This is a genomic window from Rhodococcus sp. NPDC006774 (assembly GCF_040636045.1).
Classification (GTDB): domain Bacteria; phylum Actinomycetota; class Actinomycetes; order Mycobacteriales; family Mycobacteriaceae; genus Rhodococcoides.
Genome location: NZ_JBEYIW010000009.1, coordinates 1 through 115,343, shown reverse-complemented (window position 1 = coordinate 115,343; position 115,343 = coordinate 1). Strand labels below are relative to the sequence as shown.

The following is a 115,343-nucleotide window of genomic DNA, read 5'->3' as shown; positions in this document are numbered from 1 at the left end:
GTGGTTCTCGGTGAACGTGAACTGAACGTCGAACTTGGCCGTCTCGACCTCGAGGTCGACTGCGCGCACGCTCAGGCCCGGGAGTTCGAGCTCGGTCTGCTCCATGTTCTGCACGGTGAGCATCACCTGGACGAGCGGGTGACGAGCCGCCGACCGCGGTGGGTCGAGTACCTCGACGAGCCGCTCGAACGGCACCTCGGCGTGGGCGAACGCCGACAGGTCGGTCTCGCGTGCCCGCGCCAGAAGCTCGGTGAATGCGCCGCCGTGATCGATATCGGTGCGCAGCACCAGCGTGTTGACGAACATTCCGATGACGTCGTCGAGTGCGGCCTCGCCGCGCCCTGCGACCGGTGTACCGATCGCGATGTCGGTCTCTCCGGACAGTCGGGCCAGCAGCACGGCGAGCGAGGAGTGCAACACCATGAACAGCGAGCTCTGGTTGGCGCGGGCCACGTCGCCGAGGCGTCCGTGCGTGTCTGCATCGAGGGCGAGGGTGATGTTGCCGCCGCGGTACGACGACCGATCCGGGCGGACTCGATCGCCGGGGAAGGTGACCTCGTCCGGCAGCGAAGCGAGTGCCCGAGTCCAGTGCCGAATCTGGTTCGAGACCGGTGACGTCGGATCGTCCTCGGAGCCGAGAACGGCCTGCTGCCAGAGCGTGTAGTCGACGTAGCGGACGGCGAGCGGAGCCCAACCGGGCTCGGTGCCCGCGCTGCGCGCCGCGTACGCGACCATCAGATCCCGAGTCATGGGACCGATCGAGAATCCGTCTGCGGCAATGTGATGGGTGACGAACGCCAGAACGTGACGGTCCGACTCCAGCTCGAACAACGCGGCACGCAACGGCGGCGCAGTGGTGACGTCGAACCCGCCCATGGCCAGCGCCGCCAAAGTTGACGGCAGTTCGGCCGTGGTGGTCGCCGTAGGCACCAGATCCGGAACCACCTGCTGAGCCGGAACGATCACCTGAGAAGCGACACCGTCGACCTCCGGGTAGACCGTTCGCAGCGACTCGTGCCGCTCGACGACGTCGGCGACGGCCGCGCGCAGGGCGGGGATGTCGAGGTCGCCGCCGAGATCGATGGCGACGGGGAGGTTCTCCGTCGCGGACTCGGGGTCGAACCGATTGAGGAACCACATGCGGCGCTGCGCGAGCGAGAGCGGTACCAGATCCGGCAGATCGGTGCGCACCAGAGGAATTCGACGGCCCGAACCCGAGAGCTCGTCGAGCCTGGCCGCCAGGGCGGACACGGTCGAGGCCTCGAAGATGGTCCGGACGGTCACCGTGGTGTCGAGTGCCGCGCCGATTCTCGACGCCACTCTCGTGGCGACGAGGGAGTTGCCGCCGAGGGCGAAGAACTCGTCGTCCGCACCGACCACATCGATTCCGAGGACATCGCGGAACACTTCTGCAACAACGGTTTCCGATGTGGTGGCCGGCGCACGGAAAGCACGCTGCTCGATGTTCGGCTCAGGCAGCGCACGACGATCGAGCTTGCCGTTGGGCGTCAGCGGCAGTGCGTCGAGTACGACGGTCGCGGCCGGGACCATGTAGCTCGCGAGTGAGCGCGACGCGAACTCCGTCAGTTCGGCAACGTCGACGGTTCCGCCGACGGCGGGTACGACGTAGGCGACCAGTTGATCGCCCGCGGCAGCTGTCTGCCGAACCAGAACGACGGCCGATTCCACGGACCGATGCTTGCGCAGCACGGTCTCGATCTCGCCGAGTTCGATCCGCAGCCCGCGGAGCTTGACCTGGAAGTCGGTGCGGCCCAGGTACTCCAACCGTCCCGAACCGGAGGGCACCGCACGCCAGCGCACCAGGTCACCGGTGCGGTACATGCGCGTGCCCGGTTCTCCGAACGGGTCGGGAAGGAATCGATCGGCCGTCAGGTCCGTTCGTCCGAGGTATCCGCGGGCCAGTTGAACTCCGGCGAGGTACAGCTCGCCCGCCACCCCGGGAGCGACCGGAGACAGTCGCGCGTCGAGGACGTACGTTCTGGTGTTCCACACCGGGACACCGATCGGCACGAGGTCGACGTCCGCCTCCGACACCGCGTGATAGGTGACGTCGACGGCAGCCTCGGTGGGACCGTAGAGGTTGTGCAGCGCCACGCCCGGCAGCACCCGTCGGAGCCGATCGCCGACCTCGGCGGGTAGCGCCTCTCCGGAGGCGAACAGAGTCCGCAGAGTGGTGGCCGCAGTCGACGGCGCTGCTGCCACGACGGAAACGAAGACCTCGAGCAGCGAGGGTACGAAGTGTGCCGTCGTGACCGACTGCGCCTCGATCGTCTCGAGCAGGTACTGCGGATCACGATGACCGTCGGGTTTCGCGATGACCAACGTGGCACCGATCTGCAACGGCCAGAACAGCTCCCATACCGACACGTCGAACGTGACGGGGGTTTTCTGCAGCACGACGTCGTCGGCGGTGAGCTCGTATTCCGACTGCATCCACAGCAGGCGGTTCACGATCGCCTCGTGGGTGACGGCCACGCCCTTGGGCTGCCCGGTCGAACCCGACGTGAAGATGACGTAGGCGGTGTTCGACGGTGCCAGCGCACCGATTCGGTCCGCGTCGGTGATCGGCGTGTCGGAGAAGCCGGACAGATCGAGGGTGTCGATGTCGAGGACCTCGACGCCGTCGGCCTCCACCGTGTCTCGTGACGTGGTCAACACGCAGACCGGTGCCGCGGTTCCGAGAATGTGTGCGATCCGCTCGGCCGGCTGGTCGGGATCGATCGGTACGTACGCGCCACCGGCGGCGATGATCGCGTGGATTCCGACGAGCAGTTCCACCGAGCGACGGGCAGCGATGCCCACTGCGCTCTCGGGTCCGACACCACGGTCGATCAGGAAGCGCGCCAGCCGAGCGACCCGTTCCTGGAATTCGCCGTAGGTGAGCGTGTCGTCTCCGAAAACCAGTGCGGTGGAAAACGAGTCGACCTGTCCGGCGAGGGAGGCCAACGTCTGTGCTCGGTCGACCTCGTGCTCGGTGTCGTTCCAGTCGACCAGCACACGCCTGCGTTCGACGGGCTCGAGCAGTTCGATGTCACCGACCACGGTCGAGAGGTTGTCGGCGACGGCTTCGAGAACTGTGATCAGGCGATCGCCCAGCGTGACGACCGTGGCTTCGTCGAACAGATCGGTGGCGTAGGTGACGTCGACGGTCATGCCCTGCGGAGCGCCGCTGGGTCCAATCGACTCGACGAACGTGAACTGCAGATCGAACAGTGCGACCAGCGTCTCGAAATCGACACCGGAGACCGACAGTCCCGGCAGTTCGAGATCCTTCTGTCCCAGGTTCTGGAACGCGAGCACCACCTGCACGAGGGGATGACGAGCCGTGGATCGGGCGGGGTTGAGGATTTCGACCAGTCGCTCGAACGGTACGTCCACGTGAGCCAGAGCCGACAGGTCGGTCTCGCGGGTGTCGGCGAGTACCTGGTCGAATCGACGCGCTGTGTCGATCTCGGTGCGCAACACCAGCGTGTTGACGAACATGCCGATCAAGTCGTCCAGGGCAGCTTCACCGCGCCCGGCGACCGGGGTGCCGATCGCGATGTCGGCTTCGCCGGACAACCGCGACAGCAGTACGGCCAAGGAGGTGTGCACAACCATGAACAGCGAGGCGTTCTCTGCTCTGGCGGCATCGATCAGTGCACGGTGCAGATCCTCGTCGATGGAGAAGCGCACGAGCGCACCACTGTTCGACGCCACGACGGGCCTCGGGCGGTCGGACGGCACGTCGAGCTGGTCCGGCAGGCCGGCCAAAGCGGTTGTCCAGTAGTCGATCTGCTGCGAGACGACAGACTGCGGGTCGTCCTCGGAACCGAGTACCTGGCGCTGCCAGAGGCTGTAGTCGGCGTAGTCGATCGGCAGCGGAGACCAGAAGGGTTCCTGGTTCAGCGAGCGAGCCGCGTACGCGTTCATCACGTCTCGGGTCAGCGGGCCCAGCGAGAACCCGTCGGCCGCGATGTGGTGGACGACGAACACCAACAGGTGCTCGGTGGGGCTGACCTCGAAGAGTCTGGTTCGGAAGGGCAGGTCCTTCGACAGGTCGAATCCGGTGGTCGCCAGTTCTCGCAACGCATCCGCGACCTCGTGTGCGGCGATGTCGATGGGCGTCAGATCCGGCGTGGCCGAGGCTGCGTCGACGATGACCTGGTGTGCGGTTCCGTCGGTCTCCGGGAACACCGTGCGCAGGGATTCCTGCCGAGCCACGACGTCCGCGACCGCAATCTGCATTGCGCGGCGGTCCAGCAGACCGGACAGTCGCACGGCGATCGGAATGTTGTTGGCTGCGGATTCGACGTCGAACTTGTTGAGGAACCACATTCGCTGCTGCGCGAGCGACAACGGAATGTGTTGCGGCCGTTGCTGAGGCACCAACGGCGGGCGGCTTCCCGTGGCGACCAGTGTGCCCAACCGCGCGGCCAGATCGGCCACCGTGGAGGTGTCGAACAGCTCTCGCACCGCGATTCTGGTGTCCATGGCCACGCCCAGTCGCGAGACCAGTTGCGTTGCGATGAGGGAGTTTCCGCCGAGCTCGAAGAAGTCGTCGTCGAGACCGACACGCTCGACTCCGAGGACCTGGGCGAAGACCTCGGCAACGGTGCGTTCGATGTCGTTGGTCGGTTCCCGGTACTCGGTCACCTCGAAAGCGGGATCGGGTAGCGCCTTACGGTCGAGCTTTCCACTCGCGCCGAGCGGAAACTCTTCGAGCACGATCAGCGTCGACGGCACCATGTACTCCGCGAGCCGAGACCGCAGCGCGCCGAGGACGGCACCGGTTTCCACCGAGGCACCGGCCGGTACGACGTACCCGACGAGTTGCTCGTGGCGGACCACGACGACCGCCTGGGAGATCGAGCGTTGTGCCAGCAATGCCGATTCGATCTCGCCGAGTTCGATGCGCAGGCCGCGCAGCTTCACCTGGAAGTCCGACCGTCCCACGTATTCGAGCTCGCCGTTGCGGTTCCACCGCACGACGTCGCCGGTGCGATAGAGGCGCCGCCCGCCGGTAGCGAACGGATGTGCCACGAAGCGGTCCGCGGTCAGGTCCGAGCGTCCCACATAGCCACGTGCCAGCTGAGTACCCGCGAGATAGAGCTCACCTGCGACACCGACGGGAGTGGGATTCAGTCGCGAATCGAGCACGTAGACAGAGGTGTTCCACACCGGTGCTCCGATGGGCATCACCTCCGAATCCTCGTCCGTGACAGCGTGATAGGTCACGTCGACGGCAGCCTCGGTTGGGCCGTACAGGTTGTGCAACTCCACTCCAGCGATTGCCCGCCGTAGCGCGCGGGCCGTGGTCGGAGCCAATGCCTCACCGGATGCGAACACCAACCGCAGCGAGGCACCCGACGCTCGGCGTCGCTCCACCTCGGGTACGAACACCGACATCATCGACGGCACGAAGTGCACCACCGAAACATGCTCGCGAGCAATGACATCGAGCAGATACAACGCATCCCGATGACCGTCCGGAACAGCGATGGCCACCGACGCCCCGTTCTGCAGCGCCCAGAAGAACTCCCACACAGACACATCGAATGTCGACGGAGTCTTCTGCAACACCACGTCCTCGGCGGTCAACCCGTACTCGTGCTGCATCCACAACAACCGATTCACGATCGCCTCGTGCGAGACACCCACGCCCTTGGGACGTCCCGTCGAACCCGATGTGAAGATCACGTACGCGAGATTCGTCGCCCGCAACGGTGCCGTGCGCTCGGCATCGGTCAACGGTGCCGCAGACAGACCCGACACATCGACGCTGTCGATGTCGATCGTCTCGACCCCCGCGAACTCCACGTGATCACGCGTCGTCGACAACACTCGAACCGGAGCCGCCGTGGCAACGATGTACTCGTTCCGATCCGCCGGTTGCGACGGATCGATCGGCACGTATCCCGCACCGGCCTTCACGATCGCGTACATACCCACGAACAGGTCCAGACTCCGCCCGATCGCGAGCCCCACCAGCGAATCAGGCCCAACCCCGGCCGACACCAGAAGTCGCGCAAGACGATTCGCACGCCCCGCGAACTCCGCATAGGTCAACCGCTCACCCTCGAACACCAATGCTCTGGCATCCGGAGTCTCGGCCACCTGACGATCGAACAGGTCGACCAGCGTCACCTGGTCCGGTACCTCGTGTTCGGTGCGGTTCCACGCTGTCACGACTCGGTCGCGCTCGCCGTCGTCGAGAAGGTCGATGTCTCCCACCGACAGCGAGGGATCTGCCACCACGGCACTGAGTATCCGCACGAAACGTTCGGAGAACCCTCTCACCGTCGCGGCGTCGAACAGGTCGGTCGCGTAGGTCAACTCGGCGGCCATGCCCTGTCCGCGACCGTCCACTCCGATGGACTCGGTGACGGTCAGCTGCAGGTCGAACTTCGCCACCTCGGCATCGAGGGCGACGCTGTCCACCGACAGACCCGGTAGGTCGACGTGCGTGCGGGTGAGGTTCTCGAACGAGAGCATCACCTGGAACAGGGGGTGCCGCGCCTGCGATCGGGACGGATTGAGCACCTCGACCAAACGCTCGAACGGCAGATCGGCGTGTCCGAACGCGCCGAGCGCCACTTCGCGGGCGCGCCCGATCTGCTCCGAGAACGTCCGACCCGACTCGATGTCGGTGCGCAACACGAGGGTGTTGACGAACATGCCGACCACGTCGTCGAGGGCTGCGTCGCCTCGGCCTGCGACCGGAGTACCGATCGCGATGTCCTCGGTGCCGGACAGGCGTGCGAGCAGCACCGCCAGAGCGGCGTGGACGACCATGAACAGCGATGCGTTGTGCGTGTGGGCCAGCGAGGACAGGCCTCGATGGACCTCGGCCGGTACATCGAATCGGATCGACGATCCTTGGTAGGACTGACGATTCGGGCGCGGCCGATCGGTCGGCAGATCCAGCTGATCGGGCAGACCGGCAAGCATGTCGGCCCAGTAGTCGACCTGACCGGAGATCAGCGATTGCGGATCGTCCTCGGAGCCGAGAACCGAACGCTGCCACAGGCTGTAGTCGGCGTACTGCACCTCGAGCGGCATCCACGCCGGGTTCTCCCACGCGGTACGCGAGGCGTACGCGATCATGAGGTCGCGGGCCAGCGGACCCATCGACCAGCCGTCGGCCGAGATGTGGTGCACCACCATGGCGATGACGTGCTCGCGAGGACCGATCTCGAAGAGGCGGGCCTGAATCGGAACGTTGACCGTCACGTCGAACGTCGTCGACGCCAGTGTGAAGACCTGCCGCTGGATATCGGCTGCGGACGTCGGAATAGGCATCAGGTTCGGCACCGTCTGAGCGGCGTCGAGGATGGACTGCTGCGGGCCGGCCGCGGCGTCCGGGTAGACCGTACGCAGCGACTCGTGCCGGTCGATCACGTCCATGATCGCAACCTGCAGCGCGGCGACGTCGAGTTCACCGGTCAGTCTCAGTGCGAACGGAATGTTGTACGCGGTGGAGTCGGCATCGAATCGATTGAGGAACCACATTCGCTGCTGCGCGAGCGAGAGCGGAATTCGCTCGGGCCGCACGGTCGCGACGAGTGCGGTGCGGCCGCCCTCCCCTGCGGCCTGCTCAACCCGTACTGCGAGCAGCGCCACGGTCGACGCCTCGAACAGCATGCGCACCGGCACGGTGGCATCGAGAGCGACTCCCAGGCGCGAGACCACCTGTGTGGCGATCAGCGAGTTACCGCCGAGCTCGAAGAAATCGTCGTCGAGACCCACGCGCTCCACCCCGAGAACGTCCGCGAAGACGTCGGCAACGATCTCCTCGATCGGTGTCGTCGGGGCACGGAACTCGCGCACCTCGAACACCGGAGCCGGCAGTGCCCGGCGATCGAGCTTGCCGTTGACGGTCAGTGGGATGGCGTCGAGCACGACGAACGCCGACGGCACCATGTACTCCGGAAGTACCTCGGCGATACCGGTTCTGATGTCTTCGATGTCGACGATCGGCCGACCCTCGACCGCAGCGGACACCACGTAGGCGACCAGTCGAGCTGCACCGGGCGAGTCCTCGCGAACGACCACGGCGGCCTGGGTGACGGTCGGCTGTGCGGTCACCGCCGCCTCCACCTCGCCCAGCTCGATGCGGAATCCACGGACCTTGACCTGATCGTCGGAACGACCGAGGTATTCGAGTTCGCCTGCGGCGTTCCACTGTGCGAGGTCACCGGTTCGGTACAGCAGCGATCCGTCGTCGGCTCCCGACGAGAAGGGGTTCGCCACGAAGCGAACCGACGTCAGCTCCCGGCGGCCGAGATAACCGCGGGCGAGTTGTCCACCGGCAACGTACATTTCGCCGGGCACCCCGACCGGAACCGGATGCAGGCGGGTGTCCAGCACGAACACCCGCAGTCCGGCGATGGGCTTGCCGACCACCGAGGCACTGGTCTCGACGGACGCGGCATCGAGCGCACGATAGGACACGTGCACGGTCGTCTCGGTGATGCCGTACATGTTGACGAGCTGGGGCGAACGGTGCCCGTGCCGCTCGAACCACCCGGTCAGACGCCGTTGTTCGAGGGCTTCACCGCCGAAGATCACGTAGCGCAGTGACAGTTCGCCATGATCGGTTGCCGTCGTGCGATCGGCCTCGGACAGCTGATAGAACGCCGACGGCGTCTGGTTGAGCACCGTGACCTGCTCGTCGACGAGCAAGCGGTGGAATGCCTCCGGCGACCGCGAGGTGAAGTAGTCGACGACGACCAACGTGCCGCCGTACAGCAACGGGCCCCACAGCTCCCACACCGAGAAATCGAAGGCGTAGGAGTGGAACATCGTCCACACGTCGTCGGCACCGAAGCCGTAGACCGAATCGGTGTTGTCGAGCAGCCGAACGACGTTGCGGTGCGGAATCATCACGCCCTTGGGGCGGCCTGTCGAACCCGAGGTGTAGATGACGTAGGCGACGTTCTCGGGTCGCAGCGGGCTCGTCCGGTCCTCGTCGGTGAGACGATCGCCGGACACCGACGACAGATCGACGGTGTCGATGTCGAGCAATGCTGCGCCGGTACGAGATTCGACGTCGGACGGCAGTTCCACTCGGTTCGAGCCGGACAACAGTACGGTTGTGGGCCGAGCGTCGTCGAGCATGTACTCGACTCGGTCGAGTGGGTAGCTCGGATCGACGGGGAGGTATCCACCGCCGGCTTTGATCACCGCGACGAGCGCGACGACGAGTTCCGCAGACCGCGGAAGGGCGACGGCGACCAGGCTTTCGGGGCCGACGCCGTGGGAGATGAGAACGCGGGCAAGACGGTTGGAGTGCGCGTCGAACTCGGCGTAGGTCATCGACGAGTCACCGAAGCGCACCGCGACGCCGTCCGGGTGACGTGCGGCAGCGGCGTCGAGCAGATCCACCAGGGTCAGCTCCCGAGAGACGTCGTCTCCCGATGCGTTCCACTGCGACACCACGGACCGGTGCTCCGCGGCATCGACGATCGCGACGTCGCCGACCGGCACCGTCGAGTCCGTGGTGACCGCGTCCAGAATCGCCAGGAAGCGACGAGCGAAACTCTCGACGAGATCGGCGTCGAACAGATCTGTGGCGTACTCGAACACCGCGTCGATACCCGCGGGTGCCCCGTCGTCGAGATGCTCGGTCAGCCACAGCTGCACGTCGAATTTGGCGATGGGAACGTCGAATTCGGCGGCTGTGGCGCGCAGGCCACCGACGGTGAGTTCACGAGACATCGCCGATTCCAGCGAGATCGCGACCTGGAACAGCGGGTGCCGGGACGTCGAACGCACCGGATTCAGCACCTCCACGAGGCGCTCGAACGGCACGTCTGCATGCGCGAACGCGGACAGGTCCGTGTCACGAACGCGCGAGAGGAGTTCCTCGAACGTCAACGCCGGATCGACCTCGGTGCGCAGTACGAGCGTGTTGACGAACATGCCGACCAGGTCGTCGAGTGCTGGTTCTCCGCGACCGGCCACGGGCGCACCGATGGCGATGTCGGTGGTGCCACTGAGCCGGGCGAGCAGGAGCGCGTACGCGGACTGCATGACCATGAACAGCGAGGCGTTGTTCGCCCGGGCCAGGCTCGCCAGCGAGGCGTGCAGATGCGCAGGCACGTCCACCCGAAGCTTGCTGCCCGCGTTCGAGGACACTGCGGGGCGAGGCCTGCTCGACGGCAGCGCCAACTGATCGGGAAGATCTTCGAGAGTCGCGCTCCAGTACGCGATTTCGCGCGAAGCCAGGGACAGCGGATCGGTCTCGGGACCGAGCACCGCTCGTTGCCACAGCGCGTAGTCGGCGTATTGGACCTCGAGCGGCGTCCACTCGGGTGCGCGCCCCTTGACCCGGCTCGAGTAGGCCACCAGCACATCCCGCGCCAGCGGACCGAACGACGCCCCGTCGGCGGCGATGTGGTGCAGCACCATCGCGAGTTCGTGCTCGGTCGGTGAGATCTCGAAGAGTGCGATGCGGAACGGTGTATCGACCGTGACGTCGAATCCCTTGGCGACCAGTTCGTGCAGGCGACCGCCCAGTTCGTCGCGTTCGATGCGGACCGGCAGAATCGTCGCCGGGGTCCGCGCCGCCGTGAGCACAACCTGTTCCGGAGAGCCGTCCACCTCAGGGTAGACGGTGCGCAGGGTCTCGTGTCGGTCGACGACGTCGGCGAATGCGGCCGACAGAGCGACCACGTCGAGCGGCCCGGTCAGACGGACGGAGAACGGCAGGTTGTACACCGCGGTGGTGGGGTCGAAGCGGTTGAGGAACCACATACGCTGTTGCGCAGGAGAGAGTGGAATACGTTCGGGCCGTTCCCGCGACTCCAGCACCGGGGTGTCCGCCCCGAGCCGAGCCGCCGATTCGGCCCTGGCCGCCAGCGCGCCGACCGTGGGAGCTTCGAACAGCTCACGGACGCCGAGGCGAACTCCGAGAGCGCTGCCGACTCGCGTCACCAACTGCGTGGCGATCAGAGAGTTGCCACCGAGCTCGAAGAAGTCCTCGTCCAGACCGACCTTGGAGGCACCGAGCAGATCCTCGTAGATACCGGCGACGACGTACTCCGCCCGGCTCTGCGGGGCCCGATACTTCTTCGCGCTGCTGAACACCGGTTCCGGCAACGCTTTTCGGTCGAGCTTGCCACTGGTGTTCAGTGGCAGGGCGTCGAGGACGACGACCGCTGCAGGCACCATGTACGACGGTAGGGCGTGGCCGGCGAACTCGATCGCCGCGGCGGATTCGATGGATCGTCCCGGAGCCGCGACGACATACGCAACCAACTGATCACCGGTGACCGTCTGGACCACCAATACCACTGCCTGCGATATCGATTCGTTGGCGAGCAGAACCGTTTCGATCTCGCCGAGCTCGATGCGTTGTCCGCGGAACTTGACCTGGAAGTCCGTCCGGCCGATGTAGTCCAACACTCCGTCGCCACGCCAGCGCACGAGGTCACCGGTGCGGTACATCCGCTCGCCGCCGGTGCCGAAGGGGTTGGCGACGAAGCGATCCGAGCTCAGATCCGGTCGGCCCACGTAGCCGCGCGCCAGCTGAACTCCCGCGAGGTACAGCTCGCCCGATTCGCCGATCGGGGTCGGTCGCAGCCGACCGTCGAGAACGAAGGCCTTGGTGTTCCACTCGGGCACACCGATCGGAACGGTGCGGGTGTCCTGCGGTCCGCTGGGGTGATAGGTGACCGAGACTGCGGCCTCGGTGGGGCCGTAGAGATTGTGCAGCCCCGCCGAGCACAGTGCGCGGAACGACGCTGCGGTCTCGACCGGCAATGCCTCGCCGATGACGAACACGTGGCGCAACGAACTGCAGGTACCCGTCGGCGCATTGGCCACGAACACCGTCAGCATCGACGGCACGAAATCGGTGATGGTGACCCGATGTTCGGCGATCTTGTTGGCCACGTAGACCGAATCTCGATGCCCGTCGGGAGTGGCGAGCACCATTGTCGCGCCGACCCGCAGAGGCAGGAAGAATCCCCAGAGCGAGACGTCGAAGGTGGTGGCCGTCTTCTGCAGATAGACGTCGGATGCATCCATCGGATACTCCGAGAGCATCCACTCCATCTGATTGTCGATCGCCGCGTGTTCGACCGCGACGCCCTTCGGCCGTCCGGTCGAACCGGAGGTGTAGATCACGTACGCGGTATTCGAGAGTCGCAGTGGCGCAGTACGTTCGGCATCCCGAACGGGTGCCGTGGACCGCGACGCGCAGTCGACGAGGTCGACCGCAACCGTCTCGGTTCCCTCGGGCAGTTCGACGTCGTCGTGCGAGGAGATCAGCACGCATCGCGGCTGTGCCGAGTCGAGAATGTACGCGGTGCGATCGGCAGGGTGGTCGGGGTCGATCGGCACCCAGGCACCGCCCGCCGCCACGATCGCGTACATGCCGACGACGAGGTCGAACGAACGGCGGATCGAGAGTCCGACGAGAGTCTCGGGGCCGACACCCATATCGATCAGGTGACGAGCCAGGTCGTTCACTCGCGCGGAGAGTGCACCGTAGGTGACCGACTCGCCCTCGTACACCAGGGCCGTCGCGTCGGGGTGTGCGGCCGCAGCCGCTTCGAAGGCGGACAGCAGCGTGCGTGGCTCGGTCTCGTGCTCGGTGGCATTCCACTCGGCCACGACGAGTTCGCGTTCGCCACCGTCGGTCAGTGCCAGATCCCACACCGCGCTCTTGGCTCCCGCCGCCACGAACCGGGCGAAGAATTCGACGAACCTCTCGTGGTTGCGCCCGGACTGCTCGGGTCCGTACAGATTGGGGTTGGACTCGAAGTCGATGTGGGTGGTCGACCCGGCAACGCTGGTGTAGAGGTTGAGCCCGAAATCCTCGATGAGGCCGGTCGAGAGAATGTTGATGCCGCCGACCATCGAACCGAGGCGCACCTCGCCGAAGAACAGCATGATGTTGACCCACGGACCGAAGAACGAGGCCTGACCGCTGGCCGCTCCGGAATCGCGCCGAATGTCCTCGTGCCGGTATCGCTGGTGCCGCAGGGCCCCGGAGACCTCGGCGTTGACGCGCGCGAGCAGCGTCTCGACGGTGGTGTCACCCGACACGTCGAGTCGGAGGGGAACGACGTTGGAGACCATGCCGCCGGAACGGCGCAACACCGCGGTGGTGCGCGCGGTGACCGGGAGCGAGAGCACGACGTCCTCGCGTCCGGTCATCTGCGCGAGGTAGGCGGCGAAGCCGGCGATGACGATGGTCGCCATCGTCGTGTCGGTCTCGCTTCGCAGGGCTTCGAGTCCGTCCATCGTCTCGGCGGACAGGGCTGTGCTGTCGATCTGACTCGTCGCCGCCGGTGCAGCCGTGTGACCGGCGAGGGTGGTGACTCCGTCGATACCGTCGATCCGCGACGCCCAGTACTCGCGGTCGGCCTCGAAACGGCTCGAGTCGCGGTAGGCCACGTCGATGTCGTAGACCTTCGTCAGGTCCGACGCCAGGTTCTTGCTCGGTTCGGTGCCCTCCACCGCCGCGGTGTAGAGCTCCGCCGCACGGTTCATGAACGTGACGGCACCGAATCCGTCGAGCACGACGTGATGCACGCGCTCGTACCAGAACCAGACGTCGTCCTCGAGGCGCAGCACGGTCGCGGCGATCAGTCGGTCGCGCAGAATGTCGATCGGCGCGCTGTAGTCGCCGTGCATCCACGCCAGGGCCGCTGCACGAGGATCGGCCTCGCCGCGTAGGTCCAGGTAGTTCAGGGAGTCGTCGAGGGTGGGATCGACGATCTGCCGGGGCTCGGCGTCGATCTCGACGATGCGCACGAATCCGGACTGCAGTTCGAGTGCCGCCTGTGAGGATGATCGACGAAGCAACTCCACGTCGAGCTCGCCGTGCAGCTCGATGTACTGGGCGATGTTCGCGGGTACCGAGGGGTCCACATGCTGCGCGAACCACATTCCCAATTGGGCCGGTGACAGGGGGAACGACGAATGCTCAGGACTGCCGACTCCGTCGTCGTGTCCAGCACCTTCCACACCTAGCGGGTCCAATCGATTCCTCTCTTTCCCACAATCACACGCGCCCCCACCGGCTGCCGAACCGGCAGCGATCGGCGGGCACCGAACACGTCGAGCAAGTTGCTTACTTCGTTCTCTATTTTCTCACCGGGAGCAACTCGAAGTTACCTTTCAGTACATATCCGTACGTATGTACCGGACCGTTACAAGTCGATACCCGATCCGAGCCGACCCGACACACTCCGACTCGATTCGGCACCCGGTCAATCTACAGTGCCGAACGTGCGGCGACCGTCGGTCGTCATGCCGTCATGTCGAAAGCGGCGATGACCTTGTTCGGTGTCACCCGAACGATCAATTCGCCCGGAACACCGTTGCGTGCGCCGAACTCCTCGGCGCGATCGCGGCCCATGTACCTGGCCCCGAGCTCGGTGGCGGTGCGGAGCAACTCTGCGGGGTCCTCGTCGACCGACGCGATGCCCTGCACCTGGACGAATCCGTACGGCGGCTCTTCGAGATCGACGGTCAGCACGACGCGGGGGTCACGGCGAATCGACTTTCCCTTCGCCGTGTCGGCCCCCGTGTTGAACACGATCTGGTCGCCCTCGACGAGGAACCAGATGGGTGCCACCAGGGGCCTTCCGTCGGAGGCGAGGTATCCGAGCTTGCCGGTGCGGGTACCCGCGGACAGAAACTCGCGTACGCGCGGATCGGTGATCGACGTCATCGCAGTCACGCTACGCGGCCACACCGACAAGATCGATCCGTGGGCTTCGCCTCCGTGCTCCTACACAGCAGCTGCGTGAGTGAGCGCACCGGCGCAGATCGTGGCTCTGATGTCGGTCTCGGCGAGATCGTGCACCGAGCGGTGCACGGGATGCTCGACCAGAACGACGATGTCCGCTGCATCCCCCTCTCGGAGCGCGCCACGGCCACCGCACGCCGCGCGCAGTGCCACCTCGAGGGGCACGGCTTCGTCCAGGTGCCACGGGGGTCGGTCGTCGTCGGTACGGAACACCGCTGCGGCGACTCCCGCCAGCGGCTCCGGTGGACTGACCGGGGCATCGGAACCGAAGAGCAAGGTCGCACCGCTTCGGTGCAGCGAGCCGTAACCGTAGGCCACCGAGCGCCGTCCGGCCCACAGGTCCTCGGCGATGTCGCGATCGGCCATCGCGTGCTGCGGTTGCACCGATGCCACGACGCCCAGCGCAGCGAAGCGCGCGACGTCGTCCGGCAGTATCTGTTGCGCGTGTTCGATGCGGCCACCGCAGCCGGCGCGCTCGAATGCATCGAGGGCGATGCCGTTGGCGCGGTCACCGATCGCGTGGATGGCAGGCATGATTCCGCCTTCCGACGCCCGCGAGACGAGCCGGTACAAATCGTCCCGAGTTTCGAGCAACAGCCCGTACGCGTCGTCCCCGTCGATGCCCGGGTACCGATCGTGGCAGCACGCCGTTCGAGTGTTGAGCGAACCGTCGAGCATCACCTTGAGCGGTCCGCGCCGGATCAGTTTCGACAGAGCCGAGACGTCGCCGGTGCGCTCGCCGCGCTCGAGTGCTTCGTCGAGCCATTGGGGCCACACCGTCGTGTCGACGCGAACCGCAGGCGAGCCGGCCGTCAGGCGTCGATCCCAGACCGTCTTGTTGTCGGCGAACTCGAAATCCACGACGCCGGTGACGCCGCGGACCGCCAGTGCGGCGGTGGCGTCGAGCACGGCCCGATCGAGTTCGGCCGGATCGTCCTGCTCCTCGAGCGCCATGACCGCTTCGAGACCGTCGACGTCGCGCAGCACACCGGTGGGGTGATCGATACCCAGATCGTCGAGCAACGCCGGGCTCAGCCACAACGTGTGCAGATCCATGCTCGTCATCGCCACGCGAGCACCGGGCAGCGCATTCTCGAGCAGGTCCTTGTGCGGCTCCTCCGGCCAGTGTGCGTCACGGAAGCCGTTGGCGCGCACCACCGATTCGCCTGCCGTGCGCGCGTAGGGGTACACCAGGGCGACCGCGTCGGCAGCCGATGCGGCGGACCCGACATCGATTCGCCGCCGCGCCGCCGCCCACTGCGTCAGGTGCACGTGAGAGTCCACGAACCCGGGCAACGCCACCCCGCCCCCACCGTCGAGCACCTCCTCGCCCCGTGCGCGCCTGGTGCCCGCCGGAGTGATCGACGCGATGACCGATCCTGCGAGTTCTATGTCGAAGAGCACGCCGGAACCATCCAGTGCGACATTGGCGATAATCACTCCTGGGACTCTAGAGCGTCGTGGTCACGGGCGCGCATGCCATCCTCTAGCAATGGAAACAGAGCCTGGTGCGATGCAGACAGAGCCGGCCGGTCCCGTCGGATATCACGCGAGCGTGACGGTGCGGTGGTCCGATATGGATGCCTTCGCGCACATCAACCATGCACGGATGGTCACCTTGCTCGAAGAGGCGCGCATCGAATGGCTGCTCAGCGAGGGCGAGGCCAACGAGTCTCTGATCAAGAGTGCGTTGATCGCGAATGTGACCATTGCGTACAAGAAGCCGCTCCGGCATTCGGACGGTCCGCTCGACGTCACACTGTGGTTCGAGAAGGTGCGCGCTGTCGATTTCACCATCGGGTACGAGGTACGCGCCGCGGGCGCGGCACCGGAATCGCCGCCCGCCGTGGTGGCGACGACCCGGATGGCGATGGTCGACGTCGGTGCCGAGACCCTGCGCCGCATCGCGCCCGAGGAGAAGGCCTATCTCGCGCGCTGGACTCGCTGAAACTCGGTCGCCCGGTCGACGAACCACGCCAACGCAGCCGGGTCGTCGACGGCACGTGCATCGAGAGTGCCTGCGGCAGTGGCACCTTGGAAGAGCCGTTTGAGCGGTACCTCGAGCTTCTTCCCGGTTCGAGTGTGAGGTATCGCGGGCGTGGCGATGACGTCGTCGGGAACATGTCGCGGCGACGCCTGCGTTCTGATGACGGATTCGATGCGTTCCCGCAACTCGTCGGTCACGCCGTCCGGGACCACAACGAACAGGGGCATCCAGTATCCGCCGTCGGGTAGCTCGATGCCCAGAACGAGCGCCTCGGTGACCTCGTCCAGAGATTCGACGGCCTGATAGATGTCGGCGCTCCCCATACGAATTCCGTTGCGGTTGAGCGTGGAATCCGATCGCCCGTGTACGAGAACACTGCCGCGATCGGTCATGGTGATCCAGTCGCCGTGCCGCCAGATTCCCGGATAGGTGTCGAAGTATGCGTCCCGGTAACGAGATCCGTCCGCGTCGTTCCAGAAGTACAGCGGCATCGACGGCATCGGCTCGGTGACGACCAGCTCACCGACGGTGCCACGGACTGCGTCGCCCTCCTCGTCGTAGGCGTCGAGCGCGACGCCGAGGAACGGCACCGACAGCTCCCCGGCCCAGACCGGCGCGGTCCGCACTCCCCCGGCGAATGCCGACACCACGTCGGTGCCACCGGAAATGGAGAAGACCGGCACGTGGGCTCCGATGTTCTCCGACAACCAGATCGACGACGTCGCAGGCATCGCGGATCCGGTGATCCCGACGGCTCGCAGTGCCGAGAGATCGTGATCGGTGCCGGGATGCGCGTCGGCCTTGATGCACGCGAGCACATAGCCGGGGCTGGTTCCGAGATACGTCACACCCAGCCTGGCTGCGATGTCCCACAGCGCATCCGGCGTAGGGAACGACGGATTTCCGTCGGAGCACACGATCGTGGACCCGGCCAGTAGACCGGCGACCTGGAAGTTCCACATCATCCAGCTGGGGCTGGTGTACCAGAAGAACACGTCCTCTGGTCCCAGATCGGAGTGCAGGGCAACGGATTTGAGATGCTCGAGCACGACACCGCCGTGGCCGTGCACGATCCCCTTCGGCAGACCGGTGGTACCAGAGGAGAACACGACCCACAGCGGGTGATCGAAAGGCACTGCGACCGGATTCAATTCGCGACTCTGCGCTGTTGCCGCAGACCAACTCACCGCGCTTCCCGACGCCTCGCCGACCGTCACCACGACCCGTAGCGTCGGCAGCCCCGACGTGAGCGCGTCGACATCGGCGGCCTTGTCCCTGAACTTCCCTCCGTACACGTACCCGTCGGCAGTGATCAGCGCTGTGGGCTCGAGCTGGCCCAGACGGTCGAGCGCCGCCGAGGCCGAGTAGTCCTGCCCGCACGCGGACCACACCGCCCCCAGGCTCGCGGTCGCCAGGAATGCGATCACCGCCTCGGGAACGTTGGGCAGATATCCGACGACGCGGTCGCCGCGTCGAACTCCCGCGCCTGCGAGCGTCCCCGCCAGCGCCCCGGCCCGATCGATCATCTCCTGCCACGTCACGGTCCGCGTCGAACCGTCTTCGCGGGCGTGGACGATTGCGGCGCGACCGGGTCGAGCGTGCCTGATCACCTGGTCCACGTAGTTCAGCTGCGTACCCGGAAACCACTGCGCTCCCGGCATATCTCGATCTGCGAGCACAGTTTTCGGCACGCTGGAGGAGCGGACCTCGAAGAAGTCCCACACCGCTCGCCAGAACAGTTCCAGCTCGTTCGTCGACCATCGCCACAGAGCCGAGTAGTCCGGTAGAAGCACATCGTGACGTTGCTCGACGAAGCGCGCGAACTCGGTCACCCGAGCCTCGGCGAGATCGGAATCCGTCGGCGTCCACAGCGCACTGATCATGGAAGCGAGTATGTCAGCCGAACGGCAGCTGTTCGATCAGACCGAGCGATCGCTCGCGCATCTCGACCTTGCGCACCTTGCCGGTGACCGTCATCGGGAACTCGTCGACCACGTGCACGTACCGCGGGATCTTGTAGTGCGCCAGCCGTCCGTCACAGAAAGACCGTATCGCCGCCGAATCGAGGGGCGTGGCATCGTCTTTCATCCTGATCCACACCATCAGCTCCTCGCCGTACTTCGGATCGGGCACACCGATGACCTGTGCGTCGAGGACATCGGGGTGGGTGTACAGGAACTCCTCGACTTCGCGGGGATAGATGTTCTCGCCGCCGCGAATCACCATGTCCTTGATCCGCCCGGTGATCGCCACGTAGCCGTTGTCGTCCATCACCCCGATGTCGCCGGTGTGCATCCACCCCTCGTCGTCGATGGCCTCGGCGGTCTTCTCCGGCTGCTCCCAATAGCCGAGCATCACCGAATAGCCGCGGGTGCACAGCTCGCCCGCCTCGCCGCGCGGCAGTGTGCTGCCCTCGATCGGGTCGACGATCTTGACCTCGAGGTGCGGACCGACGCGTCCGACGGTCGACACCCGCTGCTCGATGGAGTCCTCGCTCCGCGTCTGCAGGGACACCGGCGACGTCTCGGTCATGCCGTAGCAGATCGACACCTCGGCCATCCCCATCCGCTCGATGACCTGCTTCATCACCTCGGTGGGGCACGGTGATCCGGCCATGATGCCGGTACGCAGACTGCCGAGGTCGAAACTCTCGAAGTTCTCCAGTGCCAGTTCGGCGATGAACATCGTCGGGACTCCGTAGAGCGACGTGCACTTCTCCGCGGCGACGGCCGTCAACGTCGCCACCGGATCGAACGAGGGACCGGGAATCACCATTGCTGCGCCGTGGGACGTGCACGCGAGATTGCCCATCACCATGCCGAAGCAGTGGTAGAAGGGCACCGGAATGCACACGCGGTCCTCGGCGGTGTAATGGCAGAGCTCGCCGACGAAGAAACCGTTGTTGAGGATGTTGCGATGACTGAGCGTCGCGCCCTTGGGGAAACCCGTTGTCCCCGAGGTGTACTGGATGTTGATGGCATCGTCGGCACCGAGCCGCTCGGACACATCGGTGATCATGTGCGGAGTCTTCGCCAACGCTCGATGCCCGCGATCGGTCATCGCCTCCCACTGGATGCTCCCGATGAACAGCACCTCACGCAGGGATTCCACCTCGGGGCGCACGTCGTCGATCATCGCCGCGTAGTTCGATCCCTTGAACTCCGTGGCCGACAACAACACCGACACCCCGGCCTGCTTCAGTACGAACTGCAGCTCGTGCGAGCGATACGCGGGATTGATGTTGACCAACACGGCACCGATCTTGGCCGTCGCGTACTGCGCCAGAACCCATTCCGGGCAGTTCGGTGCCCACATCCCGACGCGGTCACCCACCTCGACTCCGGCCACGAGCAATCCGGCCGCCAACAGATCGACGTCGGCGACGAACTCCGAGTAGGTCCACCTCCGCCCGGACGCAACATCGATCAACGCATCACGATCCGAGTACCGCGCCGCAGTTCGATCCAGATTTGCGCCGATCGTGTCGTCCAGCACCGCGGTGTCGGACGCACCGGAAGAATAACTGTCCATACACCCCACGGTAGTGACCGCCGTCACCCTCGGCCACCCCCGGATAGGGGTGATGTCACTCCAGGGTGAGGGCCTCGGTCGCCTCGAGCACGTCGGCTCGCGAGGTGTCCTTCAACGCCACGCCCGACCGCCCGAGCTTCCTGGCACCGGCCAACAGACCGGCCACGATTCGTGCCGACTGCGCATACCCCTGACCTTCCGGCGGATGGATGTTGGAGATGCAGTTGCGATCGGCGTCGGTGCACCCGGGTTTCGGCAGATGCGTCAGATAGATACCGAGACTGTCGGCGACGGACAATCCCGGACGCTCCCCGATCAGCACCAGCACCGTCCGCACACCCATCGCCGCGGCGATGTGATCACCCAGCGCCACCCGTGCCTCGGTCGCAACGACCGGGGCCGCTATCGAATAGCGATCGGCCAGTTCGGCTTTCAACGCCTCCAGCATCGGCACACCGTGATCGGCGAGTGCGCGCGGGGACAACCCGTCGCTCAACACGATTCCGATCTCGTCCTCGGAATTCTTCACGTCCGACAGATCTTTCGGTTGCCGACCCAGATCGGGCCGTCGCAGATACTCCGCGCGACTCGTCGCCAACGACGTCACCACCGACGGTGCACCGAGACCGACCTGCTCCACCCGGCCCACGAAGTCCTCGACCTCGAGCGGCATGTGCACCGCATCCCGCGCCGCAGCGTGCGCCGAGCGAAACTCGAGCACCCGCGTGGTCGGCAACGAATCACCGATGCGCCCCAATCCGATTCGAGCCTGCGTCATCGCGCGCAACTCGCCCCAGAACTCGCCTTCCGGTCTTTCCGCAGGCTCCACTCCTGCCACTTCCTGCCGTTCCGCGGGCACTGCGCCCGATGGGTCTGTCATCGCGCACTCATCAACGCTCGAAGTGGCGATCCCGCGGCATCGACGTCGAGGACTCTGCCGTCGGCGTCCACCATGCCCAATCGGGAGAGCCACGACTCGAATTCCGGTGCCGGTCGCAGACCGAGAACCTGCCGAACGTAGAGCACGTCGTGAAAGCTCAACGACTGGTATCCGAGCATGACGTCGTCGGCACCCGGCACCGCGATGACGAACGCGACCCCGGCGGTGCCGAGGAGCGTCAGCAGGGTGTCCATGTCGTCCTGGTCGGCCTCGGCATGGTTGGTGTAGCAGACGTCCACTCCCATCGGCAGCCCCAGCAGCTTGCCGCAGAAGTGATCTTCCAGGCCGGCCCTGATGATCTGCTTACCGTCGTACAGGTACTCGGGCCCGATGAATCCGACGACGGTGTTGATCAGCAGCGGCTCGAGATCGCGGGCAACCGCGTACGCCCTCGTTTCCAAGGTCTGTTGATCGACGGGTCGGTCACCGGTGCCGATGTGCGCGCCCGCCGACAACGCCGAGCCCTGGCCCGTTTCGAGATACATGACGTTGTTCCCGACGGTTCCGCGGTGCAGCGATCGGCCGGCCTCGTTGGCCTCGCGTAGCAGTGGAATGTTCACGCCGAAGCTCGAATTGGCTCCTTCGGTGCCCGCGATGGACTGGAACACCAGATCGACCGGAACGCCCTTGTCGATCAGTTCCATCGTCGTCGTCACGTGCGAGAGCACGCACGATTGAGTGGGGATCTCGAAGCGCTGGCGGATTTCGTCCAGCAGGTGCAGCAGTTCGGCCGTCGCCTGAGGTGAGTCGGTCGCCGGGTTGATCCCGATGACCGCGTCGCCGGATCCAAGCAGCAACCCGTCGAGCGTGGCCGCGGCGATTCCGCGCGGATCGTCCGTCGGGTGGTTGGGCTGCAGACGCGTGGTGAGCGTTCCGGGTAGCCCGATCGTCGTACGGAACGCCGACGTCACCTGCACGGCTCTCGACACTGCGATCAGATCCTGGTTGCGCATGATCTTGCTGACCGCTGCCACCATCTCGGGAGTCAGTCCGGCGGCCACCGACCGCAACGTCGCCGCCGCGTCCGGCTTCGCGGTGACCTGGAGCAGCCAGTCCCGTAGACCTCCGACGGTCAGGTGCGAGACGGCCCCGAAGGCAATGCGGTCGTGTGAATCGATGATGAGGCGGGTGACCTCGTCGGTTTCGTACGGGACGAGCAGATCGTGCAGGAAGACATCGAGCGAGACCTCCGACAACGCCCACTGCGCTGCCGCGCGCTCGGCATCCGATTCGGCTGCGCAGCCGGCCAATTCGTCACCCGATCGAAGCGGCGTCGCCTTGGCCATCAAGTCCACCAGACCGTCGAACGTGTAGGTGGTGCCCGAGACCTGCTGGGTGTAGATCGTCATTCCAGCTCGGCCTCGGCCTCGGCCAGAGCGGCGAACTCCTCATCCGGCGAGTTCGCGACCAGATGATGCCTGCTGTAGATGCCGAAGTAGGCCATGAACGCGACGAACACTCCCAGGCACCACAGCGCGGCCGTGGAATCGACGACGAACGTGGCCACCACGGCGAGCGCCGCGATGATCAATGCGAATCCGGTGGTCACGACGCCGCCGGGGGTTCGGTACGGGCGTTCCATGTTCGGCTCGTTGCGTCGGAGCACGATGTGGCTGACCATCATCAGAACGTAGCTCAGCGCCGCGCCGAACACGGCCATGTTGAGCAACATTCCGCCCTGACCGGTCAGCGAGAGCAGGAAGCCGATGACGCCAGGGACGATCAAGGCGAGCGTCGGGGCCTTGCGAGAGTTGGTGATGGACAGTGTCTTCGGCAGGTACCCGGCACGCGAGAGCGCAAAGAGCTGACGCGAGTACGCGTACATGATCGAGAAGAAGGACGCGATCAGTCCGGCCAGGCCGATGTAGTTGACGATCTTGCTGGCGGTTCCGTCACCGAGGGCTTCCACCAACGGGTTTCCCGATTCCTTGACGGCGTCGGCACCGCCTGCGCCGGTCACCAGGAACAGCACGACGGCACCGGTGACGAGCAGCACGCCCATGGCGGCGATGATGCCGCGCGGGACGTTCTTGGTCGGATCCTTGGCCTCTTCTGCGGCCAGCGGAACACCTTCGATCGCGAGGAAGAACCAGATGGCGAACGGGACGGCAGCCCAGATGCCGAGGTAGCCGAACGGCAGGAATCCCGAAGCTCCGGCTGCGTCGGTCGGCGCGATGTCGGTCAGGTTGCTCGCGTCGAACTGTCCGATGGCGGCGATGGCGAAGACGATGAGTCCGACCAAGGCGATCGCGGTGATGACGAACATGATCTTGAGGGCTTCGCCTGCGCCGGAGAGGTGGATTCCGATGAACACCGCATAGACCACCAGGTAGACCCACCACCCGTCGGTGATGCCGAACAGCCCGAGGGATTCGACGTAGGCACCGATGAACGTCGCGATGGCGGCGGGAGCAATGGCATACTCGATGAGAATCGCTGTGCCGGTGGCGAATCCGCCCCACGGTCCGAGAGCGCGGCGGGCGAAGGTGTAGCCACCGCCTGCTGCGGGCAGCGCCGACGACATCTCGGCCATACCGAGGACCATGGCCAGGTACATCCCCGCGATGATGATCGCCGCGATGAGCAGACCCCCGAAGCCACCCTCGGCGAGACCGAGGTTCCATCCGGAGTAGTCGCCGGAGATGACGTAGCTGACTCCGAGGCCCGCCAGCAGGACCCAGCCGGCCGTCCCCTTCTTCAGAGTTCGCTTGGCCAGGTAGTCACCGCCCTCGACGTGCGACTGAGTGCTCTCGTGGGAGCCTGCTTTCGGATGAGACGACTGGGGGTCTACTACGGACATTGCAAGCCTCTCGTCACCAGTTCGCTCGGAGCGGGGTCACGCCCGAGGGGGTCGATTCACAACACGTGTGGCGCGCGAATCGGTTCAAGATAGGCCCGTGATGTAAGCGGCGCGTCATCGATGAATGACGGGCGAATTACGGCTGGTACCCGACGGCGTTGACGTCGCCGATGTCTCCCTCGTCCGGTTCGGCGACTGTCAGTACTGCGTCCACCACAGCTCTGTTGGTTTCCAACTCACGCTCCAGCCGCCGGAGCGTGTGCGCGATGCGTGATTCTGCGAAATCACCGACGAGATCGACACTCGCCACCACGTAGAGCTGTTTGGGACCGACGAACTCGATGCGAACGAACCTGACCGACGCCACGTCCGGAAGTTCTTCGATCCTCTGCACCACCGCGTTCCATAATGCTCTCGATCCCGGTTCGCCGGTGAGGAATCGGCGGTTTCGATCGATCAGAACGAACGCGACGATTCCGAGCAGTACACCCACCAGGATGGAGCCGATGGCGTCGAACGCCGCCGATCCGGTGAGCTGATGCAGACCGATTCCGGCACCGGCGATGACGATGCCGATCAGTGCGGCACTGTCCTCCGCGAAAACTGCACGCAGCGTCGGGTCCGAGGTCTCGAGTGCGTAGTCGAGAAAGTCCCGGTCGTACTCGGCGGCCTCGCCGCGGATCTGACGCACCGATTGCAGAAACGACACGCCCTCGAGCAGGAACGCGATGGCGAGCACGACATAGGCCACCAGGTAGTTCTCGCTGCTCGATTCACCGGCGAACAACGAGGTGATGCCGTGCCACACCGAGACGGCCGCACCGGCGACGAACAGTCCGATCGCCGCGAGCGTCGACCAGAAGTACGTTTCGCGTCCGTAGCCGAGCGGCCGACGATCGTCCGGTCCGCGCGATCCCCGACGATTGGCGACGAGCAAGAAGATCTCGTTGCCGGTGTCGGCCCACGAGTGCGCTGCTTCGGCGACCATCGATGCAGATCCGGTGAACACCGCGGCAAACGTCTTGGCAATCGCGACGCCGAGATTGGCGACGAAAGCGATGATCACGGTACGTAGGCTCTCGCCGCCCTCGGCCGCGTCGGACTTCGGTGCGCTCTTCATCTTTCGCACTGTATGCGCTCCACGCAGTGGTGCGGTCGAGTGCCGCCTGCGGCACACGGGAGTGGAGCCCGCGGAACGACCCAGAAGCGGAGCCGCACCACTGCCGGAGGCACTCAGCCCTGGAGCATCCCCGGGACGGGACATGCGTCGACGGCCTCGGCGACCACCAACGGATCGTCGGGAACTTCGGGCCGTCGACCTTCTTCCCAGTCGACGCCGACGAGCGGCGGATGCTCGGCGAGGATGTCGTTCTCCTCGTCCGTGTAGGCCCGCCCGCGACTGAGGAAGCGCACTCCCTCGGGCGATTCGAGCGAGAAGCCACCGCCGCGGCCGGGAACCACGTCGAGTACCAGTTGAGTGTGCTTCCACGCCTGGAACTGCGATCCCGAAATCCACACCGGCACACCATCGGTCCCACTGGGGAGGTCGGGCGGGATCTCGCCCACCCCGAGCCGGAGGTCGATGTACCCGAGGAGAACATCCCGATCGCCGACGATGAATTCCCCTGCGGGGTAACACATCGGCGACGACCCGTCACAGCATCCACCGGACTGATGCATCATCAGTTCGCCGTGGATACCGCCGAGGCGACGGAGCAGGTCCATCGCCTCGACGGTTGTCTTCAGCCGCGCGGGCGGCCGAGGGCTGTTCATCAGAAGAAGCCCTGTGCCTTCTGCGCGTAGCTCACCAACAGGTTCTTGGTCTGCTGGTAGTGATCGAGCATCATCTTGTGGTTCTCGCGGCCGATACCGGACTGCTTGTAGCCACCGAACGCGGCGTGCGCGGGGTACTGGTGGTACGTGTTGGTCCACACGCGACCGGCCTTGATGTCACGTCCGGCGCGGTAGGCGACGCCACCGTCACGAGACCAGACGCCTGCGCCGAGGCCGTAGAGGGTGTCGTTGGCGATGTCGATCGCGTCGTCGTAGTCCTTGAACGACGTCACCGACACGACCGGCCCGAAGATCTCTTCCTGGAAGATGCGCATGTTGTTCTTGCCGGTGAAGATCGTCGGCTGCACGTAGTAGCCGCCGTTGAGGTCGCCGCCGAGCTGGGCGCGCTCGCCACCGGTGACGACCTGTGCGCCCTCGCCCTTGCCGATCTCGATGTACGAGAGGATCTTCTCGAGCTGATCGTTCGATGCCTGCGCGCCGATCATGGTCTCGGTGTCGAGCGGATCTCCCTGTCGCACAGCCTTGGTGCGGATGGCTGCGAGGGCGAGGAACTCGTCGAAGATGTCCGCCTGGATCAGCGAGCGCGACGGGCAGGTGCACACTTCACCCTGGTTGAGGGCGAACATCGTGAAGCCCTCCAACGCCTTGTCCTGGTAGTCGTCGTTGGCCTGCAGCACGTCGGAGAAGAAGACGTTGGGGCTCTTGCCACCGAGCTCGAGGGTCACCGGAATCAGGTTCTGCGACGCGTACTGCATGATCAGGCGGCCGGTTGTGGTCTCACCGGTGAACGCAATCTTGGCGATCCGCGGGCTCGACGCCAACGGCTTGCCTGCCTCGACTCCGAATCCGTTGACGATGTTGATGACACCGGGGGGAAGAAGGTCGCCGATGATCGAGATCAGGTGCAGGATCGACGCGGGAGTCTGCTCGGCGGGCTTGAGCACCACTGCGTTACCCGCGGCCAGAGCGGGCGCGAGCTTCCACACGGCCATGAGGACCGGGAAGTTCCACGGGATGATCTGCCCGACGACACCGAGCGGCTCGTGGAAGTGGTATGCCACTGTGTCGCTGTCGATTTCGGACAGCGACCCCTCCTGCGCGCGGATGCAACCGGCGAAGTAGCGGAAGTGATCGACGGCGAGCGGAATGTCGGCATTGAGGGTTTCGCGGATCGGCTTGCCGTTGTCCCAGGACTCCGCCAGTGCGATGGACTCGAGGTTCTCGGCGATACGGTCGGCGATCTTGTTCAGAATCACGGCGCGCTCGGCAGCGGAGGTCTTGCCCCATGCGGGGGCCGCGGCGTGTGCGGCATCGAGCGCGAGCTCGATGTCCTCGGACGTGGAGCGGGCGACCTCGCAGAAGTTCTCACCGGTGACGGGAGTCGGGTTCTCGAAGTACTGACCCTTGACCGGCGGTACCCACTCGCCACCGATCCAGTTGTCGTAGCGCGACTGGAACGACATGACGGAATCGGCGGTACCTGGACGGGCGTAGACGGACATTGAAAATCCTCCTGATCGACACGTGCTTCACAGTTGATGCGGTGTGTGATTCAGGACACTAGGGGTTGCAACGTTGCAACTACGTTGCCGATGCGACGGCATCTGTGTCGCTGCACCTGCCGGAGGTACCGACAGTGGCGATACGGTCAGATTCCGAGTTCGCGGTCGAGTAGATCGATGCGCGCACTGACCTGCCCGTAGAGTGCGGAATCGCTGCTCAGGGTGGCCCTGTACGCCTCCCACGCGATCACGTCCGAGCGACCGTGAATGGACGATGTCCACTGCGCCAGCAGCACCGGATCTCCGAGCCGGAGCAGTGCTGCCTGCATCCGGGACCGCAGTTCCTCGCGGATCTCCTCGATGCCGGGTGCGGACGATCCGGGAAGCACCGGGCCCGAGTAGATACGGAGCGCAGCGTCGACGTCGCCGCGGTCGAGGGCACGCCTGATGTCGCCGACGTCCGAGGACAGCTCGCCGACCAGACGGTAGGGCCGCGACGCCAGGCCTGCGGTCCCGAATGCCTTACGCAATCTCGACATCTCGGCGCGAATCGTCACGGAGTCGAGCTCCTGCTCGTCGAGCAGCACGGCGAGGTGGTCGGAGCTGAGGCCTTCGGGATGCTCACCGAGCAGAAGCAGGATCTCCGCGTGTCGCTGAGAGAGCGGTATCCGGCCGGAACCGCGCACCACACCCGGCCGTCCCGATCCGAGAACCTCGAGCCGAGGAGCTGTGTCGCCCAAAGATTTCGGAGAATTCATCAGATGCAGGCGTAGCTCGGATTCGGCGGCGGCGACGGTGGCGCGCACCAACGAGAGCACCTCGGGCACCGCAACGCGCGGGCCACCGGTGATATCGATGGCGCCCAGGATGTGGCCGCTGGTGGGGTGGTGAACCGGTGCCGCCGAGCAGCTCCACTCGTGCACCGACCGAGAGAAGTGCTCGGACGCGAAGATCTGCACGCTGTGGTCGACGGCGAGCGCAGTACCGGGGGCATTGGTGCCTTTGCTCTCCTCGCTCCAATCGACCCCCTCGGCGAAGTCCATCGTGAGCGCGCGGTCCTTGGCCGCGGAATCACCCTCGACCCACAGCAGGCGTCCCTCGGCATCGGAGATGGCGACGAGCAGACCGGTGTCCGACGCGTCCTCGACCAGCAGCTTGCGGATGACCGGACGGATGATGGCCATCGGATGCCCGTTGCGGTAGCGCTCGAGGTCCGCACCGGTCAGTGCCGGAGTGTCGTTGCCGCCGTCGGGATCGACGCCCTTGGTCCGACTGCGCATCCACGAATCGAGCACGACGGACCTGACGGTCGAACCGTGGGTGCGAACATCGTCGACGAAAGATTGATGGGCACTGGACATCTGGCGTGCGAGCACAGCGATGTCCTCGCCGGGGCGCACTGCGACCCAGGGGTTGCCACCACTGTCCGATCGGCTTGCCATTCGACGCTTCCTCCGTGACCTGTCCACATCGCTGTAACCCAGCTCACAAGCAAGGATACAGCCGTGGTCGACGCGCGCGGCCGTGGCCGGTCGCGCCGACCCCGAGTGCCTACTTCTTCTTGACGGCCGAGGTGATGATGTCGTTGCTGGTGTCACCACTCGACTTGGCCCGCTTGTCCGCGCGCTTGTCCTTGAGAGATTTGCCGGATTTCTTGGTCATCGTGTTGCGGGGCGATTTGTCCGACATGGCAGTAACCCATCTATTGGGGAACCTGAACGGTCCCCAGACCACGAACGCTACGCCTCGACGCGCACCCCGTGGTGTGCAACGGTCACCAGTCATCCCGCCGGCTCCACTCCCATCAACGCAGCGGCGCGTTCTGCGAACATGATGGCCGTCGCATGCGGGCCACGGCTGGGCACCACCGGAAAAGCCGACGTGTCGACGACGAGGACACCGTCCACTCCGCGCACACGGCAGTGGTCGTCGAGCACCGAACCGGGGTCGGACTCGGGTCCCATCCTGGCACTGCCGGACAGGTGCAGCGACGTACCGAGTGCCGCGAGAGGGTCGTCGCTCGCGGGGACCTCGACCCGGCAGGCCATGGACGGCGATGCGAGCAGATCTCGCGCCAGTTCGACGCCACCTCGCATCGCTCGCCGGTCGCCCGCCGATTCGAGATAGCGGTATCTCACGTCCGGGGCCTCGAACGGATCGGTGCTGCGCAGCGCGATGCTGCCTCGTGCCGTGGAGCGCATGAGGCCGACACCGAACACGTGGGGCCCAGGTGGAAGACCGGAGATCAGTCGATCGAATCTCCTCGTGTACGGCCTGATCTCCACGTCGCCCGCATGCAGCACCGCTTCCAGAACCGGGGATACCGTCGAGAATTCGTTCGCCATGGCGACGGGGACGGCAACCTCGGGATGATCGCTGAAACCTCGGCCGACTCCCGGACTGTCGGCGATCACCGGAACGCCAAGCGCAGCAGAGCCTTCCGACGGTCCCACGCCGGATCGAAGCAGCAACGCGGGGGTGTGCACCGCGCCGGCCGAGAGGACAACGGTGTCGGACTCGACGACACGGCGTACGCCGTCGGCGATGATCTCGACCCCGATCACCCTGTTTCCCTTGAACATCAACGACGCCACCGTCGTATTCCCTTGCACCCTCAGGTTCTTTCGCCCGACGACCGGCAGAAGATATGCCAGAGCAGCACTTACGCGGATCCCGTTGCGGATGTTCGACGGCACGCTGCCCACTCCCCCTGCGGCCGCATCGGGAGCGTTCATGTCCTCGTGGAATCGAAATCCCGCGTTCGTCGCGGCCTGCACGAATGCCGCCGTGAGGGGATGTCGGTCCTGCGCGGGGGTGCGCGAGACCGGTATCGGTCCGCGGGAACCGTGCCACCGCCCGATCGCTCCGGCATCGAGATCGGTTTCGGAGCCGATGTAGAAGGGCAGCACTTGATCGAAGGACCACACCGATTGCGGCCAGGCGTCGAAGTCACCCGGCGTCGCACGCATGAAGTAGCCGCCGTTCACTGCGCCGGAGCCTCCCAGCACCCGGCCTCGGGCGATCGTCCGAGAGACATCCGAGGCGAGTTCGGCCGTGTAGGTTCCCACCCATTCGCTGTCGGGGCCGATGGGAAGCGTCGACGCGTCGAGCAAGGCCGCCGGAACATCGTCGACGCCGGAGAACGCCGGTCCGGCTTCGAGCAACAGCACCGACCGATCGGGATTCTCGCTGAGCCGCGACGCGAGAACGCAGCCGCAGGAGCCACCTCCGACGACGATGACGTCGGCGAACTCGATCGGGTTCACACCGTCGACGGAGCCGACCGGGCTCGCACCACGTCAGCCGTCGAGGCGTGGCTTGAGCGCGTCGACACTGCGCGCGGACAGTGCACCGCGCCACAGCCCTGCTCCGTAGGCGACGTCATCGGCTCGCTTGTAGAACGCATAGCGCACAGGATCGAGGCCGCCGAGCTCACGATGCTTGTACCAATCCGAAAAGGCCTCTGCCACAGCCAATCCCAGCGCAATTCTACGAATACGACTCGACAGCAACACGGCGAGCAGCGTGATCGGCCAATAATGTCGACACAGGGCCGACGCCAATTGCCACAACCCCGCCACAAAACCCTCGGCGGCGAGAATGGCCGCGATCCGCGTGGGCTGATCCAGACCGACGAACATCTTTCGCAGGCGCACGATCGTCACGCCCAGTGTGGCGGCGGCACCGACAAGCCCGATTCGCGTCAGACTCGCGGCGAGCAGACACGCGACCAACGTCCACGGAGACATCGCGATCGGCGGCACCATTCCCGGATGACGTGCCGACAACGGCGTGGCACCGGTCCCGTAGAACAGCTTGCGGGCGAACCATTCGACGAAGGTGACGCGATGCTCGTGCGCGACGTGGGCGACGGGTTCGTAGCGCAGCCGCCACCCCGCTTCCTGCAATCGCCAGCACAGGTCCACGTCCTCGGCCACGTGCATCGACTCGTCGAATCCGTCGCAGTCCATCGCCACCGACCGACGCATCAACATCGCGGCGCTGGGGACGTACGACACCGAGCTGCCCGCGCGTACTGCAGCTTCTCTGCGGCCGAGGTCGAGCGACGAGCGGGCGTGTTCGTACCGGGCCAGCGCGCTGCCCTCGGACTCGAGTGCGACGATGCGAGGGGCCACCAGAGCGACTGCCGGATCCGAGAAGTGGCCCAGCATCACCTCGAGCCACCCCTTACGCGGGACAACGTCCGAATCAAGAAACGCAACGAAATCTGTTGTGGCACAACGCAAGCCAGTGTTCCGCGCCGCAGCCGGTCCGCGCGAGTGCTCGTGCCGCAGCACCGTCACGCTGCCCACACTCCACGAGACCCTCGGCACTGCGACCGGGACGTCCGACCCGTCGTCGACGATGATGACGTGCAATCCGTGCAGCGCCGCGATCAACCGCTCCAACCCCGCCTCGTTGTTCTTGAGCGGTACGACGACGGTGACGTCAGACGGCGACGGGATCGACATCGGGCGCGGGTTCCCGACACCCGAGTCGAGCAATTTGCGAGCGACGAGAGCGGACTGCGAGTCGGTCACTTCGATGAATCCATCGCCGATCATCGCCGCAGCGGTCGGTGCGAGCTTGAGCATGCGGGTCGGTGAACCACCGATCAGGACGCGCCCTTCGGAGAATGTGCGTACGCGTGGATCCACTCGCACCCCGAAGCCATCAGGCAACCGACCTTCACCCATCAGGAGATCGTAAGCGGACGGGACGCCGAAGTGTCGGCCACCCGTGAAATCGGACGGAACATACCCATGCCCCGTTTTTCCGGAATCGTCGACCGCTCCCCCAGCAGGCGTTTCACCGTGTTCGATCATGTGATCACTCCGTGCTCGGAGGGACTCCATCTCTGCACTGCATCGCCTGCGCGGACGCAGAGGGCCTCGAACAAGCGCCTCCCCTCCTCCGAATCGGCCCCGGTGGGATCGCCGAGCACGCCGTTGGGAGTGATCGGCGCCATGCCGTCGACGCGAAGCGACGGGAGCAGGTCGGCGATGTCGGCCACGTTCCCCACCTCGGCCTTGCTCATGTCCACCACCTCGGGCGAAAGGTACAGCAGCAACGACGTTTCGGTGCGACCGGCGTGAGCATCTGCTCCGGGTATCGCGCACGGGAACCACACGACATCGCGTCCCTCGTACCGGAGCAACAGCACTGCGGACCGCACAGTGGGGCCGTTACCTCCGTGTCCGTTGACGAAGACCACCCGCTCGGCCCAACGGCACGCGGAGCGCCCGTACTCCACCAGGACCGCTTCGAGCGCTGCGGCCCCGATCGAGACTGTGCCGGGAAATCCCTCGTGCTCGCCACTGGCTCCGTACGCGATCGCGGGGGCCACGACGGCATCCGCGATGGTGTGCGCCACGGCCGTTGCGATACGAGTGTCGGTGTCGAGCGGGAGGTGCGGACCGTGCTGCTCGGTCGAGCCGACCGGCACCACGAGGGTCCGAGACCCGTCGATGTCCGGCCAGTACTGCGTACCGAGGGGGTCCGTGGCCATGAGTGCAGATGCTATCGGATGGAACGAGGACGTCACGCCGCCGAAACACTGCGACGATAATCTTCGATTCGTGCCACCCCGTCGCCGATCCATATTGCTCTCGCAATTGTCGATATCGGCACCCGGTGGCCCGCAGCCGACAATTCTACAAGAGTTACGCCGAGTCATTCTTGCCGGCGATGCGCCTCCGAATACACCGATTCCACTCAATGAAGTAGCGGAACTTTTCGGAGTGAGCAGAATTCCGGTGCGCGAATCCCTCAAGACACTCATCGGCGAGGGCTTGGTCGATCATCGACCGAACCTGGGCTACACGGTCGCTCAGCTGACCGCGGCCGAACTTCGCGAAATGTACATCGTGCGTGAGGTTCTCGAGACTGCGGCACTACCGGTCGCGGTCGATCTGGCGACCGATACCGACCGCGAACACCTCATCGAGGTCAACAGACAACTCGAGGCCTCCTTGGCCCAGGACGACTCACGGGAGTATCACCGACTCTCACGTGAATTCCACCTGTCGCTGACGCGCCCGTCTCGGATGCGCCGGTTACTGCACATGCTCGAATCCGCCTGGAACATCACCGAACCCGTGCAACCCATGGTTCATGTCGCCGGGTCGGACAGAGCGTCACTGCACAGCGATCATGCCGAAATGCTCGCGGCATTCCTGGCCGGTGATTCCGCGGGTCTACTGCGCGCCGCGCAGCATCATCACACGCGTCTCAATTCGGTCATTTCGACACTGTCGAACGACCACGGATTGTTCGCCGATCCGCCGTCCGACCAGTCGCGATAGAAAATCCGCTAAAGATATATCGCTTACGTCACGAGCGCGCAACACTACGCCGCTAACTTTTCCTCATTCATCTCCTTCGTTCACCTCATACGCCATGCCGTCAGGAGCATCGATGACAGATACAGCGCACGGTCCCGCCCAAACGGGAGATCTTGTGGAAGCCGCGGGGCACCCCGTCGGTGGTGGACTGATCAAGGACAGCTACGACCCGCGGCTGACCAACGAGGATCTGGCTCCGCTGAAGAAGCAGACCTGGACCTCGTACAACCTGTTCGCCTTCTGGATGTCGGATGTGCACTCGGTCGGTGGGTACGTGACCGCGGGCAGCCTGTTCGCGCTCGGGTTGGCCAGTTGGCAGGTGCTGATCGCGCTCCTCGTCGGCATCACGATCGTCTACTTCTTCTGCAACCTCGTCGCCAAGCCCAGCCAGGTATCGGGGGTTCCGTACCCGGTCATCTGCCGCAGCGTCTTCGGCGTCCTCGGTGCCAATATTCCGGCCATCATCCGCGGTCTGATCGCGGTGGCCTGGTACGGCATTCAGACATTCCTGGCCTCGGCCGCACTCGATATCGTGCTGATCAAGTTGTTCCCGTCGCTGGCTCCGTACGCGGTGACTGCGGACTACGGTTTCGTCGGACTCTCCCTGCTCGGCTGGGCGAGCTTCCTGTTCCTCTGGGTTGTCCAGGCCGCGGTCTTCTGGCGTGGCATGGAGTCCATTCGCAAGTTCATCGACTTCTGCGGCCCTGCGGTCTACGTCGTGATGTTCATGCTGTGCGGCTACCTGATCTGGAAAGCCGGCTGGGGCGCGATCGACCTCAACCTCGGCGAGGTCGAGCACACGGGTCTGAGCTCGATCCCGGTGATGCTCGGCGCCATCGCGCTCGTGGTCTCGTACTTCTCCGGTCCGATGCTCAACTTCGGCGACTTCTCGCGCTACGGCAAGTCCTATGCCGCAGTGAAGAAGGGCAACTTCCTCGGCCTGCCGGTGAACTTCCTGGTGTTCTCGATTCTCGTCGTCGTCACCGCCTCGCTGACGCTGCCGGTGTTCGGTGAGCTGATCACCGACCCGGTCGAGACCGTCGCCCGAATCGACAGCACGTTCGCGATCGTCCTCGGTGCCCTGACCTTCACGATCGCCACCATCGGCATCAACATCGTCGCCAACTTCATCTCGCCGGCCTTCGACTTCTCCAACGTCAGCCCCCAGAAGATCAGCTGGCGTGCCGGCGGCATGATCGCCGCCATCGGCTCGGTGCTCATCACCCCGTGGAACCTGTACAACAATCCCGAGGTCATTCACCTGACCCTGGAAACTCTCGGTGCGTTCATCGGACCGTTGTTCGGCATCCTGATCGCCGACTACTACCTCGTCCGCAAGCAGAAAGTCGTTGTCGACGAACTGTTCTCGATGTCGCCGACCGGGTTGTACTGGTACTCGAAGGGTTACAACCCGGCAGCGGTGTACTCCACAATCGTGGGCGCGCTCGTAGCCATGTTCACCGTGCTCTTCAACGGGGCAATCGACGGCATGGAGATCGCCGGAATGTCGACGGCCTCGAAGTACAGTTGGTTCATCGGCTGCGGCATCGGCTTCGTCATGTACTTCTATCTGGCGACGAAGACCAAGCTCGCTGTCACCGACTTCGACGTTCCAGCCAAGGCATAGGATTTCGTACGTGCTCATCAAGGTCATCAATCCGAACACCACCGGTTCGATGACCGCAACGATCGGTGATTGTGCCCGGGCCGTAGTAGGCCCGGGCACCGTCATCGATGCGGTCAGTCCCTCGATGGGACCGGTATCCATCGAAAGTCACGTCGACGAAGCCCTCAGTGTCCCCGGCATTCTCGCCGAGATCGCCAGTGGCGAGGCCGCGGGGGTCGACGGTTACGTCATCGCCTGCTTCGGCGATCCCGGCATCGACGCGGCCCGCGAATCCGCGTCCGGACCGGTCATCGGTATCGCGGAAGCGGCAATGCACGCCGCGAGTTTCCTGGGCCGCGGATTCAGTGTCGTCACCACCCTCGGCCGCACCGTCGGCCGGGCACAGGATCTGGCGCATCACTACGGCTTCGGCCGCCATTGCCTCGGTATCCATGCGTGCGACATGCCGGTCCTCGATCTCGAGACCGACCCCGACGCCCGCAAGATCGTCACCGAGGCGTGCCGCGTCGCCGTCGAGACGGACGGCAGCGATGCCGTCGTGCTCGGCTGCGCAGGCATGGCCGATCTGTGCCAACACATTTCGGCCGAGGTCGGAGTACCCGTCGTCGACGGGGTTGCCGCGGGAACACTGTTCGTGCAGTCCCTCGTAACCCTCGGACTGCGGACCGGAAAGCGCGGCGAATTCGCCGTCCCACCGCCCAAGCTCTACACGGGGATGCTCGAGGGATTCAGTAGGCCCTGAGTGTTACCTGGACCGACCGAGCTTGGCGACGGTGTAGCCGATTGCTGCGCCGGCAACCACTACGCCGACGAGCAGCAGTACGACCTGCAGGGTCGTGGACATCGAGTCGTCGAACAACCCGACGTAGATCACGACGCAGGACGCCACGAGTGCGACGAGAGCAGACGTCGTAATGCTCCTCGGCAGCTTGTCGGTCATTGCGCAAGTACACCATCCCCACTCGGTCAGCTGCTACACAACTCTCGGTGAGGAACGCCGGGGAGGTACTGGGCCCATTCGGCCTCCGTGACCACCGATCCTCCTGATCCGCACAGGCGGGTACGTACGTCGTCCGGCTCGGTCCGCCACATTCGGACGTCGCGGGCCGTGCCACCGCCCAACACCACCTGCCCGTCCGCGGCGAACACCGCATCGTTGACGCGCCGGCCGTAGGCCGTGAGCGCGGCATACTGCTCGGGTGCGGTGCGGTCCCCCACGTTCCACAACCACAGCGTCGAGCCCCCGTCGCCGGCAGCCAGGCGTGCACCGGCCCGGTCGAACGAGAGGGAATAGATCGGGCTGGACGGCCCGACGATGCGCGACAGGTGCTGCGGCTCGGCAGAGTTCTCCATGTCCCACAGTCGAATCGAGCGATCCGCACTGCCTGCGGCAAGAGTTCGCCCATCCGGTGAGATGGCCACGGCCTGGACGCTACTTCCGAACCCGCCGAGCACGGCCGTCCGGCGCGGCTCGGTCGGGTTGCCGACATCCCACAGTTCGACCACGCCCCCGACACTGGCGATGGCGAGTACCGAACCGTCGGGCGACAGCGCCATACCCGCGGGGTAGTTCCCCGCCTCCAGGGTCGACAACGCTCGTGGGGTTGCGGGGTCGGCCAGCGACCACAACGACACATCGCTCGAGTTCTGGCCGGACGCGACCAGCAGGGTGCCGGTGCGGTCGAAAACCAACACAGCGGTCAAGCTGGTGGTTGCCGTCCGAACGGTACCGAGTGCCAGCGGATCGGCGAGATCGGTTGTATCCCAGAGCTGGAATCCGCCTGTCGTCGTGCCGACCGCAGCACGGGTGCCGTCGACGGTGAGCGCCACCGCACCCGTCTGCTCCATACCGTCACCGACCACCAACGGTTCCGATGCCACCGGATGTTCCACATCCGAGACGTCCCAGAGAGTCGTGGCAGGGGCTCGGCTACCGGCTCCGACGAGGAGACGAGTCCCCGACGCTCCGATGGGATTCTGGTAGATCGTGTCACCGGCGTCGGCAAGGGCCGGTCCGGGGAGTGGCCAGATCCGGGTGATTCCATCGCCACTGGCGGTGACGATCGACGAACGATCCGGCGCGAACGCGAGCGAGGTCACCTCGATCGGGCCGGGCAGCGTCCGCTGCAGCGTTCCCGATGCGGCGTCCCACACCTTCGAGGAATTGTCCGAACTCGCTGCAGCGATCAACACCCCGTCTCCGCTGAACGCCACATCGTTGACGTAACTGGTGAATCCCGTCAACGCCGGTAGTGGAGACAACCGACCGCCGTCGACCGCCCAGCGCAGAACCTCGCGACCGGTGGTACCCGCGATCAACGTGCTGCCGTCGGGAGAGAAGGCCAGCTGTAGCGCGGTGTAGGTCGACCCGTCCGAGGGGACGTCGATCAGCGGAACGACAGGGGCTGTTGGAGACGCGGTCAGTCGGGTCGCGTCCCACAACCGCATCGCGCGACCGGGACCGATCGTCACCAGGTACCGACCGTCGGGACTGAATTCCGTCGCTGTCGGCGATCCGGGCTGAGTCACTTCGGCCATTGCGACCGGCCGAGCGGGCTCGAAGACGTCGAGGAGCGGCATCGTCTCGTCCTGGGTACCGACGAGTAGCAAGCGGCCATCGGGAGAGTAGGACAGGCTCCGGACCTCGTTGATATCGTTGCGCGACACCATAATCGGTTCTACCGGGTCCGACACGTCCCACAGTTCGACGCCGTAGAACCCACCCACGGCGAGAACGCCACCGCGCGGATCGAACGCCAACGCCGACACGTCACGGGAGACGATTTCGCCGAGCTGTGCGTGTCCGTCCGCGAGGGACCACATCCGCACATGTCCGTCGGAACCGGCTGTTGTCAGGATGCTTCCGCGAGGGTCGACCGCGGTCACCGCCTCGCCCTCCACCCCGAGCAGCCGCACCGGAGTGTGGATCGCGGACGAATCGAGCAGTGCCGATCGCGCCTCCGACGTTCGGTCCACCTCGTACGACGCCAACGCGAAGTAGGCCGCGAGACCGGGATCTTGGCTCCTCAATTGCTGTGCGACACCAGCGATCTGACGGGAGACGGCCTCCGCCTCGGCGTGTTCGGCGTCGACCCGCCGACTGTTGGCGTCCGATCGGGCAACGAACGCGGTCACCGCCAGTGTCACGGCCAGCACGGTCAGAAACGCGAGTGCTCCGACAAGCGTCTCGAGGGTGCGTCGACGACGGCGATCGCTTCGGGTCCGGTGCTCGATCCTGTCGGCGCTCGCTTCGAGGTAGTGCCTCTCCACGGAATTGAGGTCTCGCCGACGCACCGGTCCGATGGATTCTTGCACGAGTAGCAGCCTCGATGCGGACAACAGCGAGCCGTCGTCGCGGTCGTTGTTCTCCCACAGTTCCGCCGCCTGGGTGAGCCGGCGGTGTTCGACGAGCCACTGCCGATCGTCGTCGAGCCACTCACCGAGCCGCGGCCACGCCGTGAGCAACGCCTCGTGGGTCACCTGGACGGTCTCTTCCTCGACGGTCAGCAGTCTGCGCGCGGCGAACCGTTCGACGACGGCGTCGACGTCGGTCACCGCGTCTGCGTTCTCGTCTCCCTGGAACAGCTCGACACGATCCACGCGGCGACGAGTGACGACGTCGTCCTCGAGATTGACCAGCCGCATGAAGATGCGTCGTGCTTCGCGCTGCTGTTCGGCGGTCAGGGCCACGAACACTTCCTCGGCGCTCTGCCCCACTGCGCCGCCGATCCCACCGGTTTCGAGATAGTCCGCGACGGTCAGCGTGCTGCCTCTCGACGCCTGCCACGTGGTCAGCAGAGCGTGGGACAGCAACGGCAGAGCACCCGAGTCGTGGGCGAACTGCGATCCGCGCGGACCCAATTCGCCGACCAAGACCTGAACGAGAGCATCCTCGACGGTGACACCCGCCTTCGCGGCAGGCGAGACGATGACCTCCCGCAGTTGTGACTCGGTGAGACGCCCGACAACAACCGGGTTGTCGGACAGTCCAACAAGCAGCGCGTCCTCGGACGCGGCGTCCTGATAGAAATCCGCCCGCAGTCCGACCACGAGAACCGACCCCGCGCTCGGCAACGCCGATGCCGCACGGAGAAAGTTCTCGCGCTCAGGCGATGTCGCCAGTGTCCACAGCTCCTCGGCCTGATCGAGGACGAGAAGTGATCCCGGCTCGAACGATTCGGCTCGCTCGGGGAAGGCACGGATATCGCCGACGCCGGAATGGACTTCCGAACCAGGGAACCTCGATGCCAGACCTGCACGCAGGAGCGAGGACTTACCCGAGCCCGAAGCACCGACGACGAAGACAATGCCTCCACCGGAGTCGAGGGCGCGACGGACGCGAGTGCCCAGGCGCTCGATGAGATCGTCACGTCCGAAGAACCACTCGGCGTCGGCTGACTCGAACGCTGCAAGGCCCTTGTACGGGGGGTCGCCCTTCACCGGATCGACGGCGCGTCTGCCCGGAATGGACCGCACCCGGGACACCGCATCCCACCACAGTGCGCGCTCGTCCTCGGCGTCGACGCCGCATGCGATGAGTACGGCGGCGAACATCTCGGCGCTGGCTTTGGTCGGAACGTGGTGGCCGGAGAACCAGCCGCTGATTGTGCCGTGCAAACCACCGGAACGCTCGACGACCTCTCGGACCGTTGCGCCTGCCTCGACCCTGACCGCACGCAGTGCTGCCGCGAATTCGGTGCGGTCCGAGATCGACGAGGGATCCGGGCGGTCGGGGGTCATGAGCGCAAACTATAGGACTGGAAAGTCGTCGACAGCGGCACTCATTCGTCACGCTGAGCAGGACAAACACCAAATTGATGCGTTTGAATGACGCACGTACGGCGTCCGTGGCCGTCCGTATTGACCTTGTACGGACTTGCTCGTCCGGCTGGTTCCGCCACGAACTCCCGTCGACGATGGACGGTGTGGTCGGGGGTAGGCGCAGACTGGAGGGGGAAATTCTCGTGCTCGAACGAACGCTGGCATCGGCAGTGCATCATCCGTTCCGAAGGCCTGCACCGCGGGGACCTGATGCACTCCCCACACCGCTCGACCCTCGTCTCCGCAAGCCTGCGCTCAGCGCCCGCGAAATCGAGGTCATGCTCGCCTGGTTCGCCTCCGACTCGAAGACGGTCGCAGCTCGGTCCGTCTACATTTCGGTGGGCACGATCAACACGCACATCACCCGAGTTCGACAGAAGTACGCCGCTGTGGGCCGCAGCGCGCCGACGAAGGCCGCCCTTTTCGCACGTGCGCTCCAGGACGGTCACACTCACCTGTCCGAGTGGTGAGTCTCGATTCGTAACCTCGCAGTCGGACCGGCGAGTCGAATCAGCCCCTCGATTCTGGATCCCGGACTCGGATCGGCGTCGGCTATCCCAGACCGGGGCGCTGATTCGACCGTTCGAAGTCAGGCGGCACAACCACATCGGACGGTGACAGGTCGTGCACCGACGCACGTCCGAGACCGAGGACCGCGGAGTCCAGGCCGCCGCGCAGAATGTCGAGCACGTTCTCGACCCCGGCCTGACCGTTCGCGGCCAGACCCCACAGGTACGCCCGTCCGATCAGGACAGCTCGCGCACCGAGCGCCAGTGCTTTCGCGACATCACTTCCCCGCCGGATACCACCGTCGAGGGTGATCTCGACCTGATCCCCCACTGCCCCGGCAATGGACGGCAACACCCGAATCGACGCCGGGGAACCGTCGAGATTGTTGCCGCCGTGATTGGACACCGACATCGCCGTGACACCGGCGTCCACGGCCCGCAGCGCGTCGTCGACCCGCGAGATGCCCTTGAGCATGAACGGCCCGCCCCACTGCTCGCGTAGCCAGGCGATGTCCTCCCACGTGGGCAGCGGGGTGGACTTCCACTCCCGATACGCGGCGAAGAACGTCGGCGCGGGCCCACCGGGCGGGGCAAGATTGGGTGCGGTCAGGTCAGGGATCGTGCCCGACCGCACCCACTGCGTCAGCCACCGCGGCCGCGACAGAGCTTCCGGCGCGAACCGCAGCATCGCCCTGGCATCGAGGCGTTCCGGAATGACCGGGCTACCCCAGTCACGGCCCTCCGAGAACGACCAGTCCATCGTCACGATCAGCCCGACCGCACCCGCGGCACGTGCACGATGAAGCATGTGCAGCAACAACTCCCGCGAACCCACCCAATGCACCTGAAAGAACGTCTGCGGATTCGCAGCGACGACATCCTCGATCGGTTTGCTCGCGAACAACGACAATCCCATCGACAGACCCCGCGCCGCCGCCGCTCTCGCCACAGCGACCTCACCGTCCGGGTGGACCGCCTGCACACCCGTCGGCGAGATCATCACGGGAAACGAAAGAGACTGTCCCATCAGTGTTGTCGACAGATTGCGCGTGTCCGACAACCCCGCAACATGCGGGGCGAACCCGAGTTCACCGAACGCCGCTGTGTTGTCTACCGCGGTCAGACCACGTTCGGACCCCGCCACCAACGCTGCGTACACGGACTTCGGTAGACGCCTCGCCGCTCGCCGCTGCGCCTCGGCAACGGTCTCGAACCACACGCTCTCGCTCAGACCCCGAGCTTGCGGTCGAATCCGAGAGGCATCACGACATCGGACGGTGAGAGATCCTGTACCGACGTGTGGCCGAGGCCGAGGACAGCGGAATCGACTCCGCCGCGCAGAATATCGAGCACGTTCTCCACACCCGCCTGACCATTGGCAGACAGACCCCACAAGTACGCGCGGCCGATCAACACAGCCCGCGCACCCAACGCCAGTGCCTTCACCACGTCGCTGCCACGGCGAATTCCGCCATCGAGAGTGATCTCGATCTGATCGCCGACGGCCTCGGCGATCGCCGGCAGCGCCCGGATCGGAGCAGGTGTGCCGTCGAGATTGTTGCCGCCGTGATTCGACACCGAAATAGCGGTCACGCCTGCATCGACAGCCTTCTTGGCGTCGTCGACACGCATGACCCCCTTGAGCATGAACGGCCCACCCCACTGCTCACGCAGCCACGCCACGTCCTCCCACGTCGGCAACGGAGTACCCATCCACTCTCCGTACGCACCGAAGAACGTCGGCGCAGGACCGCCGGTGGGTGGAGTCAGGTTGGGGGTCGTCAGGTCGGGAATCTTGCCGGTCTTGGCGAACTCCCACAACCACTTCGGGCGCATGATGCCTTCGGGCGCGAACTGCACCATTGCCTTGAGGTCCATCTTCTCCGGGATCGACGGAGAGCCCCAATCGCGGCCGTTGGAGAACGACCAGTCCAGGGTCATGATCAACCCGACAGCTCCGGCGGCACGGGCACGCTCCATCCGTTGCAGCAGGATCTCACGCGAACCCACCCAGTACATCTGGAAGAACGTCTGCGGGTTGGCCGCAGCGACCTCTTCGACGGATTTGCTCGCGAACGAGGACAATCCGATCGGAATCCCCCTCGCCGCAGCAGCTCTCGCGACGGCGACCTCACCGTCGGGATGAACCGCCTGCACACCGGTCGGGGAGATCATCACCGGGAACGACAGCGACTGCCCCATCACCGTCGTCGACAGATCCCGCTTGTCCGACAACCCAGCCACATGCGGGGCGAAGCCGAGCTCGCCGAACGCCGCCATGTTGTCGTCGATCGTCAACCCGCGCTCGGAGCCTGCCACGAGCGCGGCGTACACCGACTTCGGTAGGCGTTTCTTCGCACGCCGCTGCGCTTCGGCAACGGTCTCGAACCACTCGCTCTTCGCCATCAGTGTTCCTGTTCCATTCCTGCGAGCGGGTTCTCGTCGCAGATCTTCGCCGGCGGACGCATCATCAACGTCAGCGGCACCGACTTTCGTGGGGTCTTGCGCTGCCCGGTACGGGAATGGTCGACGCTGGACTTGGGGATCTCCCCCGCCGCTGCCAACGCCATTTCGCCGTTACCGATGACGCATTCGGGATCCGGGCCGTCCATCGGCAGGCCGGTGAAGAATTTCGCTGCCATGCATCCACCACGGCACGCATCGAAATGGGCGCACTTGGTGCACGCGCCCGAGGTCTGCGGCGAGCGCAGTTCCTGGAACAATTCCGATGTCTGCCACACCGATTGGAATCCGCCCATTCCGTCTTTCGCGTCGCGGACGATGTTGCCGGCGAGGAAGTTCTCGTGAATGGCGAACGGGCACGCATACACGTCACCGATCGGGTCGATCAGACACACCACACGGCCTGCACCGCACAGGTTGAGCCCGGGCAGAGCGTCACCGAATGCCGACAGGTGGAAGAAGGAATCACCGGTCAGTACGCCTTCACCGTTCGCGACGAGCCAGTTGTAGAGCTCGCGCTGCTGACCGGCCGTCGGGTGCAGATCGTCCCAGACATCCGCACCGCGACCCGATGGCCGCAACCGGGTGATACGCAGTGTTGCAGCGTATTTGTCGGCGAGAGCCTTGAAATCGTCGAGCTGGCTGACGTTGTGCCGGGTGACCACGACCGAGATCTTCGCGTCCCGGAAGCCGGCTTCCTTCAGGTTCTCCAGAGCCCGGCAGGCCATGTCGAACGAACCCGGCCCGCGGACCGCGTCGTTGACCTCGGCGGTCGCGCCGTCGATGGAGATCTGTACGTCGACGTAGTCCGACGCCGCCAGACGCGCAGCCACCTTCTTGTCGATCTTGACCCCGTTCGTGGAGAACTTCACCCCCACCTGATGCGCCGTCGCGTAATCGACGAGCTCCCAGAAATCCGATCGCACCGTCGGCTCACCGCCACCGATGTTGACGTAGAACACCTGCATCTTCTGCAGCTCGTCGATGATCGACTTGCACTGCTCGGTACTGAGCTCGCGCGGGTCACGGCGACCCGACGAGGACAAGCAATGCACGCACGACAGGTTGCAGGCGTAGGTCAACTCCCACGTCAGACAGATCGGTGCGTCGAGCCCGAGCTCGAACTGATCGACCAGTTTTCCAACCGGAGCTGGTCTTTCGAGGGTGGAGGTCATGGGCGGAAGTCCTCTTCTGCAGTAGGTCAGGGCTTTACGGGCGGGTGATCATGTTCGAGTGAGCCAGCGTGGTGAGTGCTTTCACGTACGGAGCCGACGCGGATTCGGTGATCCCCGCGGCTGCGATCGCCGACCGCATGTCCGAGTGCTCGGGCAGCGATTCGATGATCGCCACGATCGTGCGGTTCTTCAGAAACGAAAGCTTGCGAGTTCCGAAGTGATACAGCAACGCCCCGAACGACTCCGGACGCAACGCCACCTGCGGATGCAGAACCCACCGCGCATCCAGATCGAACTCGTCGAGGTCCTCGCGCACTGCAGCGGTCATGATCAGTACACGCCGCACATGCCGTCGATCGACACTTCCTCGACCAACGACTCCTCGACCAGATCGGACTCGACGACAGCCGTACCGACCACAGCGTTCTCGTTGTTCTTCGACATCTGAAACCTCCGGAGATTGTTGCGGACCACAATCGGAGTCGACAGTGGCTTGGGTCACCAACATAATGACACTGAGTGCAGAAAACCAGAGGATGGAAAGAAGAAAATGGTCAGGAGCGCGAAACCCTCCAATCAGCCAGGTAGACGCCCGTCCACAACGCGGGGCGAGCTGAGTGATCTCGGAATCGAGCTGTTCGCCGCCAAGGGATTCGAGGAGACCAGCGTCGACGACATCGCCGATGCCGCGGGCATCGCGAGGCGCACGTTCTTTCGCTACTTCCCATCCAAGAACGCAGTTCCCTGGGGCGATTTCGACGCTCAGCTCTTGGCATTGAGGACCCACCTGAACGGGCTGCCCGAGGACATCGGACTCGCGGACGGATTGCAATCGGCCCTGTTGCAGTTCAACACGTTTCCGCCCGAGGAGGCTGCCGTCCATCGACAGCGCATGGCGCTGATCCTGGGAAATCCAGCACTGCAGAGCTACTCGATGGTGATGTACGAGGGCTGGCGTCAGGTCATTGCCGAGTACGTGGCTGCACGAACGAACTCAGCCCCTGCCGACCACCTTCCGCGCACCGTCGGGTGGATGCTCCTGGGCGTGGCGATCTCCGCGTACGAGCATTGGCTGATCGACGAGAAGAACGACCTTCCCGAACTTCTGACGGCAGGAGCGTCGGTTCTGTTCGGCGGTGTCGGTCCGCTCCGAGCGTCCAGCGGCACCACCGCCGGTGAAGTGGACGGAGAGCGCGTCGAGTAAGCGGTCGAAACCGAGCACGGAGTCGATTCGATGGAGTCCGCGACGAGATCCGTTCCGACACCACTGGTGTCTCGGAGATCTACATCTGCCACCGAACCGGACGGGAAATGATGGCCCGCAGGCGCCGACGGTAGTACTTCGCCGATTCGCCGACGAACGCGCTCATCGTGGCCGCAGCAGCGTCGGGATCGCGCAGGCTCAGCGCATCGAGGACGTCCTGCTGCATCTCGATCGCCGCCAGCCGCGTCGCGAGAGGATGCTCGTTCGGTTCGGCGTCGCGCACCAACAGCCAGAGAGTTTCCATCAGAATGTTCAGGACCGGATTTCCGGCCGCGTCGTACACCCCCCGCTGAAACTCGGCGTTGTTCTCCTGAAAATTGCCGTAGTCACCCGGGTCCTCGCGCATTCGATCCAGCGCACCCTGCATGACCTTTATCTGCTCGTCGCTCACGTTCGAGGCGGCCTCGCGAGCGATGATGGGTTCGAGCATCAGACGAGCATCGATGACGTCGCTGATGTTGGCCCCGTCCAACTGCAGGAACAGCTTCATGGTGTTGCCGAGTGATTCGAGCCTCGGCCGCTTGACCACCGGCCCGCCGCCGATTCCCGATTTGATGGTGACCAGATCGCGGCTTTCGAGCAGACGCAGCGCTTCACGCACCGTGGTCCGAGCAACACCGTGCTCGGCCATCATGTCCTTCTCCGTGGGCAACCGCTCACCCTCCACCACGCCCCCGTCGAGGATGCGGTCCGCGATGATGTTGGCGATCCTCGCGGAGACCTTGGGCGATCGCCCCCGCGGAGCGACACTCTCCTCAGCTGTCATGTCTGTGGCCTGACCTCATCGATCTCGGTGTGATGCGGGTTAACTCTATACATAGTTTGGTAGCTTAGTTACTGTAGTGATTGTCAGAAAACTGAAGGACTAGGGCAGGAGCCGACCATGTTGCCGACTCGGCCGCCGGGCAGCGACCTCGCCCGGTCGTACCGCGAACGCGGGCTGTGGCGAGATCTTCCGATCGGGCACTACCTCTCACGTGCCGCCCGCCTCTATCCCGACGCCACTGCTGTGGTGGACGGCGACCGGCGCGTGAGCTTCGCCGACATCGACCGTGACGCGACTCGACTGGCGGCTGCGTTGCACGCCCGAGGGATCACCTCCGACGATGTGATCGCGTTCCAGCTCCCCAACTGCACCGAGGCAATCGTCGTCTTCCATGCCGCGATGAAGCTCGGAGCCATCGCGAATCCGATCGTGCCGATCTACCGATTTCGCGAGCTCCGCTTCATCTTCGGACAGTCGCGGGCGCGGATCGCCTTCGTACCCGCCGAGTTGCGCGGGGTCGACGTCGCCGACATGTACAGCGACCTCTCCGCCGAACTACCGGACCTCGAATCGATCGTCACCGTAGGCGGTTACGCGGACGACCGACCTGGAACCAGGTGGACCGACCTGATCGGCGAGGCCACGGACGCGATGGTCGCCGAACTCGATGCCGCGACTTCTCCGTCGCCCGACGACATCTGCTTGTTGCTCTACACGTCGGGAACGACCGCAGACCCCAAAGGCGTACTCCACAGCCACAACACCCTGGTGTACGAAAACCTGTCGATGGCGCGGTGGTTCGGACTGAACGAAACCGACGTTGTCTTCAATCCGTCTCCGGTCACGCACATCACCGGAGTCAACTGTGCTCTGGTTCTCCCGTTCGTAGTGGGCGCAACCGTTGTGTTGCAGGCCGATTGGGACCCGGCAACAGCGCTGCAGCGAGTGATCGACGAACAGTGCAGCTTCATGATCTTCTCGACACCGTTTCTCCGAGGCCTGCTCGACGCCGCCGAAGCGACTCACTCGTCGACCCCGTCGATCCGCTATATCGTCTGCGGCGGAGCCGACATCCCCGATGCTCTGACCGCGGCGGCCACCACCCGCCTCGGTACCGTCGTCCGGATGTACGGGGCCACCGAGGGTCCGTCTGTCACCACCGCGGACCGGTGGGACCCGCCTGCACTGCGGATGAAATCCGACGGTCGCCCCATCGAGACAACCGAGGTGGTCGTGACCGACGCCTCCAGTGGGATCGCGCAGACCGGCGATGTCGGCGAGATCGTCTGGCGTGGACCGGATACTTTCCTCGGCTACCTCGATGCCTCTCTCAACGCCGCAGCGTTCACCGACGATGGATTCTTCCGTACCGGCGACCTCGGCCGCTTCGACGGTAGCGGAGCCCTTCATGTGGTCGGGCGAATCAAGGACATCATCAACCGGTCCGGCGAAAAGGTCAGCGCCTACGACGTGGAGAACGAACTCGGAACACATCCCGATGTGCTCGAGATCGCCGTTGTCGCAGGTCCCGATCCTGTGACGGGAGAACGTGGTTGCGCCTTCGTCGTCACTCGCGACCACCGAGATCTGAGTCTCGAGGAAGTGCGCGAGTTCCTCGTACAGCGCCGAATCGCCGTACAGAAGATCCCGGAGAGCGTTTTCATCGTCGACTCACTACCCAAGACGGCCAGCGGAAAGATTCAGAAGTTCGCACTGCGCAACTGGACGCAGGACCGCGTCACGGTGCCGCCTCAGATGGCTGCGATGACATTTGCCGCAGCACACGAAAGATAGGACACCCCAATGCCTCTCCAGCCGAACGGAATCGAACATCTCACGGTGACCGAGCCGGAACCCGGCATCGCGGTGGTCGAGTTGGCCCGCGGCAAGGTCAACGCGATCGACACACAGATGTACGGGGAGATCGCCACGGTCTTCGAGGCGCTGTCCGACAACCAAGACATTCGCGCCGTGGTGCTCACCGGTCGAGGCAGAATATTCTGCGCCGGAAACGATCTCGGAAGCTTTCGGGTCATGGACTCGATCGGCGGCGAGATCGAGATGCGGGAAGTGCGCCGAGCGATTTTCGGAGTTCTGGACTGCGCACTCCCAGTGATCGCGGCCGTCAACGGGCCCTGCCTCGGAAGCGGGTTCGGCTTGACGTCGGTCTGCGATCTGGTGGTCGCGTCCGAGCGGGCGACATTCGGGCTTCCGGAAATGGGAGTCGGTGTCCTCGGCGGCGGCCGGTTCACGGCGCGCATGCTGCCGCAGCAAGCCATGCGGCGTCTGTTCTTCACGGCCGACGCAGTCGACGCGGAGACACTACGGAGTTGGGGTGCTCCGATCGAGGTCGTCGCGCACGACGACTGCATGACCACGGCCATGACGCGCGCGCGATCCATTGCGTCGAAGAGTCGCTACGCACTCACTCTCGCGAAGCAGTCGCTGAACGGTTGCGAGAACCTCGATCTCAAGCGCGGATACGAGTTGGAACAGACGTTCACACTCCGCCTGTCCGAACACCCCGACTCGAAGGCGGCGGTCGAGGCACGCATTGCCGAGATGGCAGGAGGCAAGAAAGCATGACACCGGATGATCGCGGTATCGACGTTGAGGCTTTCACCGAAAAGGCCGAAGCGTGGCTCGAAGAAAACCTGGCGCGGCGGAGCAATGAATCGGCCGTTTGCAACTATGCGATCTTCCACGATCGGAGCCACGACGAAGAGCGGCAGCTCATCGACGCCGCCCGACAATGGCAAGGGGTTCGCATCGACGCGGGCTTCGGAGCCATCACATGGGGTCCGGAATGGGGCGGTCCGGGATTGACCGCAAGCCACGAGCGCGCGTACGTCGGTCTCGAACGAGACTTCACAGCGCCCGAGCGGCACGAAAGCGTCCTTGTCACAGTCGAACTGGTGGCTCCGACAATTCATGCACTGGGCACGGACGAGCAGAAGCAGCAATTCGTCAGGGCCTTCCTCCGAGCCGACCAGTTGTGTTGTCAGCTGTTCTCGGAGCCTGGAGCCGGTTCCGACCTCGCCGGACTGGTCACCAAGGCGGTGAAGACCGACGGTGGCTGGCGGGTGAACGGCCAGAAGGTCTGGAGCTCGGGAGCTCAGTTCTCCGAGTGGGGTCTTCTCATTGCCCGCACCGATACGACCGTCCCGAAACACCGGGGAATGACGGCATTCATGGTGCCGATGGACAGCCCGGGTGTCGACATCAGACCGATCCGTCAGATGTCCGGTGGCTCGACGTTCAACGAAGTGTTCTTCTCCGATGTGGAGCTGCCGGACTCACTGCGCCTCGGTGCCGAGGGAGACGGCTGGACGGTCGCCCTCACGACGCTCGGCTTCGAGCGAAGTTCGAGCGCAGGAATTGTCAGCGCCGGTGGAAACAGTGCCGACCTGCTGCGGTTGGCACGGACTTCGGGCATCACCGAAGACCCACTGGTTCGTCAACAGCTCGCCGACGCGGCGATCTACGAGCGGGCCTCGGCACTGCTGGTGGCTCGCTACGCCGAACGAGAACTGGCCGGAGCCGTTCCGGGAGTGGAAGGATCGATCGGCAAGCTGGTCTGGACCCAGAACCTCAAACGCATCGGCGACGCGGCAGCGTCGTTCCTCGGGCCGAGCATTCTTGCCGACACCGGGGTACCCGACACGTTTGCCTGGACCGAGCATCTTCTCGGCGCACCCGGATACCGAATTGCCGGGGGTTCCGACGAGATTCAGCGCAACATCATCGGCGAACGCGGACTCGGCTTGCCGCGTGAACCGCGGGAAGGCCTCGCATGACACTCGAACTGTCCGAAGAACAGCAGGATCTGAGCAGCAGTCTGCGGGCATCGTTGTCGAGAACTGCTGCAGGAGAGGATGTGTGGCCTGCACTTCTGGAGATGGGCTTGACCGAGATTCCGTTCCCCGAGCACGTCGGTGGTGCGGGCTTCGCGTTGAAGGACACTGCAGTCGTCATGTCCGAACTCGGTCGCTCGCTCGGACGCGCTCCGTACTTCTCGTCGGTGATCTTGGCCGGGCTCACTCTTCTGCATGCCGGTTCCGATGCTGCCTGCGCGCAATACCTCCCGTCGATCGCCGATGGCACCGCCACTGCAGCACTCGTGACGGGATTTCCCTTCTGCACCTCGCTCGTCACCGCGCGCGAAGGTGCCGACGACACCGTCGTTCTCGACGGTGCCCAGGAAGCAGTCGTCGACGGCTCCGATGCCGATGTGCTGTTCGTGGTCGCAGACGGATCGGACGGACCTCACCTCGCTGCGATCGATGCGCACGCCGACGGGGTAACCCGAACTCGCCGAGAAACATTGGACTTCACGCGCGGGCTCACGCGAGTCGAGTTCTCCGCTGCCGTCGCACATCGGGTGACCGGCCGAGACCTGCCGACCGGTCTCGCCACGGCACAAGCGGTAGCCATCACGGCCCTTGCCGCCGAGCAAGTGGGTGCGGCGCGCGCCTGCCTCGAGATGTCGGTGGAGTACGCGAAGACCCGGCGACAGTTCGGCCGGGCCATCGGATCTTTCCAGGCGATCAAGCATCGTCTGACCGACATGCTGATCGCGATCGAATTGGCCGAGGCCGCTGTACTCGATGCGGCGGGTGCCGACACGCGACGCACGAGCGAGTTCGTCGTCGCCGCAGCGACCGCGCGCGTGCTCGCGTCCCGGGCCGCGACTTCTGCCGCCGAGGAGTCCATCCAGATCCACGGCGGCATCGGCTTCACGTGGGAACACCCACTGCACCAGTACTTCCGCCGGGCCAAGACCAGTGAGCTACTGCTCGGAAGCACCACCGTTCACGTCGAGGCCGTCGCGGCCGCGCTCGTCCACGACCGAAATCGTTACTGATTTACTTCTCAAGTTACTGACGCTTCGCCTGACGTCGGCAAACCTGTCGGACTTGCGGACAAATATCTCTGTACATGTTTCTTTTGCCCCACAGTTTCTATAGTGTGACTTGAAATACAGTCCGGCATCAACGGCAGAGGAGCACTCAGTGAGCGTCGAGAACGATCGCGACAGCTGGATCACCGACTGGGAGTTCAGCGAGCGGTACCCGGTGTACACCCGAGCCAACGCCGGGGAGGTACTTCCCGACCCGTCGAGTCCGCTCAACGTGACCCTCGTCTGGAACAAGGGCCTCAACATCGGCTGGCGCGAAGGATATGTGGAACACCTCGGCACTCACCTGCCCTCCGAGATCGACGAGACCATGCCGCAGATCATCGGTAACTTCGGCGGCTACCACTACACCAACTTCTCGATGACCGAGCTGAACGGAGCCCGCCTGCCGGGCTTGACCGTTCCGGTCTGGAACAGCCTGTGGGTCGGCGATCACCCCGACATCCCCGACTACGTCGAACAACCGTGGCACCAGAACGACCAGCTCACAGCGGGATTGGCCGACAAGACCGCGTGGGCTCTGACCACCGACACCTTTCCCGAGGCAGAGGAGGCGAAGCGTCGGGCGGACGCCGCTCGCGCCGCTCGCCCCGACATGTCGGCACTGAGCGATCGCGAACTGGTCGACCACGCGCGATCGTTCGTTCCGGACCTCGTCTTCTGCTACGCCTACCACCCGGTGACCACCACACTCTCGACGATGGGGCCTGCCGTGGCCGGAGCCTTGCTCGAGGCCATCGGTGAAGCCGACAAGCTCGGCGACCTCCTCAGCGGGCTGGGCGGAGTCGACTCGGCAGAACCGTCGTACGCCCTGTGGAACATGGGTCGGTCGGTGGCGAAGTCCGCGGAACTGACCTCCCTGTTCGACAACGGACTCACCACTCTCCTCGACGCCGTCGATGCAGGCGACTCCCCCGATGCGAAGCAGTTCCGACAGGACTTCGACGACTTTCTGTACAAGTTCGGATCGCGAGCGCCGAACGAGTGGGACATCCGCTCCGACAGTTGGGAATCGAAGCCGGTGCTCGCCCTGCTGGCCATCAACGGAATGCGGCTCAGTCCCGACGAATCCGACCCCGAGGTGATCGGACGGCGCAACGAGTCCAAGCGCATCGCACTCACCGCGGAGCTCGCCGCCAAGATGCCCGACGATGCAACTCGTCAGAGCTTCCTCGACGCTGCCAAATCCATCACCAAGTTCATGCCCTGGCGAGAGCGAACCAAGACTGCCTGTGTGAAGGTGATGGGCGAGATGCGCACGGCCCTGTACGAACTGGGGCATCGTATGGTCGACCGCGGCATCATGGACGACCACCACGACATCACGATGCTGCTCGACGACGAACTCGATGCTTTCGTCGCCGATCCCGAAAGTTTCGCAACCACCGTTGCCGAGCGGCGCGAGCAGTACCTCGCACTCTTCGACCTCGAGCCGCCCTTCTTCCTGTTCGAGCCGCTGCCACTCTCGCAGTGGCCCAGAAGGACCGAGAACAAGGCGCAGATCGCAGCTCCCGGCGATTCGTTGACCGGAGTCGGCGGCGCACCGGGGGTGAGCCGCGGCCGAGCGCGCATCCTCCATGATCCGTACGAAGTCGGCGACCTCGCCGAGGGCGACATCATCGTTGCCCCACAGACGGATCCGGCCTGGACCCCTCTCTTCGTGTTCGCCGGCGGCGTGGTCGTCAACGTCGGTGCCACCATCACTCACTCGTCGATAGTGTGCCGCGAACTGGGCATTCCCTGCGCGGTCTCGGTGCAGGACGCAACCCTGAAAATCCCCGACGGTGCGATGATCGAAGTCGACGGAAACACGGGAACGGTGACCGTACTGTGACTCTCGCAATCGGTTTGTCCCTCCCGCAGCTCGGTGAACATGTCGATGCCGGTGCTGTCCGCGCCTTCGCCACCTCGGCCGAGGAACTGGGCTTCTCGAGCCTGTGGGTTCAGGAGCACCTGTTCTATCCCGAAGAGAACGAATCGATCTACGGCGGGCGCCACACCACCAGCGTGCATCCCGCCTACCGCTCGGTTCTCGGTGCCACCGAACTGATGGCGTTCGCCGCTGCCTGTACCAGGACGATCACGATAGGCAGCAGCATCCTGGTGGCCGGTTACCATCGTCCGGTCGAACTGGCGCAACGCTTGTCGACTCTGGATCTGCTGTCGGGCGGACGACTCGTCGCCGGTCTCGGGGCCGGATGGTCCGACGAGGAACATGCTCAGATGGATGTCGATCCGCGCACCCGCGGCCGTCGGATGGGCGAATTGGTACGGGCAGTGCAGGCCTGCTGGGGACCCGACCCGGTGGAATTCGAGGGTGAGTTCTTCAGCATCCCGCGGTCCATCGTCCGACCCAAACCAGTGCAGCAGCCACACCCACCACTGCTCTCGGGCCTGCGTTCGGCGACCGGATTGAAGCGCACCGCAGCACTGTTCGACATCTGGAACCCCAGCAGTGGCAGCCCGGAGGCTCTGCTCGAACAACTCGAGACGATGCGGGAACTGCGCTCGGAGGATGCGAGTCCGATTCGACTGTTCCTCCGTTCGTATCTGCAGCGGCCCACCGACGATGTGGGATCGGGTGGCCAGGGCATCGACGGGGTCCGCACCGACATCCGCACTGCGCTGGCGGCAGGCGCAGAACACTTGATCGTCGAGCCCAACTTCTGGGACGAGATGCGTTCGCCGAACGATTGGGTCGACGCACCGGCGCGGTTGGCAGTCCTGCTCGACGACATCGAGGATCTGTCGACTCCGGCGACGGCGAGCGCGTCGTGAACACCGTCGCGGTGGTGACAGGTGCGGGATCGGGTATCGGCCGTGCGACCGCGGAGATCATTCTCGAGAACGGCGGCTCGGTCGTTGCGTTCGACACCACCGCGGAGTCGTTGGACTGGTTGTCCGGCAACGACAATGCGGTCCCGTTCGTCGGCGACGTCACCCACCAGGACGACAACCGTGCGGCAGTACAGCTCGCGGAGACCTCGTTCGGACGCCTCGACGCCCTGGTACTCAATGCCGGTGTGCCTGCATCCGGATCCATCGAAACCCTCGACATGGAGGTCTTCGATCGTTCGATCGAGGTCAACCTTCGTGCGGTCGTACTCGGTGTGCGCGAAGCCATTCCTGCGTTCCGCCGAGCAGGCGGCGGTTCGATCGTGATCACGGCATCGGCAACCGCGCTCGGTGGTGAGCCGAACCGGTGGCCGTACGCCGCGGCCAAAGCCGGCGCTGTGAACCTCGCACGATCCTTCGCCCTGGACCTGGCGAACGACCGAATCCGCGTCAACGCCGTCTGCCCGGGGCCCATCAGCACCGGCATGACCCGACGCATCGAGGACAACACCCCCGACCGCTACGAAGCGCTCAGAACGATGGTGCCCCTTCACCGTTGGGGCACCGCTCGCGAGGTGGGCGAGGTCATCGCATTCCTGGCCTCACCGCTGGCGTCGTTCGTCACCGGTGTCGCCATCCCGGTCGACGGTGGAGCGACCTGCGGGAGCGGTCAGACGGTGCCGGTGCCGGCTCCCGTCTGACCCACCGCGTCAACGACTCGGGTCGACCAGCACCTTGGCGTGCCGACTCGTCCCGGAGTCGAGCTCGGCGAACATCTCGACCAGTTCACCGAGCCCGATCGTGCCGGTGTGCAAGGACTTCACATCGATCCGACCTTCGGCGACCAGTGTCATCGCACCGAGGAAATCCTCGTGCGAGTACGCCAGCGAGCCGATCACCGTGAGCTCGCGAGACTGCCAATCGCCATAGCTGACAGAGGAATCGGTGCCCGGATACCCGAGCAATGCCAGGGTCCCGCCCCGTCTGACCAGCTCGGCGGACGGTTGCATCAAAGCGGCGACTCCGGTGCACTCGAACAGGACGTCGGCCCCGAGCCCACCGGTGACGTCGGCGAGCAACGCTGCGAGATCCGCCGGTTCCACCACGTCGGTGAAGCCCAGATCCGTTGCCGCCGTTCGACGTGCGGATGACGGCTCGCTGACGAGGATTCGGCCTGCCCCAGCGGTACGTGCGTGTTGTGCGGTCAGTAGACCGATGGGACCCGCTCCCTGGACGACGACGGTGGAGCCCAGCGTGATCGCGGCACGTTTGACGGCATGGAACGTCACGGTCGCCGGCTCCATCAACGCGGCCTCTTCGTCCGACAGCGCGTCGAGCACCGGGATGGCCCTGCGTGCGGACACCGTGAGGGTGGTGGCGAATCCGCCGTGTGCGGGGGCGTCATCGGTAATACCGTTGGCCTCTGCGAATGCGAGGTCGCAGTGAGCGGCGTGACCTGCCCCGCATTGGGCACACACGCCGCATGCAGGCCCGACACCTGCGACCACGCGCTGACCCACCCGCAAGGTGGTCACGTTCTCGCCCACGGCGCTGATCGTGCCCGTCCATTCGTGGCCGAACACGGCCGGCGGCAGGGCCGCGGACGAGTATCCGTGTGTGTCGGTTGCACAGATCCCGCAGTAGCGGATGTCGACGACGACACCGTCCGGGGCAGGCACGGGTGCAGCGTCGACACTCGTCTCGGCTGTGCCGGGTGCGACGACGTGGACGTACCTTCGCTCCGAGGTGCCGGTCACGACAGCGCGCAATTCAGTTTATTGGTCATGTCTCCAGTTTCTCACTTTCCGCTTCGTCGAGCACCTTTCGAGTAGCTCGACCCAGTTCCACAATCCACGCCCGCGTATCGCCTGCGCTACGGGCGGACGGGACCTCAACGCTGACCGCAGCGGTGGGCGGGAGTGCCCGCACGAGATCGACCAGCGGGAAGGCGCCCTGTCCCGGCGGGAGCCTGTCGGTGCGAGCCTCGGTGATCGCTGCGTTCAGATCGTCCCAGGGCTCCGCCGACATCGCGTCGCAGATCTGCCAGTACGGCAACGAGTTCTCGTCGACGGCGTCGAGATCGGACAGCGCCGACCCCGCCCGTACCCAGTGCAGGGCGTCGACGAGAACACCGCCATTGCTGCCCCGGGCAGCGGCGACGAAGTCGGCAGCGGCGCAGAAGTCTCGAATGGACGAGAAGATCATCGGCTCGAGACAACACCGAAGACCGACGTCCTCGGACAACTCCGAGATCTCGCCGAAGTTGTCCGCTGCCCGGTTGCGCTCGTCGTCGAGCACCGTGACGAGCAGGTGCCGGGCACCGAGCTCGGCACCTGCGTCGAGGATGGACGACCAGTCCCCTCTCGAACTTCCGGGATGCAGCTTGACCACCTCGACATCGAGAACTCGCATCCCGTTGTGCGCCAACGCAGATTTGGTCTCACGCAGCAGCGCCGATCCGGCCGGGAGACAGAATCCCCGGTCGCGTTCGGTGTGCGCCACTCGGACGCCCACCGCGCCGAAGCCGCCCGACGCAGCGCAGTCGATCAGCTCCGGCGGTGCCAGATGCAGCGCCGAGAGGTGGGACAGAGACAGGATCCGTGGCGTCACTTCTGCCAGAGTGTCTCGAACTCACCCTGGTAATCCGCTACGCCGACGTAGTAGCCGGTGTCCTCGTCGAGGACTGCCGAACCGATGTTGTCGCTGTTGAGCAGTTGCGTGGGAAGGAACGCGGCATCGGCCGCGGCGAGGTCGTCACCGTTGAATTGTCTTGCCAGAGTATCGATCACGCGCCATCCGAGAATTTGCACCGGGAAGCCGACCCAGACACTGTTGTCGCCGCCTTTCAGTGACTCGAGGTTGTCCGGCGTCGGCGTCTGACCGGCGAAGGTCACCTGATCGGTCAGGCTTGCCCCACGCAGGGCCGCATCGACACCCAGCACGAGGTCACCGAAGGAGAAGACCGCGTAGTTGATGGTCGGGTCACGCTGGAGCGTACTGACCACGCTCTGCGGGGTCTTGGTGCCGAGATCGGTGACCTGCTGGTTCACGAGTTGGGTTGTGCAGTCGGGGCACTGGGCTTTCAACTGTGCGGTGAACGCGTCGGTGAAGACGTTGAGGATCGAATAGTCGGTGATCGAGAAGATGGCGACGTTCGCCTGCCCGTCGCTGTCGGCGACGACCTGACTCGCGACCATCTTTCCCCACTCCTCGACCTGAGCGTCACCGTCCAATGCGGTCGAGATGACACCGGCCACGGGCGGGCCCGCGATACTGTCCGCGATGATGGGAATGCCTGCGGCTTCGGCAGATTCGATCTGCCGGGTGAGCATCGTGAGTGGGGTACCCGAGATGTGGATCGCGTCCGGCTTCAGCGCGATGGCCTGATCCATCGCCTTGGGTGCCGCTTCTGCGTCGGTGCCCATCAGTACTCGCTGATAGCGCCACCCGAGGACGTCCGCGGCCTGTTGGATGGCGTCGTTCTTCGCGCTCGAGATGGGTTGTGGGGTCTCGATACTGATGACGTACTTGCCGCTGTCCGGAGCTCTGCTCAACGGCGTCGTCAGAACGAGATCGGCCGGCGGTGCCTCGTACCGATCGGCGACGGCCTGCGCGCCGGCCACGTCGGCAGCTGCACCGGTCGTCGTCGTCTCGTCCGAGCTGCTGCATGCGGACGCCAGCAGGCTCGCGGATACGAGGGCCACGAAAGCCTTCGTCCAGTTGGTTGATTTCACGTGATCACCTTTCGAGAGGAGGGAGGTCAGGTACGGCGTGCGGTCCGAGCCGCGAGAGCCACGGCGACGATGAGGGCTAGTCCGTTGAAGAGGTCGTTGACGAAGCTGGGAGCACCGGCCAACTGCAGTCCCTTGACACCGGTGGCAAGCAGGTAGATGGCGATCAGCGTGCCCAGCACGTTGACCCGGCCTGCGCGTATCTGAGTCGAGCCGAGAAAGACGGCCGAGAACGCCGGGAGCAGGTACGACGGGCCGATATCGGGTGCGGCGGTGCCGAGCTTGGCCGCCAGGACCACTCCGGTGAAGGCTGCGATGGTGGCCGACGTCATCAACGCGCCGAACATGATCCGCTCGACTCGTAGTCCGGCGAGCCGTGCGGCCTGACGGTTGCCACCGGTGGCGTAGAAGTAGCGACCCAACGGGGTCTTCTCGAGTACCACGTACATCACGGCGGCGACGCCGATCATGTAGAAGAACGGCAGCGGCAGACCGAGGAACGGCTTGCTCCCCAGGTCGAGGAAGCCGTCGGTGAACCCTTCGGTGATCTGTTTGCCGTCCGTGACCCAATAGGTTCCCGCCAGCAGGATGCTCGACATTCCCAGAGTGGCGATGAACGAGTCGACCTTGAGCTTGACCACCACAAAACCGTTGACGGCTCCGATCACCGCACCGCAGAGCAGCGTGGTGACGACGGCGATGGGTGTGCTGACACCCTGCGAGAGCTGATAGGACACCATTGCGACCGAGAAGCCCATGATGCCTGCGATGGACAGATCGAACACCCCGGCGGCGAGCGGCACGATCAGCCCGATGGCCAGCATCGCGGTGATCGCCTGGTCGCCCGCGATGATGCGGAAGTTGCCCTGGGTCATGAAGGTGTCCGGAATCCAGAGCGCGAAGAGCGCGATGACGACGATCCACACATAGAGACCGCTGAAGCGATCGAGTCCGAGATTCGGCCGTCGTCGAGCCGTGCGACGTTCGGCATCGACCTCACCGCCCGGCGGTGGAGTGTGCGGCGACGCTGCTGTGCCTTCGTGGGATTGTGTTGTCATGGTGATCCTTTCACCGATCTTCTGCGCCGGACCGCGCTGCTGCGGACACAGGTTTCTTCAGAGTCGAGGCCGTCATTCGATCCGGGTCGATGCGGGGGCGGGAGAATTCGTCGACCACCCGGCCTGCCGAGAGGACGATCACCCGATCGCACAAACGCGTGAGTTCCCCGTGGTCGGTGGACACCACGAGTACCGCAGCGCCGTCCTGCGCGGCCTTGTCCACGAGTGCATGGATGTCTGCCTGAGCACCGATGTCGACACCCTGCGTAGGCTCGTCCAACAACAACACGCGAGGACTGCGCCGAAGCCACCTGGCCAGCACGACCTTCTGTTGATTGCCTCCGCTGAGAGTGCCGAGATGGCGCTCGGTGTCACCGGCCGGACGTACACCGAGTCGCTCGAGCCACGTGGCAACATCGGACTTCTCCCGCTTCACTCGCACGATCCCACCCCGAGAGAAACCCCACGGGTCCGCGACCGAGACGTTCTCGCGAAGGGAAGCGGTAGCGAATGCAGCATTCGAAAGCCGCTCGGCAGGAACGCATCCGACGCCCGCCGACATGGCGAGGTCAGGGCGGCCCTGTTCGACCACCACACCGTCGACGGCAACCGTCCCGCGTCGAGACTCGGCACCGAAGAGCGCAGGCACGATCTGCTCACGACCGGAGCCGGTGATACCGGCGATGCCGAGGACCTCACCGGATCTGATCGCGAACCCGAAGTTCTCCACCGCACCGCAACTCAACTCCGACACCTCGAGCACAGGATGCCCCTCGGGATCCGATGTCTCCTCCGGTTCGGCCAGGAAATCGTCGATGCGCCGCCCGATCATCAACTCGACGAGCCCCGATTCGTCGAGACCGTCGAGTGGACGCGTGCTCACGACAGCGCCGTCCCGCATCACGGTGACGCTGTCGCACAGCGAGAAGATCTCGTTGAGGTGGTGCGAGACGAACAGGACCGCGACACCGCGATCCCTGATCCTGCGCACCAAGTCGAAGAGCCGAACAGACTCTGCTGCGGGAAGATTGGCTGTCGGTTCGTCGAGTACCAGGACGGCGGCCTGACCCGACCTGTCCTGAACCGCACGGGCGATCGCGAGCATCGTGCGCTCGCTCATGCTCAGCGCTCCCGCGAGCTTGCTCAGGTCGAGGTCGACTCCCAGTTCGGCGAGGGCGGCGCGAGCCCGGGCTCGCTCGGCACGAGAGTCGATCGTCCCGATCGCGGTGGTCAGGTAGCCGTGACCGAGTGCCAGATTGTCGACGACATCGAGGGTTTCGACCAACCCGAGTTCCTGGTGGACGAATCGTAGGCCAGCGGCCTCACCACTGCCGGGAACACCGAGGGCAAGGTCGTGACCGCCGACCGATATCCGGGCACCGTCGTCCGGATCATGGTATCCGGCCAGCACTTTGATCAGTGTCGACTTCCCGCACCCGTTCTGACCGACCAACCCTCGAATCTCACCCGGGGCCAGCGACAACTCCACACGGTCGAGTGCTCGGTGCCCGCCGAAGGTCTTGGAAAGACTGGTGATGCTCAGTGCATCGGTCATGAAAGCCCGCCTGTGACTCGAGTTACTTGAGATCCGCTTGTGTTACCCACGTCATACTCAACTATGTACAGGGATAAGTCCAGCAATCTGCAAAACTCGACATTGTGCGCCTTGGTGCAGGAATCATCGACGAGGAGAGGATCGCGGTAACCGCCGCGATCGAGAACCGCGGCGTCGTATCTGCAGTCGATCATCAGTTAGCAAGCATCAGAATCGACGGTTGCACATGGAAAGCGAGACAATCGGATGAGTGAGTTCGAGCTCGGCAGTGTGGTTCAGATCGCGTACATGGTCGACGACGTCAGTGAAGCGGCCGCCGACTTCTCCGCCCGTACCGGAGCGGGGCCGTTCTTCGTGCGACGGAACGTCATCACGGCCGCGTACGGCTCCGACGGCCGAACGGGGGCTTTCGACCACTCATCGGCCTACGGGCAATGGGGCCGCATGCAGATCGAATTGGTGCACACGCACTCGGCCGAACCGCCGGAATTCGCCGAGACCACGCGAGCACGCGGGTGTGTGCACCACGTTGCGATCATGGTCGCGTCGTTCGCCGAGCACCAACGGCAACTCACCGAGCGTGGTTGGCCGGCCCTACTGTCGGCGTCCACCCCGCACGGCAACAACTTCGCGTTCCACGATGCGCGGCCGCAGCTCGGACATCTCCTGGAGATCTACGAGCCACGGCCGAGCATTCTCGAGCTGTACCGGCGTGTTGCCGACGCCGCCACGAACTGGGACGGGACCGATCCCGTTCGCCGCCTCTGACGCGTCTAGGCCTCGGCGAGTAGGGCACCCGCTCGTTCACGGGCCAGCGTCAGCACCTGCGGGTTGCCGGAGTTCCAGAGAACCGTCAGTTGCTTTCGGCAGATCTTCCACTCACCGCCGACTCGCACCACCGAATCGGTGTAGTACCCGCCGATGGTGAACACGGCATCGCCGGAGGTGTTCGGGAGTACATGCTCGGCACGCACGTAGGTGATGACCGTGCCCCGATCACCCTCGACCGTGATGTCGAAGTTCGACAAGAAGTGTTGCGACGCAACGAGCCCCGGGAACAGCATTCGCCCACGCTGCACCCAGTCCTCGGCGCGGAAGTGCCCACCGTTACCCGCGCGGTAGCTGGTGTAGTCGACGTCGATCTCGTCGGTGAACACGGATCGATACATATCCCAGTCACGTAGGTCGATCCCTCGCGCGAATCGCGCCATGAGCCGGGTGATGTCACCGGTCGCCTCGACGCTCATGTCGCAGGCAACTGTAGGGAGATCTTCTCGAAGTATTCGTCCAATCCATCCGGTCCGAGCTCTCGTCCGATACCCGACTTCTTCATGCCACCGAACGGTGCAAGGGCATTGAAGCGCCCCCCGTTGATGCCCACCTGACCGGTGCGCAACCTGCGGGCGATGGCAATCGCTGCGTCGTCGTCGGCCGCGAACACGGCTCCGGACAACCCGTACTCGGAGTCGTTGGCAATGCGGACCGCGTCGTCGATCCCGTCGTAGGTGAGCACCGTGAGGACCGGGCCGAACACCTCTTCACGGGCGATCGCAGAATCGTTGTCGACCCGGCTCACCACCGTCGGGCGGACGAAGAATCCCGACCGCAGTCGATCGTCCAGGTCGGGCACGTCGCCCGGCCCACCGACCACGAAGTGAGCGTTCGAGGGAACTGCGGAGAGGTGATCGAGGACAGATTGCTGCTGCTCACGCGATGCCATCGGTCCGATGTCGACGGATTCGTCGAGGGGGTCACCGATCCGCTGCGAGCCGACCAACTCCGCCAGCTTCTCCTCGACGTACTCGAGGCGATCGGCGGGTACCAGCAGCCGCGTCGTCGCAGTGCAGGTCTGCCCGTTGTTGACGTAGCAGCCGCGCACCGCGGCGGTCAGAGCTGCATCGAAGTCGGCGTCGGGAGCGATGACGAAAGCCGACTTGCCTCCCAGCTCCAGAGTCACTTTCTTTATTCCGGCTGCAGCTACCTGTCCGACGCGAGCACCGGCTGCCGTCGAGCCGGTCAGACTCACCATGTCGACGTCCGGGTGTCCGGCCAGTCGCTCCCCCACCCGGCCGCCCGCCCCACTGACGATATTGAGCACGCCCGGGGGCAGAGCGGTCGAATCGGCGATCTCGGCGACCGCGAACGCGACCAGCGGGGCCACACTGCTGGGCTTGACCACCGTGGCGCATCCGGCTGCAATGGCAGGCGCGACCTTGGCGGCGAGCTGGTAGAGCGGGTAGTTCCACGGCGTGATCGCGCCGACGACACCGATGCCGACCTTCAGGATCAACGATGTCCCGCGACGTTCCTCCAACGAGGTGTCCTCGAGAATGTCCGCCATCGATCGGAAGATCGTGACTCCGAGCCCCACCTGTACGGTTCGAGACCGAGCGATCGGCGTCCCGACCTCGCGCGCCATCATCTCGGCGAGCTCGCTCTCGCGTTCGACCAGCCCGTCGGCGATCCGCCGCAACACCGAGACGCGCTCCTCGATCGAGGACTGCGACCACACATCGAAGCCGGAGCGCGCTGCGGCGACAGCGTCGTCGACGTCGGTTTCCGTTCCTGCGGGTACGCGGGCGAGCAGCTCACCCGTCGTGGCGTCGAGCACATCTATGGTGCCCCCGCCCGCGGAGGCCACCCACTTCCCGCCGATGTAGAGCTCGGTTCGGTCGTCCATGTCGCGATCCCTCTTCCCGTATGACGGTCGGCCGAGTGGCGGCCATCACACGCAGCCTAGCCGCCAAAGGCGACATGCTGTCAAGTAACTAGCCGCAGTCAAACCTGTACAGAGTTGGACAAAGTTTCTTGACATCCACTACTATTTGAGTAGGTTATGAGCACCGTCACAGTCCCGCCTACGGTAGACGTACGTCACTTGCCGAAGGCTGTTCCCCACGGGGGACCGGAGAGCGCCAGGAGCACCATGAACGACCTTGCGACTACCACATCCGAATCGACCGCTCTGGTCGACCTCGTTGTGAAGGGCATGCTTCGAGGGCCGGTCACGCCCGAGCTACAGGCTGTCGTCGATGCCGGTGACGCCGTGGCCAAGGGCCCGATCGTCATGCCGACGCAGGCCGGAATCGCCGCTGCCGGTGCGCAGGTTCGTCTCACAGACGGAAGCGACGAGCACTCTGCGGTCACCGACTTCCTGCGCGCATTCCTACCGGTCAACCGTCGGCTGCGGGAACTGTGCACCGCATGGCAGTGCCGTCCGGACGGCACGGCCAACGACCACGGCGATGCACAATACGACGCCAGAATCCGCGACCAGCTCGAGGACATTCATACATCCGTGGCCAAGCTGCTCCGCCGCGGTGGGAAGCAGTGTGCAGTCCTACTGGAGTACCGCGACCGCCTGAATGTCGCACTCGAACGGTTCGACAACGGCGACACCGCGTCGATGACGTCGCCCCTGACCGATGGCTACCACACCGTGTGGATGTGGCTCCATCAGCACGTGCTGATGATGCTGGGACTCACCCGCGCCGAGGACGAGGCCCTCGAGGAGGAACTCGTCCGCGGTAGCGCCGAATGACCCTGTCCGACAGTTCCGTACTCACCTCCGCGCGCGCAGCAGTGCCGTACGGGCAAGGCCGTGCTCGCGGTCTCGGTGCCGACGCGCTGGGGGTTCACGGCGTCGAGATGGACAACCTTGTCGCGCTTGGTCTTCCGGTCGTACCCGGGCTGACGGTGCCGATCGGGTCCGGTGCCGGCCTGCGTGTTCCCGACACCGCGAGCGCCACGATTAATCTGTTGGAGAAGTTGGCAGTCCGCGGGATCTGGCCGTCGGTGCGCACCGAGCGCCGACCCATGCTGCTGCATCTGCGATGCAGCGCACCGGTTCCGGTGTCGGCTCTGCCTCCTGCCATCTCGGTCATCGGGCTCTCGCCCCTGAACGTCGATGCACTCGTCGAGGTGATCGGACGCGATCGCGACATCTACGACTCGTGGGCTGCGACCCTTCGATTCGTCGCCGAAGGTGCCCTCGACGTCGACACCGACGATCTCGACGATCTGGACGAGGACCACCCCGACAGTCACTCTCGCGTACCCGCCCTTCTCGAACTGATCGAACGTGCGACGGGCAGTCCGTTTCCCACCGAACCTGCCGAGCAGCTCGGCCTCGCAGCGACCGCCATGTTGGCTCGCTGGGCCTCTCCCCGCGGGCAGCGGGCCCGCCGCTCTCTGTCCCTACCGGACGATCTGGGCCTTGCACTGCACGTCCGTGCTCTGCGACTCGGCCCCTGGGACGACTCGGGCCATGGTTCCGCCGTCAGCCGCGATCTCGAGACCGGCAAGTACGCACCCCACGGCGTGTTCCACCTCGGTGTCCGCAAGGCCGATCCCAATCCCGGTCCTGGCGAACCACTGTCCAGTACTCCCGGTGGTGAACAGATCCTCGATCAGATCTTCGCGACTCTCGAGCCGCATCTGCGCGGTGTCGCCGAGATCGAGTTCGAGGTCCGCGATCGCCAGCTCGCCCTGCTGAGTGCAGGGGCGCTGGACCATCCAGGCCCACGTGCGGTCACCAATCTCGCCGTGGATCTGGCCAACGCGCGATCGATCGACCGCAGCGAGGCAGTGCGCATGCTCGAGCCCGACCTGATGCAGGACCTTCTGCACGCTCAGCTCACCCTCACCGGTAGCGAGCAGTTGCTCGTCCGCGGACTCCCCGCGTCACCGGGTGCTGCCGTCGGCGAGATCGCACTGTCGAGCGATCGAGCACTTGCTCTGGCAGCGCAGGGCAAGGCCGTCATCCTCGTTGCGTCCGAGACCAGCCCCGCCGACGTGCCCGCTCTGTTGGCAGCCACCGCGGTCGTCACGTCCAACGGCGGGCTCGCATCCCACGCCGCCGTCGTTGCCCGCGGTGCCGGTCGTCCGGCGGTCTGCGGCGCGGCGACCATCCGCATCGACAGAGAGCGCGCCACCGTGACGGCCGGCGGCGTGACCCTCGCCGAGGGCGACACCGTCTCGGTCAACGGCCGTACCGGTGACGTCTACGTCGGTACCGTGGCAATTCGGCCGGCCGAGCCGTCAGCGGAACTGGAAGTGTTGCTCGGTTGGGCGGACGACATCCGCGAACTGCGAATCCGCACCAACGCGGACAATGCCGACGACGCCGCTACCGCCTTTCGCCTCGGTGCCGAGGGAATCGGACTGTGCCGCACCGAGCACCAGTTCCTCGGCGATCAACTCCCGCTGGTTCAACGGCTGGTACTGGCCGAGAGCGAGGCCGAGGAGATCGAGGCCATTGCGGCCCTGACCGCCGCGCAACAATCGGACTTCACCGACCTGCTCCGTGTCGTCGGCGACCGACCCGTCACCGTGCGCTTGCTCGATGCGCCGCTGCACGAGTTCCTCCCGGCCGACGGCCACTATCGCGACCGCGAACAAGCCGAACGTGCTGCTGCCACACACGAATCGAACCCGATGCTCGGTCTACGCGGAGTTCGATTCGCCATGGTGCAGACCCGGTTGTATCCCGCCCAGGCCGAAGCTCTGTTCCGTGCGTGGGTCGTGGTGAACGGCGAAGGAATGACACCGCAACTCGAGGTCATGATTCCGCTGGTGTCGCTGCCGGGCGAACTGACCGAGGCCATCGCACAGGTGCACCGGGCCGCTGCGACCGTTGCCGCCGACACCGGCGTCACCGTTCCCTATCTCGTCGGCAGCATGATCGAGACTCCCCGCGCAGCCCTGCTGGCCGAACCATTGGCCGCCGAGGCCCAGTTCCTCTCATTCGGGACGAACGACCTGACCCAGCTCACCTACGGGTTCTCCCGCGACGACGTGGAGAAGACGGTACTGGCCCACTATCTCGAACATGGGCTGCTCACCGACAGCCCGTTCGCCGTCCTGGATCGGGACGGTGTCGGCGCTCTGGTCTCCATGGCCGTCGACCGTGCCCGCACCGCTCGTCCCGACGTCAAACTCGGTGTCTGTGGTGAGCACGGCGGCGATCCGCAGTCCATCTCGTTCCTCAATTCGCTCGGCCTGCACTATGTCTCGTGCTCACCTCGGCGGGTCCCGGTTGCCCGGCTCGCCGCGGCGCACGCCACCCTCGAAAGCCGGTGAATTCCACACGATGAGCGCCGAACTCGACGCCCTTCGAGCTGCCGTCCGCGCTGCTGCCACCGAACTCGGCGGACACGACCTGTGCCGTCGACTCGATCCGGCCGGCCCAGGATGGGACACGCGCGCCTGGTCGATACTGGCGGAGCAGATCGGAACAGCAACACTCGGATTACCCGAATCCTGCGGTGGCATAGGTGGATTGGACGAGTTGGCCGTCGTCGCCGAGGAGCTCGGCGCTGCCCTGCTTCCGGTCCCCTTCCTCTCGACCCTGTTCGCGGTGCAGGTGCTCGTCGGCGCAGGCAGCGCCGAGGACGTGGTGTCCGACATCGCCGAAGGGCAGCCTGCGGCATTCGCCGGGCTCGACCGGCGCGGGTGGTGGTCGCCCGACCACCTGCCGTTCACCGCCTCGGAGAACAGCCACGGATGGACGGTGAGCGGGCACACGCCAGCCGTCCCGGGTGCCGCAGGCTCGCGATGGATCGTCACCGTGGCCGCAACTCCCGACGGCCCCGATGTCTTCGTCCTCGAGGCGTCTGCCGACGGCGCGTCGATCTCCCGCGTCGAGACACTGGATCTGTCCCGCGCTCAGGCCTCTGTGACCCTCACCGATACCTCGGCACGGCGTCTCACAACTGGCGGAAGCGCTGCCACAGCACTACTTCCGGCCCTCGACCTCGCCTGCATAGTGCTGGCCGCCGAGCAGCTCGGCGGTGCCCAGGCCAGTCTCGATGCCACGGTCCGGTACGCCAAGGAACGACGGCAGTTCGGCCGCGAGATAGGTAGCTTCCAGGCGGTGAAGCACTCGCTCGCAGACCTACTGGTGCTGGTGGAGTCGAGTCGGTCAGCGGTGACCCGCGCGGTCGAAGCCGAAGACCGCACCGAAGCCGGTTCGGTTGCCCAGGCGTGGTGCTCGGACGCGTACCGAACGGTGACGGCCGAGGCGGTGCAACTGCACGGCGGCATCGGCTTCACCTGGGAGCACCACTGCCACCTGTACTTTCGACGTGCACGCGCAGACGCTCAACTCTTCGGTGGTTCCGCGTTCCATCGGGAACGTCTGGCCCTCGCCCTCGCCTGGTGAGACCTCCACCCGGTAGATCAGCGCTTGTCGCGCCCCGACCACGGCCGATCACGATTCTCCCGTGGCTCGGACGGTAGGCCGAGCACTCTCTCGCCGATGATGGTTCGCTGAATCTGATCGGTGCCGCCCGCCAGCCGGTAACCCGGGCTACCCAACACGTGCTCGGACCACGCGAAGAGGTCGTCGTTCACCCGGGCGGAGATGTTCTCTCCCAACAGGTCTGCGGCAATCTCGCCGATCTTGCTCAGCACGTCCGATGCCATCAGTTTTCCGACCGACGCGGCCGGTCCCGGCGAGATCCCTGCCGCAGCGGCCCTCGCTACCCTGTCGGCGGTGGCGGCGCGCAGTTCGGATCGGATGTACACGTCGGCGATGTCCTGACGCACCAGCGGATCGCCGGCCACACCGAGGGATTGTGCGAGAGTCACCAACTCTGCGACCGAGCCGCCCTTCTTGCGGGTCACCGAACCGGAGGCGGTGCGCTCGAAGGCCAGAGTGGCACCGGCAACTTTCCACCCCGCGCCGACGTCGCCCAGGCGCATGCTGTCGGGAACTCGAACGTTGTGCAGGAACACCTCGTTGAAGGATGCGCCCCCGCTCATCTGCCGAATCGGGCGGATCTCGACGCCCTCGAGGTCGAGTGGAACCAGGAACGCGGTGATTCCCTTGTGCTTGGGCACGTCAGGATCGGTGCGGGCCAGGAGCATCCCGAGGTCTGCGAACCGTGCGCCCGACGACCACACCTTCTGCCCGTTGAAGATCCACTCGCCACCGTCGCGCACCCCACGGCATCCCAGAGCCGCCAGATCCGAGCCGGCACCGGGCTCGCTGAAGAGCTGACAGGCCAGCAAATCCGTGCGCAGCAGTGGATTCGCGTAGGTCTCACGTTGTTCGTCGGACCCGAACATCGCAACCGCGGGACCGACGAGACCCGTGGTGACACTGATGAGTTCGGTCGAAGGCGGAACATCGAACTCGCGCTCGGCCTGAGCGATGGCCGATGCGAACGACGCGGGAAGCCCGCGTCCACCGTGCTCGACCGACAACGTCACCGCGCCGTAGCCTGCATCGAAACGCCTGCGACGGTATTCTCTGACGGCGTCGAGCAAGGCCGACTCGTCGTCATCGGACAGATTGCGAAAGACGGCCAGGTCCGGCCGGTCGTCCGGTGACGGGGTCGGCCGCGGCGGGAGGATCGAGCTCAACCACGAGCGGACCTCCGACCGGAAATCGGCCAACTCGGGAACGGTGTCGACAACCTCTGTCATGGTTCGCCTTTCGCTATCGGCTCGTCAGCACGGTGCAGGCCGACAGACCCGGTGCCCCGTAGACATGCGTGAATCCGACGGTCGGCCCGCCGGGCACCTGACGCCCGTCCGCTCGACCCTGCAGTTGACGCACCACCTCGTGCACCTGCCGCAATCCGGATGCGCCGATCGGCTCACCTCCGGCCAGACATCCACCATCGGTGTTGATCGGAAGGTCGCCGTCCCAGTCGGTCGCTCCGGAGCCGACCAACTGTGCTTGCTCACCGTGCTCGCAGAGCCCGGTTTCGGCCATGTGGATCAACTCGGACCCGGAATCGGTGTCCTGCAACTGCGCCACATCGACGTCGGCCGGATCCACACCCGCTCCGGCGAATGCAGACGCGGCCGCGTCGATACTCGGGCTGTGCACCGGATCGGTGGTCAACCAGGGTGAGAAGACCTCGAAGGATCCCGGTCGTCTCGTTCGGACTTCGACGGATGCCAGCCGAATCGGCCGCTCGCACATGTCGTGTGCCCGCTCACCCCGAGCGAGAATCAGTGCCACGCCGCCCTCGCCCGGCGAACAGAACATGTACTGGGTCAGCGGGTCGTTGATCATCGGGGACGCCAGAACCTGCGCAGAGGTCAGCGGAGTGCGACGCCATGCCATCGGATGCGCGGCCCCGTTGGCGAAGGCCCGCTCGGATACCGCGGCGAGGGCGTACTCGTCGAGTCCGTACCGGTGGAGGTACCGACGAGTCTTCATGGCGAAGTACTGCGTGGTGACCATCAGACCGGTCTGCGCGTACCAGGGGTCGAGACCGTAGGCCGCGGGGTCGGATGCGAATGCTCCTCGCGGGTGCTTGTCGAAACCGACGACTGCGACGATCCCCGCTCGACCGGCGGTGAGCATGTCGGCCGCGGTCGACAGCGCGACTCCCCCTGTGGCGCAGCCGTTCTTGACGGTCGTGAACGGGATTCCGGTCAGCCCGAGCCGAGACACCAGCGAGTCGGGCTTGCCGGAGACGTTGCTGCCACCGACGGCCGCATCGACATCGGACCACCCGATTCCGGCGTCGGTCAGCGCGGCACGAAGTGCATGTTCCCCCATGTCCATGCCGGAGACACCGTCGTGCCGCCCGAAGGCATGCATCCCCGCTCCGACGACGAAGATGTCGGCCGGACTCACGAGACCGCCCTGGCAAAGGCGAACGTGACCTGGCCCCCGCCGACGTCGAGCAAACACAACTCGACCTCGTCACCGATCGCGACCTCACCGACAATTCGCGACTGGACCAGAACCGCACCGAGATCGACGTATCCGACGACGAACGGTTCGAATCCCGACGACGGCGGCTGGTACGGCGGTTTCGGCGCGAACGCCTGGGTGGTCCACGTCCAGATCGTTCCTCGGTTCGGCAGCGCGATGCGCGTGACGTTCTCGCCGGTACATCCCGGGCACCGATGGGCTGCCGGAAAGACGACCACATCGCAGTCGCCACACGAACTTCCGGCCAACAGTGGTGGGTCGAGTTCGACGAACAGCCTGTCGTCGATCGCGGTCGATTCCATCTCCTACCGCTCGCCTAGTCCGCCAACAGGCTCAGCGGACGCGCCAGGATCTCGCTCACCGTGCGGAGGTATTCCGCCGCGGGAGCTCCGTCCACGGCCCGATGATCGAACGTCAAGCTCAGAGTCATCACCTGAGTCTTGACGGGAGTCTGCCCCTCCCAACGGAATCCGTCCTTCACTCTGCCGACTCCGAGGATCGCCACGTTGCCGGGATTGATGACCGGCGTGAAGAAGTCGACTCCGTACGCCCCGAGCGTGCTGACCGAGAACGTCGCACCCTCCATGTCGGACGATCCCAGCCTCCCCGTCCTGGCAGCTGTCGCCAATTCCGTGGTGCGAGCGCCGATTGCGCCGATCGACAACGAATCCGCTCCCCGGACGACCGGAACGACGAGCCCACCCTCGACCGACACGGCGACGCCGATGTCGATGGCCTCGAAGAGGGTCACCTCGTCGTCGGCGATTCCCGCGTTCAGCAGTGGATGCTTCCTCAGCGCCAGCGCTGCGGCCTTGACCACGAATGCGTTGAGGCTCGGCGGCTTCGACCCGCTGCGCGCGGACTCGGCTCCCAGTTCGGCCCTGATCTGCACCAGTGCGGTCACATCTGCTTCGTAGCCGTGCGTCAGCTGTGCCATGGAGTGCAGACTGTCGAGCATGTTGCGAGCGATAGCGCCTCGCATGCCCTTCAGCGGGATGATGTCGCCGGGTTTCGGGCCGGTCGTGCGGGCAGGCGCGTCCGCTTCTGCCGATTGCGCGCCAACCGGGACCGAAACACCGCGACCGGCGGCAGTCTCTATGTCGCTCTTCATGATTCGCCCTCCGACACCGGATCCGACGAGCTCGCCGAGATCGACTCCGAGCTCGGCTGCCCGACGACGGAGTACCGGACCGACGAACCGACCGGCCGCACTGTCCGCGCCGACCGCGTTCTGGGGCTGCGCCGGCTCGGGTGTCGCTATCTTCTCGGAGGCACCGGCCTTCTCGGCAGTGTCTGCCTTGTCCTGCACGGGCGTTGCCGCGAGGAACTCCTCGACGTCCTCGGACACGATTCGTCCGCCGGGGCCGGAACCCCGCACACGGGCAAGATCGATGTGGGACATCGCAGCGACCCGACGGGCATTCGGAGACGACTTGATTCGTGAGTCGCTGCCCAGGGTGGGCACCTCGGTCTCGACGGCGGCGGTGGCACCGTCGGCGGCGGCCGGTTCGGCCGCGGTCACGACCGCTGCGTCGACGCCCGGTGCCGTTTCCCCGTCGCCGAGAAGCCACCCGATCACCGCGCCGACGGGCAAGACGTCACCGGCCTGCGCGGTCGTCGCCAGGATTCCCTCCGCCTCCGCTTCGACGTCGACGTCGACCTTGTCCGTTTCCAGCCGCAGAAGAACGTCGCCCAGACCGATGCGCTGGCCGGATTCGGCCACCCACTCGCCGATCACGCCCTCCTGCATCGTCAGACCCAGCTTCGGCAGCACGATCTGCTGAGCCACGATCAGTTCCTTTCGAGGAGACGGCGCACACCTGCGACGATGCGGTCGGCATCGGGAACGTAGGCCTTTTCGAGTGGTGTGCTGAACGGCACCGGCGTGAAGGGAGCACCGACGCGAAGTACGGGCGCGTCCAGGTAGTCGAACGCCTCCTCCTGGATCTGCGCGGCCACCTCGGCTCCGATTCCACCGAAGGTCACGGCCTCGTGCACCACGAGGATGCGGTTGGTCTTCGACGCAGACTTCACGATGGTGGCGGTGTCCAGAGGCTGGACCGTCCGCGGATCGACGACCTCCACCGACACCCCGGACTCGGCCAGGATGTCCGCGGCCTTCAGCGCTTCGGAGACCATGCGGCCGAACGCCACGATGGTCACATCCTCGCCGTCTCGCGCCACGGACGCCTCACCGAGCGGGATTGCGTAGACGTCCTCCGGTACCTCGGCGCGGGCACCGAGAAGGACCTTGTTGAGCATGAACACGACGGGGTTGTCGTCACGTACGGCGGAGACCATCAAGCCCTTGGCGTCGTACGCGTTCGACGGCATGACCACCTTGAGACCGGGCGTGTGAGCCAACCACGCTTCGAGACTCTGTGAATGCTGTGCGCCCGCACTGACACCGGCGCCGTACGCGACAGCGATGACCATGGGGACCTTGACCTCGCCCCCGTACATGAACTTCATCTTGGCGGCCTGATTGACGACCTGGTCGAGCGCGACGGCCAGAAAGTCCATGAACATGATGTCGATGATGGGACGTAGGCCGCGTGCGGCCGCGCCGACGCCGAGTCCGATCAGACCCATCTCGGCGATCGGTGTGTCGACCATGCGCCGCGACCCGAATTCGGCGAGAAGGCCGTCGTACATGTGGAAGACGCCGCCGTAGGCCGCGACGTCCTCGCCGGCGACGAAGACGTTGTCGTCCTCGCGCATGACCTGGGCGACGGCCTCGTTGTAGGCCTTGACGTAGGTGGTGACTCTGCCCGCGGCGCTCGGTGCCGTCGCGGTCGAGTCGGGTGTTTCCGTTGCAGTAGACATGCTCAGCCTTTTCAGATCTTCAGTCGCTGTAGACGTTGAGGGCGATGTCGGCCAGATCCGGGAACGGGCTGGCCTCGGCGAAGTTCACGGATTCTGCGATGTCGGCGTCGACCTCGGCCCAGACGGTTGCGAATTCGGCTTCGGTGACCAGCCCCTCGGTCACCGCCCGCGCTTCGAGCAACTTGATGGCGTCACGCTCCTTCCAGGCCTCGACCTCCTCCTCGGTGCGGTACGTCTTGCGGAGACCCTTCACACCCTGGTGGTCGTAGTAGCGGTACGTCTTGGCTTCCACCAGTGTGGGACCGCCGCCGTTTCGCGCCCTCTCGACGGCGCGACCGACTGCGGCGCGCACGGCGATCGCGTCCATTCCGTCGCAGATCTCGCTCGGAAATCCATAGGCCGCAGCACGATCGGCCACGTTCTCCAGCTTCATGTGGTCACGGAGTGCCGTGAATTCGGCGTATCCGTTGTTCTCACAGACGAAGACGACCGGTAGCTCGAGTATTCCCGCAATGTTGGCCGCTTCGTGGAACGCCCCGATGTTGCTCGCGCCGTCGCCGAAGAAGGGGACCGCCACCGAATCCTCGTCGCGGTACCTGGCCGCGAACGCAGCGCCCACTGCGATCGGAATACCGCCTCCGACAATGCCGTTGGCACCGAGCATGCCGATCGACAGGTCGTTGATGTGCATGGAGCCGCCGCGGCCCTTGCAGTAACCGTCGACGCGACCGAACAGCTCGGCGAACATCGGTTTGAATTCGGCGCCCTTGGCGACGGCATGACCGTGTCCGCGGTGGGTGGAGGTGATCTGGTCGGTGTCCCTGAGGTTGGACATCGCGCCGGCCGCGACAGCCTCCTGTCCGACGTAGAGATGCAGGAAGCCAGGCATCCGACCGCCCTCCATCAACCGACCGGCCTCGGTCTCGAATTGCCTGATGCGCACCATCCTGCGGTGCAGATCGAGCACGACCTCTCGGCTCGGCGTCGGATCGTTCGACCCCACGGGCTCTATGGCCTCGCGGGTCGGGTCGGTCGCGGTCGAAGTCACCACGTACACCTCTCTGCAGACTTTGTTTACGTCTTCACCAGTATCGTCACCATACTAGCGCAATGTAAGTAGAATCACTATAAAGTTACTTCAACCCGTCGCGTCACACCTTTGGAGGATCGATCCCATGCTCGACCGAATCAGAGATCGAGCACGAGTCGATCCGTCAGGCCGGGCATTGACGGACGACACCACCTCGACGACGTGGTCCGACCTGCTCAGCGCCCTCGAGGCGCTCGGCGAGCACCTTCTCGAGATCGCCCCCGATTCCGACGACCGCATTGCCGTCATCGGCGAGAACTCCAGTCCGACCCTGCTCACCCACGTGGCGGCCATTGCGCGGGGCGTCGGCACGGTCGCCGTCTCCCGTCAGCTGACACCGAACGAGATGGCGGAGCAGTTCCTCGACTCCGGAACCGTCGCGGTGGTGACCGGTCCGGCCGGTCTCCCCTCGTCCCGCGCCGCCGCGGCCACCGCAGGCCTACGCGAAGTGATTGCGCACGGGTGCGACGGTGCCGTCGACACGGTGGACTGGTCGGAGGCCGTCACGCCGCGACGAACTTCCTCTGCATCCACGCCTCCGACCGAGCGCCCCGCGCGTCCACCTCTGGTCTACACATCCGGCACCACCGGCCGCGCCCGCGGCACCCAGGTGCGATGGTTGCCGGCCACCGGCCAGAGCGCTGCAGAATTCGCCGACGCGGTCGCTGCGAGATCCGGCTACCCGGACGGAGTACACCTGGTCGTGGGACCACTCCAGCACAACGGACCGTTGACCGCCGTTCGGCACCTGCTCTCCGGCCACCCCGTAGTGGTGCTGGGCCGCTTCGACGCCGAGAAGACGCTGGATTCGATCGACGGCCACCGCGTCACGTCCACATTGATGGTCCCGACGCACTTCCAGCGGCTGCTCGCACTCGATACCGACACTCGCTCGAAGTACGACGTCTCCAGCCTCGAGTACGTTGCGCACACCGGCTCGGCGTGTCCGCCGGATGTCAAGCGATCCATGATCGACTGGTTCGGGCCGGTTCTGGTGGAGTCCTACGGCGGCAGCGAAATCGGGACGGTGTGCAAGATCGACTCACCGGACTGGCGTACACATCCGGGGTCGGTCGGGCGCGCAGTACCGCCGTTCGAGGCAGTCGTGGTCGACGCCGACGGACACGAACTCGACCGTGGGCAGGTCGGGGTGCTGGGCTTCCGAACCCCGCCGGAACGCAGCGTGGTGTATCACGCCGATCCCGAAAAGACCGCAGCCGCTTACATTTTGCCGGGCGTGGCAACCCTGGGCGATGTCGGCTACGTGGACGAGAACGGGTTCGTCTTCATCACCGACAGAGTCGCCGACATGGTGGTGTCCGGGGGCGTCAACCTCTACCCCGCCGAGAGCGAACGAGTTCTGGCCACACACCCTGCCGTCGCGGAGGTCGCGGTCATCGGAGTACCGGATGCCGACTTCGGTGAAGCCCTGCTGGCTCTGGTTGTCCCTGAACCGAATACAACGCTGGACACCACCGAACTCGCAGGGTTCGCCAAGGCGGCGATGGCATCGTACAAGTGCCCCAGACGCTACGTGATCGTCGACGAGCTGACGCGTAACGTCATGGGAAAGCTCGACAAGAAGGCACTGCGAGCACCGTACTGGGACACCGACCGAACCATCGCCGGGTAGACGTCCGGTCCATCGGGACGACGCGGGTCAGGACACCCGGACCAGCATCTTTCCGATGTTGCCGCCGCCGAGCATCGACAAGAATGCGTCGGCCGCGTTGTCGAGGCCGTCGTGGATCGTGGACTCGGCCACGATGTCGCCGGCAGCGAGCCAGCCGGCGACGCGGTCCTCGAACTCGCTCCTGAGGTCCTCGTGATCACGAACGATGAAGCCCTTGATGGTAATTCGCTTCAGGATGACCTCGATCAGACGGTCCAGGGGTGGACTGTCCGGACCGCCGTTCGAGATCATGCCGCACAGTGCGACGCGGCCTTGCTGTCGGAGCGCGGACAGCGCAGCCACGAGGTGATCGCCGCCGACGTTGTCGAAGTAGAGGTCGATGCCGTCCGGTGCCGCATCACGCAGCGCAGCACCGACAGGGCGGGCGCGATAGTCGATTCCTACGTCGAACCCGAACCGATCACGCAGCAGGGCTGCCTTGTCCGGTCCCCCGGCGCTCCCGATGACCCGCGTCGCACCGAGCAATCTCGCGAACTGACCCGCGGCACTTCCCACTGCGCCCGCAGCTGCGGACACGAACACCGTGTCTCCCGTTCGGATCTCGCCGGCGCGCTGCAGTCCGCAGTACGCCGTGAACCCGGTTTGGCCGAGTATCCCGAGCCAGTGGTGCAGCTCGATACCGCGTGGGGCGATCACCGTGGCCGCAGCGGTGTCGAGCACCGCGTGTTCGCGCCAGCCGAGCCGATGCCGGACGTAGGAACCCGCGGGCACCTCGTCGGTGCCCTCGATCACCACCCCCAGCGCCGAGCCGTCGAGAGGCGAACCCACCTCGATGTTGGTGGTGTACTGCATGTTCGACGTCCCCAGGCGTCCCCGCGTCGACGGATCGACGCTCATGAAGATGTTGCGGACGAGAAGCTGATCCGCAGCGCGTTCGGGTAGCGGTAATTCCCGAACGTCGAAGTGTCGGGCTTCGGGTTCGCCCGAGGGCCGCTCGGCGAGAAAGACTGCTCGGGTCGCGGTCACGACACCACTCACGTCAGTTCCAGAATGGTGACCGTGCCCTTGGATCCATCGATCTCCACGAGCGTACCGTCGGGAATGCGACGGGTCGCCGCCTGAACTCCTGCAGCGCAGGCGATACCGAGTTCGCGGCTGACGATCATCGCGTGGGAGCCCATGGCCCCGACGTCGGTGATCGCCCCACCGGAGACCATGAACAACGGTGTCCACGACGGATCCGTCTGTGGCGCAACGAGGATCTCACCGACCTCGAACTCGCCCAGTGCCGCCATCGAGGTGATCACCCGAGTGCGGCCCTGGGTGACGCCCGGTGACGCGCCCGAACCCTGCAGCACATCGCCCACCTGCACGGACTCGATGGCCGACTGGCCTTTGCGACCGAGGGAGGACAACGGCGGAAATACCTCGCGCCCGTCGAGGAACGTCGGCAGCTCCAGGCCGAACAGTTCCTTCCAGTCGCGATGGCGTTGCGCGAGTACCGGTGCGATCGACTCGGGCGCACTCGCCAACACGTCGAGTTCTGCGTCGACGGCCATGAACACGTGGTCGGCCGATTCGAGACGGCCCTCCGAGAACAGTCGGCGTCCGAGCTCGACGAGCGGAACCCGCGCTTCGTGCAAGACCTTGATGCAGTTGGTCTTGGCCCGCTCCCGCCATGCGGCGAAACGACGAGCCGACGCAAGCGCGGCAGTGAGAGTTGCTCGTCCGTCGGCATCGTCGCCGACGATGTCCTCGGCCTTCTTCAGCGCCGTGTCGGTGGCCGATGCGTGGTCGGCCAGCCGCGCATGTGGTGAGGCCGCGTCGTCCTGGAGTCGAAGCCGGTCGACGAGACCGAGAACCAGTTCGGGTCGGGTTTCCCACGACACCGATCCGAGATCCCATTCGTTGGGTCCGCGGTAGCCGAAGTCGAGCAGGAACTGTTCGAGCTGTGCGTCGAACGCGGAGTCGATCCCGTGCACGCGCGCACCGACACCCTCGACGCCCTCGTCGAACGCGGCCATCAGCCTGTCGTCGGCCCGTGCCAGTCGACCCAGATCCCACAGTGCATACGAGGGCAGCGCCGAATCGACGTCGCCTGCGGCACCGACGAGGGTCACGATGAGGTCCTGATGCTCGGCACCGAGCAACTGACCGAGTACGGCGGGGCCCACCGCGGAGCAGTTGGTGGCGACGACCTCACCGCGCCACGCCACTCGTTCCAGGGGCATCACCGAGCGTGCGCGCGCGACGAGAGCAGCCGGGGTCAGCACCGACAGGTCCGGCCGTTCGGTACGCAAGCGGTCGGCGAGGGTTCGGTCCTCCTCCAGTTCGGGAAAGTCCTCGGTCGAGAGCGCCCAGGCATTTCGGGCTTGCAGGCGCTGGCTTGCGTCCGCGTTCTCGTCGTCCGGATGTGCCACGTAGGGAGGGATATCGGGGTCCCCGCCGTACCAGAGCTGGTCGACCAACTCGACGGGCAATCCACCGCGAATGCCGGTCAATCGCGACATCGACATGTTCACGTAGAGATGGCCGTAGAAGATGGCCGCCGACGCCGTCAGATCGGGCGACTCCGCCAATGAGTAGCTACCGAAGCTGGCATAGCCGAAGTTCCATCCCGGCAGGATGTTCTGAATCCAGCCCAGATCTGCGCCGAGCGGCGTGATCGGGTCCGACAGCACGTCACTCGCGTTCAAACGTGTGTACACGGGGAGACGGGTGCTCGGCTCGGTATCGACCAACCAACGCTGTTCGGACATATCGCTTCTCGTCTCTGACGTCATCGTCGACGTCTCGATGGATAGTTTTTTGATTCGTTCTGCACATTGCTGTGACTTCCGCCACTCTACATGCAAGACTGTAGACGATGACAAGTTACTTGTCCGAGATCCCGTCCGACATTTCCGAGGAGAACTTCGATGAAACTGCAAGACAAGGTTGTTGCCGTCACCGGTGGAACTCAGGGCATCGGTCGTGGCATCGCCGAGGCGGCTTTGGCCGAGGGCGCGAAGGTCTCACTCAACGGCCGCTCGGCCGAGAAAGGTGACAAGGCCCTCGCCGAATTCGGTGTCGGAGATCGCGCCGCGTTCTTCGCAGGAGACGTCACAGTTCAGGCGGACGTCGAGAACTTCATCGAGCAGACGGTCTCCACCTTCGGTCGAATCGACGTACTGGTGAACAACGCCGGTGGCGCGAAGGACTTGCAGCCCACGGTCGATCTCAGCGACGAGGAGTGGACGTTGGTGATGAACTGGAACCTGAACTCCAACTTCTGGGCGACCCGCCGAGCCCTGAAACACATGCTGCCCAACAAGTACGGCCGCATCATCAACATCTCGTCCGTCGAAGGCAAGCACGGCAAGCCCGTGTTCACGGCATACGTCGCGGCGAAGCACGCCATCAACGGAATGACGAAGTCGATCGCCCGTGAAGTCGGAACCCAAGGGATCACTGTCAACTCGATCTGCCCCGGACTTGTCATCACCGACATCATCAAGAACAACGGCCCCAGCACCGCCGCCGCAATGGGAATGTCGTTCGAGGAGATGGTCGCTCTGTTCGCCGAGGAGTCGGCCATCAAGCGCCCCAACACGATCGAGGAAGTGTCGGCGATGGCCATGTTGCTCGCATCGGACGCAGGTGCCGGAATCACCGGTGCCATCCTCAGCGTCGACGGCGGCACTGCGTCCTACTGACAATTCCCATCGCGGCGAATTTCCCGAGGAGTTTCACATGAGCACAGCCGGATTGTCTGCCAGTCGCGAACTCGCCGAGCGCTATTCGGTGGTGATCAGAGGGCTCACCGCGGACGAATGGGCTGCCCCCAGTCGCTGCGCCGGATGGTCCGTCAAAGACCTCGTCGCGCACACGGGATCGAATTTCAAGATCATGGTGGACCCGCCGGCCCACGACCCGTCGGCACCCGTTCCGACGACAGCGGAACAGGCGCAGAACCTACTGGTCGATGCACGACTAGACTGGTCGAGCGCGCAGGTGGCCGACGAATTCCTGTCCAACGCGGACGGCGCACTCGGCGTGCTCGAGGCGATGCAGGGCAGCGAGCTGGCAGCGACCCCGATGACACTGACCGATCTGGGAACCTATCCCACCCATCAACTCTCGGATGCGTTCGCGTTCGACATGTGGTGCCATCTCTACGTCGACCTGCTCGGACCCGACGGTCCGGTGACACGCGATACACCCGATCCCGAAGACGACCTGGTCCGCACTGCCGTCGATTGGATGTGGACCGGCCTACCGCAGATGTGCACCCCGGTCAGCGGCGTCCTCGACCGGCCGCTCGGCGTACAACTCACCGGTGCCGGCGGCGGCGAATGGACCCTTCGGCCCGGCTCGCAGCTCCTGACGGTCGAATCCGGAATCTCGGATGCCGATACCGTGGTCCGTTCGACTGCAACGGATTTCGTACTCTGGGGCACCACACGAAGTCCGTGGCGAGCGCATGTCTCGATCGAGGGTGACCAAGCCTACGCCGAGAAAATTCTCGACACCGTCGACATCATCTGAGCACTCGGTCAGTCGTGGGCCGCTGCATCTCCGGTGACGGCCCACGACAGGCAGCGCTCGAACACGGTGCGAAACTCCGGAACCGTCCAGCTCCCCCGGTCCACCCGGCCCAGATCGTCGATGCCGAGATCCTGTACGTCGAATCGCCCTCGGCAGTGACCGAGCGTGAAATAACAGACGGTTCCGCGACCGTGATCCTTGAGGTAGAGCACCGGACGTGGCTCGTCGTCGGCGGTGTGTCCTTCCTCGAAACCCGTCGACTCACCGACGAATCGAGTGTGTGCCAGGACCTGAATCGGTTGATGGAGTTCGCTGACGTAGAGCTCGTCGGTCACCTCGAACGAGTCGATCCCGGCCACGAACGGGTGGGCCGGATCGGTGATCTCGACCGTGTACGGCGCGATCGGTGGGTGACCGAGGAACTGGCTTCCCAGCACGGGAGCAATGGTGTTCAGAGATCGTGGCGTCACGTATTTGCTCGCCGATCCGGGTGAAGTCCTCTCGATCGCCGAGTTGGTGCCGTGCAGGGCCAGCCATCGTCCACCGCGAGAGACGAACTGCGCCAGAGCATTCTGCTGCGCTTGATCGGGAACCCGATTGCACGTGTACGTGATGAGGAGGTCGGCCGTGGCCACCACCTCGATGCAGTCGTAGTCCTCGAACACTCTGGTTCGAACCTGCTCGTACTCGGCCACTGCCGACAACAATTGCAGGCGTGCGTAATCGAAGTCGTGCCACTGCCCTCCGCATACGAGAACAGCATCGAGTCGGCCTGCCGGTCCCGGCATTGCTTCTCCTTGTTCGTCAGCTGTGCGCGTGCAGCGCTTTCCCCGCCAACGCGAGGTGCGCCTCCCCCAGAGCTTCTGCCTGGGTCGGATGGGCGTGTACGTGCTGGGCGACGTCCCCTGCGGTCGCCTGCCAGTTGTAGATGAGCTGAGCCTCCCCGATCAGTTCACCGACACGCTCGCCCACCAGGTGGATTCCCACCACACGACCCTCCGGTCCCGCCTGGACGAGCTTGACCCCACCGGACGTGCGGAGAATCCGACTCTTGCCGTTACCGGCGAGGTCGTAGACCACTGTTGCCACCTCACCGAACTGCTTCGCGGCTTCGCTCTCGGTCAATCCCACCGACGCAACCTCCGGGTTCGAGTAGGTGACTCGCGGAATTCCGGTGTCCTCGATGGGAGTGCAGTCCAACCCTGCCAACTGCTCGGCAACCAGAATGCCCTGAGCGAAACCACGGTGTGCCAGTTGCGGACCGGCCACGATATCGCCCACCGCGAAGACCCCGGGAACCGTCGTCTGCAGCCATTCGTCGGTGACGACGAACCCCCGGTCGAGCTCGATTCCCGCCTCCTCGAACCCCATGTCCGCAGTACGCGGCCCGCGGCCGACGGCCACGAGCATCAGGTCCGCTTCGAGCTGCGATCCGTCGCTGAGATCGACGTGCACGCCGCCGCCCGGTCGTTCGGTGACTCCGCTGAACGAAGTCCCGGTACGCAGAGTGAGACCTCGTTTGCGGAAGGCTCGTTCGATCTGTTTGGTTGTCCACGGATCCTCCGTCGGCAGTAGCGTCGCCGCGGCCTCGACAACGGTCACGTGCGCGCCGAGCGAGGTCCAGACGCTGGCGAACTCGCATCCGATCACACCGCCGCCCAGCACGACGACACTGTCCGGAACGACATTCAACTCCAGAGCACGATCGCTGGTCATGACCGAACCGCCGATGTTCAGGCCCGGCAACGACTTCGGTCGAGAGCCCGTGGCCAGCACCAGGGCTTCACCGCGGTACGTGCCGGTTCCGCCGTCGGCGAGTTCGACCTGCACGGTGCGATCGTCCACGACACGGCCGCGACCGGCGACGAGCTCGATCTCACGGGACGCCACCAGCCCCTGCAGTCCGCGGTACAGGCCGGCCACCACCTCGTCCTTGTACTTGTTCACCGCAGTCATGTCGACGCCGTCGAGCGTCGCCTCGATCCCGAAAGTCGATGCCTCTCGGACCGAATCGGCGATCTCGGCCGCGTGCAGCAGCGCCTTGGTGGGAATGCATCCGGTGTGCAAGCACGTGCCGCCGAGCCTGCCGGCCTCGATCATGATGACCGACATGCCGAGCTGGGCTGCCCGCAGTGCACAGGCGTACCCGCCCGAACCGCCGCCGAGGATGACGACGTCGGCGGTGCCCGTCAGCTCACGTGTCACGCCGCGCTCAGAAATCGAAGCGGTTGGTGAAGCCGCCGTCGACCACCATGTTGATTCCGGTGATGTGCCCGGCGGCGGGCGAGGACAGGAAGGCCACGGCATTCGCAACGTCCTGTGCCGCAGCCAGTTTACCGAGCGCGGCCGACTCGAGGGCAGCCTCGTACAGTGCCGGACGACTCGTCTTGATGGTGTCCCAGGCACCGCCCTCGAAGAAGACGGGGCCCGGTGATACCGCGTTCACTCGGATACCGGCAGGTCCGAGTGCACGGGCTTGCGCCGACGAATGCTGCAGGACAGCGGCCTTGAGTGCACCGTAGCTGTTGGCCGTGCTGATCGGTCCGGCCTCGAGCGCGGACGTCGTGCTGATCGTGACCACCGATGCGGAGCCGGACTTCTCGAGGTGTGGCTTGGCCGCTTCGATGAAGTTCACCAGGCTCATCAGGTCGACGTCGAAGCTGTTCTGCCATGCCTGCGCGCCTTTGCCTGTTGCGGCAGAGGCGTTGACCACGACGATGTCGATTCCGCCGAGGGCACCGGCTGCATCCTCGACGAACGATGCAACCGCGGCGGCGTCACCCACGTCGACCGCCTTGTGGAAGACGGTGCCCAACGCAGACAGTTCTCCGGCAACCTCGTTCAGATGCTCCTCGCCGCGGGCGCACACACCGACGGAGGCACCCTCCGCCAGAAGTGTGCGGGCGATCGACAGGCCGATGCCGCGGCTCGCGCCACTGATGATTGCGCGTTTTCCGCGAAGATCGAGATCCATGTGAGACTCCTCTGGTATGACTTGATTCGACTGCAGGACTTACAGATTCATGGCTCCGACGTGCGACTGGAAGTCGAGTACATGAGTGAAATCGTTCACCGATTGGACCGCGCGACGCGTATCGGCACCGCGCACCACACTCAGCGAGGTGTGGTGGACTCGGACCGGCATGTCGAATGCGCTACCCAATGCGTCGGCGAGCACGGCATTGATGACACCACCGTGGCAGCTGATCACCACTCGCCGGCCCAGATGCGCGTCGACGATCGACGAGATCTGTCGGAGAACACGCGCATGAAACTCTGCGCCGTCCTCGGCGTAGGTGAACGCACCATAGCGACGCGTGCGAATGTGATCTCGGAACATGGCCGCGACCTCCTCGTGCGGTAGCACCTCGAACGGAGACTGGTCGGCCGGAAACTTCTGCCACGGTTCGTATTCGGAGAGTTCGTCGCGCACGACGGGCTCCAACCCGTGCTTACTTGCGATGAGAGTGCCGGTACGTAGTGCGCGACGCAACGGGGAGCTGTAGACCGCATCCACCCGTGTGCGCGCGAGTCGGTTCGCGACCGCCTCCGCTTGTCGCTCACCGAGTTCGGACAAGGGTGGGTCGACGGTCTCCCGCGCACTGAGTTCTCTGCTCAGTACCTGCTCACCGTGCCGAACCAGAATCAGTTCACAGAGCCCGGTCAGCGGGGCAAAGGGATTGTCGAGATCGATCGACCTGGCGCGCGGCATGAACCCAAGTCAACCACAAACTGTCGTCGCTCTAAAGATACTTCGCAAAATCGGTGCCGCGAGAGCCCTTTCAGACGCTCGAGATGTCGGCCGCGAGCTCGCGAACTTCCTCGGAGAATCGACGACGTCCGAGATCGGCCAGGACCGCGTCCTCGGTGAGCCACGACGAGGCCGACACTTCGAGCAGGGTCGTCAACGCGACAGCGGCCGCACCCTGCTTCGCTTTGGACGCGATGCCGCTTCGAGTGCGCAATTCGGCCGAGAACAGCGCCAGCATCACCGAACGCACTTCTCTTCGCAGAGTTTCGATGGACAGACTCCAACCGGGCGATCGGGTGAAGTACACCAATGCCGCAGCACGGTGCTGGTCCGTCCATTCGAGCAACGACGAAATGATGTCACCGAGAGCAGCGTCCGGATCGGCCGCGATCTCCGCCCGCAGTTCGCCGAGAAGGCCATCCGCGAACAAACGCAACCCGGCGAGCAGAACCTCGTCCTTCGACGGGTAGTGGTAGTAGACGGCCGCCGACGTCATCTGGGCCTCTGCGGCGATATCGGCCACGGTCACGTCCTCGATGGACCTGACCGAATACAGATGCATGGCAGCGTCCACCACTACTTCGCGCCGCGACGGCCGGTGCGCCGCACGCTTGGCACCCTTGTCCGCCGGGGGCGTCACCGTCGATTTCGGCTTCACTGCCTTTGCTGCCATGACGTAGATCATGGCACCATGCAGTGACCCGGGTGCCGAGGAGGACGCTGTGCCGCGACGAACCAGCAGCTCACAGTCGAAAGTCGACGAGAGTTCCGAGCCAGAGACTGCCGTCGATTCTCCCATCGCGTCCGAGTCGGATGCCGCATCACTCAAGGGGTCTGCCCACCGGCCCTCTCGCCGCCACCTCATCGTCCAGGCAGCGGTACGCGTCTTCTCCCGCAAAGGATTCGCGGAGACGTCGATTCAGGAGATCGCCGAGGCCGCGGGCATGGTCCCGACTGCGGTCTACTACCACTTCGCCAGCAAGGAAGAGCTGTTCGATACCGCGCTCGGATACGCGATGGATGCCAGTACCGCCGCAGCCCAGGCAGTTCGACCGGACGACACCGAGGCCGATGCCGCTGCGTTCAAGGATGTCGTCGATGCCGTATGGGACTGGACTGCAGAACATCCCAATGCGGCCCGGATGTTGTTTCTGCAGGTGGCAGGCGGTGCTACGCCGGGGACGCGTCTACTGACGAAGGAATACGAGGACAGGCACGTCCGCCGCGCCTTCGACTATTTCCCCGACGCCGAGATACCGGCGAACAAGCGATCGGCCGCGGCGCAGCACGCCGCGCGATCGCTGCGAGCACGCACGATGATCGCAACGACCATCGCCATCCAGCCCCTGCGGATCGAGGGCGGGCCCTTGTCCAACATCGCGGTGTCGCGCCTCCGGTCGGCCACCACCGATGTGTGCGCGAAAATGATCGAGGGTCGCTGAAGCTCCGACGGACGGGCACCACCGTCGAGTAACTTGACTGAAACAACAGTCGAAACTCTGAACGGACGTCCCTCATGCGTATCGCGGCTTTTTCCGGTGGACACTCCTTCGATCGTGACGCGTTCGCCGGATTTCTGGAGTCGATGCCCGGTGAAGTCACCTGGTTCGAGCACCCGGACGCGGATCCGGGGCCGGAAGCGTTCGACGTCTCACTGCACTACGACATGCCGGGCACGTTGCCCCGGCCGTCCGCGCCCCCCGATTCACTACGCGACGCAGTGAGGGCCGCACCGAAGTCCGGACACGGGTATGTCGTGCTCCACCACGCCATCGCATCGTGGGCCGCCTGGGACGAGTGGGCCGAGTTCGTCGGCGGCCGCTACCTGTATCGACCAGGCGTGGTGCGGGGCGTCGAGCGACCCGATTCGGGCTATCGACACGCGGTTCCGCAGCACATCTCCGTCGTCGACACCGACCATCCGATCGTCGCAGGGATTCCCGAGTCGTTCGACCTGACCGACGAGACCTACCTGTGCGAAGTCTTCGAGGACGACGTGACACCACTGCTGCGAACCGACGCCGAGATGACCGACGCCGTTCACTTCTCGACCGCCTCGGCCATGGCGGGCAGGCGCGACGATCGCACGGGATGGCAGCACGCGCCCGGCTCGTCGCTGGTCGGGTGGACCAAGACGAACGGTCGTAGCCGGCTGGCCTACCTGCAACCGGGCGACGGGGCTCCCACCCTGTCGGACCCCGTCTACCGCAGGCTCGTGGGGGCAGCGCTCCGATGGGCCGCTCGGCAATAGTTATTGGAGTCGCAGTAAAGAAAACTGTGCTCACCGTCACTGTTCGCTGATACAGTTAGTGGATAGAGCATTAAGTAACACCTCTACTGACCATCAAGGAGATTGCGATGCGACAGATCAAGCATCCGATGAGCCACGCGATCTACGAGTTCGACGACGACTTCAACGTCCTGGTCACCACTCGCGACGGCAAGACCGGCACGTTCGATCCGGAAGGTCGCTACCTCCACGGTGAGGTGAAGGCTGTGGATCCCGAACTGGCCCGATGGGTGGGGCTCGGCCCCCGCGCTCCCGTTCCCATCACCCAGAACCGACGTTTCATGGGCGCTGCGAAGCTGCTCGAGAAGATGCAGGCCGACAAACAGGCGCAGGACGCCCTCGCCATCACGCTGGAACAGGGAGGCAAGCTGTGACCGATATCGATGAGCGCGCCACACCACCCGTCGAGAACGGGACGGGGTACCAACGACTGCTCGAGACCGATACTCATCCGGTGCCGGACATCCTGCGCGAAGAGTCGCACGAGCAATACGCCGACCAGAATTTCGTTCCGGTGTCGCGCTACATCAGTCGCAAGTATCACGAACTCGAGCGAGATCGAGTCTGGTACAAGGTATGGCAGATGGCGTGCCGTGAAGAAGAGATCCCCGAGCCGGGCGACACGCTCGTGTACGAGATCTGCGAGAAGTCGATTCTCCTCGTCCGCGGTAAGGACATGGGCATCCGTGCGTTCTACAACTCGTGCCTGCACCGTGGCCGCACCCTCCGCGAAGAGGACGGCCCGGCCGGAAACGAAATCCGTTGCCCCTTCCACGGTTTCGCCTGGAACTTCGACGGCTCGCTCAAGTCGATGACCTGCGCCTGGGACTTCCCCCAGGTCGACAAGTCGAAGATGGATCTGCCGCAGGTCAAGGTCGACACCTGGGGCGGCTTCGTGTTCGTCAACATGGACCCCGAGTCCGAATCACTGGACAGCTTTCTCGGTGACCTCGGAAAGCACTTCGAGGCCTGGCCTCTGGAAGATCGCTTCATCCAAGCGCACGTTGCGCAGGTCATTGCGGCCAACTGGAAGATCGCGCAAGAGGCGTTCTCCGAAGCTTTCCACGTGATCACCACTCACCCACAGCGCGTCGTGGGCACCGGTGACTCCAACAGCCAGTACGACAGCTGGGGCAACTTCAACCGCGGTATCACGGCGAACGGCGTACCGAGCCCGCACATCAACTTCGTCCCGTCCGAGCAGGAAATGTTCGACTCGATGATCGATGCCCGCATCGACGAGGACCCGATGGTGACGCTCCCCGAGGGTGTCACCGCGCGCGAGATGTCCGGCATGCTGGCCCGCGAGGGTCTGCGCGAGATCATCGGTGATGTCAAGGCGGACAACATGTCCGACGCGGAATCACTGGACAGCATCTACTACACCGTGTTCCCGAACTTCCATCCCTGGGGCGCATACCAACGCATCGTCTACCGATTCCGACCCAACGGTGACGACCACGAGACCTCGATCATGGATGTGTACCTACTCGCACCGTTCAAGGGCGAACGGCCCAAGCCTGCCAAGACCCAGTGGTTGCGACCGGAGCAGTCGTGGCTGGAGGCAACCGTGCTCGGCAGTTCGGCGCGGGTGTTCGACCAGGACGCGTACAACATGCCCAAGGTACAGAAGGGCTTGAAGTCGGCGCAGTCGAAGACGCTGCCGCTGGCTCGATACCAGGAAGTCAAGATCCGGCACATCCACCACCTGCTGGCACAGTGGATCGGCGAGGAAGCGGACTGACACCGGCGACCGTCCGAGGGGCCGGCATGACGGGAGGAATCGGTCGGCCGTCGAAAGCAACTGACCGTCCGGGTAGGTAGCCGCCCGTCCGGCGCGCGGGGTCGGCAGCGTCCGAGCGGCCCGAACTGCTCCGGAGCGGCAGATTCGCCGAGCGTCGTGTGGAACGCTCGACCTCACCGAGGGGACGACCTCGTCTGGCGTCCGACGAACAGAATGGCTTTCGATGACCGAGCTGGATGCACTGGCACCGAGCCCGGATGGAGTGTGGGCTCACGAGAACGTGGTCGTTCGGCATCTTCCCGGACTGGAGTTCGACGCGGCCCGGACGGGGTCGACCGTGCAGGTCGGCCACGGCCTGACGTCGGCCGACATCGGTGAGCGCCTCGTTCCGATCGTGACCGCACAGGCGCGTCATGTGGGTCTCTCTCAGCGCGAGTTCGAGCTGGTCCTGGTCGGGATCGTCCGCACCGCCGTCTCCGATCCGGTCGACGCATGGGCCACCTATTACCGAAATTCGCTGGACGAGCTGCTCTCGGGAACCGCCGACTTCGCACCGGTCCACGAACGCGCCGAGAAATCGGTCGTCGGATCGGTGCTCGACCTGGGTTCGTGTTTCGGCTTCTTTCCGCTACGCCTGGCGATGAAGGGTCACTCGGTGACTGCGACGGACCTGTCGGCGGGCACCATGCGGTTGCTCGCCACCGTCGCCCCGCACCTCGGGATCACGCTCGACACCATGGTGTGCGACGCTGCGGATGTTCCCGTTGCCGACGGCAGTGTCGACACGGTGACTGCACTGCATCTCCTCGAACACGTCGACGCCGAGACCGGCTCCCGCATAGTGGAAGAAGCGCTACGCATCGCGCGCACTCGTGTTGTGGTTGCCGTGCCCTTCGAGACCGAGACCACCGCCTGCCACGGACACGTCCGCACGTTCGACGAGGCGTCGTTGGTCGAGCTCGGTCGGTCGACAGGCCGGCAGTTTCGGACGTCCGAACACCACGGCGGGTGGCTCGTGATCGACAAGGCCACGGCACCACAGTTCGCCTGAACCCTCCTCGCTCACGGCTGCGCGCTCGACGGTCCGACGCGAGGGACGGCAGGAAAGAGACACCGAGGTCGCTGGTGGCCGCTGTGAGGATGCGGAAACGAAGGGAAACACAGCCGCAATCACTTAAACCGGTATTTGTAATACCGATTTGTGATCGTGTTGCTGCGTCGCAAGCAACGGGGCAGGCGGCGAACCGGTCAGGTCACCACATCGTTTCCCACACAACGGAGTCAGCCATGACGATCAACTTCACCATGTCCAGCGAACAACGAAAGCTCCAACACGAGGTCCGAGAGTTCTCGGAGAACGTGCTCGCTCCCGTGATCACGGCCGCGGATGCAGAGCTCGACCCTCTCGTGGGCTTCCAGATGACCAAACCTGCCTACGTCGAGGCATACCACGCAGGTATCGCGATGTGCATGCTCCCGAAAGCATATGGCGGCGGCGGTGTCTCGTGCGTCGATCTGGTCATTGCCGCCGAGGAGATCTGCGTCGTCGACCCAGGATTCGCCTGCACGGTTCTCTGTAACGGTCTCGGCTTGATGCCGGTGGCCTGGTACGGCAACGACGAGCAGAAGGAGAAGTACCTGTCCGCGGCCACGTCGGACCCGACGGGCGAATACCTCGGAGGCTGGACCGCCAGTGAACCTCCGGGAAACCCCTCCGGCACAGCCAATTTCGATATCGACCTGCCGCGGCCCGCCGGAGTCGGCCTGACCGCCGTCCTCGACGGCGACGACTACGTCGTGAACGGCCGGAAGTACTGGCCCTCGTCCGCCGGATGGGACGAACAGGGAACCGATGCCGGCACATTGATCGTGCGCACCGACTCGGACAAGGGTGGCACTTCGGGACTGTCCGCGTTGATTCTCGAACGCGGCACTCCCGGTGTGACGTACCGCCATCTCGACAAGATCGGGCACCGACTGGCCTCGAATGCCGAGATCGTCTTCGACAACGCACGCATCCCTGCTGCCAACCTTCTGCCCGGAGCTGCCGGTAACGGCGATCTGGTGATCAATCGCAACTTCGCGTGGTCGGGACCTGTGGCGGCTATCGCAGCCGTCGGAATGGCCCGCGCTGCATACGAACTCGCGCTCGACTGGGCCAAGACCAACACGGGCGGCGGCCTGAAGCCCATCATCGGGTTCCAGAACGTCGGCTACGTACTCGGCGACGTCGCGGCGAAGATCGAGATGGCGCGCTACTTCTCCTGGCGAGCCGCCGACTACCTGGACAAGCACGACCAGCACGCAGAACTGGTCGGGGCGATGAACAAGATCCAGGTCACCGAGCTGATGTTCGACTGCGTGTACAAGTGCATGCAGATCGTGGGCGTGAACAGCCTCGAGACCAAGAACGGATTCGGCAAGATCCTGCGCGAGGCCGCCGTGTTGCCGATCTACGACGGCGGAAACATGGGAATGCAACGCAGGCGCGTCCACGGAATCATCGCCGATCCGGCGTTCGACCCGCGCGCGATCATGGAGGACGAATACGTCAGGTTCGGCAAGGAGCACGAGGGCATCGGAACACTGGCCGGCTGACGTCGCATCGATCGCTCGGTCGGGCGGTGGTCGAGCCCGCCCACCGCCCGACCGAGCATCGCCCTCCTGCTCGACGGGCGACAAGTCCACCGGCACCTGTAGAGTCCGGACCAGTCGCAACGGAGGCGAGCAGGATGAAACACACGAGTCATGCCGACTACGCGCTGCGGGTACTGCTGTACCTCCGCGTCGCGCCCGAGCGCCGCGGGTCGGTGAGCGAAATCGCTGCCGCACACAAGATCTCACGGAACCATCTCGACAAGGTCGTTCAGAGGCTCGCCGGTGCCGGATTGGTCGAGACCGTCCGCGGCCGAGCGGGTGGGGTCGTTCTCGTCAAGGACCCGTCGGACATCACCGTCGGCGAGATCATGAGAACGATGGAAACGGACTACGCAGTCGTCGAGTGCCTCGGCGCCGTTCGGTACTGCCGCGTCGCAGGCGTCTGTGGAGCACGAGACGTGTTCAGTCGAGCGCTCGATGCGTACTTCGAGGTCTTGGATCGGTCGACACTCGAAGAGATCGCCGCGAACGACTACGGGCTGCGCGGTGCACTCGGCCTGTCCGGACGGCCGACCGCGCACTGATCGATCCCGCGCTGTCGGCCGACGCGGTCGCGGGCAGGAACGCACTACACCGGGGTTCACTGCGACATTTCACGGCGGCGACGCTGTTGGCACGGAGGATCTGCTATGCCCATCGACTTCGACCTCACCGACGATCAGAAGCGGCTGAAGACACGCGCACGAGATTTCGCTACCGGCGTTCTGCGGCCGGCCGCCGAATACGCCGACGCCACCGCCGATCCACAGCAAGCATTCGTCGCCATGAAACCGGTCTATCGGGCTGCCGCGGAAGCCGGCTTCACGACGATGTTCCTGCCACGCGACGTCGGGGGTGGCGGAGCGTCGAACATCGACTTCCTCATCGCGATCGAAGAACTCTGCGCCGTCGATCCCGGCTTCCCCACCACCTTGCTGGTGAACGGTCTGGCACTGATGCCCATCCTCTGGTTGGGAAGCGAGAGTCAACGCCAGAAGTGGCTCGGCAGAGCAACCTCGGACCCGGACGGCACCTTCCTGGCGGGGTGGGTCGTCAGCGAACGCGGCGGGACCGCGAACTTCGACCATCCGAATCCTGCGGCCGGAATTCAGCTGACGGCGGATCATCACCCACGGCGAGCCGAGTACACCCTCAACGGTGAGAAGCATTGGCCGTGCAACGCGGGCGGCTGGGACCTGAAGGGCGCAGATCTGAACGTCTGCGTGGCACGCACCGATCGAACCAGAGGTGGAGCCGGATCTCTCAGCGTGTTCGTCGTCGAACGCGGTACGAAGGGAATCGAATACGAGGTCATCGACAAAATGGCCCACCGAACGTGCCAGAACGTCACGATGACGTTTCGCGACGTACGTGTGCCGGACGAGAACATCCTGGCCGAAGGTGACGGCGACATGCTCATCCAGCGCAATTTCACCTGGTCCTCCCCCATCGCAGGCATTGCCTCGGTGGCCGTTGCACGCAGCGCCTACGACTTCACTCTCAAATGGGCCAAGACCTACACCGGCGGTGGAATCTCACCGATCATCAATCATCAGGCCGTCGGAAATCTGCTCACCGAGGTGGCCGCGCGCATCGAGGCGGGCCGTTACTTCTGTTGGAAGACAGCTCATTACATGGACAAGCACCCTGGACAAGGGCACGCTCTCGGAGGTATGAACAAGACCTTCTGCGGGGACCTCATGCAGAAGGTCGTCTACGACTGCATGCGTATCGTCGGAGTCAATGCCCTCGACCGGCGGTTCCCGATGGAGAAGCTGTACCGCGAGGCGATGGTCTTTCCCCTGTACGACGCGGGCAACCTGGCCATGCAGCGACGTCGGGCGTGGGGTGTCATGGCCGACGGTGCATTTTCCCCGGACACGTTCGTCGACGGCGATCCGCTCGAATTCACTCGATCGATGCAGGGGTACGGCCTCGGGGGCGACGTGCGATAGCACGCTCGCCGGACATGGTGCCCCCTGCGACCTGGTCAGACCGGCCGCTGGAGACGGCGCATGACAGTACCGGTGTGGTGTCAGGATCGCAGTGGATCCTGACACCACTGCCTCGGTGGGTCTAGGCGTGCTCGGGTACCGACAGTCGATTCTCTGCAGCGGCGAGTGAGTCGAATCCGTCTGCCTTGAGCAGATTGTGGACGTTGCGCCGTCGGACCCCCATGTTGCCGCCGTCGTAGACCGGGAAGCACAGGACGTCTTCCATGATCGCGGCGATCGGTGTCAGGTTCGTGTACGCATCGACGCCGACGAGACGCATCGCGTCGTACACCACCTGCACGGCCGTCTCGGACGCGAAAATCTTTGCCTCGTTTGCCAATTCACGATCGCGTCCGCCGGTGCGGTCGAAATGGTCGGCGGCCTTCCATGCGAAGTAGCGGACAGCCTCGATACGAGTCTTGATGTCCACCAACATGTATCCGGCGTTCTGATACTCGATGACCGGTACCGGACCGGAGCGGTGGTCGGTCTTGGCGAAGTGCAGTGAATAGTCGAATGCAGCTCGCATCCTGCCCACGCACGCGGCAGCGATGGACGAGCAGGTCCAGGAGAAGGCAGTGGCGACGATGTCCAACCCGTCGCCCGGCTTGCCGATGAGGTTGCCGACCGGCACCCGTACGTCGCGGAATTCCACCCGCGGCGAATTGGTGGCGCGATGTCCGATGGTGTCGATCATGTCGGTGATCTCGACCCCGGGCGTTCCCTTCTCCACGACGATGACGGCGAGCGACTCCGACGGCGGCAGTGCAGGATCGGTACGGCAGACCACACTGATCAGGTCGGCACCCTGACCGTCCCAGCCCGAGGCATTGGTGGTGTAGTGCTTGGCACCGTTGATGACCCACTCGTCGCCCTCGCGACGCGCGAAGGTCCGAATTCCGACGGTCGGGTCCTCCGAATCGTAATTCGCTCCGCCGGTCACCTCTGTGTAGGCGATCGCAGCCAATCGGGGTTCGCCGTCGCAGAACAACGGGAGCCAGCGATTCTTCTGCTCCTCGGTACCGAAGTTGATGATCGGGTTGAGTCCCAATCCCGTGCCCAGCAATGCAGTCGGAGTGTTGATGTCGACCCGAGCGAGTTCCTCCGCCGCCAGCGCGAAGGTGAGATTGTCGAAGTACGCGCCGCCGTATTGATCGGGAACCAGTCCCTTGACGAATCCGAGACCGGCCAGCTGCTTGTAGACCGGCTGCAGTGCGTAGAAGCGATCCTCGGGGCGCGGGATGGAGGAAATAGCGGGCGCTACTTCGCTCAGAATGTCGTCCGCCACTTGCCGCGCCTGCATGCGCACTGCCATCTGCTCGGGGCTGAGCTCGAAACTCAGGGTCATGTGAGACTCCTCGATTGCTGTCCTGGTGGGGGTGAAGAACGGAATCGGGCGACGCTGCCCTGCACACCATGTTTCACGGCCCGATGCATCCCGGTCTTGTACCGGACTGCGCCGTCGTCGGTACCGTTCTGCACTCCCGAACAGAGAGTCTCCCTACGCCAACTGCGACATTTCCCCTGTCTTCACCGACGCGCGGTATTCGACCGGACTGCATCCGAAGCGCGATCGAAAGGTCTTGGCCAGATGGGCCGAATCCGAGAAACCCCACGCTGCAGCTATCGTTCCGATCGATCGAGTGTCACGCGAATCGGCAAGCTCACGGCGACACGCTTCGACGCGATGCTCACGTACGACGGCACCGAACGTGGTTCCCGTCCTCTCGAAGAGGGCATGGAGCGTGCGTACCGATACCCCGACATGGCGGGCCGCATCGGTAGCGGGAACTCGGCCGAATGCAAGCCTGGAGTCGATGTACCGAACTACGGACACCCGAAGTGCTTCGTCGGTCTCCGACGAGCATCCAGTGCCCCGTTGTGTCCCTCCCAGTACTGCACGCAGCAGATCGACATGGGCAGCACCGATCATCTGCCGCTCGGCGGTCTGCAGCGAGGAATCGGTCCGCCAGGTCTCCACCATCAACGAGCTGAGCAGGCGAGCAGAACCCGACGAACTTGCGAAACGCCGCGCAGTGGTCGCTGCCGACGGGCCGACCACATCTGCCAGCAGAGGGCGCGGCAGTCGGAAGGACAGCACTCGCCACAGTTCGTCGTTGCCGGGCTCGACGAACTCGAGCCGGTACGGGCGAGTCGAGTCGACGATGGCGAACTCGCCTCGGGAGACCGTGCACTGCCGCCCGTCCTGAGTGGTCGTACAGTGGCCGTCGAGCTGCAGATTGACGAAGACGACGTCCTCGTCCGCGCGGGCGACCTCGCGCCTTCCGTGATCGATTCGCTGTGTGCAGGAGGCGATCTCCGCTGCGTTGCCACCCCCGATCGCCGCGGAGCGCACCCATCCGGGAAGTCCGGAACGCGACGAACTGTGTTCGACGTGGTCCCGGGATCGCCACGGTGCAAGAGGGGTGAATGCCTGGCAGAGAACATCGGCCCAATAGCTCATCTGATCGGCCGGGCCGAGTCCCCGGGTTGTCCAATACGACGTCATGATGCACTCCGCGCTAGGTTCGAGTGCACACACGGTAAGCCTTGGGCGTAAGCCATCCGAGGCATTTGCGTTACGAAATGCGTGCACTCTCCTCACACCGGCGTGCAGGGCGCGGAGAGGTTCCCCGCGCCTTCGGAGGCAGGTACCTCACCGCGTCGACGCGACCGAGTCGAGCATCCAGGCGGGGTACTCATCCGGCGGACCCAGGCCGCCGTCGGAGGGCGGAATCACGATCAGACAGTTGGCATGGGCGAGCGCACCGACCGAGTGCGATCGAATGATCGTGGCGTCGTCACCGTCGACGACGCCCAGCATCACCCGGGGTATCGCCGAGGCAGGAGGCGTCTGCCCCTGCGCCCTGACCGTTCTCATCGTTCTTTCCGCCTGCGGGTTTCGCAGTGCCGCAACGACCACCGGCCGGACGAACAGTTCGTAGGAGATCAATGCGCTGACCGGATTTCCCGGTAGACACACGATCGGAGTTCCGCCGAATCGACCGCACGCCTGCGGCTTTCCCGGCCTGACTGCGACAGAGACGAAGTCGACCTCCTGATCCGCGAGTGCCAGCCGAACCACTTCCTCGGTACCGGCGCTGATACCACCGGTCGTGACGATGACGTCCGCAGCGTCGGCGCACCGGGCGAGTGCCGCCCGACATGCGTCCACGTCATCGGCCACAGCCGGTTCGAGGTGCACGTCGGCACCGCACCGGGTGAGATCGGCGACGATCATCGCGGCGTTGGCATCGTGACACTCACCGTTCGCGAGTTCGGTCCCGAGGCCGCGGATCTCCGATCCCGTCGAGAGCACAGCGACAACCAGAGACGATTCGACCCGAACGTGGGTGCGGCCGAGAGCGGCGAACAGGCCGACCTGGGCGGGGGTGACCATCGTCCCTACCCCGACAGCGATATCACCGACCTCCAGATCCGACGCCCGGGCGCGAATGTTGCTCTTGGAATCGAGCGAGTGGACGGTGACCTCGGCCGAACCGAACGACTCGACGAATCCGCTGGTTCTCTCGACCGGGATCACCACGTCTGCACCGAACGGCACCACGGCCCCGGTCATGATCTGGACGCACTGACCCGGCAGAACGTGCAGCGGCACCGGTTGCCTGCCTGCGACGCTGCGAGCGGAGACGAGCAACCGAACGGGCGCACGGCCCGCACCGTCCACATCGGCAGCGCGGACGGCGAATCCGTCGACCGCCGAGTTGTCGAACGCCGGCAACGCGTGGTCGGCAACGATGTCCTCGGCCAACACTCGTCCCACGGCACTGTGGATCGGCACCGAGCGAACGCGTGGCGACACGCCCAGTCGGTCCACAGCACAGCGATGTTCGTCGACCGTCCGATGCGAAGTCGGACGAATATCGGCTCCTGCCGACTTCATCCGCCGGAAATCGGAGGCAGCACTGCGATCTCGTCCCGGTCCGAGCACGGCGAATCCTCGCTACGACCCAGCGAACGACCGTTTATCCAGATCCGAGACACAGCAAGCACATCCGCGAAGGGCGCGCCGTACCGTTCGACCGCGGAATCGAGCACCCCTCGGACGGTCGACCCAGGAATCTCTCGCGCCGCCTCACCGGCGATCTGACGGGCCGCTGCGAACATCAGGACTTCGGCCATGAACCTCTCACTCTCCGATCATCCACCGATGTAGGACATTTCGATGCGGTCGCGCACTGCACCGTCGTTCGTTCCGGCTCGTAGCTCCGAGTAGCGATCGTCGCGGCGCAGCCACAGCGCCGACAAGCGCGCAACGAGGTCGTCCTGCGAGGCTCCCGATCGCAGCAGGGCCCGCAGATCGGTTCCCGTCGAGGAGAACAGACACGTGAACACCTTGCCGTCAGCGGACAACCTCGCGCGGGTGCACGTTCCGCAGAACGGTTCCGATACCGAACCGATCACGCCGATTTCGCCGCTGCCGTCGAGGTAGCGATACCGCACCGCCACCTCGCCGTCGTATTCCGCGTCGACTCTCTCCAGCGGATGGCTCCGTCCGATCGTGTCGACGATCGACTCGACGTCGACGACCTGGGCCAGCTCCCACCTGTTGGTCGCGCCCACATCCATGTATTCGATGAAGCGCACCACGACGTCGGTGCCTCGGAACCGTTCGGCAACGGCCAGGATCGAGCCGTCGTTCACTCCCCGGCGGACCACTACGTTCACCTTGACCGGCGACATCCCGGCCCGCACAGCTGCGTCGATGCCGTCGAGCACGGTCTGCACAGGCACGCGGGTGTCGCTCATCCGGGCGAACGTATCCGGATCCGTTGAATCGAGGCTGACGGTGACACGGCGCAACCCGGCCGCCACGAGTTCTTCGGCATGCGCAGCGAGCAGTGCACCGTTGGTGGTCATCGCCAGATCGATGTTCTCGATCGAACTCAATCGCTCTATCAGCGTGGTGATTCCGGCGCGTAGCAGCGGTTCACCGCCGGTGAGACGTACCTTTCGAATTCCGATGGTTGCGGCCGCTCGGGCAACTCTGTCGATCTCCTCGAAGGACAGCAGCCTGCTCGCGTTCAGGAACGAATGATCGGGGCCGAATTCGGCACGGGGCATGCAGTACACGCAGCGAAAATTGCACCGATCGGTGACCGAGATCCGTAGATCGCGAAGGACTCGCCCACGAGTATCGCGAACGCCCACGTCGAGTCCGCTCACGAGGAACGTCCGTAGGTGGCGGGCAGCCACTGCGAGGCCGCCCGCTCGACGCCCTCGATCTGCACTCCGGTCTCGACCCAATCGCTGACTCCGGCCCGCTGTTCGAGCTTCCACACCGGCACGGACGCTTTGAGAACGTCGATGCAGAACTGCGCAGCCAGGAAGGCATCGACGCGATGACCCGAGGACACACAGACGAGGACGCCGGCCTCACCGAGTGGAACCGATCCGACTCTGTGCAGCAACGCGATACGTCCGATTCCCGGCCACCGGTCTCGCGCCGCGGCCGCGATCTCGAACAGTCGCACTCGCGCCACCGACTCGTAGGCCTGGTAGTCGATCGACACGACACCATCTGCGGGGCGACCCGCGACGTCCGTCGAGTATTCGCGAACCACCCCGGTGAAGATCACGACGGCCCCGCACTGCGGCAGTGTCGCCCAGTCGATCGTCGCCTCGACCGACAGATCGTCGGCTACCACGGCGACATACGTATCGGTCGCGCGTGCTTTCGGAGTCGTATTCGCATCCACTTCTCGGACAGTGTCGACTTCGCCCACAGCACACCCCTTCCACCTCGTGTGCACCGAGGATTGCCGAATCGGGTGATCCACAGTTGACCGTCAGTGACGGCTAGTTGATCCGCAGAGACCACGCTGCGACGTCGTCGCAGGACTTTCCGGCAATGTTACGAACAGCCAATCGAGCCGAAACATTGCGCGTTAACCTCGAACGAAGCCCCTCCATCGCGGTGATCGACACGATCACGACGAGTCGATCACGGTGGGCTCCTACGACAAGGGGTTCTCATGCTCTCCAGATCCGGATTCTCCATCCCGGCCCGGACGACCAGCCGCGGGGACTGGTGCGACATGTTGAACGAACACTTCGTGGCACTCGATGTCGCCGATGTGGCCGACAGCCGATTCACCGGGGCCGTTCGCTCGATGTCGCTTGCGCACCTGCAGGTTTCGAGCGTTCGATCCACGACACAACGCATCGCTCGTACCGACTCGCTCATCGAGAAGGACCGTATCGAGTACGTGCAGATCGGGATGATCCGTCGGGGCCGCGCGATCGTGGTTCAGGACGGTCGCGAATGTTCGCTCTCACGCGGCGACTTCGCCATCTACGACACCTCGCGACCGTTCGACTGGATCATCGACGGCCACCCCGACGACGACCAATGGGAGCTCGAGGTCTTCACGTGGCCACGGCACATGCTTCGACTCGACGACCGCGAGTCCAGCGACATGACAGCCATGGCCTTCGACGGGTCGGCCGGCTTCAGCGGCCTCCTCGGACGATTTCTGCACGACCTGGGGTCGACCCGCTCGGCACTCGGTGCCTCCGGTGCCCAGGCGATAGCCGACGAGGTCGGAGATCTGGTCAGCGTGATCGCCCGCAACACCACCACCAACCCGACGATCGACTCCCCTACCGCAGCACTCGTGCGGTCGGCACAGCGGTACATCGACGATCATCTCGCGGACCCCGAGCTCTCGCCCGGCGCGGTCGCGGCGGCGATGCTCGTCTCGACCCGACAACTTCACCGCGTCTTCGCCGCCAGTGGCACGACGGTGGCCCGCAGCATCCGCGTCAAGCGGCTCGAGCGGTGCCGTCGTGAGATCATCGCCAGCATCTCGGCCGACCGTTCTCTCGGGCAGATCAGTCGACGGTGGGGATTTGCGGACCTCGCCGTGTTCAGCCGGGCATTCCGCGAGCAATACGGCATGAGCCCCCGTCAGTACCGCGCCGCTGCGTGCGCCCACTCGGACGACCCACGAGCGATCACCCGCTCGATGCGACCTCACTGACCCGTAGGACCCGCTGGGGTCAGTGAATCGAGTCGCTCGAGTGCCCCGGCACGATCGGTGCCGAGCCGTCCACCAGCGGAGCGATGTGATTGACCGCGGTGGCTGCCTCCGCGAAGCCGACCGCGATCAATTTGACCTTGTCCTCGTGTCCGGCAACGTCACCCACCGCGAACACTCGCCTCCGGTTGGTGCGCATCGTTCGGTCGACGGCGATGTCGCGTTGGTACTTGTCCAACCCCCACGTTGCGATGGGTCCGAGCGCCGCCTTGAATCCCAGTGCGGCAACCACACTCGACACCGCCAGCTGTCGCCGCTCCACCCCGGCACCGTCGACGATCGTCACCGATTCGACAGCGTCCTCGCCTGCGATCTCCTCGACCTCGAACGGAGTGAGAACATCGACACTCGACCGCTCGAGCAGACCCAGACTGTGGGCGTGCGCTCGAAAGTCGTTGCGCCGGTGCACCAGTACGACCGATTTTGCGATCGGCTCCAAGCTCAGTGCCCAATCCACCGCCGAATCACCGCCGCCCACGATCATCACGTGTTCGCCGGCCAGATCGTTCAGCCTGGGCACGAAATACCGTAACCCGCGGTCGTGAAACTCCGACCCGGCGGGCAGCGGCCTCGGCGTGAACTTCCCGATCCCCGCTGCCACCAGTACGGCCTTCGCGACGACGGTGGCACCCTTGTCGGTGGTGATGCGAACGGAGTCCTCGAACTCCTCGAGCTCGGTCGCGACGTGTCCCATCAGATACGTCGGTCTCGCCTGCTCGGCTTGCTCGACCAGTGCGTCGACCAGATGTTGCGCCTTGATCGCCGGGAAGCCCGCGACGTCGAAGATCTTCTTCTCCGGGTACAGCGCGGCCAGTTGGCCGCCGGGGTGTGGCAGGGCATCGACGACGGTGACCGTCAGTCCTCGGAAGCCCGCGTAGTAGGCACCGTAGAGCCCTGCCGGGCCGGCTCCGACGATGATCAGGTCACACTCGGAAACCGTTGTGTCACTCACTTCTTCGCCACTTCGTCGATCGTCGGATGGTCGTGCCCGACCGGCCCGAGATCCTCCGCGCCGCCGGAGGCCTCGGCGTCCTCGCAGAACTCGACTGCGATGTCGACGAAGTGCTTCTGCTCGTCCGGGATCTTGTGTTCCCAGAAGATCGCGTCGTTCGGGCACGCGGGCATGCACTTTCCGCAGTCGACGCACTCGTCGGGATTGATGTACATCATCCGAGCGCCCTCGTAGATGCAGTCGACGGGGCACTCCTCGGTGCATGCCTTGTCGAGTAGGTCGATGCACGCTTCGGTGACGACGTAGGCCATGGCGAAATCCTCTTGTTCGTAGTGGTGACGATGATCAGGCGTCGAGTGGTCGCACTTCGACGAGGGTGTCGGAGAACGTCGGGGCGTTTCCGAGGTCTGCGAACACGGTCGGGTTCAGCGAAGCCGGAGTGGACAGCGACAGCATGTTCTTGCGCCACGCGCCCATCGCACAGACCGTGACGCCCTCCATGACCGTCTTGTCCGGCTTGGCAACAACGGTGAACTCTCCACGATCGTTGAAGACCCGCACCACATCCCCCGACGCGATTCCCCGACGCTCGGCATCGACTGGGTTGATGAGCAATGTCGGCTCCTTCTGCACCTTGCGATGCATGTCCAAATTCCCGAAGCTCGAATTCAGATAGGCGTGCGACTTGGGAGTCAGCAGGTTGAGCGGATACTTCTGCGCCAGTTCGGGGTTGGTGCGCAGCGATTCGCGGGGCGCGATGTAGTGCGGCAGCGGATCGACCGGCTGGCCCGGTTGGTGATCGTTCGAGCCCTGCCGGAACAGAGGAAGAACGAAGTTGCCGCCCGCCGCTGCCGAGGACAGGAATTCCGTTTTGCCGGAAGGGGTCCTGAAATTTCCGTCGGCGTGGGGCGCGTACTCGTCGGGACCGGGCAGATTGAGTCTCTGCCAGCCGAGCCGTTTGAGCGACTCGATGGTGATGCCCTCCATCGCCGGGGCATTCCAGTCGTAGGCGAGACCGATGAGCTCTTCGTCGGTTCGGGAGAACACCGGCTCGGTGAACCCCATTGCCTTGGCCAATCGCCGGAACATCTCGGTGTTGGGGACTGCTTCACCCATCGGCTCGATCGAACGGTTGTTGTAGGTGACGAACAGGTGGCCCCACGAGAAATTGATGTCGTCCTGCTCGAGCTGAGTGGTGGCAGGCAGGATGATGTCCGCGTAATCGGCTGTGTCGGTGATGAAATGGTCGCTGACGACGGTGAACAGATCCTCGCGGCTGAGCCCGTCGATCATCCGCTTCTGATCGGGGCACACCACCACCGGATTCGAGTTGTAGACCATCAGGCCCTTGAGTGGCGTATCCAGATTCAGCCCGCCGGTCAGTGCTTCGCCGAGCTGGTACAGATTGATCACGCGAGTACCCGGAGTCTGCAGATCCGTCTGCAGGAATTCGGGCCAGTTGACCGGGAATGCCCACAGGGGTAGTTGGAGAATTCCTCCACCGGGCTTGCGCCACGCCCCCACCAACGAGGGGAGACACGAAATGGCCCGAACGCTCTGTCCACCACCGGCACTGCGCTCGATCGCGACGCCGATACGAATCACGGACGGCTGACTCTGCGCGTATTCCCTTGCCAACGTGTAGATGTCCTCGACGGCAATGCCCGTCTCCTCCGATGCCCACTGCGGGGTGTATTGCTGTACGCGCTCGGCCAACTCGTCGAAGCCGATGGTGTGCTGCTCGATGTAGTCGGCGTCCGTCAGTCCCTCGTCGATGATCACGTGCATCATCGCCAGTGCGAGTGCGCCGTCGGTGCCGGGCCGGATGGGGATGTACCAACTTGCAGCCTTCGCGGTTCTGGTCTTGACCGGATCGATCACCACGACCTTGGCACCGCGCTTCTTCGCCTCGGCCACATACGGCCAGAGGTGCAGATTGGTGCTCATGATGTTCGACGCCCAGATCAGGATGAACTTGGAATGGACGAAGCTTTCGGGGTCGACGCCCGCCGTGTCGCCGACCGTCATCGCGTAGGCAGTGCACGAGCCGGCGTCGCAGTAGGTGCGCTCGGCGACCGTCGCGCCGAGGCGGTTGAAGAATGCGTCCCCGACGTTGAGCCCCTGCGTGATCCCCTGGGTGCCGAGGTAGTTGCACGGCATGATCGCTTCCGGACCGAATTCCTCGGCGATGGCGGTGAACTTCTCCGCGATGGTGGCCACGGCCTCGTCCCACGAGATTCGCTCGAAGCGGCCGGAGCCTTTGGGTCCGGACCGTTTGAGCGGGTACAGAACTCGATCGGGGCTGTAGACCTTGTCCAGGTAATTGTCCACCTTCACGCACAGCCCACCGTTGGTGTACGGGTTGGTTTTGCTACCGCTGACGCTGGTCGCCACACCGTCCGCGACGGTGACCACCATCGAGCAGGAGTCCGGACAGTCCTGGCCGCAGGCCCCGAGAACGGTGAGCTCCGTGGGGCGATCCGTGGGAGCGTCGTCTGGGCGTGTGTCTTCCTGAACGGTCATGGGTGCTCCTCGGCATGGATATCACTGGTGTGTGTTATCCGAAGCCTGCACCTCCCGAACGCGCCGAACAGGACGCGGAGCGCCGTCTACTTTGCGCTCGGTGCCTCATCGGTCGTCGCTCAGATCAAACCCTGCTTGCTCGCCGCGTACACGGCCTCGGCTCGTCTCGACACCGCGAGCTTGCGCATGATGTTGCTGACGTGAAATTTGACGGTTGTCGCCGAGATGAAGAGTCTGGTTCCGATCATGTTGTTGGACAATCCCGTTGCCAGGAGACGAAGCACTTCGAGTTCACGCTCGGTCAGGCGCTCGATACTGCTCGGCGTGCCGTTGAGAGAACGAACGACGGCCGAGGCGCTCCGCGAGTCGAAGGCGCTCTCACCTCGCGAGACGGCGCGGATCGCGCGAACCAACTCGGTGGTGTCGACGTCCTTGACCACGTAGCCCCGCGCTCCCGCGTGCACGGCCTCCACCACGAGTCGGTCGTCGAGGAAGGTCGTGAGCACCAGCAATCCGATCCCGTTGTGCGCCTTGGCCAGTTGTGCGCACAGAGCCAAGCCCTCGTAATCCGAGCTGGCCGAGAGCTTGAGGTCCATCAGCACGATGTCGGGCTCCACCCGCGCGACGACGGCCAAGCCCTCCTCCCGCGTCGACGCCTCCCCCACGATCGTCAGGTCGGACTCACGTTCGAGCACCGACCGTAACCCGTCGCGCAGAATCGCATGATCGTCGACCAGCACGATGCGGACCGTGGGTGCGGCCACCTGCCCCATGCCCGTACGTACCGTCGGAACGCTCACTGTTCTCGGCCCTTCTCGGATTGTCTCTGGAACGGAATGCGTGCTGCCACACGCACTCCCCCGGTACGGGCACGTCTGATCTCGAAGACACCACCGTGTTCACGGGTACGGGCCGCCATGTTCGCCAATCCCCGATGCCGACCGTCGACGTCGGTGGACTCGGACAGATGCAGCATCATCCGCAGATGGGCCGGATCGCCGTCACCGTCGTCGGCTATCGACAACTGCACCTGATCGGACGAGTAGGTCAGTCTGAGAATCGCTCGCGACGCATGCGCGTGCACCGCAGTGTTGAACAGTGCCTCACCGGCGATGCGCAGAAGGGCGTGCTCGCATTCGCTGCTGAGCTCGACCGGAGTTCCCTCCACCCGCAACGACACCTGCAACTCGTCCGGCATGTGAACCACCGAGAGCTGCTCGAGCATCTCGGGCAGCGACGTCCGATCGGCGTCCTGAGGGTGATTGAGTGCGTAGATCGCCGACCGCAGCTGTTCGACGGCTCGACGCGTCAGATCCTTGGCCAGATCCAACCTGTCCCCACGCTCCTCGGCCGAGATGTCGCTGCGACACACTTCGATCTGCATACCCGCCGACAACACGGCCTGGGTAACGCTGTCGTGCAGTTCGCGAGCGATGCGGTGCCGTTCGTCGTCGAGGACCTGATGCCGATGTGCGGCACCCAGTTGCCGCTGCGTCAGCAACAGTTCGGCATTGCGGGCTGCGAGATCGGCCGCTGTGCGGTTCGCCTGGGCGTATGCGTTCTCGGTGCGCTCGAGCAACTGCCGCCGACTCTGAAAGAGCGCCGAATTCTGCAGAGCCACAGCCGTTTGACTGGCGAGGATGCTCAACACCGCGGCGTCGGTGGCGTCGAGCACCCGCTGCTCTCCTGTCCAGGCGGCGAACGCGCCCACGACACCGCCGTCGAACGCGATCGGCACGAACGCGTGATGAGCAGAGATCACCGGGGTCTGCCCGTCGCCGCACGTCGACTTTCGAATCGACTCGAGGCAGTCGACGACATCGTCCGGCAACGGTGGCCCCTCCACGTTGTCGACCAGAAACGGTGTGGCGTCGGGTCCGAGCACCAGGCGGCGAGGACCGGCGTCCGGGAGAGCGCCGTCGGCGAGAGCGAACACGACCCAGCGGGCACTCAGATGGGCGCGGGCGGCCTCGGCCACAGCGCACACCAGCGTTTCCGGACCGTCGACCGTGCGCACCAGCGCCCGCGAAATCAGTTCCAGCGCATAGACGACACGCTCCAGACGTTCTGCCGCGCCGCGATACTGGGGGTAGAACGTGTTCTTACCCGAGCGCAGTCCCGTCAGCAGCGACAGGTCGGGCCCGGATGTCACAGCGCACTCCTGAACAGATCGACCATTTCGCGGTGCGTGGCCGAGCGCGGATTGGTGGACATACAGGCGTCCCGTAATGCGTTGGTCGCCAACACATCCAAGTCGGTCTCGCTGACACCGATCTGCGCAAGACCGGTAGGGACACCGACCTGACGTGCAAGGCGATCGACCCGGTCCGCGACGGCCATGGCGGCCTCCTCCGGCCTTGCCCTACCCTCGGGTAGTCCGAGGCTCGTCGCGATGGCGACGTACGGTAACGGATCCTCTGCGGCGTTGAAGCGGATGACGTGTGGCAGCAGTACCCCGTTGATCACCCCGTGCGGCAGGTCGAGCAGGCCACCCACCTGATGGCTCATGGCGTGCGTGGCACCGAGGATCGCGTTGGTGAACGCCAGACCTGCTTCCAGACTTGCCTGCGCCATCGATCCGCGGGCAACCATGTCGGTAGGTTCGTCGATGGTGCGGGCCAGTTGCGACATCACCATGGTGATGGCTCGAAGCGCGTGATGGTCGGTGAGCTGGTTGTGACCGAGGGAGACGAATGCCTCGATCCCGTGCGTGAGGGCATCCAAACCGGTTGCGGCGTTGAGCCATTCGGGCATCGTGGTCAGCAACATCGGATCGATCACGGTGATGTCCGGAACGAGGGCACGGCCGAGAATGGTGATCTTGGTCGAGCGTGCCGTATCGGTGACGATGCAGAACTGAGAGACGTCGGCCCCGGTGCCGGAGGTCGTCGGCACCATCACCAGAGGCGGAATCGGCCGCGTGGCCTGATCGACGCCCTCGTAGTCGAGAATTCTGCCACCGTTTCCGGCGAGGATGGCAATCCCCTTGGCCGCATCCATGACCGATCCTCCGCCGATCGCCACCAGCACATCGCAGCCGTAGTCGGCGTAGTAGCCATGCCCGGCCTCGATCTCGAAGTCCTTGGGGTTGGGTGTCAACGCACTCCAGACCTGGGGTTCGAGGCCCTGCGCAACCAGCAGGTCGACCAACTGTCCCGCCCAGCCACTGTCGAGCAACCCCGAGTCGGTGACGAGCATCGGCCGTACCCCACCGAGACGACGTGTCGCGTGCGCGACCTCCCCCAGAGAATCCGGACCGAACACGATCTCGGGTGCATGGAACTTGAGAACTCGAGGTGCCTCGGTCCGGCTGCGCTGGGCATCGAGGTCGTGCAGCGCCTTGCCGACGTCCGCAGTAGCTGCCTGGTCCACCGTTCTCACCCTCGCTGTCCTTCGGTCCGAAAATATCCGGACCTGTGATTCAGGTTACAACCTTACGGGCGTGGCCGGTTCGATCCCACCAGCGCCCGGCCAGGTTGGGACCTACCCGATCGGGTAGGTCCACGGTGCACTCGGTCAGGTCACGACAGCGCATGCCCCAGTTCGGCTGCCTGCGCAGTCAGCTGTTCCCCGTCCCTCGCAACCACGACCCGGTCGCAGATCTGCTCGTACTCCTCCATCGAGCACGCTGCCTGCGCCCAGTAGCGACGAGCTTCGGGGGTGATCCACGCGATCCGATGGACCTTGGACCGAATTTTCTCCAACGCTTCGAGTCCGGACGGGCGTCCGTTGCACCGGCCGTCCCCCACGACGATCACGGCCGTCCGCTTGTCCAGCACGTCCCCGTGCGAGTCCAACAGGTCCGCAAAGGTTCTGCCGTAATCGCTGCTCGCTTCCAGGTCCAGTCGCGCATCGGCGAGCACGGCAGCGAGTGCGCCGTCGCCGGTGCTGCCGAGCAGGGTGGTCGTCACGTCCACCGGTGCGTCGACGAACCCCATCACCGTGCATCGGTGTGCGCGCGCATGCATGGCTTGCGCGAGCCTCAACGTGAACGCGGTGATGGGCCGAACCGACAACGACACGTCCGCCAACACCAGCAGTCGAACCCTGCCGGGTACAGGAGTTTTCGTCACCAGACGGAAGGGGATGCCGTCGGTACGCAGACTGGACCGGACTGTGCGCCGCATGTCGAGCGGGCCGCGTGAATGTTCGCGCGGCCGAGGGCGAGGAGTGCCCCGCATGTGTTTGAGCACTTCGTGACTCGCGCGCTCGATCTCGGCGTGCCGGCCGATCGCCTGCGCGGCACCGTCGTCCGGCGCCGGTGACGACATCGTCCCGGTCAGATCCCCCAGCGCTGCGACGAAGGCTTCGACGGCATCGGTGATGCGGTCGAGCATCGCTGCACTCAGCGGACCGTAATCATCCCCGTCGCCGTAGACGCCACTCGGATCGTAGGCATCGAACCACGCCAGGATGCTCGCCGGATCTTCCCAGTTCAGCTGTCCCGCAACCGCTCCACTGGTGCTCGACGCCAACTCCCCTGCCGCCGTGGATCCGGACCGCTCTAGGTCGACGGTGTAGGTGACGCCCCGCCGTCCCATGTCGCCGTCGGTGTCGATCGACAGATCGTGATCCTCGGACGAGAGGCTGATGTCGTCGTCGTCCTTGTGGGGGTTGAAGCCCTTGTCCGCTTCCGGGGCATCGAGCAGATCCCCGATCTCGACGGCACGCTCGTTGTACTCGGCGTACTTGGCGGCCTCCTGATCCGCTCCCACGTCCAGGTCCGTCGGAAGTCCGCCCGCGACCTGCGCACCCACGGACGAACGATGCTCGTCCACAGCACTGTCGATGGGGGCCTCGAACATCGACTCGAAGGCGAGATCGAAACCGTGCTGTTCGTGGTCGTACTTGGCACACGTCGCGCGCAGTGCGGCACGCAGAATCGTGAGGTCACGGCCCCCGAGGAGACCGAGGACGCGTCGTACCTCGATGACCTCGGCCGGCGACGCCGCCACTCCGAAGCGCCTGAGCGTCCGGCCGAAGACTGCTGCCAACACATCGAGTACTACCGACGGCGTGAACGGCTGTACAGCAGTCATCGTCGTATTCCGATGCCGCCCTTGTCGCGTCCACCGTGCCCTCGGAAAGCCGTCGCGGTCGTGTTGACGACCGTGCCGAGTGACGTTGCTGCAGAGGATGTTTCTGCTACCGGTCCGGCCAGCGCGATCTTCATGTCCGAGGAGTACTTGACCAGCGCGGCGAGCAGATACTTGCGGGTGTCGTCGGTGTGTCCGAGGACCGACGCGATGCGGGCCGCGTCGATCACCTCCGAGATGGACGGGCTCTTGCGGAGCGGTAGCTCTCGCAATTCTGTTGCCAGTGCCACGATCTCGGCCACGATGTGTGCGGGCACCTCGGGAGCGCGAGCGGTGACGATCTCACGTTCGCGCGAGGCCGTCGGGTAGTCGAGGTGAAAGTGCAGGCAGCGACGCTTGAGCGCCGAGGACAGCTCGCGAGTGTCGTTGGAGGTCAATATCACCCACGGATCGCTGCGCGCGGTGAACGTACCCACCTCGGGGATGGTCACCTGCTTCTCCGCCAGAACCTCGAGCAGCAACGCCTCCATGGACTCCTCGGTGCGATCGACCTCGTCGACCAGAAGCACCACCGGCTCCTCCGAAAGCACCGACTCCAGCAGGGGGCGTACGGCGAGGAACGGCTCGGAGTAGAGACCGAAGTCTTTGGCGGCGAGCATCTTCGAGGCGTCGTCGATATCGGTGACATGCTGGGTGAGCGCACCGATGTGCTCGCGCAGCATCTGCACGTGCAGCAGTTGCTTGGCGTAGTCCCACTCGTAGAGGGCCCGGTTGTCGTCGAGGCCCTCGTAGCACTGCAGCCGAACCAGCTTGCGTCCGCTCGCCGCGGCGAGGGACTTGGCCAGCTCGGTCTTGCCCACGCCCGCAGGGCCTTCGAGCAGGAGCGGGCGATCGAGTGCTGTCGCCAGATGCACCACGGTGGCGAGGTCGTCGTCGGCGATGTAGTCCTGCTCGCCGAGCGCGCGCTGCAGATGAGCCGCGTCGGTGAATCGAACGGTGCCGGTGTCGTCGCTACGCACTGTCGACAGCGAGGTCATGTGTGTCCCTTCGGAAGGCGGCTGCGCCGCATGTGAGCGGAACCTCGTACCCTGCTACGAAGTTCCGCTCACATGGGTGGCGGTTAGTACGACTCGTTGATCGCGTGAGAAACGACGGGAATCATCGACTCGACGGTGACCTCACGGGGGTTGCCCGGGGTGCACCAGTCCTCCTGGATGTGCTCGGAGATCTTCAGAACCGACTTCTCGTCGCCCTTGATGACGTCGCCCTTACCCGCGTACTTTCCGGTGTTCATCCGGTTCTTGTCGTACGTCGCGGAACGGATCGATCCGAAGTTGTCGGGAATGCCGACGTCCTTGGCGAGCCTGATGGCGGCTTCCACGGCAGCATCGGCTGCCTGCACGGTGGTCATGTTCTTCGTGTCGACGCCCATGGCCACAGCGATTTCGGCATAGCGCTCGTAGCGCGAGGGCAGGTTGTACTCCCACACGCGCGGCAATGCGATGGCGTTGTTCAGGCCGTGGGCGCTGTCGTAGAACGCGCTGATCGCGTGCGAGATCGAGTGGATGACACCGAGTCCGCCGGAGTTGAACGCCTGTGTCGCGATGTACTGAGCGTTCATCATGCCCTCACGGGCCTTCAGGTTGCCCGGGTCGTACACGGCCTCGCGGAGGTGCTTGGACACCAGACCGATCGAGTAGATCGCGTTACCCAGCGACGGCGCGAAATCCAGACGCGAGACGTACGGCTCGGCACCGTGTGCAAGGACGTCGAAGCCACAGAACGCGGTCCACTGCTGGGGGCAGGTGTAGTACAGCAGCGGATCGTCCAAAGCCAGAGTCGGTGTCGACGCCTCGTCGAAGGCCAGCCACTTGTGCGGCTTCTCCATGTCCGAGGTATCGGTGATGACGTAGGCCCAGGACGTCTCCGACCCTGTTCCGGCAGTGGTGGATACCGCGATGTGCGGCGGGTTCTGCTTGTTCGTGGACTTGGAGAAGCCCTCGAACTCGTTGATGTTGCGGCCGTCGTGGGCGACGACGACGCGGATGCCCTTGGCTGCGTCGTGGCTCGAGCCACCACCGACGGAGATGACGCTGTCGCACTTCTCCTTCTGGTAGAGCGCGGCACCGTCCATGACGTTGTAGTCCTTGGGGTTGGACTCGACCTTGTCGTAGAGGACCACCTCGACGCCCTGGTACTCGATCTTGCCGATCAGTTCCTCGATGATTCCGGAACCGCGCAGTCCGGTGGTGACGAGCAGAGAGCGCTTGAACCCGAGTTCCTTGGCCTCGACACCGATCATGTCGTGGGCGCCGACTCCCAGCTTGGCGCGCGGCAGCGGGTGAAACTCCTTGATGGGGAATTCCCAGATCTGGTTGAGCTCGATGACCATCGGTGTCTCCTCGGTGAGTGTGAGTGACAAGACGCCTTCTTTTGTGATCGGCGTCTCACTGGTGAACACACTCCACTGCCCTGCACCGCGTGGGAACACCTCGAGGCGGGAACCCTGCCAACGACCCGACCGAACTACCCGATCGGGTAGGAGTACTCGCTCACCCTCGGCAGAGGAAGACTCACGGACTCTGGCGCACTACCGATCTCGCCGCTGCGCCAGCGAGAATCCGAGAACCGAGATCAGCGCGAGCGTGATGACGAATCCTCCGTACAGTTCCACCGTCGTGCTGAGCCCCAGTCGGTGTACGGCCAGTCCTGCGACCACGGCGGGCACGCTGAAGGCGAGGTAGCTGATGACGAATGTCGTGGCGAAGACCCCGCCTCGCTCCGCGGCGGGGACCAGGGCACCGAGCGTACGCATCGCGCCGAGAAATGTTGCTCCCCAACCCGACCCGGCGATGACAGCACCGACGAAGTACAGCCCGATCGAGCCGATCTGGACCGAAACCAAGGTCAGCGCCACACCGATTGCGAGCACAGACGCACCGATCATCATCACCCGGCGAGGAAATCCGTTGCGCACCACGGCAGCTGCTATCGAACCGGAACCGAACAGTGCGAAGATCTCCAACCCGCCCACGATGTGGTTGTCGATACCGAAGACGGTGCCGATGATCGACGGCCCCAGCGAGAGATGGAACCCGCCGAGGGACCAGGTGGCGAACAGCGCGGGAGCGATGACGACGAAGGGTGCCCGGACCGATTTCGGCATCGATGCCCTCGGCAGCAGCGTCGACGCGAGATGACGCCGGGAATCGAAGCCGCGCAACGCCGAGGTCTCGGGCACGAACAGCAGTGCCACCGTGAGAACCGACGCCGCGCCGATCAACAGGGCGAACACGAGGATCTCCGGTGCCGGTGCCAACTGCACCAGCAACCCGGCACCGAGCGCCCCGGCCGCCAGGCCGAACGATGGGGCCACACTGCTGAGCAACGGCCCGGTGGAGACGTTGGGCTGCAGATCGATGATGGCCGCACTCATCGCACCCGTAGCCGCACCGGCAGCAATCCCCTGCACGACGCGCGCCGCGATGAGAAGCGGCACGCTGTCGGCGACGATGAACAACACCAGGCCGACGATCAGCAGCAACAGCGACGCGATCAGAATCGGTTTACGCCCGATGTGGTCCGACAAACTACCGACGGTGAGCAACGTGAGCAGCAGAGCAAGGGCGTACACGGCGAAGATGACCGTGAGCGTGATCGCGCTGAATCCCCAGGACTGCTGGTAGACCGGGTACAACGGTGACGGTGCTGCCGAGGACGCCATCAGCACGATGAAGGCGGTACCGACCACCCAGAAGGCGTATCGGTGCGGCATCCTCACCGCAGTCCTTCCTGCACTACCCCGCACGTCCACGTCGACCATGTGTTGTCCCTCCACCGCAGCGACCGTTACCTCAGTGAAGGACAACGCGTCGGAAAGTCTCGCATTCCCGACGACTCAGAGTCGGTGTGCTCCCAGACCGTCGAGCAGCAGCTGTCCTTCGCGGTACCGCTGCGCGCTCGCGGGCAAACCGCCCTCGATTCCGCTCAACCACACCGATACACGTCCGGTTCCCGAACCGCTGGAACCTACTTCGTCGACGCGTCGCACCGTCTGGTTGGCCACTGCCTCTGCGCTGTCGAACATCGTGATGCCGCTCGGCAGCTGCGAGACGATCTCGGCCGACACCAGCGGGTAGTGCGTGCACCCCAGCACGATCGAGTCGACGTCCGTGGGCGTGGCTGCCACGGCCGCGGCGATGGCCGCACCGATCCCGCGAACATCACCGCGATCGATCGAATCCGCCAGACCGTGGCACGCCACACTCGTCACCGTTCGGTGCGAGGCGAACTGCTCGATCAGACGCCCCTGATAGGCGCTGGCGGTCGTGGCCGCCGTCGCCCAGATCGCGATCCGATCACTCACCGCTGCAGCGGGTTTGATCGCCGGGACGGTACCCACCACCGGAATCGTGTCACCGAGCGCGGCCCGGACATGGCTCAGCGCCGTCACACTGGCGGTGTTGCACGGAAGCACAACCACCTCGGCACCGAGTTCGACTGCATGCTGCGCTGTGCCGACCACCCGGTCGACGACCCAACCGTCCGGCTTGGGTCCCCACGGAGCGTTGTCGGGGTCCATCATCAGCACCAGATCGAGCTCGGGGCGCGCTTGTCGTAGCCGCGCAGCCGTCGGAAGCATCCCCAGGCCCGAGTCGATCAGTGCGACGATCATGCCAGCGCTTGCTCGACGTCACCGACCAGATCGGCACCGTCCTCGATGCCGACCGACAGCCGCACCAGATCGTCGGGCACCTCGAGCAACGAACCGGCCGTCGACGCATGGGTCATCGCGCCGGGGTGTTCGATCAACGATTCGACGCCGCCCAAGGATTCGGCGAGAGTGAAGATTTCGGTCTTCGCGCAGAAGTCGAGTGCGGCCTGCTTGCCACCGGCCAGACGCACCGAGACCATTCCGCCGAAGCGTCGCATCTGCTTCGCGGCGACCGCGTGGGACGGGTGGGATTCGAGCCCGGGGTAGATGACCTGCGAGATGGCCGGATGGCCGTCGAGGAATTCGACGATCTTCTCGGCGTTGTCGCTGTGTCGCTCCATCCGCAACGCGAGAGTCTTGATGCCGCGCAAGGTCAGGAATGCGTCGAACGGTCCGGGAACGCCGCCCGCGCCGTTCTGCAGGAACGCGAACGCCGTATCGAGTTCTTCGCTGTCGGTGACCAGTGCGCCGCCCACCACATCGGAGTGTCCGCCGATGTACTTGGTGGTCGAGTGCAGCACCACGTCGGCACCGAGGCTCAGCGGCTGCTGCAGATACGGAGAGGCGAAGGTGTTGTCGACGACGAGCTTGGCCCCGCCCTCGTGCGCGACGCCCGAGAGAGCCTCGATGTCACCGACGTTGAGCAGCGGGTTGGTGGGCGTCTCGACCCAGACGAGCTTGGTGTTCGGACGCATCGCCGCACGGACCTCGTCGACGTCCGACACTGCGGCAACCGAGTACTCGATGCCCCACTGCGTGAAGACCTTGTCGATCAATCGGTACGTGCCGCCGTAGGCGTCGTTGGGGATGACGAGGTGGTCACCGGGACGCAGCGCCGAGCGCAGCAGGCAGTCCGTGGCCGCCATGCCCGAGGAGAACGCGCGCCCGTAGGTGCCGGACTCGATGGCCGCGAGATTGGCTTCGAGCGGCCGACGCGTCGGGTTGCCGGTACGTGCGTACTCGAATCCGCTGCGCATCCCGCCCACGCCGTCCTGGGCGAAGGTGGAGCTGGCATAGATCGGCACGTTCACCGCGCCGGTCAGCGGATCCGGCTCGTAGCCGGCGTGAACCGCCTTGGTGGAAAAGCCCTGCCAGGAGGTGTTGTCTGCCTTGCTGCGCTGCTCACTCATGTCCTCCACCCTAATCGGCCTGCGTCGCCCGGCGGGGTCGTGGGTAACCTGCGAAGACAACCCCCAGCGGAAAGAGGCACCGTGGCCAACTCCCAGAGCGTCGACGAACTGTTCGCGATCGATTCACTCCTCGACGACGAGGAGCGGCAGATCCGGGACACCGTCCGCAAGTTCGGTAACGAGCGCATCCGGCCGCACATCGCCGACTGGTTCGACGAAGGCACGGTTCCGGTGCGCGAACTGGCCAAGGAGCTGGGCTCGCTCGGCCTGCTCGGCATGCACCTGGAGGGCTACGGCTGCGCCGGAACCTCGGCGACGGCGTACGGCCTGGCCTGCCTCGAGCTCGAAGCGATCGACTCCGGTATCCGTTCGCTGGTCTCGGTGCAGGGGTCGCTGGCGATGTTCGCCATCTGGAAGTACGGCTCCGAGGAGCAGAAGCAGCAGTGGCTTCCGGGGATGGCCGAGGGATCGCTGATCGGCTGTTTCGGGCTCACCGAGGCCGATTACGGATCGAACCCCGGCGGCATGCTCACCCGCGCCAAGCGCGACGGTGACGACTGGATCCTCAACGGCAGCAAGATGTGGATCACCAACGGACCCGTCGCCGACGTCGCCGTGGTGTGGGCACAGACCGACGACAAGATCCGCGGATTCGTCGTCCCCACCGACACACCGGGATTCACCGCCAACACGGTCAAGAAGAAGCTGTCGCTGCGTGCGTCGATCACCGGCGAGTTGGTGTTCGACGACGTCCGACTCCCCGCAGACGCGATGCTGCCCGAGGCCCGCGGTCTGCGCGGACCCCTGAGTTGCCTCAACGAGGCGCGCTTCGGCATCGTCTTCGGCGCGATGGGCGCGGCGCGGGACTGCATCGAATCGGCCGTCGAGTACTCCAAGACCCGCGCGGTGTTCGACAAGCCACTCGCCGGCTACCAGCTCACCCAGGCCAAGCTCGCCAACATGGCTCTCGAACTCGGCAAGGGCCAACTGCTCGCTCTGCATCTGGGTCGACTCAAGGACAAGGGCGAACTGCCGGGCGAGCGAGTGTCACTCGGCAAGCTCAACAACGTCCGCGAGGCCATCAAGATCGCACGTGAATGCCGAACGATTCTGGCCGCCAACGGAATCACGCTGGAATACCCGGTGCTCCGTCACGCCAACAACCTCGAATCCGTCCTCACCTACGAGGGCACGTCCGAGGTCCATCAACTGGTGATCGGGCAGGCGCTGACCGGCACCAGCGCGGTGCGCTGACGCGCAGTGGTGTGGTCGAGTGCCCTCAGGGGCCGTCGAGGTCGATACGAGTTACTACGTCGGCAACGCACCGGGGTGGATCCGGCTCAGCGCCATCGATTCTCGTCGTCGGCAC

Annotated in this window: 92 protein-coding genes (1 of these 92 running past the window's edge); 30 read left to right on the top strand and 62 right to left on the bottom strand. The window is 64.9% G+C overall.

Annotation, left to right across the window (positions count from 1 at the left end):
- The 3 genes from ABZ677_RS15715 to ABZ677_RS15705 form a co-directional block, all read right to left on the bottom strand.
- Window positions 1–13,980 carry the 5' portion of a non-ribosomal peptide synthase/polyketide synthase gene (locus ABZ677_RS15715; RefSeq protein WP_358370817.1) on the bottom strand. The gene continues 6,891 nt to the left of window position 1, outside the view, so only the first 13,980 of its 20,871 coding nucleotides appear in the window; it begins with the start codon at window positions 13,978–13,980; its stop codon lies beyond the left edge, outside the window.
- A 283-nt stretch (window positions 13,981–14,263) separates the two neighbouring features.
- On the bottom strand, window positions 14,264–14,689 hold the full coding sequence (locus ABZ677_RS15710; RefSeq protein WP_037188346.1) for a PPOX class F420-dependent oxidoreductase: 426 nt from the start codon (window positions 14,687–14,689) through the stop codon (window positions 14,264–14,266).
- A 60-nt stretch (window positions 14,690–14,749) separates the two neighbouring features.
- Window positions 14,750–16,207, bottom strand: coding sequence for an amidohydrolase family protein (locus ABZ677_RS15705; protein ID WP_358370814.1), 1,458 nt, complete (start codon window positions 16,205–16,207; stop codon window positions 14,750–14,752).
- Window positions 16,208–16,280: 73 nt separating this feature from the next.
- Here ABZ677_RS15705 and ABZ677_RS15700 point away from each other — a divergent pair, with 73 nt between their 5' ends.
- Window positions 16,281–16,715 carry a thioesterase family protein gene (locus ABZ677_RS15700; protein WP_037189018.1) on the top strand — a complete coding sequence of 145 codons (435 nt, stop codon included), beginning with the start codon at window positions 16,281–16,283 and terminating at the stop codon, window positions 16,713–16,715.
- On the opposite strand, the gene ABZ677_RS15695 is transcribed toward ABZ677_RS15700, so the two are convergent.
- The 13 genes from ABZ677_RS15695 to mftE all read right to left on the bottom strand — a co-directional run bounded on the left by ABZ677_RS15695 (window position 16,691) and on the right by mftE (window position 32,830).
- On the bottom strand, window positions 16,691–18,637 hold the full coding sequence (locus ABZ677_RS15695; RefSeq protein ID WP_358370811.1) for an acetoacetate--CoA ligase: 1,947 nt from the start codon (window positions 18,635–18,637) through the stop codon (window positions 16,691–16,693). The two genes, ABZ677_RS15700 and ABZ677_RS15695, sit on opposite strands and share 25 nt — an antisense overlap.
- A 13-nt stretch (window positions 18,638–18,650) precedes the next feature.
- Entirely contained in the window at window positions 18,651–20,285 is a 1,635-nt protein-coding gene (locus tag ABZ677_RS15690; RefSeq protein WP_358370809.1) for an AMP-binding protein, read from the bottom strand.
- Between the two features lie 55 nt (window positions 20,286–20,340).
- Window positions 20,341–21,165, bottom strand: coding sequence for an ethanolamine ammonia-lyase subunit EutC (gene eutC, locus ABZ677_RS15685; protein ID WP_358370806.1), 825 nt, complete (start codon window positions 21,163–21,165; stop codon window positions 20,341–20,343).
- Window positions 21,162–22,574 (bottom strand): ethanolamine ammonia-lyase subunit EutB, encoded by a 1,413-nt coding sequence (locus tag ABZ677_RS15680; protein ID WP_358370803.1) that lies wholly within the window; start codon window positions 22,572–22,574, stop codon window positions 21,162–21,164. Before ABZ677_RS15680 ends, eutC begins: the two co-directional genes overlap by 4 nt.
- Window positions 22,571–24,025, bottom strand: a complete 1,455-nt coding sequence (gene eat, locus ABZ677_RS15675) for an ethanolamine permease (protein ID WP_037188356.1) — start codon at window positions 24,023–24,025, stop codon at window positions 22,571–22,573. Before eat ends, ABZ677_RS15680 begins: the two co-directional genes overlap by 4 nt.
- Before the next feature lie 136 nt (window positions 24,026–24,161).
- Window positions 24,162–25,145: a cation transporter gene (locus tag ABZ677_RS15670; protein ID WP_037188358.1), complete on the bottom strand. Its 984-nt coding sequence runs from the start codon at window positions 25,143–25,145 to the stop codon at window positions 24,162–24,164.
- 113 nt (window positions 25,146–25,258) lie between these two features.
- Window positions 25,259–25,798: a DUF779 domain-containing protein gene (locus ABZ677_RS15665; RefSeq protein WP_052047381.1), complete on the bottom strand. Its 540-nt coding sequence runs from the start codon at window positions 25,796–25,798 to the stop codon at window positions 25,259–25,261.
- Complete coding sequence (locus ABZ677_RS15660) at window positions 25,798–27,321, bottom strand: aldehyde dehydrogenase family protein (protein ID WP_358370798.1); 1,524 nt, start codon at window positions 27,319–27,321, stop codon at window positions 25,798–25,800. The genes ABZ677_RS15665 and ABZ677_RS15660 overlap by 1 nt, the downstream gene beginning before the upstream one ends.
- Window positions 27,322–27,467: 146 nt before the next feature.
- A complete protein-coding gene (locus ABZ677_RS15655) occupies window positions 27,468–28,763 on the bottom strand; it encodes a transcriptional regulator (protein WP_037188366.1) in 1,296 nt (431 codons plus the stop codon).
- A 109-nt stretch (window positions 28,764–28,872) separates the two neighbouring features.
- Window positions 28,873–29,010 (bottom strand): hypothetical protein, encoded by a 138-nt coding sequence (locus tag ABZ677_RS15650; RefSeq protein ID WP_167326762.1) that lies wholly within the window; start codon window positions 29,008–29,010, stop codon window positions 28,873–28,875.
- Between the two features lie 92 nt (window positions 29,011–29,102).
- Entirely contained in the window at window positions 29,103–30,587 is a 1,485-nt protein-coding gene (gene mftG / locus ABZ677_RS15645; RefSeq protein WP_358370795.1) for a mycofactocin system GMC family oxidoreductase MftG, read from the bottom strand.
- Window positions 30,588–30,620: 33 nt separating this feature from the next.
- Complete coding sequence (gene mftF, locus ABZ677_RS15640) at window positions 30,621–32,018, bottom strand: mycofactocin biosynthesis glycosyltransferase MftF (RefSeq protein WP_094739607.1); 1,398 nt, start codon at window positions 32,016–32,018, stop codon at window positions 30,621–30,623.
- A 125-nt stretch (window positions 32,019–32,143) separates the two neighbouring features.
- Window positions 32,144–32,830 (bottom strand): mycofactocin biosynthesis peptidyl-dipeptidase MftE, encoded by a 687-nt coding sequence (mftE, locus tag ABZ677_RS15635; protein ID WP_358370791.1) that lies wholly within the window; start codon window positions 32,828–32,830, stop codon window positions 32,144–32,146.
- Window positions 32,831–32,900: 70 nt separating this feature from the next.
- Between mftE and ABZ677_RS15630 the strand changes: the two genes are divergently transcribed.
- From ABZ677_RS15630 to ABZ677_RS15620, 3 genes are all read left to right on the top strand, one after another.
- A complete protein-coding gene (locus ABZ677_RS15630; RefSeq protein WP_358370788.1) occupies window positions 32,901–33,626 on the top strand; it encodes a GntR family transcriptional regulator in 726 nt (241 codons plus the stop codon).
- A gap of 112 nt (window positions 33,627–33,738) precedes the next feature.
- On the top strand, window positions 33,739–35,292 hold the full coding sequence (locus ABZ677_RS15625; protein ID WP_094633672.1) for an NCS1 family nucleobase:cation symporter-1: 1,554 nt from the start codon (window positions 33,739–33,741) through the stop codon (window positions 35,290–35,292).
- Window positions 35,293–35,302: 10 nt separating this feature from the next.
- Window positions 35,303–36,034, top strand: a complete 732-nt coding sequence (locus ABZ677_RS15620) for an aspartate/glutamate racemase family protein (protein WP_358370785.1) — start codon at window positions 35,303–35,305, stop codon at window positions 36,032–36,034.
- Window positions 36,035–36,037: 3 nt separating this feature from the next.
- Here the strand turns inward: ABZ677_RS15620 and ABZ677_RS15615 are convergent, their stop codons facing one another.
- On the bottom strand, window positions 36,038–36,232 hold the full coding sequence (locus tag ABZ677_RS15615) for a hypothetical protein (RefSeq protein WP_358370782.1): 195 nt from the start codon (window positions 36,230–36,232) through the stop codon (window positions 36,038–36,040).
- A 26-nt stretch (window positions 36,233–36,258) separates the two neighbouring features.
- Window positions 36,259–40,032, bottom strand: coding sequence for an AAA family ATPase (locus ABZ677_RS15610; RefSeq protein ID WP_358370779.1), 3,774 nt, complete (start codon window positions 40,030–40,032; stop codon window positions 36,259–36,261).
- Between the two features lie 224 nt (window positions 40,033–40,256).
- On the opposite strand from ABZ677_RS15610, the gene ABZ677_RS15605 reads away from it, so the two are divergent.
- On the top strand, window positions 40,257–40,583 hold the full coding sequence (locus ABZ677_RS15605; RefSeq protein WP_230596164.1) for a LuxR C-terminal-related transcriptional regulator: 327 nt from the start codon (window positions 40,257–40,259) through the stop codon (window positions 40,581–40,583).
- Between the two features lie 82 nt (window positions 40,584–40,665).
- On the opposite strand, the gene mftD (ABZ677_RS15600) is transcribed toward ABZ677_RS15605, so the two are convergent.
- The 5 genes from mftD (ABZ677_RS15600) to mftA are packed head-to-tail and all read right to left on the bottom strand — an operon-like array spanning window position 40,666 to window position 44,704.
- Window positions 40,666–41,853 (bottom strand): pre-mycofactocin synthase MftD, encoded by a 1,188-nt coding sequence (gene mftD / locus ABZ677_RS15600; protein ID WP_358370988.1) that lies wholly within the window; start codon window positions 41,851–41,853, stop codon window positions 40,666–40,668.
- Entirely contained in the window at window positions 41,850–43,028 is a 1,179-nt protein-coding gene (gene mftD / locus ABZ677_RS15595; protein WP_037188379.1) for a pre-mycofactocin synthase MftD, read from the bottom strand. The genes mftD (ABZ677_RS15600) and mftD (ABZ677_RS15595) overlap by 4 nt, the downstream gene beginning before the upstream one ends.
- Entirely contained in the window at window positions 43,028–44,260 is a 1,233-nt protein-coding gene (gene mftC, locus ABZ677_RS15590; RefSeq protein WP_037188381.1) for a mycofactocin radical SAM maturase, read from the bottom strand. Before mftC ends, mftD (ABZ677_RS15595) begins: the two co-directional genes overlap by 1 nt.
- A 34-nt stretch (window positions 44,261–44,294) precedes the next feature.
- Complete coding sequence (gene mftB, locus ABZ677_RS15585) at window positions 44,295–44,588, bottom strand: mycofactocin biosynthesis chaperone MftB (protein WP_037188383.1); 294 nt, start codon at window positions 44,586–44,588, stop codon at window positions 44,295–44,297.
- 2 nt (window positions 44,589–44,590) lie between these two features.
- On the bottom strand, window positions 44,591–44,704 hold the full coding sequence (gene mftA, locus ABZ677_RS15580) for a mycofactocin precursor MftA (RefSeq protein WP_080733295.1): 114 nt from the start codon (window positions 44,702–44,704) through the stop codon (window positions 44,591–44,593).
- Between the two features lie 106 nt (window positions 44,705–44,810).
- Between mftA and mftR the strand changes: the two genes are divergently transcribed.
- Entirely contained in the window at window positions 44,811–45,464 is a 654-nt protein-coding gene (gene mftR / locus ABZ677_RS15575) for a mycofactocin system transcriptional regulator (RefSeq protein ID WP_358370774.1), read from the top strand.
- Window positions 45,465–45,543: 79 nt separating this feature from the next.
- On the opposite strand, the gene ABZ677_RS15570 is transcribed toward mftR, so the two are convergent.
- Window positions 45,544–46,290, bottom strand: a complete 747-nt coding sequence (locus tag ABZ677_RS15570; protein ID WP_358370771.1) for a FadR/GntR family transcriptional regulator — start codon at window positions 46,288–46,290, stop codon at window positions 45,544–45,546.
- Window positions 46,291–46,407: 117 nt separating this feature from the next.
- Here ABZ677_RS15570 and ABZ677_RS15565 point away from each other — a divergent pair, with 117 nt between their 5' ends.
- The 7 genes from ABZ677_RS15565 (at window position 46,408) to ABZ677_RS15535 (ending at window position 54,744) form a co-directional block, all read left to right on the top strand.
- Window positions 46,408–48,084, top strand: a complete 1,677-nt coding sequence (locus tag ABZ677_RS15565) for an AMP-binding protein (RefSeq protein ID WP_358370768.1) — start codon at window positions 46,408–46,410, stop codon at window positions 48,082–48,084.
- Window positions 48,085–48,093: 9 nt separating this feature from the next.
- Window positions 48,094–48,876 carry an enoyl-CoA hydratase-related protein gene (locus ABZ677_RS15560; RefSeq protein WP_037188392.1) on the top strand — a complete coding sequence of 261 codons (783 nt, stop codon included), beginning with the start codon at window positions 48,094–48,096 and terminating at the stop codon, window positions 48,874–48,876.
- The gene (locus ABZ677_RS15555) at window positions 48,873–50,087 is read left to right on the top strand and encodes an acyl-CoA dehydrogenase family protein (protein ID WP_358370765.1); all 1,215 of its coding nucleotides are present in this window, start codon (window positions 48,873–48,875) and stop codon (window positions 50,085–50,087) included. Before ABZ677_RS15560 ends, ABZ677_RS15555 begins: the two co-directional genes overlap by 4 nt.
- Window positions 50,084–51,154 (top strand): acyl-CoA dehydrogenase family protein, encoded by a 1,071-nt coding sequence (locus ABZ677_RS15550; RefSeq protein WP_358370762.1) that lies wholly within the window; start codon window positions 50,084–50,086, stop codon window positions 51,152–51,154. Before ABZ677_RS15555 ends, ABZ677_RS15550 begins: the two co-directional genes overlap by 4 nt.
- Before the next feature lie 148 nt (window positions 51,155–51,302).
- Complete coding sequence (locus tag ABZ677_RS15545; protein WP_094633664.1) at window positions 51,303–53,042, top strand: PEP-utilizing enzyme; 1,740 nt, start codon at window positions 51,303–51,305, stop codon at window positions 53,040–53,042.
- Window positions 53,039–53,986 (top strand): TIGR03619 family F420-dependent LLM class oxidoreductase, encoded by a 948-nt coding sequence (locus ABZ677_RS15540; RefSeq protein ID WP_037188400.1) that lies wholly within the window; start codon window positions 53,039–53,041, stop codon window positions 53,984–53,986. The genes ABZ677_RS15545 and ABZ677_RS15540 overlap by 4 nt, the downstream gene beginning before the upstream one ends.
- Window positions 53,983–54,744: an SDR family NAD(P)-dependent oxidoreductase gene (locus ABZ677_RS15535; RefSeq protein ID WP_358370759.1), complete on the top strand. Its 762-nt coding sequence runs from the start codon at window positions 53,983–53,985 to the stop codon at window positions 54,742–54,744. Before ABZ677_RS15540 ends, ABZ677_RS15535 begins: the two co-directional genes overlap by 4 nt.
- Window positions 54,745–54,753: 9 nt before the next feature.
- Here ABZ677_RS15535 and ABZ677_RS15530 read toward each other — a convergent pair whose 3' ends face one another.
- The 5 genes from ABZ677_RS15530 to ABZ677_RS15510 are packed head-to-tail and all read right to left on the bottom strand — an operon-like array spanning window position 54,754 to window position 60,387.
- On the bottom strand, window positions 54,754–55,800 hold the full coding sequence (locus ABZ677_RS15530; protein WP_358370756.1) for a zinc-binding dehydrogenase: 1,047 nt from the start codon (window positions 55,798–55,800) through the stop codon (window positions 54,754–54,756).
- Between the two features lie 25 nt (window positions 55,801–55,825).
- Window positions 55,826–56,653: a TIM barrel protein gene (locus ABZ677_RS15525; protein WP_358370753.1), complete on the bottom strand. Its 828-nt coding sequence runs from the start codon at window positions 56,651–56,653 to the stop codon at window positions 55,826–55,828.
- Window positions 56,650–57,777 (bottom strand): substrate-binding domain-containing protein, encoded by a 1,128-nt coding sequence (locus tag ABZ677_RS15520; RefSeq protein WP_037188405.1) that lies wholly within the window; start codon window positions 57,775–57,777, stop codon window positions 56,650–56,652. The genes ABZ677_RS15525 and ABZ677_RS15520 overlap by 4 nt, the downstream gene beginning before the upstream one ends.
- Before the next feature lie 26 nt (window positions 57,778–57,803).
- The gene (locus ABZ677_RS15515) at window positions 57,804–58,832 is read right to left on the bottom strand and encodes an ABC transporter permease (RefSeq protein WP_052047383.1); all 1,029 of its coding nucleotides are present in this window, start codon (window positions 58,830–58,832) and stop codon (window positions 57,804–57,806) included.
- 10 nt (window positions 58,833–58,842) lie between these two features.
- Entirely contained in the window at window positions 58,843–60,387 is a 1,545-nt protein-coding gene (locus ABZ677_RS15510; protein ID WP_358370750.1) for a sugar ABC transporter ATP-binding protein, read from the bottom strand.
- 246 nt (window positions 60,388–60,633) lie between these two features.
- Between ABZ677_RS15510 and ABZ677_RS15505 the strand changes: the two genes are divergently transcribed.
- The gene (locus ABZ677_RS15505) at window positions 60,634–61,155 is read left to right on the top strand and encodes a VOC family protein (RefSeq protein ID WP_094739522.1); all 522 of its coding nucleotides are present in this window, start codon (window positions 60,634–60,636) and stop codon (window positions 61,153–61,155) included.
- Window positions 61,156–61,160: 5 nt separating this feature from the next.
- On the opposite strand, the gene ABZ677_RS15500 is transcribed toward ABZ677_RS15505, so the two are convergent.
- Both ABZ677_RS15500 and ABZ677_RS15495 read right to left on the bottom strand, forming a co-directional pair.
- The gene (locus tag ABZ677_RS15500) at window positions 61,161–61,634 is read right to left on the bottom strand and encodes a nuclear transport factor 2 family protein (protein ID WP_358370748.1); all 474 of its coding nucleotides are present in this window, start codon (window positions 61,632–61,634) and stop codon (window positions 61,161–61,163) included.
- A complete protein-coding gene (locus tag ABZ677_RS15495; protein WP_037188420.1) occupies window positions 61,631–63,067 on the bottom strand; it encodes an aldehyde dehydrogenase family protein in 1,437 nt (478 codons plus the stop codon). Before ABZ677_RS15495 ends, ABZ677_RS15500 begins: the two co-directional genes overlap by 4 nt.
- Before the next feature lie 246 nt (window positions 63,068–63,313).
- Here ABZ677_RS15495 and ABZ677_RS15490 point away from each other — a divergent pair, with 246 nt between their 5' ends.
- From ABZ677_RS15490 to ABZ677_RS15480, 3 genes are read left to right on the top strand one after another with little or no spacing between them, the layout of a single operon-like run.
- On the top strand, window positions 63,314–63,928 hold the full coding sequence (locus ABZ677_RS15490; RefSeq protein WP_094633655.1) for a hypothetical protein: 615 nt from the start codon (window positions 63,314–63,316) through the stop codon (window positions 63,926–63,928).
- Window positions 63,925–66,468: a putative PEP-binding protein gene (locus tag ABZ677_RS15485; protein ID WP_358370744.1), complete on the top strand. Its 2,544-nt coding sequence runs from the start codon at window positions 63,925–63,927 to the stop codon at window positions 66,466–66,468. Before ABZ677_RS15490 ends, ABZ677_RS15485 begins: the two co-directional genes overlap by 4 nt.
- A gap of 10 nt (window positions 66,469–66,478) precedes the next feature.
- Window positions 66,479–67,549 carry an acyl-CoA dehydrogenase gene (locus tag ABZ677_RS15480; protein WP_094639096.1) on the top strand — a complete coding sequence of 357 codons (1,071 nt, stop codon included), beginning with the start codon at window positions 66,479–66,481 and terminating at the stop codon, window positions 67,547–67,549.
- A 17-nt stretch (window positions 67,550–67,566) separates the two neighbouring features.
- On the opposite strand, the gene ABZ677_RS15475 is transcribed toward ABZ677_RS15480, so the two are convergent.
- From ABZ677_RS15475 to ABZ677_RS15450, 6 genes are read right to left on the bottom strand one after another with little or no spacing between them, the layout of a single operon-like run.
- Window positions 67,567–68,817 (bottom strand): acyl-CoA dehydrogenase family protein, encoded by a 1,251-nt coding sequence (locus ABZ677_RS15475; protein ID WP_037188424.1) that lies wholly within the window; start codon window positions 68,815–68,817, stop codon window positions 67,567–67,569.
- Window positions 68,818–68,830: 13 nt separating this feature from the next.
- The gene (locus ABZ677_RS15470; RefSeq protein ID WP_358370741.1) at window positions 68,831–69,985 is read right to left on the bottom strand and encodes a thiolase family protein; all 1,155 of its coding nucleotides are present in this window, start codon (window positions 69,983–69,985) and stop codon (window positions 68,831–68,833) included.
- Window positions 69,982–70,368: an OB-fold domain-containing protein gene (locus tag ABZ677_RS15465; RefSeq protein ID WP_358370738.1), complete on the bottom strand. Its 387-nt coding sequence runs from the start codon at window positions 70,366–70,368 to the stop codon at window positions 69,982–69,984. The genes ABZ677_RS15470 and ABZ677_RS15465 overlap by 4 nt, the downstream gene beginning before the upstream one ends.
- A 14-nt stretch (window positions 70,369–70,382) precedes the next feature.
- The gene (locus tag ABZ677_RS15460) at window positions 70,383–71,855 is read right to left on the bottom strand and encodes a 2-oxo acid dehydrogenase subunit E2 (protein ID WP_358370735.1); all 1,473 of its coding nucleotides are present in this window, start codon (window positions 71,853–71,855) and stop codon (window positions 70,383–70,385) included.
- Window positions 71,856–71,857: 2 nt separating this feature from the next.
- Window positions 71,858–72,892 (bottom strand): alpha-ketoacid dehydrogenase subunit beta, encoded by a 1,035-nt coding sequence (locus ABZ677_RS15455; protein WP_358370732.1) that lies wholly within the window; start codon window positions 72,890–72,892, stop codon window positions 71,858–71,860.
- 19 nt (window positions 72,893–72,911) lie between these two features.
- Window positions 72,912–73,940, bottom strand: a complete 1,029-nt coding sequence (locus ABZ677_RS15450; RefSeq protein WP_358370729.1) for a thiamine pyrophosphate-dependent dehydrogenase E1 component subunit alpha — start codon at window positions 73,938–73,940, stop codon at window positions 72,912–72,914.
- 127 nt (window positions 73,941–74,067) lie between these two features.
- On the opposite strand from ABZ677_RS15450, the gene ABZ677_RS15445 reads away from it, so the two are divergent.
- Window positions 74,068–75,615, top strand: a complete 1,548-nt coding sequence (locus ABZ677_RS15445; RefSeq protein ID WP_358370726.1) for an AMP-binding protein — start codon at window positions 74,068–74,070, stop codon at window positions 75,613–75,615.
- A gap of 27 nt (window positions 75,616–75,642) precedes the next feature.
- Here the strand turns inward: ABZ677_RS15445 and ABZ677_RS15440 are convergent, their stop codons facing one another.
- Together ABZ677_RS15440 and ABZ677_RS15435 are read right to left on the bottom strand one after the other, a co-directional pair.
- Complete coding sequence (locus ABZ677_RS15440) at window positions 75,643–76,653, bottom strand: NADP-dependent oxidoreductase (protein ID WP_230596167.1); 1,011 nt, start codon at window positions 76,651–76,653, stop codon at window positions 75,643–75,645.
- Entirely contained in the window at window positions 76,650–78,374 is a 1,725-nt protein-coding gene (locus ABZ677_RS15435) for a PEP-utilizing enzyme (RefSeq protein ID WP_358370723.1), read from the bottom strand. Before ABZ677_RS15435 ends, ABZ677_RS15440 begins: the two co-directional genes overlap by 4 nt.
- A gap of 159 nt (window positions 78,375–78,533) precedes the next feature.
- Between ABZ677_RS15435 and ABZ677_RS15430 the strand changes: the two genes are divergently transcribed.
- Window positions 78,534–79,310 carry an SDR family NAD(P)-dependent oxidoreductase gene (locus tag ABZ677_RS15430; protein WP_037188431.1) on the top strand — a complete coding sequence of 259 codons (777 nt, stop codon included), beginning with the start codon at window positions 78,534–78,536 and terminating at the stop codon, window positions 79,308–79,310.
- Between the two features lie 37 nt (window positions 79,311–79,347).
- Entirely contained in the window at window positions 79,348–80,142 is a 795-nt protein-coding gene (locus tag ABZ677_RS15425) for a maleylpyruvate isomerase family mycothiol-dependent enzyme (RefSeq protein ID WP_358370719.1), read from the top strand.
- Between the two features lie 8 nt (window positions 80,143–80,150).
- Here the strand turns inward: ABZ677_RS15425 and ABZ677_RS15420 are convergent, their stop codons facing one another.
- The 5 genes from ABZ677_RS15420 to ABZ677_RS15400 all read right to left on the bottom strand — a co-directional run bounded on the left by ABZ677_RS15420 (window position 80,151) and on the right by ABZ677_RS15400 (window position 84,566).
- Window positions 80,151–80,930 carry a ThuA domain-containing protein gene (locus tag ABZ677_RS15420; protein ID WP_358370716.1) on the bottom strand — a complete coding sequence of 260 codons (780 nt, stop codon included), beginning with the start codon at window positions 80,928–80,930 and terminating at the stop codon, window positions 80,151–80,153.
- 16 nt (window positions 80,931–80,946) lie between these two features.
- Window positions 80,947–82,335, bottom strand: a complete 1,389-nt coding sequence (gene lpdA / locus ABZ677_RS15415) for a dihydrolipoyl dehydrogenase (RefSeq protein ID WP_358370985.1) — start codon at window positions 82,333–82,335, stop codon at window positions 80,947–80,949.
- Between the two features lie 19 nt (window positions 82,336–82,354).
- Window positions 82,355–83,116: an SDR family oxidoreductase gene (locus tag ABZ677_RS15410; protein ID WP_358370713.1), complete on the bottom strand. Its 762-nt coding sequence runs from the start codon at window positions 83,114–83,116 to the stop codon at window positions 82,355–82,357.
- Window positions 83,117–83,155: 39 nt separating this feature from the next.
- Window positions 83,156–83,854: a histidine phosphatase family protein gene (locus ABZ677_RS15405; RefSeq protein WP_037188440.1), complete on the bottom strand. Its 699-nt coding sequence runs from the start codon at window positions 83,852–83,854 to the stop codon at window positions 83,156–83,158.
- Between the two features lie 70 nt (window positions 83,855–83,924).
- Window positions 83,925–84,566, bottom strand: a complete 642-nt coding sequence (locus ABZ677_RS15400) for a TetR/AcrR family transcriptional regulator (RefSeq protein ID WP_230596168.1) — start codon at window positions 84,564–84,566, stop codon at window positions 83,925–83,927.
- Between the two features lie 49 nt (window positions 84,567–84,615).
- Between ABZ677_RS15400 and ABZ677_RS15395 the strand changes: the two genes are divergently transcribed.
- The 8 genes from ABZ677_RS15395 to ABZ677_RS15360 all read left to right on the top strand — a co-directional run bounded on the left by ABZ677_RS15395 (window position 84,616) and on the right by ABZ677_RS15360 (window position 92,519).
- Window positions 84,616–85,335: a TetR/AcrR family transcriptional regulator gene (locus ABZ677_RS15395; RefSeq protein WP_358370709.1), complete on the top strand. Its 720-nt coding sequence runs from the start codon at window positions 84,616–84,618 to the stop codon at window positions 85,333–85,335.
- A 74-nt stretch (window positions 85,336–85,409) separates the two neighbouring features.
- Window positions 85,410–86,144, top strand: coding sequence for a ThuA domain-containing protein (locus tag ABZ677_RS15390; protein WP_358370707.1), 735 nt, complete (start codon window positions 85,410–85,412; stop codon window positions 86,142–86,144).
- A 107-nt stretch (window positions 86,145–86,251) separates the two neighbouring features.
- A complete protein-coding gene (locus ABZ677_RS15385; RefSeq protein WP_052047385.1) occupies window positions 86,252–86,557 on the top strand; it encodes a hypothetical protein in 306 nt (101 codons plus the stop codon).
- Entirely contained in the window at window positions 86,554–87,927 is a 1,374-nt protein-coding gene (locus tag ABZ677_RS15380) for an aromatic ring-hydroxylating dioxygenase subunit alpha (RefSeq protein ID WP_037188444.1), read from the top strand. Before ABZ677_RS15385 ends, ABZ677_RS15380 begins: the two co-directional genes overlap by 4 nt.
- Window positions 87,928–88,150: 223 nt before the next feature.
- Entirely contained in the window at window positions 88,151–88,978 is an 828-nt protein-coding gene (gene mftM, locus ABZ677_RS15375; protein WP_358370703.1) for a mycofactocin oligosaccharide methyltransferase MftM, read from the top strand.
- A 236-nt stretch (window positions 88,979–89,214) separates the two neighbouring features.
- The gene (locus ABZ677_RS15370; RefSeq protein WP_094739537.1) at window positions 89,215–90,525 is read left to right on the top strand and encodes an acyl-CoA dehydrogenase family protein; all 1,311 of its coding nucleotides are present in this window, start codon (window positions 89,215–89,217) and stop codon (window positions 90,523–90,525) included.
- Between the two features lie 134 nt (window positions 90,526–90,659).
- Window positions 90,660–91,109, top strand: a complete 450-nt coding sequence (locus ABZ677_RS15365) for an Rrf2 family transcriptional regulator (protein WP_094739538.1) — start codon at window positions 90,660–90,662, stop codon at window positions 91,107–91,109.
- A 105-nt stretch (window positions 91,110–91,214) separates the two neighbouring features.
- Window positions 91,215–92,519: an acyl-CoA dehydrogenase family protein gene (locus ABZ677_RS15360; protein WP_358370699.1), complete on the top strand. Its 1,305-nt coding sequence runs from the start codon at window positions 91,215–91,217 to the stop codon at window positions 92,517–92,519.
- Between the two features lie 121 nt (window positions 92,520–92,640).
- On the opposite strand, the gene ABZ677_RS15355 is transcribed toward ABZ677_RS15360, so the two are convergent.
- The 6 genes from ABZ677_RS15355 to ABZ677_RS15330 all read right to left on the bottom strand — a co-directional run bounded on the left by ABZ677_RS15355 (window position 92,641) and on the right by ABZ677_RS15330 (window position 98,278).
- Window positions 92,641–93,906 (bottom strand): acyl-CoA dehydrogenase family protein, encoded by a 1,266-nt coding sequence (locus ABZ677_RS15355; RefSeq protein WP_032404639.1) that lies wholly within the window; start codon window positions 93,904–93,906, stop codon window positions 92,641–92,643.
- 153 nt (window positions 93,907–94,059) lie between these two features.
- Entirely contained in the window at window positions 94,060–95,067 is a 1,008-nt protein-coding gene (locus ABZ677_RS15350; RefSeq protein ID WP_082323508.1) for a helix-turn-helix domain-containing protein, read from the bottom strand.
- Window positions 95,068–95,214: 147 nt separating this feature from the next.
- Window positions 95,215–96,462, bottom strand: coding sequence for a gephyrin-like molybdotransferase Glp (glp, locus tag ABZ677_RS15345; protein WP_358370696.1), 1,248 nt, complete (start codon window positions 96,460–96,462; stop codon window positions 95,215–95,217).
- Window positions 96,459–96,701, bottom strand: a complete 243-nt coding sequence (locus tag ABZ677_RS15340; protein ID WP_037188446.1) for a MoaD/ThiS family protein — start codon at window positions 96,699–96,701, stop codon at window positions 96,459–96,461. The genes glp and ABZ677_RS15340 overlap by 4 nt, the downstream gene beginning before the upstream one ends.
- Window positions 96,702–96,719: 18 nt before the next feature.
- Entirely contained in the window at window positions 96,720–97,745 is a 1,026-nt protein-coding gene (gene moaA / locus ABZ677_RS15335) for a GTP 3',8-cyclase MoaA (RefSeq protein WP_358370693.1), read from the bottom strand.
- Window positions 97,742–98,278 carry a molybdenum cofactor biosynthesis protein MoaE gene (locus tag ABZ677_RS15330; RefSeq protein WP_358370690.1) on the bottom strand — a complete coding sequence of 179 codons (537 nt, stop codon included), beginning with the start codon at window positions 98,276–98,278 and terminating at the stop codon, window positions 97,742–97,744. Before ABZ677_RS15330 ends, moaA begins: the two co-directional genes overlap by 4 nt.
- Window positions 98,279–98,554: 276 nt before the next feature.
- On the opposite strand from ABZ677_RS15330, the gene ABZ677_RS15325 reads away from it, so the two are divergent.
- Window positions 98,555–99,562 (top strand): helix-turn-helix domain-containing protein, encoded by a 1,008-nt coding sequence (locus ABZ677_RS15325; RefSeq protein WP_358370688.1) that lies wholly within the window; start codon window positions 98,555–98,557, stop codon window positions 99,560–99,562.
- A gap of 19 nt (window positions 99,563–99,581) precedes the next feature.
- Here ABZ677_RS15325 and ABZ677_RS15320 read toward each other — a convergent pair whose 3' ends face one another.
- The 12 genes from ABZ677_RS15320 to ABZ677_RS15265 all read right to left on the bottom strand — a co-directional run bounded on the left by ABZ677_RS15320 (window position 99,582) and on the right by ABZ677_RS15265 (window position 113,974).
- On the bottom strand, window positions 99,582–100,571 hold the full coding sequence (locus tag ABZ677_RS15320; RefSeq protein WP_037188449.1) for an NAD(P)/FAD-dependent oxidoreductase: 990 nt from the start codon (window positions 100,569–100,571) through the stop codon (window positions 99,582–99,584).
- The gene (fdxA, locus tag ABZ677_RS15315; protein ID WP_358370685.1) at window positions 100,568–100,882 is read right to left on the bottom strand and encodes a ferredoxin; all 315 of its coding nucleotides are present in this window, start codon (window positions 100,880–100,882) and stop codon (window positions 100,568–100,570) included. The genes ABZ677_RS15320 and fdxA overlap by 4 nt, the downstream gene beginning before the upstream one ends.
- Window positions 100,883–100,916: 34 nt before the next feature.
- Complete coding sequence (locus ABZ677_RS15310) at window positions 100,917–103,094, bottom strand: molybdopterin-dependent oxidoreductase (RefSeq protein ID WP_358370682.1); 2,178 nt, start codon at window positions 103,092–103,094, stop codon at window positions 100,917–100,919.
- A gap of 119 nt (window positions 103,095–103,213) precedes the next feature.
- Complete coding sequence (locus tag ABZ677_RS15305; RefSeq protein ID WP_032405004.1) at window positions 103,214–103,867, bottom strand: response regulator transcription factor; 654 nt, start codon at window positions 103,865–103,867, stop codon at window positions 103,214–103,216.
- A gap of 23 nt (window positions 103,868–103,890) precedes the next feature.
- A complete protein-coding gene (locus ABZ677_RS15300) occupies window positions 103,891–105,246 on the bottom strand; it encodes a histidine kinase (RefSeq protein ID WP_037188455.1) in 1,356 nt (451 codons plus the stop codon).
- A complete protein-coding gene (locus ABZ677_RS15295) occupies window positions 105,243–106,430 on the bottom strand; it encodes an iron-containing alcohol dehydrogenase (protein WP_256986393.1) in 1,188 nt (395 codons plus the stop codon). The genes ABZ677_RS15300 and ABZ677_RS15295 overlap by 4 nt, the downstream gene beginning before the upstream one ends.
- Window positions 106,431–106,615: 185 nt before the next feature.
- Window positions 106,616–108,133 (bottom strand): VWA domain-containing protein, encoded by a 1,518-nt coding sequence (locus ABZ677_RS15290; protein WP_358370678.1) that lies wholly within the window; start codon window positions 108,131–108,133, stop codon window positions 106,616–106,618.
- A complete protein-coding gene (locus ABZ677_RS15285) occupies window positions 108,130–109,167 on the bottom strand; it encodes a MoxR family ATPase (protein ID WP_037188459.1) in 1,038 nt (345 codons plus the stop codon). Before ABZ677_RS15285 ends, ABZ677_RS15290 begins: the two co-directional genes overlap by 4 nt.
- A gap of 83 nt (window positions 109,168–109,250) precedes the next feature.
- The gene (gene mdo, locus ABZ677_RS15280) at window positions 109,251–110,522 is read right to left on the bottom strand and encodes an NDMA-dependent methanol dehydrogenase (RefSeq protein WP_032376592.1); all 1,272 of its coding nucleotides are present in this window, start codon (window positions 110,520–110,522) and stop codon (window positions 109,251–109,253) included.
- A 198-nt stretch (window positions 110,523–110,720) separates the two neighbouring features.
- A complete protein-coding gene (locus ABZ677_RS15275) occupies window positions 110,721–111,905 on the bottom strand; it encodes an MFS transporter (protein WP_358370675.1) in 1,185 nt (394 codons plus the stop codon).
- 123 nt (window positions 111,906–112,028) lie between these two features.
- On the bottom strand, window positions 112,029–112,805 hold the full coding sequence (locus ABZ677_RS15270) for an aspartate/glutamate racemase family protein (protein WP_358370672.1): 777 nt from the start codon (window positions 112,803–112,805) through the stop codon (window positions 112,029–112,031).
- A complete protein-coding gene (locus ABZ677_RS15265; RefSeq protein WP_032376589.1) occupies window positions 112,802–113,974 on the bottom strand; it encodes a cystathionine gamma-synthase in 1,173 nt (390 codons plus the stop codon). The genes ABZ677_RS15270 and ABZ677_RS15265 overlap by 4 nt, the downstream gene beginning before the upstream one ends.
- An 81-nt stretch (window positions 113,975–114,055) precedes the next feature.
- On the opposite strand from ABZ677_RS15265, the gene ABZ677_RS15260 reads away from it, so the two are divergent.
- Window positions 114,056–115,228: an acyl-CoA dehydrogenase family protein gene (locus tag ABZ677_RS15260; protein WP_358370668.1), complete on the top strand. Its 1,173-nt coding sequence runs from the start codon at window positions 114,056–114,058 to the stop codon at window positions 115,226–115,228.
- Window positions 115,229–115,343 lie beyond the last annotated feature (115 nt).

Bases quoted from the DNA above. Each gene is read 5' to 3' on its own strand.
- ABZ677_RS15385 (WP_052047385.1), top strand. From the start codon at position 86,252: ATGCGACAGATCAAGCATCCGATGAGCCACGCGATCTACGAGTTCGAC.
- ABZ677_RS15650 (WP_167326762.1), bottom strand. From the start codon at position 29,010: ATGTCGGACAAATCGCCCCGCAACACGATGACCAAGAAATCCGGCAAA.
- ABZ677_RS15270 (WP_358370672.1), bottom strand. From the start codon at position 112,805: ATGATCGTCGCACTGATCGACTCGGGCCTGGGGATGCTTCCGACGGCT.
- mftF (WP_094739607.1), bottom strand. From the start codon at position 32,018: ATGGGTGAAGGTCGGTTGCCTGATGGCTTCGGGGTGCGAGTGGATCCA.
- mftC (WP_037188381.1), bottom strand. From the start codon at position 44,260: ATGACCTCCACCCTCGAAAGACCAGCTCCGGTTGGAAAACTGGTCGAT.
- ABZ677_RS15410 (WP_358370713.1), bottom strand. From the start codon at position 83,116: ATGGATCTCGATCTTCGCGGAAAACGCGCAATCATCAGTGGCGCGAGC.
- ABZ677_RS15680 (WP_358370803.1), bottom strand. From the start codon at position 22,574: ATGACGATCTACACCCAGCAGGTCTCGGGCACCACCTACACGTTCGAC.
- mftM (WP_358370703.1), top strand. From the start codon at position 88,151: ATGACCGAGCTGGATGCACTGGCACCGAGCCCGGATGGAGTGTGGGCT.
- ABZ677_RS15615 (WP_358370782.1), bottom strand. From the start codon at position 36,232: ATGACCGACAAGCTGCCGAGGAGCATTACGACGTCTGCTCTCGTCGCA.
- ABZ677_RS15490 (WP_094633655.1), top strand. From the start codon at position 63,314: ATGAACGACCTTGCGACTACCACATCCGAATCGACCGCTCTGGTCGAC.
- glp (WP_358370696.1), bottom strand. From the start codon at position 96,462: ATGAAGTCGGCAGGAGCCGATATTCGTCCGACTTCGCATCGGACGGTC.
- ABZ677_RS15275 (WP_358370675.1), bottom strand. From the start codon at position 111,905: ATGCCGCACCGATACGCCTTCTGGGTGGTCGGTACCGCCTTCATCGTG.
- ABZ677_RS15555 (WP_358370765.1), top strand. From the start codon at position 48,873: ATGACACCGGATGATCGCGGTATCGACGTTGAGGCTTTCACCGAAAAG.
- ABZ677_RS15285 (WP_037188459.1), bottom strand. From the start codon at position 109,167: ATGACCTCGCTGTCGACAGTGCGTAGCGACGACACCGGCACCGTTCGA.
- ABZ677_RS15560 (WP_037188392.1), top strand. From the start codon at position 48,094: ATGCCTCTCCAGCCGAACGGAATCGAACATCTCACGGTGACCGAGCCG.
- fdxA (WP_358370685.1), bottom strand. From the start codon at position 100,882: ATGGCCTACGTCGTCACCGAAGCGTGCATCGACCTACTCGACAAGGCA.
- ABZ677_RS15565 (WP_358370768.1), top strand. From the start codon at position 46,408: ATGTTGCCGACTCGGCCGCCGGGCAGCGACCTCGCCCGGTCGTACCGC.
- ABZ677_RS15500 (WP_358370748.1), bottom strand. From the start codon at position 61,634: ATGAGCGTCGAGGCGACCGGTGACATCACCCGGCTCATGGCGCGATTC.
- ABZ677_RS15290 (WP_358370678.1), bottom strand. From the start codon at position 108,133: ATGACTGCTGTACAGCCGTTCACGCCGTCGGTAGTACTCGATGTGTTG.
- ABZ677_RS15305 (WP_032405004.1), bottom strand. From the start codon at position 103,867: ATGGGGCAGGTGGCCGCACCCACGGTCCGCATCGTGCTGGTCGACGAT.
- ABZ677_RS15510 (WP_358370750.1), bottom strand. From the start codon at position 60,387: ATGACCGATGCACTGAGCATCACCAGTCTTTCCAAGACCTTCGGCGGG.
- ABZ677_RS15420 (WP_358370716.1), bottom strand. From the start codon at position 80,930: ATGCCGGGACCGGCAGGCCGACTCGATGCTGTTCTCGTATGCGGAGGG.
- ABZ677_RS15310 (WP_358370682.1), bottom strand. From the start codon at position 103,094: ATGACCGTTCAGGAAGACACACGCCCAGACGACGCTCCCACGGATCGC.
- eutC (WP_358370806.1), bottom strand. From the start codon at position 21,165: ATGACAGACCCATCGGGCGCAGTGCCCGCGGAACGGCAGGAAGTGGCA.
- ABZ677_RS15610 (WP_358370779.1), bottom strand. From the start codon at position 40,032: ATGACCCCCGACCGCCCGGATCCCTCGTCGATCTCGGACCGCACCGAA.
- ABZ677_RS15425 (WP_358370719.1), top strand. From the start codon at position 79,348: ATGAGCACAGCCGGATTGTCTGCCAGTCGCGAACTCGCCGAGCGCTAT.
- ABZ677_RS15465 (WP_358370738.1), bottom strand. From the start codon at position 70,368: ATGGAATCGACCGCGATCGACGACAGGCTGTTCGTCGAACTCGACCCA.
- ABZ677_RS15505 (WP_094739522.1), top strand. From the start codon at position 60,634: ATGAGTGAGTTCGAGCTCGGCAGTGTGGTTCAGATCGCGTACATGGTC.
- ABZ677_RS15550 (WP_358370762.1), top strand. From the start codon at position 50,084: ATGACACTCGAACTGTCCGAAGAACAGCAGGATCTGAGCAGCAGTCTG.
- mftD (WP_037188379.1), bottom strand. From the start codon at position 43,028: ATGGCGAAGAGCGAGTGGTTCGAGACCGTTGCCGAAGCGCAGCGGCGT.
- ABZ677_RS15265 (WP_032376589.1), bottom strand. From the start codon at position 113,974: ATGAGTGAGCAGCGCAGCAAGGCAGACAACACCTCCTGGCAGGGCTTT.
- ABZ677_RS15655 (WP_037188366.1), bottom strand. From the start codon at position 28,763: ATGGCAAGCCGATCGGACAGTGGTGGCAACCCCTGGGTCGCAGTGCGC.
- ABZ677_RS15435 (WP_358370723.1), bottom strand. From the start codon at position 78,374: ATGTCCGAACAGCGTTGGTTGGTCGATACCGAGCCGAGCACCCGTCTC.
- ABZ677_RS15485 (WP_358370744.1), top strand. From the start codon at position 63,925: ATGACCCTGTCCGACAGTTCCGTACTCACCTCCGCGCGCGCAGCAGTG.
- ABZ677_RS15475 (WP_037188424.1), bottom strand. From the start codon at position 68,817: ATGACAGAGGTTGTCGACACCGTTCCCGAGTTGGCCGATTTCCGGTCG.
- mdo (WP_032376592.1), bottom strand. From the start codon at position 110,522: ATGGTCATCGAGCTCAACCAGATCTGGGAATTCCCCATCAAGGAGTTT.
- ABZ677_RS15700 (WP_037189018.1), top strand. From the start codon at position 16,281: ATGCAGACAGAGCCGGCCGGTCCCGTCGGATATCACGCGAGCGTGACG.
- mftB (WP_037188383.1), bottom strand. From the start codon at position 44,588: ATGACCGCTGCAGTGCGCGAGGACCTCGACGAGTTCGATCTGGATGCG.
- ABZ677_RS15625 (WP_094633672.1), top strand. From the start codon at position 33,739: ATGACAGATACAGCGCACGGTCCCGCCCAAACGGGAGATCTTGTGGAA.
- ABZ677_RS15370 (WP_094739537.1), top strand. From the start codon at position 89,215: ATGACGATCAACTTCACCATGTCCAGCGAACAACGAAAGCTCCAACAC.
- ABZ677_RS15405 (WP_037188440.1), bottom strand. From the start codon at position 83,854: ATGCCGCGCGCCAGGTCGATCGATCTCGACAATCCCTTTGCCCCGCTG.
- mftA (WP_080733295.1), bottom strand. From the start codon at position 44,704: ATGTCGAAGAACAACGAGAACGCTGTGGTCGGTACGGCTGTCGTCGAG.
- ABZ677_RS15690 (WP_358370809.1), bottom strand. From the start codon at position 20,285: ATGGACAGTTATTCTTCCGGTGCGTCCGACACCGCGGTGCTGGACGAC.
- ABZ677_RS15670 (WP_037188358.1), bottom strand. From the start codon at position 25,145: ATGAAGAGCGCACCGAAGTCCGACGCGGCCGAGGGCGGCGAGAGCCTA.
- ABZ677_RS15350 (WP_082323508.1), bottom strand. From the start codon at position 95,067: ATGACGTCGTATTGGACAACCCGGGGACTCGGCCCGGCCGATCAGATG.
- ABZ677_RS15710 (WP_037188346.1), bottom strand. From the start codon at position 14,689: ATGACGTCGATCACCGATCCGCGCGTACGCGAGTTTCTGTCCGCGGGT.
- ABZ677_RS15515 (WP_052047383.1), bottom strand. From the start codon at position 58,832: ATGACAACACAATCCCACGAAGGCACAGCAGCGTCGCCGCACACTCCA.
- ABZ677_RS15390 (WP_358370707.1), top strand. From the start codon at position 85,410: ATGCGTATCGCGGCTTTTTCCGGTGGACACTCCTTCGATCGTGACGCG.
- ABZ677_RS15480 (WP_094639096.1), top strand. From the start codon at position 66,479: ATGAGCGCCGAACTCGACGCCCTTCGAGCTGCCGTCCGCGCTGCTGCC.
- ABZ677_RS15360 (WP_358370699.1), top strand. From the start codon at position 91,215: ATGCCCATCGACTTCGACCTCACCGACGATCAGAAGCGGCTGAAGACA.
- ABZ677_RS15570 (WP_358370771.1), bottom strand. From the start codon at position 46,290: ATGACAGCTGAGGAGAGTGTCGCTCCGCGGGGGCGATCGCCCAAGGTC.
- ABZ677_RS15355 (WP_032404639.1), bottom strand. From the start codon at position 93,906: ATGACCCTGAGTTTCGAGCTCAGCCCCGAGCAGATGGCAGTGCGCATG.
- ABZ677_RS15455 (WP_358370732.1), bottom strand. From the start codon at position 72,892: ATGTCTACTGCAACGGAAACACCCGACTCGACCGCGACGGCACCGAGC.
- mftE (WP_358370791.1), bottom strand. From the start codon at position 32,830: ATGGCCACGGACCCCCTCGGTACGCAGTACTGGCCGGACATCGACGGG.
- ABZ677_RS15365 (WP_094739538.1), top strand. From the start codon at position 90,660: ATGAAACACACGAGTCATGCCGACTACGCGCTGCGGGTACTGCTGTAC.
- ABZ677_RS15495 (WP_037188420.1), bottom strand. From the start codon at position 63,067: ATGGACGACCGAACCGAGCTCTACATCGGCGGGAAGTGGGTGGCCTCC.
- ABZ677_RS15445 (WP_358370726.1), top strand. From the start codon at position 74,068: ATGCTCGACCGAATCAGAGATCGAGCACGAGTCGATCCGTCAGGCCGG.
- ABZ677_RS15340 (WP_037188446.1), bottom strand. From the start codon at position 96,701: ATGGCCGAAGTCCTGATGTTCGCAGCGGCCCGTCAGATCGCCGGTGAG.
- ABZ677_RS15400 (WP_230596168.1), bottom strand. From the start codon at position 84,566: ATGGCAGCAAAGGCAGTGAAGCCGAAATCGACGGTGACGCCCCCGGCG.
- eat (WP_037188356.1), bottom strand. From the start codon at position 24,025: ATGTCCGTAGTAGACCCCCAGTCGTCTCATCCGAAAGCAGGCTCCCAC.
- ABZ677_RS15665 (WP_052047381.1), bottom strand. From the start codon at position 25,798: ATGAACAGCCCTCGGCCGCCCGCGCGGCTGAAGACAACCGTCGAGGCG.
- ABZ677_RS15430 (WP_037188431.1), top strand. From the start codon at position 78,534: ATGAAACTGCAAGACAAGGTTGTTGCCGTCACCGGTGGAACTCAGGGC.
- ABZ677_RS15660 (WP_358370798.1), bottom strand. From the start codon at position 27,321: ATGTCCGTCTACGCCCGTCCAGGTACCGCCGATTCCGTCATGTCGTTC.
- mftR (WP_358370774.1), top strand. From the start codon at position 44,811: ATGGTCAGGAGCGCGAAACCCTCCAATCAGCCAGGTAGACGCCCGTCC.
- ABZ677_RS15325 (WP_358370688.1), top strand. From the start codon at position 98,555: ATGCTCTCCAGATCCGGATTCTCCATCCCGGCCCGGACGACCAGCCGC.
- ABZ677_RS15695 (WP_358370811.1), bottom strand. From the start codon at position 18,637: ATGATCAGTGCGCTGTGGACGCCGACGGATTCCGATCTCGCCGAGGCT.